The organism is Ralstonia sp. 25mfcol4.1, from assembly GCF_900104095.1.
In the GTDB taxonomy this organism is placed as follows: Bacteria; Pseudomonadota; Gammaproteobacteria; order Burkholderiales; family Burkholderiaceae; genus Cupriavidus.
Genome location: NZ_FNJO01000001.1, coordinates 571,335 through 674,798 on the forward strand (window position 1 = coordinate 571,335; position 103,464 = coordinate 674,798).

At 65.7% G+C, this 103,464-nt stretch carries 100 protein-coding genes, 1 tRNA gene, 1 pseudogene and 1 riboswitch (1 of these 103 cut by a window edge); of the genes and pseudogenes, 64 read left to right on the forward strand and 38 right to left on the reverse strand.

Annotation, left to right across the window (positions count from 1 at the left end; genetic code table 11):
• A protein-coding gene (locus tag BLQ58_RS02555) for a valine--tRNA ligase (protein WP_092594404.1) crosses the window boundary here: on the forward strand, nucleotides 1-2,104 show its 3' portion. Its footprint begins 764 nt before the window's first position; 2,104 of the gene's 2,868 nt are visible here — the last part of the coding sequence; its start codon lies beyond the left edge, outside the window; its stop codon occupies nucleotides 2,102-2,104.
• A gap of 103 nt (nucleotides 2,105-2,207) precedes the next feature.
• Complete coding sequence (gene galU, locus BLQ58_RS02560; RefSeq protein ID WP_092594405.1) at nucleotides 2,208-3,083, forward strand: UTP--glucose-1-phosphate uridylyltransferase GalU; 876 nt, start codon at nucleotides 2,208-2,210, stop codon at nucleotides 3,081-3,083.
• 105 nt (nucleotides 3,084-3,188) lie between these two features.
• Here galU and BLQ58_RS02565 read toward each other — a convergent pair whose 3' ends face one another.
• From BLQ58_RS02565 to BLQ58_RS02590, 6 genes are all read right to left on the reverse strand, one after another.
• Nucleotides 3,189-3,416: a sulfurtransferase TusA family protein gene (locus BLQ58_RS02565; protein ID WP_092594406.1), complete on the reverse strand. Its 228-nt coding sequence runs from the start codon at nucleotides 3,414-3,416 to the stop codon at nucleotides 3,189-3,191.
• A gap of 12 nt (nucleotides 3,417-3,428) precedes the next feature.
• Nucleotides 3,429-4,025 carry an NUDIX domain-containing protein gene (locus BLQ58_RS02570; protein WP_092594407.1) on the reverse strand — a complete coding sequence of 199 codons (597 nt, stop codon included), beginning with the start codon at nucleotides 4,023-4,025 and terminating at the stop codon, nucleotides 3,429-3,431.
• A 57-nt stretch (nucleotides 4,026-4,082) separates the two neighbouring features.
• Nucleotides 4,083-5,111: a threonine aldolase family protein gene (locus BLQ58_RS02575; RefSeq protein WP_092594408.1), complete on the reverse strand. Its 1,029-nt coding sequence runs from the start codon at nucleotides 5,109-5,111 to the stop codon at nucleotides 4,083-4,085.
• 42 nt (nucleotides 5,112-5,153) lie between these two features.
• Nucleotides 5,154-5,342 (reverse strand): 4-oxalocrotonate tautomerase, encoded by a 189-nt coding sequence (locus BLQ58_RS02580; protein ID WP_092594409.1) that lies wholly within the window; start codon nucleotides 5,340-5,342, stop codon nucleotides 5,154-5,156.
• A gap of 22 nt (nucleotides 5,343-5,364) precedes the next feature.
• Complete coding sequence (locus tag BLQ58_RS02585) at nucleotides 5,365-6,138, reverse strand: class II aldolase/adducin family protein (protein WP_092594410.1); 774 nt, start codon at nucleotides 6,136-6,138, stop codon at nucleotides 5,365-5,367.
• Nucleotides 6,139-6,226: 88 nt separating this feature from the next.
• Nucleotides 6,227-7,471 carry a YbfB/YjiJ family MFS transporter gene (locus tag BLQ58_RS02590; protein ID WP_092594411.1) on the reverse strand — a complete coding sequence of 415 codons (1,245 nt, stop codon included), beginning with the start codon at nucleotides 7,469-7,471 and terminating at the stop codon, nucleotides 6,227-6,229.
• 124 nt (nucleotides 7,472-7,595) lie between these two features.
• On the opposite strand from BLQ58_RS02590, the gene BLQ58_RS02595 reads away from it, so the two are divergent.
• The 5 genes from BLQ58_RS02595 to BLQ58_RS29650 all read left to right on the forward strand — a co-directional run bounded on the left by BLQ58_RS02595 (nucleotide 7,596) and on the right by BLQ58_RS29650 (nucleotide 11,602).
• Nucleotides 7,596-8,483 carry a LysR family transcriptional regulator gene (locus BLQ58_RS02595; protein WP_092594412.1) on the forward strand — a complete coding sequence of 296 codons (888 nt, stop codon included), beginning with the start codon at nucleotides 7,596-7,598 and terminating at the stop codon, nucleotides 8,481-8,483.
• A gap of 132 nt (nucleotides 8,484-8,615) precedes the next feature.
• Complete coding sequence (locus BLQ58_RS02600; protein ID WP_092594413.1) at nucleotides 8,616-10,073, forward strand: NfeD family protein; 1,458 nt, start codon at nucleotides 8,616-8,618, stop codon at nucleotides 10,071-10,073.
• Nucleotides 10,074-10,091: 18 nt separating this feature from the next.
• On the forward strand, nucleotides 10,092-10,847 hold the full coding sequence (locus BLQ58_RS02605; RefSeq protein WP_092594414.1) for a slipin family protein: 756 nt from the start codon (nucleotides 10,092-10,094) through the stop codon (nucleotides 10,845-10,847).
• 136 nt (nucleotides 10,848-10,983) lie between these two features.
• A complete protein-coding gene (locus BLQ58_RS02610; protein ID WP_092594415.1) occupies nucleotides 10,984-11,460 on the forward strand; it encodes a hypothetical protein in 477 nt (158 codons plus the stop codon).
• Nucleotides 11,461-11,470: 10 nt separating this feature from the next.
• Nucleotides 11,471-11,602: a hypothetical protein gene (locus BLQ58_RS29650; RefSeq protein ID WP_283780990.1), complete on the forward strand. Its 132-nt coding sequence runs from the start codon at nucleotides 11,471-11,473 to the stop codon at nucleotides 11,600-11,602.
• A 59-nt stretch (nucleotides 11,603-11,661) separates the two neighbouring features.
• On the opposite strand, the gene alaS is transcribed toward BLQ58_RS29650, so the two are convergent.
• Nucleotides 11,662-14,286 carry an alanine--tRNA ligase gene (gene alaS, locus BLQ58_RS02615; protein WP_092594416.1) on the reverse strand — a complete coding sequence of 875 codons (2,625 nt, stop codon included), beginning with the start codon at nucleotides 14,284-14,286 and terminating at the stop codon, nucleotides 11,662-11,664.
• Between the two features lie 252 nt (nucleotides 14,287-14,538).
• On the opposite strand from alaS, the gene BLQ58_RS02620 reads away from it, so the two are divergent.
• The 3 genes from BLQ58_RS02620 to BLQ58_RS02630 all read left to right on the forward strand — a co-directional run bounded on the left by BLQ58_RS02620 (nucleotide 14,539) and on the right by BLQ58_RS02630 (nucleotide 17,503).
• Nucleotides 14,539-15,759, forward strand: coding sequence for a CaiB/BaiF CoA transferase family protein (locus tag BLQ58_RS02620; protein ID WP_092594418.1), 1,221 nt, complete (start codon nucleotides 14,539-14,541; stop codon nucleotides 15,757-15,759).
• Nucleotides 15,760-15,862: 103 nt separating this feature from the next.
• Nucleotides 15,863-16,318 carry a DUF2214 family protein gene (locus BLQ58_RS02625; RefSeq protein ID WP_092594419.1) on the forward strand — a complete coding sequence of 152 codons (456 nt, stop codon included), beginning with the start codon at nucleotides 15,863-15,865 and terminating at the stop codon, nucleotides 16,316-16,318.
• 186 nt (nucleotides 16,319-16,504) lie between these two features.
• Nucleotides 16,505-17,503 (forward strand): Bug family tripartite tricarboxylate transporter substrate binding protein, encoded by a 999-nt coding sequence (locus BLQ58_RS02630; RefSeq protein ID WP_092594421.1) that lies wholly within the window; start codon nucleotides 16,505-16,507, stop codon nucleotides 17,501-17,503.
• On the opposite strand, the gene BLQ58_RS02635 is transcribed toward BLQ58_RS02630, so the two are convergent.
• Entirely contained in the window at nucleotides 17,475-19,283 is a 1,809-nt protein-coding gene (locus BLQ58_RS02635; RefSeq protein ID WP_092594423.1) for a potassium/proton antiporter, read from the reverse strand. The two genes, BLQ58_RS02630 and BLQ58_RS02635, sit on opposite strands and share 29 nt — an antisense overlap.
• Before the next feature lie 355 nt (nucleotides 19,284-19,638).
• On the opposite strand from BLQ58_RS02635, the gene BLQ58_RS02640 reads away from it, so the two are divergent.
• A complete protein-coding gene (locus BLQ58_RS02640) occupies nucleotides 19,639-20,100 on the forward strand; it encodes a tripartite tricarboxylate transporter TctB family protein (protein ID WP_092594425.1) in 462 nt (153 codons plus the stop codon).
• A gap of 13 nt (nucleotides 20,101-20,113) precedes the next feature.
• Complete coding sequence (locus BLQ58_RS02645; RefSeq protein WP_092594427.1) at nucleotides 20,114-21,616, forward strand: tripartite tricarboxylate transporter permease; 1,503 nt, start codon at nucleotides 20,114-20,116, stop codon at nucleotides 21,614-21,616.
• Nucleotides 21,617-21,724: 108 nt separating this feature from the next.
• Here BLQ58_RS02645 and BLQ58_RS02650 read toward each other — a convergent pair whose 3' ends face one another.
• A complete protein-coding gene (locus BLQ58_RS02650; RefSeq protein WP_092594429.1) occupies nucleotides 21,725-22,609 on the reverse strand; it encodes a LysR substrate-binding domain-containing protein in 885 nt (294 codons plus the stop codon).
• A 166-nt stretch (nucleotides 22,610-22,775) separates the two neighbouring features.
• Between BLQ58_RS02650 and BLQ58_RS02655 the strand changes: the two genes are divergently transcribed.
• Entirely contained in the window at nucleotides 22,776-23,753 is a 978-nt protein-coding gene (locus tag BLQ58_RS02655; protein WP_092594431.1) for a Bug family tripartite tricarboxylate transporter substrate binding protein, read from the forward strand.
• An 84-nt stretch (nucleotides 23,754-23,837) separates the two neighbouring features.
• Nucleotides 23,838-25,463 (forward strand): gamma-glutamyltransferase, encoded by a 1,626-nt coding sequence (gene ggt / locus BLQ58_RS02660; RefSeq protein WP_092594433.1) that lies wholly within the window; start codon nucleotides 23,838-23,840, stop codon nucleotides 25,461-25,463.
• A gap of 123 nt (nucleotides 25,464-25,586) precedes the next feature.
• Here the strand turns inward: ggt and gltS are convergent, their stop codons facing one another.
• On the reverse strand, nucleotides 25,587-26,783 hold the full coding sequence (gene gltS / locus BLQ58_RS02665; RefSeq protein ID WP_092594435.1) for a sodium/glutamate symporter: 1,197 nt from the start codon (nucleotides 26,781-26,783) through the stop codon (nucleotides 25,587-25,589).
• Between the two features lie 184 nt (nucleotides 26,784-26,967).
• Between gltS and BLQ58_RS02670 the strand changes: the two genes are divergently transcribed.
• Nucleotides 26,968-27,828 (forward strand): PhzF family phenazine biosynthesis protein, encoded by an 861-nt coding sequence (locus BLQ58_RS02670; RefSeq protein ID WP_092594591.1) that lies wholly within the window; start codon nucleotides 26,968-26,970, stop codon nucleotides 27,826-27,828.
• Between the two features lie 79 nt (nucleotides 27,829-27,907).
• Complete coding sequence (locus BLQ58_RS02675) at nucleotides 27,908-28,525, forward strand: pyridoxamine 5'-phosphate oxidase family protein (protein WP_092594437.1); 618 nt, start codon at nucleotides 27,908-27,910, stop codon at nucleotides 28,523-28,525.
• Nucleotides 28,526-28,544: 19 nt separating this feature from the next.
• Here the strand turns inward: BLQ58_RS02675 and BLQ58_RS02680 are convergent, their stop codons facing one another.
• Nucleotides 28,545-30,029 (reverse strand): CoA transferase, encoded by a 1,485-nt coding sequence (locus BLQ58_RS02680; RefSeq protein WP_092594439.1) that lies wholly within the window; start codon nucleotides 30,027-30,029, stop codon nucleotides 28,545-28,547.
• Nucleotides 30,030-30,341: 312 nt separating this feature from the next.
• Between BLQ58_RS02680 and BLQ58_RS02685 the strand changes: the two genes are divergently transcribed.
• From BLQ58_RS02685 to BLQ58_RS02715, 7 genes are all read left to right on the forward strand, one after another.
• Nucleotides 30,342-32,090, forward strand: coding sequence for a glutamine--tRNA ligase/YqeY domain fusion protein (locus tag BLQ58_RS02685; RefSeq protein WP_092594441.1), 1,749 nt, complete (start codon nucleotides 30,342-30,344; stop codon nucleotides 32,088-32,090).
• Between the two features lie 2 nt (nucleotides 32,091-32,092).
• Nucleotides 32,093-32,323 (forward strand): RNA-binding S4 domain-containing protein, encoded by a 231-nt coding sequence (locus BLQ58_RS02690; protein ID WP_092594442.1) that lies wholly within the window; start codon nucleotides 32,093-32,095, stop codon nucleotides 32,321-32,323.
• A gap of 93 nt (nucleotides 32,324-32,416) precedes the next feature.
• On the forward strand, nucleotides 32,417-32,806 hold the full coding sequence (locus tag BLQ58_RS02695) for an MAPEG family protein (RefSeq protein ID WP_092594444.1): 390 nt from the start codon (nucleotides 32,417-32,419) through the stop codon (nucleotides 32,804-32,806).
• A gap of 10 nt (nucleotides 32,807-32,816) precedes the next feature.
• Nucleotides 32,817-33,434, forward strand: a complete 618-nt coding sequence (locus BLQ58_RS02700; protein ID WP_092594446.1) for a YceI family protein — start codon at nucleotides 32,817-32,819, stop codon at nucleotides 33,432-33,434.
• A 140-nt stretch (nucleotides 33,435-33,574) separates the two neighbouring features.
• On the forward strand, nucleotides 33,575-33,883 hold the full coding sequence (locus BLQ58_RS02705) for a hypothetical protein (protein WP_092594448.1): 309 nt from the start codon (nucleotides 33,575-33,577) through the stop codon (nucleotides 33,881-33,883).
• Nucleotides 33,884-34,048: 165 nt separating this feature from the next.
• The gene (locus BLQ58_RS02710) at nucleotides 34,049-34,597 is read left to right on the forward strand and encodes a YaeQ family protein (protein WP_092594450.1); all 549 of its coding nucleotides are present in this window, start codon (nucleotides 34,049-34,051) and stop codon (nucleotides 34,595-34,597) included.
• Nucleotides 34,598-34,649: 52 nt separating this feature from the next.
• Complete coding sequence (locus BLQ58_RS02715; protein WP_066731639.1) at nucleotides 34,650-34,997, forward strand: FKBP-type peptidyl-prolyl cis-trans isomerase; 348 nt, start codon at nucleotides 34,650-34,652, stop codon at nucleotides 34,995-34,997.
• 69 nt (nucleotides 34,998-35,066) lie between these two features.
• Here the strand turns inward: BLQ58_RS02715 and BLQ58_RS02720 are convergent, their stop codons facing one another.
• Nucleotides 35,067-35,387, reverse strand: coding sequence for a hypothetical protein (locus BLQ58_RS02720; protein ID WP_092594452.1), 321 nt, complete (start codon nucleotides 35,385-35,387; stop codon nucleotides 35,067-35,069).
• A gap of 199 nt (nucleotides 35,388-35,586) precedes the next feature.
• On the opposite strand from BLQ58_RS02720, the gene BLQ58_RS02725 reads away from it, so the two are divergent.
• Nucleotides 35,587-36,384, forward strand: a complete 798-nt coding sequence (locus BLQ58_RS02725) for a gamma-glutamylcyclotransferase (RefSeq protein WP_092594454.1) — start codon at nucleotides 35,587-35,589, stop codon at nucleotides 36,382-36,384.
• Between the two features lie 21 nt (nucleotides 36,385-36,405).
• Entirely contained in the window at nucleotides 36,406-37,209 is an 804-nt protein-coding gene (locus BLQ58_RS02730; protein ID WP_092594456.1) for an ankyrin repeat domain-containing protein, read from the forward strand.
• Between the two features lie 70 nt (nucleotides 37,210-37,279).
• Here the strand turns inward: BLQ58_RS02730 and BLQ58_RS02735 are convergent, their stop codons facing one another.
• On the reverse strand, nucleotides 37,280-38,989 hold the full coding sequence (locus BLQ58_RS02735) for a long-chain fatty acid--CoA ligase (RefSeq protein WP_092594458.1): 1,710 nt from the start codon (nucleotides 38,987-38,989) through the stop codon (nucleotides 37,280-37,282).
• 235 nt (nucleotides 38,990-39,224) lie between these two features.
• Here BLQ58_RS02735 and trxA point away from each other — a divergent pair, with 235 nt between their 5' ends.
• On the forward strand, nucleotides 39,225-40,070 hold the full coding sequence (gene trxA / locus BLQ58_RS02740; RefSeq protein ID WP_092594460.1) for a thioredoxin: 846 nt from the start codon (nucleotides 39,225-39,227) through the stop codon (nucleotides 40,068-40,070).
• Between the two features lie 72 nt (nucleotides 40,071-40,142).
• Here trxA and BLQ58_RS02745 read toward each other — a convergent pair whose 3' ends face one another.
• Nucleotides 40,143-40,616 (reverse strand): bacteriohemerythrin, encoded by a 474-nt coding sequence (locus BLQ58_RS02745; protein ID WP_092594462.1) that lies wholly within the window; start codon nucleotides 40,614-40,616, stop codon nucleotides 40,143-40,145.
• Between the two features lie 135 nt (nucleotides 40,617-40,751).
• Here BLQ58_RS02745 and BLQ58_RS02750 point away from each other — a divergent pair, with 135 nt between their 5' ends.
• A complete protein-coding gene (locus BLQ58_RS02750) occupies nucleotides 40,752-41,330 on the forward strand; it encodes a P-loop nucleotide/nucleoside kinase family protein (protein ID WP_092594595.1) in 579 nt (192 codons plus the stop codon).
• Here the strand turns inward: BLQ58_RS02750 and tcdA are convergent.
• Entirely contained in the window at nucleotides 41,327-42,184 is an 858-nt protein-coding gene (gene tcdA / locus BLQ58_RS02755) for a tRNA cyclic N6-threonylcarbamoyladenosine(37) synthase TcdA (protein ID WP_254775784.1), read from the reverse strand. The two genes, BLQ58_RS02750 and tcdA, sit on opposite strands and share 4 nt — an antisense overlap.
• A gap of 193 nt (nucleotides 42,185-42,377) precedes the next feature.
• Between tcdA and BLQ58_RS02760 the strand changes: the two genes are divergently transcribed.
• The 5 genes and pseudogenes from BLQ58_RS02760 to BLQ58_RS02780 all read left to right on the forward strand — a co-directional run bounded on the left by BLQ58_RS02760 (nucleotide 42,378) and on the right by BLQ58_RS02780 (nucleotide 49,631).
• Nucleotides 42,378-44,702, forward strand: coding sequence for an AsmA family protein (locus BLQ58_RS02760; protein ID WP_092594464.1), 2,325 nt, complete (start codon nucleotides 42,378-42,380; stop codon nucleotides 44,700-44,702).
• A 359-nt stretch (nucleotides 44,703-45,061) separates the two neighbouring features.
• The gene (locus BLQ58_RS02765) at nucleotides 45,062-46,261 is read left to right on the forward strand and encodes an MFS transporter (protein ID WP_092594466.1); all 1,200 of its coding nucleotides are present in this window, start codon (nucleotides 45,062-45,064) and stop codon (nucleotides 46,259-46,261) included.
• Nucleotides 46,262-46,407: 146 nt separating this feature from the next.
• Nucleotides 46,408-47,046 (forward strand): pyridoxamine 5'-phosphate oxidase, encoded by a 639-nt coding sequence (gene pdxH, locus BLQ58_RS02770; RefSeq protein ID WP_092594468.1) that lies wholly within the window; start codon nucleotides 46,408-46,410, stop codon nucleotides 47,044-47,046.
• Nucleotides 47,047-47,301: 255 nt separating this feature from the next.
• Entirely contained in the window at nucleotides 47,302-48,543 is a 1,242-nt protein-coding gene (locus tag BLQ58_RS02775; protein WP_092594470.1) for an SAM-dependent methyltransferase, read from the forward strand.
• Between the two features lie 3 nt (nucleotides 48,544-48,546).
• Nucleotides 48,547-49,631 (forward strand): annotated as a pseudogene (locus tag BLQ58_RS02780) (DUF72 domain-containing protein).
• On the opposite strand, the gene msrA reads toward BLQ58_RS02780, so the two are convergent.
• Nucleotides 49,628-50,170: a peptide-methionine (S)-S-oxide reductase MsrA gene (msrA, locus tag BLQ58_RS02785; RefSeq protein WP_092594472.1), complete on the reverse strand. Its 543-nt coding sequence runs from the start codon at nucleotides 50,168-50,170 to the stop codon at nucleotides 49,628-49,630. The pseudogene BLQ58_RS02780 and the gene msrA overlap by 4 nt on opposite strands.
• 391 nt (nucleotides 50,171-50,561) lie before the next feature.
• On the opposite strand from msrA, the gene BLQ58_RS02790 reads away from it, so the two are divergent.
• Nucleotides 50,562-51,152 (forward strand): flavin reductase family protein, encoded by a 591-nt coding sequence (locus BLQ58_RS02790; RefSeq protein ID WP_092594474.1) that lies wholly within the window; start codon nucleotides 50,562-50,564, stop codon nucleotides 51,150-51,152.
• Nucleotide 51,153: 1 nt separating this feature from the next.
• On the opposite strand, the gene BLQ58_RS02795 is transcribed toward BLQ58_RS02790, so the two are convergent.
• Nucleotides 51,154-51,642, reverse strand: coding sequence for an Lrp/AsnC family transcriptional regulator (locus BLQ58_RS02795; protein WP_092594476.1), 489 nt, complete (start codon nucleotides 51,640-51,642; stop codon nucleotides 51,154-51,156).
• 157 nt (nucleotides 51,643-51,799) lie between these two features.
• Between BLQ58_RS02795 and kynB the strand changes: the two genes are divergently transcribed.
• Genes kynB through kynA form a run of 3 tightly spaced genes read left to right on the forward strand, consistent with a single transcriptional unit; the run spans nucleotide 51,800 to nucleotide 54,651 of the window.
• Complete coding sequence (gene kynB / locus BLQ58_RS02800; RefSeq protein ID WP_092594478.1) at nucleotides 51,800-52,462, forward strand: arylformamidase; 663 nt, start codon at nucleotides 51,800-51,802, stop codon at nucleotides 52,460-52,462.
• 29 nt (nucleotides 52,463-52,491) lie between these two features.
• The gene (kynU, locus tag BLQ58_RS02805) at nucleotides 52,492-53,748 is read left to right on the forward strand and encodes a kynureninase (protein WP_092594480.1); all 1,257 of its coding nucleotides are present in this window, start codon (nucleotides 52,492-52,494) and stop codon (nucleotides 53,746-53,748) included.
• Nucleotides 53,749-53,760: 12 nt separating this feature from the next.
• The gene (gene kynA, locus BLQ58_RS02810; RefSeq protein ID WP_092594482.1) at nucleotides 53,761-54,651 is read left to right on the forward strand and encodes a tryptophan 2,3-dioxygenase; all 891 of its coding nucleotides are present in this window, start codon (nucleotides 53,761-53,763) and stop codon (nucleotides 54,649-54,651) included.
• Between the two features lie 64 nt (nucleotides 54,652-54,715).
• On the opposite strand, the gene BLQ58_RS02815 is transcribed toward kynA, so the two are convergent.
• Nucleotides 54,716-55,570, reverse strand: a complete 855-nt coding sequence (locus BLQ58_RS02815; protein ID WP_254775785.1) for an IclR family transcriptional regulator — start codon at nucleotides 55,568-55,570, stop codon at nucleotides 54,716-54,718.
• 154 nt (nucleotides 55,571-55,724) lie between these two features.
• Between BLQ58_RS02815 and BLQ58_RS02820 the strand changes: the two genes are divergently transcribed.
• Entirely contained in the window at nucleotides 55,725-56,918 is a 1,194-nt protein-coding gene (locus tag BLQ58_RS02820; protein WP_092594486.1) for an acyl-CoA dehydrogenase, read from the forward strand.
• A gap of 143 nt (nucleotides 56,919-57,061) precedes the next feature.
• Here the strand turns inward: BLQ58_RS02820 and BLQ58_RS02825 are convergent, their stop codons facing one another.
• Nucleotides 57,062-57,700, reverse strand: coding sequence for a peroxiredoxin (locus BLQ58_RS02825; RefSeq protein ID WP_092594488.1), 639 nt, complete (start codon nucleotides 57,698-57,700; stop codon nucleotides 57,062-57,064).
• A 269-nt stretch (nucleotides 57,701-57,969) separates the two neighbouring features.
• On the opposite strand from BLQ58_RS02825, the gene BLQ58_RS02830 reads away from it, so the two are divergent.
• The 3 genes from BLQ58_RS02830 (at nucleotide 57,970) to BLQ58_RS02840 (ending at nucleotide 59,388) form a co-directional block, all read left to right on the forward strand.
• Complete coding sequence (locus BLQ58_RS02830) at nucleotides 57,970-58,317, forward strand: ElaB/YgaM/YqjD family protein (RefSeq protein ID WP_307188098.1); 348 nt, start codon at nucleotides 57,970-57,972, stop codon at nucleotides 58,315-58,317.
• A gap of 166 nt (nucleotides 58,318-58,483) precedes the next feature.
• On the forward strand, nucleotides 58,484-58,861 hold the full coding sequence (locus tag BLQ58_RS02835) for a phage holin family protein (RefSeq protein WP_092594490.1): 378 nt from the start codon (nucleotides 58,484-58,486) through the stop codon (nucleotides 58,859-58,861).
• Nucleotides 58,858-59,388 carry a DUF3318 domain-containing protein gene (locus tag BLQ58_RS02840; RefSeq protein ID WP_029051324.1) on the forward strand — a complete coding sequence of 177 codons (531 nt, stop codon included), beginning with the start codon at nucleotides 58,858-58,860 and terminating at the stop codon, nucleotides 59,386-59,388. Before BLQ58_RS02835 ends, BLQ58_RS02840 begins: the two co-directional genes overlap by 4 nt.
• Before the next feature lie 12 nt (nucleotides 59,389-59,400).
• Here the strand turns inward: BLQ58_RS02840 and BLQ58_RS02845 are convergent, their stop codons facing one another.
• The 12 genes from BLQ58_RS02845 to ybgC form a co-directional block, all read right to left on the reverse strand.
• Nucleotides 59,401-61,413, reverse strand: coding sequence for a diguanylate cyclase domain-containing protein (locus tag BLQ58_RS02845; RefSeq protein ID WP_049815921.1), 2,013 nt, complete (start codon nucleotides 61,411-61,413; stop codon nucleotides 59,401-59,403).
• Between the two features lie 130 nt (nucleotides 61,414-61,543).
• Nucleotides 61,544-62,419, reverse strand: coding sequence for a hypothetical protein (locus BLQ58_RS02850; RefSeq protein WP_139186054.1), 876 nt, complete (start codon nucleotides 62,417-62,419; stop codon nucleotides 61,544-61,546).
• A 192-nt stretch (nucleotides 62,420-62,611) separates the two neighbouring features.
• A tRNA-Lys gene (locus BLQ58_RS02855) sits at nucleotides 62,612-62,687 on the reverse strand.
• Between the two features lie 70 nt (nucleotides 62,688-62,757).
• Entirely contained in the window at nucleotides 62,758-63,873 is a 1,116-nt protein-coding gene (locus tag BLQ58_RS02860; RefSeq protein ID WP_029051321.1) for a YeeE/YedE family protein, read from the reverse strand.
• Nucleotides 63,874-63,974: 101 nt separating this feature from the next.
• Nucleotides 63,975-64,658: a 7-cyano-7-deazaguanine synthase QueC gene (gene queC, locus BLQ58_RS02865; RefSeq protein WP_029051320.1), complete on the reverse strand. Its 684-nt coding sequence runs from the start codon at nucleotides 64,656-64,658 to the stop codon at nucleotides 63,975-63,977.
• Between the two features lie 205 nt (nucleotides 64,659-64,863).
• Nucleotides 64,864-65,619 carry a tol-pal system protein YbgF gene (gene ybgF, locus BLQ58_RS02870; RefSeq protein WP_029051319.1) on the reverse strand — a complete coding sequence of 252 codons (756 nt, stop codon included), beginning with the start codon at nucleotides 65,617-65,619 and terminating at the stop codon, nucleotides 64,864-64,866.
• Between the two features lie 18 nt (nucleotides 65,620-65,637).
• On the reverse strand, nucleotides 65,638-66,147 hold the full coding sequence (gene pal, locus BLQ58_RS02875; protein WP_029051318.1) for a peptidoglycan-associated lipoprotein Pal: 510 nt from the start codon (nucleotides 66,145-66,147) through the stop codon (nucleotides 65,638-65,640).
• Nucleotides 66,148-66,167: 20 nt separating this feature from the next.
• On the reverse strand, nucleotides 66,168-67,508 hold the full coding sequence (gene tolB, locus BLQ58_RS02880) for a Tol-Pal system beta propeller repeat protein TolB (RefSeq protein WP_029051317.1): 1,341 nt from the start codon (nucleotides 67,506-67,508) through the stop codon (nucleotides 66,168-66,170).
• Nucleotides 67,509-67,717: 209 nt separating this feature from the next.
• Entirely contained in the window at nucleotides 67,718-68,806 is a 1,089-nt protein-coding gene (tolA, locus tag BLQ58_RS02885) for a cell envelope integrity protein TolA (RefSeq protein ID WP_029051316.1), read from the reverse strand.
• 18 nt (nucleotides 68,807-68,824) lie between these two features.
• Nucleotides 68,825-69,262: a protein TolR gene (tolR, locus tag BLQ58_RS02890; RefSeq protein ID WP_029051315.1), complete on the reverse strand. Its 438-nt coding sequence runs from the start codon at nucleotides 69,260-69,262 to the stop codon at nucleotides 68,825-68,827.
• 21 nt (nucleotides 69,263-69,283) lie between these two features.
• Nucleotides 69,284-69,967, reverse strand: a complete 684-nt coding sequence (gene tolQ, locus BLQ58_RS02895) for a protein TolQ (protein WP_029051314.1) — start codon at nucleotides 69,965-69,967, stop codon at nucleotides 69,284-69,286.
• On the reverse strand, nucleotides 69,964-70,368 hold the full coding sequence (ybgC, locus tag BLQ58_RS02900; RefSeq protein ID WP_029051313.1) for a tol-pal system-associated acyl-CoA thioesterase: 405 nt from the start codon (nucleotides 70,366-70,368) through the stop codon (nucleotides 69,964-69,966). Before ybgC ends, tolQ begins: the two co-directional genes overlap by 4 nt.
• A 168-nt stretch (nucleotides 70,369-70,536) precedes the next feature.
• Nucleotides 70,537-70,639, forward strand: a riboswitch (ZMP/ZTP riboswitch).
• 180 nt (nucleotides 70,640-70,819) lie between these two features.
• On the opposite strand from ybgC, the gene glyA reads away from it, so the two are divergent.
• From glyA to BLQ58_RS02980, 16 genes are all read left to right on the forward strand, one after another.
• The gene (glyA, locus tag BLQ58_RS02905; RefSeq protein ID WP_029051312.1) at nucleotides 70,820-72,067 is read left to right on the forward strand and encodes a serine hydroxymethyltransferase; all 1,248 of its coding nucleotides are present in this window, start codon (nucleotides 70,820-70,822) and stop codon (nucleotides 72,065-72,067) included.
• A 172-nt stretch (nucleotides 72,068-72,239) separates the two neighbouring features.
• Nucleotides 72,240-72,707, forward strand: coding sequence for a transcriptional regulator NrdR (nrdR, locus tag BLQ58_RS02910; RefSeq protein WP_029051311.1), 468 nt, complete (start codon nucleotides 72,240-72,242; stop codon nucleotides 72,705-72,707).
• A 215-nt stretch (nucleotides 72,708-72,922) separates the two neighbouring features.
• Nucleotides 72,923-73,570, forward strand: coding sequence for a GspH/FimT family pseudopilin (locus tag BLQ58_RS02915; protein WP_092594496.1), 648 nt, complete (start codon nucleotides 72,923-72,925; stop codon nucleotides 73,568-73,570).
• A gap of 4 nt (nucleotides 73,571-73,574) precedes the next feature.
• A complete protein-coding gene (gene pilV / locus BLQ58_RS02920) occupies nucleotides 73,575-74,129 on the forward strand; it encodes a type IV pilus modification protein PilV (protein WP_092594498.1) in 555 nt (184 codons plus the stop codon).
• Entirely contained in the window at nucleotides 74,126-74,968 is an 843-nt protein-coding gene (locus BLQ58_RS02925; RefSeq protein ID WP_092594599.1) for a PilW family protein, read from the forward strand. Before pilV ends, BLQ58_RS02925 begins: the two co-directional genes overlap by 4 nt.
• Before the next feature lie 55 nt (nucleotides 74,969-75,023).
• Nucleotides 75,024-75,551 carry a pilus assembly PilX family protein gene (locus BLQ58_RS02930; RefSeq protein WP_029051066.1) on the forward strand — a complete coding sequence of 176 codons (528 nt, stop codon included), beginning with the start codon at nucleotides 75,024-75,026 and terminating at the stop codon, nucleotides 75,549-75,551.
• Between the two features lie 58 nt (nucleotides 75,552-75,609).
• A complete protein-coding gene (locus BLQ58_RS02935) occupies nucleotides 75,610-80,418 on the forward strand; it encodes a pilus assembly protein (protein ID WP_092594502.1) in 4,809 nt (1,602 codons plus the stop codon).
• A gap of 35 nt (nucleotides 80,419-80,453) precedes the next feature.
• A complete protein-coding gene (locus BLQ58_RS02940) occupies nucleotides 80,454-80,921 on the forward strand; it encodes a type IV pilin protein (protein ID WP_049815877.1) in 468 nt (155 codons plus the stop codon).
• Between the two features lie 288 nt (nucleotides 80,922-81,209).
• Nucleotides 81,210-81,491, forward strand: coding sequence for a hypothetical protein (locus tag BLQ58_RS02945; protein ID WP_049815878.1), 282 nt, complete (start codon nucleotides 81,210-81,212; stop codon nucleotides 81,489-81,491).
• Nucleotides 81,488-82,462, forward strand: a complete 975-nt coding sequence (locus BLQ58_RS02950) for a PilW family protein (RefSeq protein WP_254775786.1) — start codon at nucleotides 81,488-81,490, stop codon at nucleotides 82,460-82,462. Before BLQ58_RS02945 ends, BLQ58_RS02950 begins: the two co-directional genes overlap by 4 nt.
• Nucleotides 82,456-83,025, forward strand: coding sequence for a pilus assembly PilX family protein (locus BLQ58_RS02955; RefSeq protein WP_029051071.1), 570 nt, complete (start codon nucleotides 82,456-82,458; stop codon nucleotides 83,023-83,025). The genes BLQ58_RS02950 and BLQ58_RS02955 overlap by 7 nt, the downstream gene beginning before the upstream one ends.
• Complete coding sequence (locus BLQ58_RS02960; protein WP_029051072.1) at nucleotides 83,022-84,851, forward strand: pilus assembly protein; 1,830 nt, start codon at nucleotides 83,022-83,024, stop codon at nucleotides 84,849-84,851. The genes BLQ58_RS02955 and BLQ58_RS02960 overlap by 4 nt, the downstream gene beginning before the upstream one ends.
• Nucleotides 84,848-85,312, forward strand: a complete 465-nt coding sequence (locus BLQ58_RS02965; protein WP_368086166.1) for a type IV pilin protein — start codon at nucleotides 84,848-84,850, stop codon at nucleotides 85,310-85,312. Before BLQ58_RS02960 ends, BLQ58_RS02965 begins: the two co-directional genes overlap by 4 nt.
• Nucleotides 85,313-85,317: 5 nt before the next feature.
• Complete coding sequence (locus BLQ58_RS02970; protein WP_029051074.1) at nucleotides 85,318-85,851, forward strand: GspH/FimT family pseudopilin; 534 nt, start codon at nucleotides 85,318-85,320, stop codon at nucleotides 85,849-85,851.
• Between the two features lie 95 nt (nucleotides 85,852-85,946).
• Complete coding sequence (gene ribD / locus BLQ58_RS02975; protein WP_029051075.1) at nucleotides 85,947-87,068, forward strand: bifunctional diaminohydroxyphosphoribosylaminopyrimidine deaminase/5-amino-6-(5-phosphoribosylamino)uracil reductase RibD; 1,122 nt, start codon at nucleotides 85,947-85,949, stop codon at nucleotides 87,066-87,068.
• 31 nt (nucleotides 87,069-87,099) lie between these two features.
• Entirely contained in the window at nucleotides 87,100-87,732 is a 633-nt protein-coding gene (locus BLQ58_RS02980; protein ID WP_029051076.1) for a riboflavin synthase, read from the forward strand.
• 156 nt (nucleotides 87,733-87,888) lie between these two features.
• On the opposite strand, the gene BLQ58_RS02985 is transcribed toward BLQ58_RS02980, so the two are convergent.
• The 3 genes from BLQ58_RS02985 to BLQ58_RS02995 form a co-directional block, all read right to left on the reverse strand.
• A complete protein-coding gene (locus tag BLQ58_RS02985; protein ID WP_254775787.1) occupies nucleotides 87,889-88,644 on the reverse strand; it encodes an alpha/beta hydrolase in 756 nt (251 codons plus the stop codon).
• A gap of 105 nt (nucleotides 88,645-88,749) precedes the next feature.
• Complete coding sequence (locus tag BLQ58_RS02990; RefSeq protein WP_029051078.1) at nucleotides 88,750-88,938, reverse strand: YjfB family protein; 189 nt, start codon at nucleotides 88,936-88,938, stop codon at nucleotides 88,750-88,752.
• A 147-nt stretch (nucleotides 88,939-89,085) separates the two neighbouring features.
• Entirely contained in the window at nucleotides 89,086-90,117 is a 1,032-nt protein-coding gene (locus tag BLQ58_RS02995; protein ID WP_029051079.1) for a CaiB/BaiF CoA transferase family protein, read from the reverse strand.
• 278 nt (nucleotides 90,118-90,395) lie between these two features.
• On the opposite strand from BLQ58_RS02995, the gene ribBA reads away from it, so the two are divergent.
• The 4 genes from ribBA to BLQ58_RS03015 all read left to right on the forward strand — a co-directional run bounded on the left by ribBA (nucleotide 90,396) and on the right by BLQ58_RS03015 (nucleotide 93,932).
• Nucleotides 90,396-91,511: a bifunctional 3,4-dihydroxy-2-butanone-4-phosphate synthase/GTP cyclohydrolase II gene (ribBA, locus tag BLQ58_RS03000; RefSeq protein WP_029051080.1), complete on the forward strand. Its 1,116-nt coding sequence runs from the start codon at nucleotides 90,396-90,398 to the stop codon at nucleotides 91,509-91,511.
• A 100-nt stretch (nucleotides 91,512-91,611) separates the two neighbouring features.
• A complete protein-coding gene (gene ribH, locus BLQ58_RS03005) occupies nucleotides 91,612-92,121 on the forward strand; it encodes a 6,7-dimethyl-8-ribityllumazine synthase (protein WP_029051081.1) in 510 nt (169 codons plus the stop codon).
• A complete protein-coding gene (gene nusB, locus BLQ58_RS03010; RefSeq protein ID WP_029051082.1) occupies nucleotides 92,114-92,629 on the forward strand; it encodes a transcription antitermination factor NusB in 516 nt (171 codons plus the stop codon). Before ribH ends, nusB begins: the two co-directional genes overlap by 8 nt.
• Nucleotides 92,630-92,750: 121 nt before the next feature.
• Nucleotides 92,751-93,932 (forward strand): pyridoxal phosphate-dependent aminotransferase, encoded by a 1,182-nt coding sequence (locus tag BLQ58_RS03015; protein ID WP_029051083.1) that lies wholly within the window; start codon nucleotides 92,751-92,753, stop codon nucleotides 93,930-93,932.
• A gap of 96 nt (nucleotides 93,933-94,028) precedes the next feature.
• Here the strand turns inward: BLQ58_RS03015 and BLQ58_RS03020 are convergent, their stop codons facing one another.
• The gene (locus BLQ58_RS03020; protein ID WP_029051084.1) at nucleotides 94,029-95,111 is read right to left on the reverse strand and encodes a lytic transglycosylase domain-containing protein; all 1,083 of its coding nucleotides are present in this window, start codon (nucleotides 95,109-95,111) and stop codon (nucleotides 94,029-94,031) included.
• 646 nt (nucleotides 95,112-95,757) lie between these two features.
• Here BLQ58_RS03020 and ubiD point away from each other — a divergent pair.
• Both ubiD and BLQ58_RS03030 read left to right on the forward strand, forming a co-directional pair.
• Entirely contained in the window at nucleotides 95,758-97,275 is a 1,518-nt protein-coding gene (ubiD, locus tag BLQ58_RS03025) for a 4-hydroxy-3-polyprenylbenzoate decarboxylase (RefSeq protein ID WP_029051085.1), read from the forward strand.
• 101 nt (nucleotides 97,276-97,376) lie between these two features.
• On the forward strand, nucleotides 97,377-99,392 hold the full coding sequence (locus BLQ58_RS03030; RefSeq protein WP_029051086.1) for an acetoacetate--CoA ligase: 2,016 nt from the start codon (nucleotides 97,377-97,379) through the stop codon (nucleotides 99,390-99,392).
• A gap of 31 nt (nucleotides 99,393-99,423) precedes the next feature.
• On the opposite strand, the gene BLQ58_RS03035 is transcribed toward BLQ58_RS03030, so the two are convergent.
• Entirely contained in the window at nucleotides 99,424-100,080 is a 657-nt protein-coding gene (locus BLQ58_RS03035; protein ID WP_029051087.1) for a glutathione S-transferase family protein, read from the reverse strand.
• A gap of 285 nt (nucleotides 100,081-100,365) precedes the next feature.
• On the opposite strand from BLQ58_RS03035, the gene BLQ58_RS03040 reads away from it, so the two are divergent.
• Nucleotides 100,366-101,592, forward strand: a complete 1,227-nt coding sequence (locus tag BLQ58_RS03040; protein WP_029051088.1) for a polyhydroxyalkanoate depolymerase — start codon at nucleotides 100,366-100,368, stop codon at nucleotides 101,590-101,592.
• A gap of 75 nt (nucleotides 101,593-101,667) precedes the next feature.
• Complete coding sequence (locus BLQ58_RS03045) at nucleotides 101,668-102,591, forward strand: aldose epimerase family protein (RefSeq protein ID WP_029051089.1); 924 nt, start codon at nucleotides 101,668-101,670, stop codon at nucleotides 102,589-102,591.
• A 24-nt stretch (nucleotides 102,592-102,615) separates the two neighbouring features.
• Here BLQ58_RS03045 and BLQ58_RS03050 read toward each other — a convergent pair whose 3' ends face one another.
• A complete protein-coding gene (locus BLQ58_RS03050) occupies nucleotides 102,616-103,005 on the reverse strand; it encodes a DUF5594 family protein (RefSeq protein ID WP_029051090.1) in 390 nt (129 codons plus the stop codon).
• Nucleotides 103,006-103,160: 155 nt separating this feature from the next.
• Nucleotides 103,161-103,464, reverse strand: a 304-nt coding sequence (locus BLQ58_RS03055; protein WP_139186055.1) for an IS30 family transposase, incomplete at its 5' end; no start/stop codon positions are given.

Genomic DNA, 103,464 nt, shown 5'->3' on the forward strand with positions numbered 1-103,464 from the left:
GCACCTGCCGCTGACTGATCGCAAGATTCCGGTGATTGCCGACGAGTACGTCGACCGCGAATTCGGCACCGGCGTGGTCAAGGTGACCCCGGGCCACGACTTCAACGACTACGCCGTGGGCCAGCGCCACAACCTGCCGCAGCTGTCGATCCTGACGCTGGACGCCAAGGTGGTGGCCGACGCGCCGGCTGCCTACGCCGGCATGGACCGTTTTGACGCCCGCAGGCAGATGGTGGCCGACCTTGAAGCCCAGGGCCTGCTGGGCGAGGTCAAGAAGCACAAGCTGATGGTGCCGCGCAGCGAGCGCACCGGCAGCGTGATCGAACCGATGCTGACCGACCAGTGGTTCGTCGCGATGAGCAAGCCGGCGCCGGAAGGCACGTTCAACCCCGGTCGCTCGATTGCCGAGGTGGCACTGGACGCCGTGCAGAGCGGCGAAATCAAGCTGGTGCCCGAGAACTGGATCAACACCTACAACCAGTGGCTGGCCAATATCCAGGACTGGTGCATCAGCCGCCAGCTGTGGTGGGGCCACCAGATCCCGGCGTGGTATGACGATGCCGGCAACTGCTTTGTCGCCCGCACCGAGGAAGACGCCCGCGCCAAGGCACAGGCGGCCGGCAGCACCGGCCCGCTGCGCCGCGAGGAAGACGTGCTGGACACGTGGTTCTCGTCCGCGCTGGTGCCGTTCTCGTCGCTGGGCTGGCCCGCGGAAACGCCCGAACTGAAGCACTTCCTGCCGTCGTCGGTGCTGGTCACGGGCTACGACATCATCTTCTTCTGGGTGGCGCGCATGGTCATGATGACCAAGCACTTCACCGGCAAGGTGCCGTTCCATACCGTGTACGTCCACGGCCTGGTGCGCGACTCCGAAGGCAAGAAGATGAGCAAGTCCGAGGGCAACACGCTGGACCCGGTGGACCTGATCGACGGTATCGAGCTCGATCCGCTGCTCAGGAAGCGCACCACCGGCCTGCGCCGCCCCAAGGACGCCCCCAAGATCGAAGCCAAGACGAAGAAGGAATTCCCCCAGGGCATTCCGGCCTTCGGCGCCGACGCGCTGCGCTTCACGTTCGCGTCGCTGGCCACGCTGGGCCGGAACATCAATTTCGACACCGGCCGCTGCGAGGGCTATCGCAACTTCTGCAACAAGCTCTGGAACGCCACGCGCTTCGTACTGATGAACACCGAGGGCCATGACTGCGGCATGGGCCCGTGCGAGAAGGATTGCGGCCCGGACGGCTACCTGCATTTCTCGCAGGCCGACCGCTGGATCGTGTCGCTGCTGCAGCGCGTGGAAGCCGATGTCGAGAAGGGCTTCGACGAGTACCGCTTCGACAATATCGCCAGCGCGATCTACAAGTTCGTCTGGGACGAGTACTGCGACTGGTACCTGGAACTGGCCAAGGTGCAGATCCAGACCGGCACCGAGGCGCAACAGCGCGCCACGCGCCGCACGCTGCTGCGCGTGCTGGAGACGGTGCTGCGCCTGGCCCACCCGATCATTCCGTTCATCACCGAGGAACTGTGGCAGAAGGTGGCGCCGCTGGCCGCCCGCGCCAAGGGCGACGGCAGCGAGACCATCGCCACGCAGGCCTACCCGCTGCCGGCCGCGGCCAAGATCGACGAGGCCGCCGAAGCCTGGGTGGCCCAGCTCAAGGCCGTGGTGGACGCCTGCCGCAACCTGCGCGGCGAAATGAACATCTCGCCGGCCCAGCGCATCCCGTTGTATGCCCATGGGGACAGCGCGTTCCTGAAGGAAGCCGCCGCCCAGGTGCAGGCCCTGGCGAAACTTTCCGAAGTGAAGGTGTTCGAAGACGAAGCCGAGCTGCAGCGCGAGGGTGCCGGCGCCCCGGTGGCCATCGTCGGCGGCAATCACCTGCTGCTGAAGATCGAGATCGACGTGATGGCCGAGCGCGCGCGCCTTTCCAAGGAGATTGAGCGGATCGCGGGCGAGATCGGAAAGTGCCGTGGCAAACTCTCCAACGAGAGCTTTGTCGCCAAGGCTCCTCCGGCCGTCGTGGCACAGGAAACGCAGCGTTTGTCGGATTTCGAACAGACGCTGGCAAAGCTGCAGGATCAACTACAGCGTCTGCCGTCCTGAATGTGATGGTCAGGTCCGTCCGGACTGTAAGTCGGACGAAACCCGACAGACGGCTCCTCCCTCGTACGGCACGGTATTACACCGGATTAAAAAGGAAGCTGAAATGGAAAACCGCGTCACCAAAGCAGTCTTTCCCGTTGCAGGGCTAGGCACCCGATTCCTGCCCGCCACCAAGGCGAGTCCCAAGGAAATGCTGCCGGTGGTGGACAAGCCGCTGATCCAGTACGCCGTGGAAGAGGCCATGGCCGCAGGCATCAACGAGATGATCTTCGTGACGGGCCGCTCCAAGCGGGCCATCGAGGACCATTTCGACAAGGCCTACGAACTGGAAATGGAGCTTGAGGCCAAGAACAAGCAGGCGCTGCTTGACGTCGTGCGCTCCATCAAACCCAAGAACGTGGAATGCTTCTACGTGCGCCAGCCCGAGGCGCTGGGCCTGGGGCACGCGGTGCTGTGCGCCGCCCGCCTGGTGGGCGATGCGCCGTTTGCCGTCATGCTGGCCGATGACCTGCTGGATGGCGAGTCCGACGAGCCGGTGATGAAGCAAATGGTGGACATCTACAACCACTACAACTGTTCGGTGCTGGGCGTGGAGGAAATCTCGCCGGAACAAAGCCGGTCCTATGGCGTGGTCGATGGCCGCGAGTGGGACGAGCGAGTGATCAAGATGTCCGGCATCATCGAAAAGCCGGCGCCCGAGAATGCCCCGTCGAACCTGGGCGTGGTAGGCCGCTACATCCTGACCCCGCGCATCTTCGAACACATCCGCAATCTCAAGCCCGGTGCCGGCGGCGAGTTCCAGCTGACCGATGCCATCCAGGCGATGCTGGACCAGGAGCAGGTGCTGGCCTACCGCTACAAGGGCGTACGTTACGACTGCGGCAGCAAGCTCGGCTACCTGAAGGCCACCGTGGAATTCGCGCTCAAGCACCCCGAGGTACGCGAGGAATTCAGCGCCTACCTCGCGCAGCGCGGCTGACCGGTCACTATCGGGCATCGCCGCCACGGCGTCCGCCCAAACAAAAACCGCCTCTCCGGAGGCGGTTTTTGGTTTTTATGCCCGTTCGGGGCAGGAAGGCCAGGCTCAGCGGCGCTTCATGTAGAACACGAACACCTTGTCCACTTCCGCATGGGACAGCAGTTCGTTACCGGTCTGCTTGGCAAAAGCCTGGAAGTCGCGCGTGGCGCCGGGGTCGGTGGCCAGCACCTTGAGCACTTCGCCGCTGGCCATGTCGGCCAGCGCCTTCTTGGTCCGCAGGATCGGCAGCGGGCAGTTCAGGCCGCGCGCGTCCACTTCTTTCTGGAATTCCATTCCTCTCACCTTCTAATTCTGGTTGATGCCGTATTGTAGCGAAGCAGCGACCAGGCTGAAGTCGGTCGGCCGGCGCGGATCTGCAATGTCCTCGCCGGTGGCTCGGTCGAAGAAGCGCACCGGCAAGCCGCGCCGCTCCAGGAAGTCTGCCACGGCAAATCCGGTACCGGCGTTCCAGATCCGCATCTTGTCCGGCGCCACGAGCTTGTACTCGACCAGCTCCTCCGACAGGCGGATATCGCCCTCGGCCCGCACGTGGTAGGCAATGATCAACTCGTTCTTGCGCATGAACTCGTAGACGCCGATCAGCGAGGCCGACACCGTATCGAGGTTGGTCTCTTCCTTGAGTTCGCGCGCCACGCCCAGTTCGGGCGTCTCGTCGCGTTCCATGAAGCCGGTGACCAGCGCGAACATCTTCTCCGGCCACGCCGCATTGCGCGCCAGCAGCAGCTTGCCTTCGTACTCGACCACGGCCGCCAGCACCGGCAGCGGGTTGTCCCAGTGCACAAAACCGCAGCCGTCCTGCACGCAGGCATGGCGAAACCGCCCGGACATCGGCAGGTGTTCCAGTTCCGCGCCGCAGCGCGGGCAGAATCGATAGGGTTGCATCGTGGGGGCTCCTGGGACTTTCTGGTTATCGTTGTGGCTATCGTTGAATCTTCAAAATCAGGCGCATGCGGCGCGGATATCGGCGGCAAACGCTTCCACCGTTTCCGGCTGCAAGTCCCACGCGCACATCATGCGGCAGCCGCCTGCGCCGATGAACGTGTAGAACAGCCAGCCCTTGGCCCGCAGCGCCTCGATGGCCGGCAGCGGCAGCTCGGCAAACACAGCATTGGCCTGGGTCGGAAACATGATGCGCACGCCCGGGACATCGGCAATGCGCTGGGCCAGCAGCGTGGCCATCGCGTTGGCATGGCGACCGTTCCTGAGCCATACATCGTTTTCCAGCATGCCGAGCCACGGCGCCGAGATAAAGCGCATCTTCGACGCCAGATGCCCGGCCTGCTTGACCCGGTACGCGAAATCCTCGGCCAGCCGGCGGTCGAAGAACACCACGGCCTCGCCCACCGGCAGGCCGTTCTTGGTGCCGCCGAAGCACAGCACGTCCACGCCGGCACGCCAGGTGATCTCGGACGGATGCACGCCCAGCGACGCCACCGCGTTGGCAAAGCGCGCCCCATCCATATGCACGCGCAACTGCCGGCGCTTGGCGATGGCCGCGATGGCCCGCACCTCGTCCACGGAATAGACCGTGCCCACCTCCGTGGCCTGCGTCAGCGACACCACGCGCGGCTTCGGATAGTGGATATCCGAGCGGCGCGTGACCAGCGCCTCCACGGCATCGGGCGTCAGCTTGCCGTTCTCGCCGGGCGCGGTGAGCAGCTTCGAACCGTTCGAGAAGAACTGCGGCGCGCCGCACTCGTCGGTCTCGATATGGGCCAGCTCGTGGCAGATCACCGAGTGGTATGACTGGCACAGCGACGACAGCGCCAACGAATTGGCCGCCGTGCCATTGAACACGAAAAAGACCTCGCAATCGGTCTGGAACAGGTCGCGGATGCGATCGCATACCTTCTGCGTCCAGCTGTCGTCGCCATAGGCTTTCTCATGGCCCGTGGCGTTGGCCTCCAGAAAATACTTCAGCGATTCCGGACAAAAGCCGGCGTAGTTGTCGGAGGCGAACTGCTGCATGGCGGAAACTGCGGAGGTCATCGGTTCAAACCCTGCCTGGCATCACTGCTTGTCGAGCCACAGCTCACCGCCGGTGGCCCAGTTCTCGCGCTTGATGTCGGTGATGATGATGTCGACGGCGCCGGCCGAGCAGCCAAGCGTCTCGCACGTGACGCGCGTGATTTCCTCGACGAACTTGCGCTTCTGGTCAACGGTGCGGCCTTCGAACATCTCTACGTGAAACGTGGGCATTGCATGGCTCCTTTACGAGTTTTCAGTCTTTATAGGTGGGATCGATTTTATCCAGTCTGCGCAGCAGCGCGGGCCATTCCATCACGCCCTCGACGGCGCCGTTGTCGAACAGATGCAGCGACGTCTTGTCCGCGATGGCCGGCGGCGGCTGCACGGTGGCGCTGCCCAGCTGGGCCCCGAGCTGGATCTCGCACGCCTTGATCAGCGTGGCCATCAGTACGTAGGCTTCGGCCACGGTGCGACCGACCGTCAGCGTGCCATGGTTACGCAGCAGCATGGCCGGATGGCCGCCCAGCGACGCGGTCAGGCGCGCGCCTTCGGCGGGCGTGAACGCCAGGCCTTCGTAGTCGTGATAAGCCATACGGCCGTGAAAACGCAGGGCGTGCTGCGACAGCGGGAGCAGCCCTTCGGCCTGGGCGGACACAGCAATGCCGGCGGTGTTATGCAGGTGCATCACGCACTGCGCATCGGCACGCGCGGCATGCACGGCCGCGTGCAGCGCAAAGCCCGTGACGTTGACCGGATGCACGGGTTCACCGACCACTTCGCCCCGGCCATTGATCTTCACGAGGTCCGAGGCGCGAATCTCGTCGAAGGCAAAGCCGAACGGATTGATCAGGAAATGGTCGGGCTCACCGGGCACGGTGGCCGAGATATGGGTGTAGATGAGGTCATCCCAGCGTTCCAGCGCGGCCAGCCGGTAGGCGGCGGCCAGGTCCACGCGCACGCGCGCTTCATCGGGGCTGATGGGCAGTACCGGGCCGTTGGCACGTCCGGGCTGCAAGGCAAAAGACATGGGGGCTTGGCTTTCGCGCCGCCCTGCAGCGCCGGCGCGGGGGCGTCCGGGTCGAGTGAGCGGCGAAGCCGATACTGTAGCGCAGTCGCTAGCGCGGCGTGTGTCCGTCCACCGGCATCGTGCGCCACATCCACAGGTAGATCAGCGCGCCTGTCAGCAGCGCCAGCGCCGCCACGCCCAGCGAGGCGCCGAAGCCGCCCGTGCGGGCTACGAGCGCCGTGGCCAGCGGCGGCCCCGCAATCTGCCCGATGGCGTAGGCGGCCGTCATCAGGCCGATCAGCTTGGCCGCGCGGCCGCCCCACAGGCGCCGCGCCTCCCGCATCGCAAACGACACCAGCGCGGTGAACGGCAAACCCACCAGCAGGCTGCTCAGCGCAAAGCCCGCCACGGTGGGCCACACGGCGGCCACGCCCACCCCAGCCGCCTGCAGCGTGTACAGCACCATCATCATGCGGCGGTTGTCGTGATGCATGCCGACCCGGGTGGCCAGCCAGGCGCCGACCGCCACGCCGGCGCCCAGTATCGGCCAGAACAGGTCGGCCCAGACGCTGCCGGGCATGGCATGCCGGGCGATGACCGGCAGGAACGTGGCCGTGATGATGTATCCGAAGCCCGCCAGGCCGTAGGCCAGCGTCAGCGCCCAGGTTTCGACGTCCAGGCGCGGCGTCGGCGCCGCCGTGGTCGCCGCGCCCGGCGTGGCACCGTGCAGGGACGCCGGGGCCGGCGATCCGTAGACGCGCCATACCGGCAACAGCATCACGGCGCCGAGGATCGTGAATGTGATCCACCCCCAGTTGGCCTGCCACCCCGCGCCTACCATGGCAAAGGCGGAAAGCCCGGTCACCACGATGCCGATGCCCGGCCCGCAGAACATCAGCCCGCCCAGCGTGGGATGACCCAGTTCGGCCAGCCGCTGCATGCACCAGGCGGTACCGTAGACCATCACCAGGGCACTGGCGATGCCGGCCAGCGTGCGCCAGGCCAGCCAGGCCGGCATGCCGCCGGGCAGCGCCATCGCCAGTGTCAGGACGACGGTCAGCGCCAGTGCGCCGCGCACCATCCGTACCGGGTCCGGCCGGATAAACAGGCACAGCACTGCGCCCACCAGATAGCCGATGTAGTTCAGCGTCGCCAGCGCGCTGCCCTCGGCCAATGTGACCGTGCCGTCGTGCAGCATCATTGGGAGCAGCGGCGTGAAGGCGAATCGGCCAATGCCCATGGCCAGCGCCAGCGACACCAGACCGGCCAGCGCCACGGCCAGCGGCCCGGCGGTCGGCCGGGCTTCGGCGGGGCTGGCGGAAACGTCAACGTTGGCGAAGGGCAAGCGTGGCATCGGATAGGAAGCGAGCGGACATCTGGAGCATTTCTGAATTGTTGACTATGCTATGCCCGAACAATCCATCACGGAAAATGAATAATTGAGATGCAACCCATCTCAATTTGAATGGAAATAGCATATGGACCTGGCCGCACTGGAGATTTTTCGTACGGTGGTGGAAACCGGCGGCATCACGCGGGCCGCCGAACGGCTGCATCGGGTGCAGTCGAACGTGACCACGCGCATCCGGCAACTGGAGCAATCGCTGGGGGTGGAGCTTTTTGTCAGGGATGGGCGACGCATGGTGCTCACGCCGGCCGGCCAGACCTTGTTCGACTATGCCTGCCGCATCCTGCAGCTGTCCGAGGAAGCGAAGCATGCGGTGCAGCCGGCGCATCCGCACGGACGGCTGCGGATCGCGTCGATGGAAAGCACGGCGGCCAGCCGCCTGCCGAACATGCTGGCGGCCTATCACCAGCAATGGCCGGACGTGGAGCTGGAGCTGGTCACGCTGATCACCAGCAAGGCGCTCGACGCGGTGCGCCGTTTCGAGGTGGATTGCGCATTCGTGGCCGAACCGCTGGGCGACCCGGATCTGGTCAGCCTGCCCGCGTTCGACGAAGAACTGGTGATCGTGTCCAGCACCAGCCATCGGCCCATCCAGTCGCCCGAGGACGTCGAGCGCGCCACGCTGCTGGCGTTCGAGACCGGCTGCAACTACCGCACCCGCTTCGAGCAGTGGTTTGGCCAGTGCGGCCGGGGCATGAACCGCGTGATCCAGCTTGGCTCGTATCACGCCATCGTCACCTGCGCGGCGGCCGGCATCGGCGTGGGCATCGTGCCGCGATCGGTGCTGGCGCTCTATCGCAACCTGCCGCAGATCGGCATCCATCCGCTGGGCGACACCGGACGCGTCACCACCGTGCTCGCCTGGCATCCCTCGATGGCAGGCACCGCGCTGATGGCGCTGGCCGACATGCTGGCCGATCGGATGGGTACGCTCGACGATACCCGGGCGGTAGCCTGAGGAGGCTGGGGTGGCCTGAGCATGCGGCCGCCTGGCTGAGGCGTGCGCCTTCGCTTCGCCCTGCAGGATGTGGCCGGTCGCCTACACTGAAAGTGGCGCGGCCACGGCATTCACGGCGGGCCGCGCACCGCCATGACACACGCATATGCGTTACACCGGCCACCGCCGCCTGCCGGCCACTGGCACTGGTCGCATGGACTCGCGCTGGCCTGCGTGAGCCTGTTATTGCTGACGGTCTCCGGCGCGCTTGCCCAGCGGGCCGCTCCCGAGCGGGCGATATCGGTCATGGCGTCGTCCGTGGCCCCGGTCTACGTCGTCCCGGTGCAGGGCGCCATCAGCCCCGCCAGCGCCAGTTTCGCCGTGCGCAGCATCGAGCGCGCCCGCAAGCAGGGCGCCCAGCTGATCGTGCTGGAAATGGACACACCCGGCGGCCTCGACAAATCGATGCGCGACATCATCCAGGCCATCCTGGCGTCGGCGGTGCCCGTGGCCACGTACGTCTATCCAGGCGGCGCACGCGCGGCCAGCGCCGGCACCTACATCCTCTATGCCAGCCATGTCGCCGCCATGGCGCCCGGCACGAACCTGGGCGCGGCCAGCCCGGTGGCCATCGGCATCGGCGGACCGAGGCCCGAGGCCGCCCCTGCCCCGGCATCGGCGCCTGCCAGCGCCCCGGCCGGCGAAGACACCATGACGCGCAAGCAGATGCACGACGCATCGGCCTATATCCGCGGTTTGGCGCAGTTGCGGCACCGCAATGCCGAATGGGGCGAACGGGCAGTCCGCGAAGCGGTGAGCCTGTCCGCTGACGAAGCAGTCGCGCAGAAGGTGGCCGATCTGGTGGCGCCCGACCTGCCCGCCCTGCTCCGGCAACTGGACGGCCGGCAGGTCGAGGCCGCAGGCGCCACGCGCACACTGCATACGGCCGGCGCGCCCATCGTCACGCTGGAACCCGACTGGCGCAGCCGGCTGCTGGCGGTCATCACCGACCCTAGCGTGGCCCTGATCCTGATGATGATCGGCATCTACGGGCTGATCTTCGAATTTTCCACGCCTGGCATGGTGATCCCTGGCATCGCCGGGGCGATCTGCCTGCTGCTGGGCCTGTTCGCGCTGCAGATGCTGCCCATCAACTACGCCGGGCTCGCGCTGATCGCGTTCGGCGTGGGGTGCATGGTGGCCGAGGTGTTCCTGCCGACGTTCGGCGCCGTGGGCGTGGGCGGCATCATTGCGTTCGCGTTTGGGGCGGTGATGCTGATCGACACCGACGTGCCGGGCTTCGGCGTGCCGCTTTCGCTGATTGCCGCGCTGTCCGGCATTTCGGCAGTATTCCTGTTCGGCATGTCCGCGCTGCTGCTGCGGGCGCGGCGGCGGCCCGTGGTCAGCGGGGCCGACACGCTGGTGGGCAGCGTCGGCGTCGTGGTGACGGACACGGAGACCGACCCGACCGACCCGACCGACAGTTGGGCGATGGTCCGCGGCGAACAATGGCGCATCCGCAGCAACCGCCCGCTGGCACGCGGCGATGCCGTGCGCGTGACCGGCCGTCACGGCCTGGTGCTGGATGTCACTTCGATTCACGATGCCTGACACAACAAGGAGCCCGACATGGCATTCGGATTCAGCTTCGGTGGACTGGTCTTCCTGCTCGTGCTGCTGGTGGTGTCTGCCTTCCGCGTGCTGCGCGAGTATGAACGGGGGGTGGTGTTCATGCTGGGCCGCTTCTGGCGCGTCAAGGGCCCCGGCCTGGTGCTGATCATTCCGGCCGTGCAGCAGATGGTTCGCGTGGACCTGCGCACCGTCGTCCTGGACGTGCCGCCACAGGACGTGATCTCGCACGACAACGTGTCGGTCAAGGTCAACGCGGTGGTGTACTTCCGCGTGGTGGACCCGGAGCGCGCCATCATCCAGGTGGCCAACTTCCTGGAAGCCACCAGCCAGCTGGCGCAGACCACGCTGCGCTCGGTGCTGGGCAAGCACGAACTCGACGAGATGCTGGCCGAGCGAGAGAAGCTCAACCTCGATATCCAGAAGGTGCTCGATGCCCAGACCGATGCCTGGGGCATCAAGGTATCGACTGTCGAGATCAAGCACGTCGACCTGAACGAGTCGATGGTGCGCGCCATCGCCCGCCAGGCCGAAGCCGAGCGCGAGCGGCGCGCCAAGATCATTCATGCCGAAGGCGAGCTCCAGGCATCGGAAAAGCTGCTTGAAGCCGCCCGGATGCTGGCGCGCCAGCCCCAGGCCATGCAGCTGCGCTACCTGCAGACGCTGACGCAGATCGCGGGCGACAAGAGTTCGACGATCGTGTTTCCGTTACCGATCGATATCGTGTCGACACTGACGGGGGGTGGGGGGAAGTAGGCGCGGACACGTGTTCGGCAGGATTGATGGCGGACAAGCAAGCTGACTACCAGCCCTGAAGTTCAGATCTGTCTCATTTGCACAGGCGCTGACGACGCCTACGATAGGCCTCGATCCATTCCATCGAGGCCAATACATGAGGGACTTCGCACTGTTCGGCTGGTTCGTGTTCAACATTGCCATTCCGTTGCTGGCGCCGCTGGCGCTCCTGCCGCTCATCAAGATTCCAAGGGCCTTGCGCCAGCGCAGCCGTGGCGTCGTCATGCGCGCCGTCCAGAACGGGCAGTTGCTCTGGACCGCGATCCCGATGAGCGCGAGCGCCTGCTACCTGCTCGCCCAACACCTGGGCATCAATGACATCCGCAGCCAATGGATGTGGACCGCGCTGACCGCCCATGTGGCGCTCATCGTGTTCGCCGCAGTGCTGGTGCTCCTTGGCGCTGTCGAGGCAAGCCTTGCCGCCCCGGGCGCCGCGGCGCCGAAATGGCCGCTCGTCCTGTCCTTGATTGTCACAGCCGCGAGCGCAGCGGCCCACTACTTCGGCTACACGATGCTGATTCTGCCCACCCTCGCGCAGGCCGCTCCACTTCAGACTTCACTCGTTCACCTGTAAGGAGATCACCATGGAACGCTTCCTGACCAGATTCTTCACCGACCGCGAATTCCAGGCCAAGATCATGATTCCGGTGTCCATCGTCTTCCTGACACTCGGCATCGCGCCTTTCATCCTGATAGCCCTGTTCGCGGACCTGTAACGAAAAAAACGCCTGCTTTCGCAGGCGTTTCCTTCACGGCAGCTTCAGGCAGTCGGGCATCAGACCTTGGCGGACACCCATTCCGTCACGCCGGCCAGGGCCTTCGGCAGACCCGTCGGGTCGGTGCCGCCGGCCTGGGCCATGTCCGGTCGGCCGCCGCCCTTGCCGCCCACCTGCTGGGCGACGAAGTTGACGAGTTCGCCGGCCTTGACCTTCGACGTGGCATCGGCAGTCACGCCCGCGATCAGGCTGACCTTGCCGTCGGCGACGGCGGCCAGCACGATGGCGGCGCTCTGGAGCTTGTCCTTGAGCTTGTCCATCGTTTCGCGCAGCGTCTTCACGTCGGCGCCTTCCAGCTGGGCAGCCAGCACCTTCAGGCCCTTGATGTCCACGGCCTGCGATGCAAGCTCATCGCCCTGCGACGAAGCCAGCTTGCTCTTGAGCTTTTCCAGTTCCTTTTCCAGCGCGCGGACCTGGTCCTGCACCTGGCCGATACGCGGCACCAGTTCCGACGGCTGCGCACGCAACGCGGCAGCCGCTTCGTTCAGGCGGGCGTCGAGCGATTGCAGGTAATGCAGCGCATTGTCGCCAGTAATGGCTTCCACGCGGCGGATACCTGCGGCCACGCCGGCTTCCACGACGATCTTGAACAGGCCGATATCGCCGGTGCGCGTCACATGGGTGCCGCCGCACAGTTCCTTCGACGTGCCGATCGACAGCACGCGCACGTCGTCGGCGTACTTCTCGCCGAACAGAGCCATGGCACCGCTCTTCACGGCGTCGTCGAACGGCATGACGGCGGCGACGGTGGGCGCGTTGGCCAGGATCTCGGCGTTGACGATTTCCTCGATCTGGCGGATCTGGTCATCGGTCACCGGGGCGTTGTGCGAGAAGTCGAAACGCGTCTTGTCCGGATCGACCAGCGAGCCCTTCTGCTGCACGTGGGTGCCCAGCACTTCGCGCAGGGCCTTGTGCATCAGGTGGGTGGCCGAGTGGTTGCGCACGGTGCGCGCGCGGCGCACGGCGTCCACCTGTGCCGCAACCTTGTCGCCCACCTTCAGCGCGCCGTTGGCCAGCGTGCCCTGGTGGCCGAACACGTCGGCCTGGATCTTGGTGGTATCGGCCACGGTGAACACGGCCGGGCCCGACACAAGCGTGCCCTGGTCGCCAACCTGGCCACCGGATTCGGCGTAGAACGGCGTGTTGTCCAGCACCACCACGCCCGTCTGGCCCGGCTGCATCGTATCGACGGAAGCGCCATCGACATACAGCGCGGTCACGCTGACGCCTTCCATGCTCAGGGCGTCGTAGCCATGGAACACCGTCTTGTCACCCGTGTACTCCAGGCCGGCAGCCATCTTGAACTTGCCGGCGGCACGAGCCTGCTCGCGCTGGCGCGTCATCGCGGCGTCGAAGGCGGCCTCGTCAACGGTGATTTCCTGTTCGCGCGCCACGTCCTGCGTCAGGTCGAGCGGGAAGCCGAACGTATCGTGCAGCTTGAACGCCAGTTCGCCGTCCAGCACCTTGCCGCCCTTAGCCTTCAGATCGGCCACGGCGCCGTCCAGGATCGACATGCCGTTCTCGATGGTCTCGAAGAAACGCTCTTCCTCGGCCTTGAGCACTTCCACCACACGGTTCTGGGCTTCGGCCAGTTCCGGATAGGCTTCGCCCATCTGCGCCACCAGGTCCGGCACCAGCTTGTGGAAGAACGGCGTCTTCTGGCCGAGCTTGTAGCCGTGACGGATCGCGCGGCGCACGATACGGCGCAGCACGTAGCCGCGGCCTTCGTTGCCCGGAATCACGCCGTCGACGATCAGGAACGAGCACGCGCGGATATGGTCGGCAATGACCTTCAGCGAATTCTGGTTCAGGTCGGCGATATGCGTTTCGCGGCCGGCGGCCTTGATCAGCGCCTGGAACAGGTCGATCTCATAGTTGCTGTGCACGTGCTGCAGCACCGCGGCAATCCGCTCCAGGCCCATGCCGGTGTCCACGCACGGCTTGGGCAGGCGCGTCATGTTGCCCTGCTCGTCGCGATTGAACTGCATGAACACGAGGTTCCAGATCTCGATGTAGCGGTCGCCGTCTTCCTCGGGCGATCCCGGCGGGCCGCCCCAGACTTCCGGGCCGTGGTCATAGAAGATTTCCGAACACGGGCCGCAGGGGCCGGTGTCGGCCATCTGCCAGAAGTTGTCCGACGCGTAGCGTGCGCCCTTGTTGTCGCCGATGCGCACGATGCGGTCGGTCGGCACGCCCACTTCCTTGGCCCAGATGTCGTAGGCCTCGTCGTCCTCGGCGTACACGGTCACCCACAGCTTGTCGGCCGGCAACTGGTAAACCTTGGTCAGCAGTTCCCAGGCGTACTGGATGGCATCGCGCTTGAAATAGTCGCCGAACGAAAAATTGCCCAGCATTTCGAAGAACGTGTGGTGACGTGCGGTGTACCCCACATTTTCCAGGTCGTTGTGCTTGCCGCCGGCCCGGACCGAGCGTTGCGACGACGTGGCGCGCGAGTACGGGCGCTTGTCGGTGCCCAGGAACACGTCCTTGAACTGCACCATGCCCGAATTGGTGAACAGCAGGGTCGGGTCGTTCGCCGGCACCAGGCTGGACGAGCGGACCACGGTATGGTCCTTCGACTCGTAGAACTGCAGGAACTTGCTGCGAATGTCGGAGACTTTCATGTTGTATCGGGCGCCTCGGCGCGTCGTGGCAGGACGCAGGCAGTCAGGTTGGATTTGCAAACCGTTGATTATACGGGGAAGCCCCGTCCCGGGGCACTGGCGCGCCGCCCCCTTGTTGGGGCCGGGCACCGCCACGGCGCCGCCTGTCCGGTTATCGCCCACGGAACACCGGCCGGCGCACCGGCCCGAGGCATCGGCCCGGTTGGCCGGTGATAGAGTGCTGGCTCCTCAGAACTGCCAGCCGTCACCGCCATGGGAGCCTTAAGCCATCTCCGCGTCCTCGACCTGACCCGCGTGCTCGCCGGGCCCTGGTGCGCCCAGAATCTTGCCGATTTCGGCGCCGACGTGATCAAGATCGAGCGCCCGGGCGCTGGCGACGACACCCGCATCTGGGGCCCGCCCTGGCTCAAGACGCCCGATGGGCGCGACACGGCCGAGGCCGCCTACTACCTGGCCGCCAACCGCAACAAGCGGTCGGTGACCTGTGACATCAGCACGCCCGAAGGCCAGCAGCTGGTGCGCGACCTGGCCGCCCAGAGCGACGTGGTGCTGGAAAACTACAAGGTCGGCCAACTGAAGAAGTATGGCCTCGATTACGAATCGCTCAAGGCGGTCAAGCCGGACATCATCTACTGCTCGGTCACCGGCTTCGGCCAGACCGGCCCGTACGCCCAGCGCCCCGGCTACGACTTCATCATCCAGGGCATGGGCGGCTTCATGAGCCTGACCGGCGAGCGCGACGACCTGCCTGGCGGCGGCCCGCAAAAGGCCGGCGTGGCGATTTCCGACCTGATGACCGGCCAGTACGCCACCATTGCCGTGCTGGCCGCGCTGTCCCACCGCGACCGCACGGGCGAAGGCCAGTACATCGACATGGCCCTGCTGGACGTGCAGGTGTCGATGCTGGCCAACATGAATACCAACTACCTGGCCAGCGGCGTGGCACCCAAGCGGTGGGGCAACGCCCACCCGAACATCGTCCCCTACCAGACCTTCCACGCCGCGGATGGCTGGATCATCGTGGCCGTGGGCAACGACGGCCAGTTCCGCAAGTTCGTGACCGCCGGCGGCCGCCCCGAGCTGGCCGACGATCCGCGCTTTGCCACCAACCCGCAGCGCGTGGCGCACCGCGACGCGCTGGTGCCGATCCTGGCCGAGATGGTGCTGCCGCGCACGCGCGAGCAGTGGATCCTGGACCTGGAGCGCGCCGGCGTGCCGTGCGGTCCGATCAACACGCTCGACGAGGTCTTCGAGAACGAACAGGTGGTGGCGCGCGGCCTGCGCGTGGACTTGCCCCACCCCACGGGCGGTACGGTCAAGCTGGTGGGCAGCCCGATGAAGATGAGCGCCACGCCCCCCGAGGCGCTGCGCCACCCGCCGTTGCTCGGGGAGCACACCGATGTGGTGCTGGACGAGACACTCGGCTACAGTGCCGAACAAATCGCCGCCCTGCGTGCCAAGGGTGTGGTCTGACGCGGACCAGATCCGTCTGAAACTGACCAGACCTTGACCGCGCCTGCCTCTGGCGGGCGCGCGGGCCGGTGATCATGACGTTTTTCCATCCTTAGGAGAATGCATGCTGACCGATGCCCTGCTCGCGTTCCTGCACTTCACTGCCATCTTCGTGCTGATTACGCTGATGGCCGCCGAAGCCGTGGTCCTGCGTCCGGACATGACACCGGCCGCCGTCCGCCGCCTGTCGATCTACGATTTCGTCTATTTCCTGTCGGCCATGGCAACGCTGGCCACCGGCCTGCTGCGCCTGTTCTATGGCGCCAAGGGCGTGGATTTCTATATCCACAACCCGTGGTTCCACGCCAAGATGACCGTGTTCGTCGTCATCGCGCTATGCTCGCTGCCACCCACCTTCACCTTTGCCGGATGGCGCAAGCAGGCAAAACGGCTGCCCGACTTCGTGCCGACGCCGGCAGAGATCAGGAAGGCCCGCCGCTGGGTGATGATCGAAGCGCATCTGGTAATCCTGCTGCCGCTGTGCGCGGTGATGATGGCGCGAGGCATCGGCATCCGCTAGGAGGCACTGGCAGAATGATTCTGGCGTCGTGGCGCGGCCATTGCCGTCCCACCAGTACTGTCTGCGGCCGCGCGCCTGGCCAGAACCGCTTCAATTCATCCCGCTGACGCCTTCTGGTCCAACCCATACCGCCGACGCGCACTGTACGTGCCGGCTTACAGATTCCCATCCTTTTCCACGTCTGACATGCTGAAGACCCTGCTCACGGCCGCGCTGGCCGTCACCACGGCGCTGGCCGTCCCTGCCCACGCCGCCCCTGCCAACTGGCCGACCAAGCCGATCCGCTTCGTGGTGCCCTACCCGGCCGGCGGCCCGCTGGACACCGTGGCGCGCGCCATCGGCGAAAAGCTGCGCGACAGCCTGGGCCAGCCCGTGGTTGTGGAAAACAAACCCGGCGCCGGCGGCAACCTGGGGGCCGACTACGTGGCCAAGCAGCCGGCCGACGGCTACACGATCGTGATGGGCGCCGTGGCCACGCACGCCATCAACCCCACGCTGTTCACGAAGATGCCGTACGACCCGGTCAAGGATTTCGCCCCGGTCACGCTGGTGGCCGACGTGCCGAACGTACTGGTGATGCACCCCGGCAAGGCCGCCGAACTGCACATCAACAACGTGCGCGACCTGGTGGAATACGCGCGCAAGCACCCGGGCAAGCTCGACTACGCGTCGGGCGGCAATGGCAGCGCCGGCCACCTGTCGGGTGAGCTGTTCAAGAGCATGGCGCACGTGAGCATGGTCCACATCCCGTACAACGGGGCATCGCCCGCGCAGATGTCGGTGCTGTCGGGCCAGACCGACCTGATCTTCGACAACCTGGCATCGGCATCGGCCAACATCAAGGCCGGCAAGCTCAAGGCCTTTGCCGTGACCACGGCCAGCCGTGCCGCGTCGTTCCCCGAACTGCCGACCATTGCCGAAGCCGGCAAGGGGCTGGGGCTGGAAGGCTTCGACATCTCCACGTGGTTTGGTGTCCTGGCGCCGGCGGGCACGCCGCGCGATATCGTGGACCGCCTCAATCACGACATCGTCGCCATCCTGAAGACCGACGACATGAAGGCGCGCCTCGCACGCATCGGCGCCCAGCCGGCGCCCACCACCCCCGAGCAGTTCGGCGCGCTGATCCAGCGTGAACTGAAGAAGTACGGCCAGGTGGTCAAGGTTTCCGGCGCGAAGGTCGACTAAGCGATCCGCGCGCCTTGTCGCGCAGGCGCCAGATGCGGTCCTTGCCGTCCCTGGCGTCTTCGGCCGCGTTGCGCGGCAGCAGCAGCCCTACCTGCGCGATGCGCGGCCCCTCCATGCGGGTCACGGTCAGCCGCAAACCGGCGATCTCCACCGCATCGCCCTCCACTGGCGGCGACGGAAACACCGCCAGCATTCCTTCCTCCAGCGTCTTTTCCTGCTGGGCCGCCTGCAGCGGTCGCGTGGCGTAGAGTGCCGCCACGTCGGCCAGCCTGGCCTGGCCGTCGAGCAGGAAGTCATGCGCCACCTGATCCCACGCCGGCGGCGTGGCCGGCTTCAGGAACAGGCGCGACAGGCGCGGCATGGCCGGGCTTGGCGCCAGGATCGTCACGATATCGCCTGCGCGCAGCACCGCCTGGTCCAGCGGCACCAGCGTGCCTTCGCGGGCCACGGTCACCAGCCGGCTGCGCGACGGCAGTTCGGCCTGGTCCGCGCGCAGGTCTTCCATCGGCGAATTGGGCGCCACCACGAACTGCATCATCTCCATGCCCGGCGCGCGAACGCCGCGCAGGCGCTCGCGCGACAGCGGCTCGTCGTAGGCCGGCCGCAGCACACGCGCCAGCCGCGCCGCCAGCGCCACCGTGGTGCCCTGACACAGCAGGCTGGCCAGCACCACGGCGAATGCCACCCGAAACAGCAGCCCGGCATCCTCCATGCCCTGCAGCAGCGGGAATAGCGACAGCACGATCGGCACCGCGCCGCGCAGGCCTATCCAGGCCAGGAAGCCCTTTTCGCGCGGGCTGAACCGGAACGGCAGCAAGGAGACAAAAACGGCCACGGGCCGCGCCACGCACATCAGAAATCCCGCCAGCGCCAGGGCTGGTACGGCGATATCCCAGATCCGGTGCGGCGTCACCAGCAGCCCCAGCAGGAGGAACATGGCGGATTGCGCCAGCCAGGCCATGCCGTCCATGGCACGCATGACGTCCTCGCTGACGGCGCGGTCGCGGTTGCCGACCATCATCCCGACCAGATAGACGGCCAGAAAGCCGCTGCCGCCGAATGACTGGACGATGGCCCAGATCATGCAGCCGCCGGAGCAGATCAGGATGGCCTGCAGGCCCTCGGCCACATTGACGCGCTCCATCACATGGGCCATGCAATAGCCCAGCCCGCCGCCCAGCACGCCGCCGACGCCGAACTGCACCAGCAGCCGCAGGCCCAGCGCGCCGGGCGACAGGCCCTGCGGCGCGGTGATCCATTCGATCAGTGTCAGGGTCAGGAAGATGGCCATTGGGTCGTTGATGCCCGATTCGATCTCGAGCACGCTGGCCACGCGGTCCTTGAGCCGGATGCCGCTGCTGTTGAGCAGCGAGAACACGGCGGCCGCGTCGGTGGACCCGACGATGGCGCCCAGCAACAGCCCGAGCTTCCAGTCGATGCCCAGTATCCATGTTGCAAACAATCCCACCAGTACGGCGGTCAACGCCACGCCCACGGTGGCCAGCGACAGCGACGGCTTCAGCGCCACCCGGAACGTGGCAAAGCGCGTGCGCAGCCCGCCGTCGAGCAGGATCACGGCCAGCGCGATATTGCCGACCAGGAAGCTGAGCCAGGTATTGGAAAAGCGGATGCCGCCCGGGCCGTCCACCCCGGCGGCCATCCCCACACCCAGGAACACCAGCAGGAACGGCACACCGAAGCGGGCCGAGAACACCCCGAGCAGGATGCCCAGCGTCATCACCAGGGCGCCGATCAGGATGGCATGGTCGATGGCTTCCAAGCGGGCCTCCTGTCCTTGGTTCTTGTCGGGGGGTCAGGCCATGCGAAAGCTTTCACTCCAGCTTTCGATCATAGGTGGCCGCGCGCCGCGGGTCTGTCCGTTTCCGTCCGGCGCGGCACCGCTCGGCTACGCCTTCCATCCGCGTATTCCCTGCACTTTTCCTTGCATCGTCAACGACTTACCGAACGCTTTCAGACGTCTGCGTAGGGACATACCCTGAGGTTGCCACTTTATGCAGACATATGAAAGGTAGCTGAAAGGATGCGCTTTTACCTTCCACCCTGCCGCGATCGGGGTAGCCCTCGTCGCGACGATTTCAAGCAGTCAAAGCTGTGTCATATCGAGGAGAATCATTTTGCGCATACGTAGCCAAAAGGACTTTGCCTCCGGCCTGATGTTCATCCTGGTCGGATTGGGCTTTTCCTTCGTCGCCCGTGGCTATTCCATGGGAACAGCCGCCAAGATGGGACCGGGATACTTCCCGTTCTGGCTCGGCATCGTGCTCGCCATTCTGGGCGCGCTGGTACTGTGGGGCTCGCTGTCTTCCAAGGCGGAAGAAGATCACCTGGCCCGCTGGGACCTGAAGATCCTGCTGTGGATCCTGGGTTCGGTGGTGCTGTTCGGCCTGCTGCTCAAGCCGCTGGGCATGGTGTTGTCGGTCGTGGTACTGGTGCTGGTCTCCTCGATGGCCAGTCACGAATTCAGCTGGAAGGGTGCTGTCCTCAATGCGATCGTGCTGGTGCTGATCAGCATGGGCGCGTTCGTGTACGGCATCAACCTGCAGATGCCGGTGTGGCCGGCTTTCCTGGCAAGCTAAGGAGCCCGCCCTCATGGAACTGTTAGCCAACCTCGGACTGGGCTTTTCGACCGCCCTGTCCTTCCAGAACATCGCCTACGCGTTCCTGGGCTGCGTGCTCGGGACGCTGATCGGCGTGCTGCCGGGCCTGGGCCCGCTGGCCACCATCGCGATGCTGCTGCCCGTGACCTACACGCTGCCCCCCGTGGCCGCGCTGATCATGCTGGCCGGTATCTACTATGGCGCCCAGTACGGCGGCTCCACCACCGCCATCCTGGTGAACCTGCCCGGCGAATCGTCGTCGGTGGTGACCACCATCGACGGCTACCAGATGGCACGGCGCGGCCGCGCTGGCGTGGCGTTGGCCACAGCCGGTATCGGTTCGTTCTTCGCCGGCTGCGTGGCCACGCTGATCCTGGCCGCTTTCGCGGCCCCGCTGTCGGAACTGGCGTTCAAGTTCGGCCCCGCCGAGTACTTCTCGCTGATGGTGCTGGGCCTGATCGGTGCCGTGGTGCTGGCTTCGGGCTCGCTGGTCAAGGCGATTTCGATGATCGTGCTGGGCCTGCTGCTCGGTCTCGTCGGTACCGACGTGAACTCGGGGGCGGCGCGCTTCTCGTTCGACGTGCCGGAGCTGACTGACGGCCTGAACTTCGTGTCGGTGGCCATGGGTGTGTTCGGCTTCGCGGAAATCATCGCGAACCTTGAGCAGAAGGAAGCCCGCGAGACCTTCACCGATCACGTGACCAACCTGTTCCCGACCAAGGAAGACTTCAAGCGCATGATCCCTGCCGTGCTGCGTGGCACGGCCCTGGGTTCGGCGCTGGGTATCCTGCCGGGCGGCGGTGCGGCACTGGCTTCGTTTGCAGCCTACTCGCTGGAAAAGAAGACCTCGAAGTTCGCGCACGAGTTCGGCAAGGGCGCCATCGAAGGCGTGGCAGGTCCGGAATCGGCCAACAACGCCGCGGCACAGACGTCGTTCATTCCGCTGCTGACCCTGGGTATCCCGCCGAACGCCGTGATGGCGCTGATGGTGGGTGCGATGACCATCCACAACATCCAGCCGGGCCCGCAGGTGATGACCAGCAACCCCGCGCTGTTCTGGGGCCTGATCGCCTCGATGTGGCTGGGCAACCTGATCCTGATCGTCCTGAACCTGCCGATGATCGGTATCTGGGTGAAGCTGCTGAAGGTGCCGTACCGTTACCTGTACCCGGCCATCCTGACGTTCTGCTGCATCGGCGTGTACTCGGTCCAGAACACCACGTTCGACGTGTTCCAGACCGCGGCCTTCGGTATCATCGGCTACCTGTTCATCAAGCTGCGCTGCGAACCGGCACCGCTGCTGCTGGGCTTCGTGCTGGGACCGATGATGGAAGAAAACTTCCGCCGCTCGCTGCTGCTGTCGCGTGGTGACTTCAGCGTGTTCGTGACGCGTCCGCTGTCGCTGGGCCTGCTGATCGCCGCAGCGGTCCTGGTGGCGATCGTGGCCATGCCGTCGATCAAGGCGAAGCGCGAAGAAGCGTTCCAGGAAGAGTAAGGACGTTTCCCCGCTGCATGTAGAGAGGGCGCCCCTGCGGCGCCCTTTTTCTTTTGGCGTGTCTCTTGACGCTTGCCTGGCGTTCCCCGGGCTGGCGCGTCCCGGCCCTCAGTCGCCGAACAGGGCCGCGCAGGCGGTGCGGATCGCTTCGGTCACATGCACGCGGCCGTGATCGCGGCGCTCCAGCATGCCGATGGTGCGCACGGTGGGTTCGCCGCCAGCCCGCAAGGGAAGGATGCGCAGCGCACGGTCGTCGCGCCAGCGGGCACGCTTGAGCAGCGGCACCACGGTCACGCCCACCTCCTGCCGCACCAGTTCCACCAGCGCCTCGATCGAGTTCAGCTCCAGGTATTCGTTGGTGCGAAGATGAGCGCGGCGCAACGCGCGTTCCACCAGCGCGCCCGTGCGCTGGCTGCGGTCGAAGCGCAGGAACGGGTTGGAAGCGAGTGCCTGGCGCGCATCGTCGCCCTGACTTCCACGTGATGCAATCGCCACAAGTGGCTCTTCATACAGCGGGGTCCAGTGCAGCGTGCCGGCCAGGCGGGCCGAGCCCTCCACGACAAAGGCGGCGTCAAGCTCGCCGCTCTCCACCATGGCGGCCAGTTCGAACGACTTGGCGCCGATCAGCCTGACATCGAGCGCCGGGTACGTCCGCTTCATCTGCGCTACCACATGCGACAGCCCGCCCATGACGGAGACCACCGCCCCCACTGCTACCGCGCCCGCCATGGCTTCGGTGTCGGCCAGCGGCACGCGCATGTCGTCGTAGAGTGCCAGCAGCCGGCGCGCCTGGGGCAGCAGCGCCCGGCCATCGGCATTGAGCACGGCCACCCGGCCGCTGCGGTCGAACAGCGCGCGACGCAACTCTTCCTCCAGCGACCGCATCTGCAGACTGACTGCCGCCTGCGTCACGGCCACCTGGCTGGCGGCGGCGGCAAACGACCCGTATTCGGCCACGGCGACGAAGGTTCTCAGGAAGCGAATCGTGCTCATCGTTGGTGCATGGTTGGAGGAGGACATCGCATCGCGGCGATCCACAAGATTTTCTTGTCAATCAAGCAAGGAATATTAACTTTCATTGTGGACGCGGGCGCGGAATAATTTGTGTTTTCCTGCCGCAGTTCCACGTCGCACCCATCCGTCCCGGAGACGCAAAAACATGAAATCCTGGCTACGCCATCTTGGCATCGGCCTTGCCACGAGCCTGACCCTTGCTGCCGCCCCGTCGCACGCCGACACCTTTCCCAGCAAGCCGATCCGCCTGATCGTGCCGTTTCCGGCCAGCGGTGCCACCGACCTGCTGGCGCGGGCCATCGCCCAGAAGGTAGGCCAGAACCTGGGCCAGCAGATTGTGGTCGATAACCGGCCTGGCGCCGGCGGCGCCATCGGTTCGGACATGGCCGCCAAGGCCGCGCCGGACGGCTACACGATCCTGATCGCCACCACCAGCACGCATTCGATCGGGCCGTATATCAATACGCATCTGCCATACAACACCGAGACCGACTTCACGCCGATCGGCCAGGTAGCCACCGCCACCAACGTGCTTGTGGTGCCCAACCAGCTGCCGGTCAAGAACGTCAAGGAACTGATCGATTACGCCAAGAAGCATCCCGGCGAGCTGAACTATGCGTCGAGCGGCAATGGCACCGTGGTCCACCTGACCGCCGAGGCCTTCAAAGCCCAGGCCGGCGTGTTCATCACGCACATCCCGTATCGCGGCACCGCGCTGGCCGTGCCCGACCTGATCTCGAACAAGGTGCAGGTGCTGTTCGACAGCATCGTGTCCGGCATGCCGCACGTGAAGGACGGCAAGCTCAAGGCGCTGGCCGTGACCAGCCTGAAACGCTCGCCGCTTGCGCCGGACCTGCCTACCGCCAGCGAATCGGGCCTGCCGGGCTTTGAGTCGGATACCTGGTTCGGCATCTATGGTCCCAAGGGCCTGCCGCCCGAGATCGTCAACCGCCTGAATGCCGAGTTCAACAAGGCCATCCAGTCGCAAGACGTGAAGGACCGTCTGGCCAAGCTGGGCGCCGAACCCATCGGCGGCACGCCGGCCCAGTTTGCCGCGATGGTGAAGAAGGACAGCGCACGCTGGGGCAAGCTGATCAAGGATCGCAAGATCCAGGTCGACTAAGCACAAGCAGCACAAGCAGGACAAGCGGGCGACAATGGCGTCGCCCTGCCGAAGCACGACAACCAGGCAGTAACGAGAGACACCATGCAGAACTTCAACTGGACCAATCCCTATCCCACCGTGCGCATTCCGCTGTTCGCGCGCAACGTGGTATCGACCTCGCACCCGCTGGCCGCACAGGCCGGGCTGCGCATGCTGCTCAAGGGCGGCAATGCCGTGGATGCCGCCATCGCCGCTGCCGCAGCCATCACGCTGGTGGAACCGGTGTCGTGCGGGCTGGGCAGCGATGCCTTTGCGATCCTTTGGGATGGCAAGGAGCTGCATGGCCTGAACTCGTCGGGCGTGGCCCCGAAGGCCTGGAGCCCCGAATACTTCAAGAACAAGTACGGCGTGGACGGCAACGGACTGGCAAACCGGCCGATCCGTGGCTGGGATTCGGTGACCGTGCCGGGCGTGATCGCCGGCTGGGCCGCGCTGCACGAGCGATTCGGCAAGCTGCCGTTCGAGGACCTGATGGAGCCCGCCATCGAGATCGCCGAACGCGGCTACGCCGTGCCGCCGGTGGTGGCGCACAAGTGGGCCGCCGCCGTGCCGGACCTCAAGAGCCAGCCGGGCTTTGCCGACACGTTCATGCCCAACGGCCGCGCGCCGCTCGTGGGTGAAAAGTTCGTGTTCAAGAATGCCGCCGAGACGCTGCGCAAGATCGGCGCCACGAAGGGCCGCGCCTACTACGAAGGCGAGATCGCCGAAAAGATCGCCGCTTTCAGCAAGGAATGCGGCGCCGCGATGTCGCTGGACGACCTGCGCAACTATCGCCCCGAATGGGTCAAGCCGATCAGCAAGTCGTATCGCGGCTACGACGTCCATGAGATTCCGCCGAATGGCCAGGGCATTGCCGCGTTGATGGCGCTGGGCATCCTGGACCAGTTCGACCTGGGCGCGCTGCCCGTGGATTCGGTCGATTCGCAGCACCTGCAGATCGAGGCGATGAAGCTGGCCTTTGCCGACCTGTACCGCTACGTGGCCGACCCGCGCAGCATGGAGGTCACCCCCGAGCAGATGCTGGACGACGCGTACCTGAAGTCGCGCGCCAAGCTGATCGACATGCAGCGTGCCACGCATTTCAACTTCGGCATGCCGCGCACGGGCGGCACGATCTACCTGACCGCTGCCGACGAGAACGGCATGATGATCTCGTTCATCCAGTCGAACTACATGGGTTTCGGTTCAGGCGTGGTGGTGCCGGGCACCGGCATCAGCCTGCAAAACCGTGGCGTGGGCTTCTCGATGGACCCGAAGTCGGCCAATGTGGTGGAAGGCGGCAAGCGCCCGTTCCACACGATCATCCCGGCGTTCCTGACCAAGGACGGCCAGCCCGTGATGAGCTTCGGCGTGATGGGCGGCGACATGCAGCCGCAAGGCCATCTGCAGACCGTCGTGCGCATGCTCGACTACAACCAGCAGCCGCAGGCCGCTTGCTGCGCGCCGCGCTGGAAGGTCAACCGCGACTTCACGCTGGACGTTGAAGGCACCATGGACCCGAACACCGTGGCCGGCCTGAAGGACCGCGGCCACAAGCTCAAGTCGGTGGAAGACCCGTATATGGACTTCGGTTCCGGCCAGTTCATCTGGCGCCTGTCGGAAGACGCCGAGCAAGGCTACGTGGCCGCCAGCGACAGCCGCCGCGACGGTCAGGCCGTAGGCTTCTGACGCAACACCGCGGGACTGATTGATATCGTAGTACCGCAGTGCGTAACACAGTAGTTGATGTCCTGCGAGGCGCCACCGGAGCAATCCGTGGCGCCTTTTTTATCTCACGGTACCCGTGCGGCGTCAGTAGACCGGCAGGCTCAGGAACAGCTTGATGACCACGGCATTGACGATATCGATGAAGAAGGCACCCACCATCGGCACGATCAGAAAGGCGAGGTGCGACGGACCGTAGCGGTCCGTGATGGCCTGCATGTTGGCGATGGCCGTGGGCGTGGCCCCAAGGCCGAAGCCGCAATGGCCCGCGGCCAGCACGGCGGCATCGTAGTTGCGGCCCATGACCCGGAAGGTGACGAAGATCGCATAGGCCGCCATGGCGCCGGTCTGCACCAGCAGGATCAGCAGCATCGGCAGCGCCAGCGACGCCAGCTCCCACAGGCGCAGGCTCATCAGCGCCATCGCCAGGAACATCGACAGGCTCACGTTGCCCAGCACCGACAGCGCGCGATCGAACACCGTGTACCAGCCCAGCAACGCCAGCCCGTTGCGCAGCAGCACCCCGACAAATAGCACCCAGACGAAGGTCGGCAGTTCCAGCCAGCTGCCCTTGAACAGGTCGCCCAGCGCCTGCCCCGCGGTCAGGCAGACCAGGATCAGCGCCAGGGTCTCGATCAGCGCCGATGCCGTGATCGGCCGCACTGCCTGGGGGCTCTCGAAGTTGAGCACGCGGTCGTCCCTGGCATCCACGCCAGGCTTGGCCACATTGCGCAGCAGGTAGCGCGCCACCGGGCCGCCGATCAGGCCGCCCAGCACCAGGCCGAACGTGGCGCACGCCACGCCGAGCTCCGTGGCGTACGACATGCCGAACTGCTCGACGAACGTCTTGCCCCAGGCCGCGCTGGTGCCGTGCCCGCCCGACAGCGCGATCGACCCGGCCAGCAGGCCGGTGGCCGGATGCAGGCCCAGCGCGCTGGCCAGCCCGACGCCGATCGCGTCCTGGATCACCAGCAAGCCCGCCACCGCGACCAGGAAGATGCCGATCGACTTGCCGCCCTGCTTCAGGCTGGCAAGGTTGGCGCTCAGGCCAAGCGTGGCGAAGAAGGCGAGCATCAGCGGCGTCTGCGCGGTGGTATCGAACTTCACCTGCACGTCGGCGGTAAAGCGGGCCAGGGCCAGGCATAACGCCACGACCAGCCCGCCCACGACCGGCTCGGGAATATTGAAGGTGCGTAGCGGCGTTGTGACCTGAAGCAGCTTGCGCCCGACCAGCAGCACCAGCGATGCCGCGACGAGCGTTTCGTAGTTGTTGAGTTCCAGCATGGCGAGCAACCGAAAAACCTCGATTCTTGGCGCCCGGCGCGCTCTCGCCAATCGCATTCCGCTTAAAGATGCGAAGCGGATGCCGAGCGCAACTGTTCCGTTGCACTTGCATGAAACTGTGCATGGCGTCGGCGTAGCGCTTCGCTGCACTATGTGGTTTTCCATTCACGTCCGCGATACGCCCATGGCCACCTACGCATACCGAATCGTCAATGTCTTTGCCGAATCCACGTTCGGCGGCAATCCCCTGTGTGTGTTCGAGGATGCGCGCGGCATGGACGACGCCACCATGCAGGCCCTGGCCCTGCAGTTCAACCTGTCCGAGACGACGTTCATCCTGCCGTCCGACAAGGCCAATGCGGCCGTGCGCATCTTTACGCCTGGCTACGAGATGCGCTTTGCCGGCCATCCGACTCTGGGCACCGCCCACGTGGTGCGCGACCTGGCGCAGGCCGGCAACGCGCTGTCGCTGGAATTCAAGGCCGGAGTCGTCCCCGTGACCGCCGTGGAAGACCGCTGGACGCTGACCGCCCCGCACCAGGGCGCGCCGAAAACGGCGCCGGCCGGCCTGCCGGATACCGAGATGGCATCGCTGCTGGGCCTGCATGCCGACGACCTGGCCGGCGCGCCGATCTGGGTCGATACCGGCGCCGACCAGCTGCTGGTGCCCGTGAAGACGCCCGACGCCGTGCGCCGCGCCCAGCCCGACAGCAGCCGCCTGGACCGCTGGCCGCAAAGCAGCCTGGGCCGCAAGACCGCCTATGTGTTTGCCTTCGATCCCGAACAGCCGGGCAAGGTGCTGGCGCGCTATTTCTTCACCAAGCAGGGCGGCGGCGTGGCGGAAGATCCGGGCACCGGCTCCGCGTGCGCAAACCTGGGCGGCTGGCTGCTGGCCACCGGACATGCGCTGCCGGCCCGCTATGAAGTCGATCAGGGTGAATTCGTCGACCGACGATGCCGGCTGGACCTTGCCGTGACCGCCGAAGGCGCCATCCGCGTGGGCGGCCGCGTGATCGAGCTGGGACGCGGCACGGTCAGCATCTGACCGCACCGACCATCGAGCCCTGGGGGATGTGCGTCATACTGGCGCCTTCCTCTCCACGCCCATCTTCGCGAGCCGTCCCATGCCATCGCACGACATTGCCACGCTGGCCGACCTGGAGGCGCTCTACGCCGAACCCGGCGCCGCCTCTCTGGCCAAGGAAGTCGACTATCTGCATCCGCACTACCGCGCGTTCGTCGAAGCCTCGCCGTTCTGCCTGCTTTCCACGATGAACAAACAGGGCGGCGACTGCTCGCCACGCGGCGATGCGCCGGGTTTCGTGCAGGTGCTGGACGACCGCACGCTGCTGCTGCCCGACCGGCGCGGCAATAATCGCATCGACAGCCTGCGCAATATCCTGGCCGACCCGCGCGTGGGGCTGCTGTTCCTGGTGCCCGGCGTCAACGAGACGCTACGCGTCAGCGGCACGGCCAGCGTCTCCACCGATCCGGACCTGATCGCCCGCTGCATGATGCAGGACAAGGCGCCCACCACGGTACTGGTGATCCGCATCCACTCGGTGTTCTTCCAGTGCGCGCGCGCCCTGCTGCGCTCTCGCCTGTGGCTGGCCGACGCGCAGGTGCCCCGCGAGGCGCTGCCCAGCACCGGCACCATGCTGGCCACGCTGAGCCAGAACGCGATCGATGGCGCCGCCTACGACCGCGAACTGCCCGAGCGCGTACGCACCACGCTGTACTAGGCGCTTGGCCCGCTGGCGGTTAGCGCGGGAGCCACTCCGCCGCGTGCGTGCCCAGCGGCACCGACGGCAACGCCCAGTGGGCAGGCGTCTCGGACAGGTGCGCCGCGTGGCGCACCACGGTCAGCTCCCCGAAGCCCGACTCTTCCACTTCGAGCAGGTCGGAAATTTCGTCGATATGCTGATCCGGCACCGCCGCGCCACCCGGCACGCGCCCGAGGCTGCGCAGCCACTGCCCCACCTGCGCCAGCGATACGCGCACGTGCCAGCTGCCCCCTTCCACCGCTCGGCGATGCAGCGCGACCATCGCCCCGAAGGCCAGCAGATAGCCCGAGGCGTGGTCCAGCACCTGCGCCGGCAGCGGCTTCGGCTCGGCGCTGCCGGCCGCCTGCGCTTCGTCGGTATTGATGCCGGTGGCGGTCTGCACCAGCGAGTCGAAGCCCCGCTTGCCCGACCAGGGACCCACATGGCCGTAGGCGGACAGCGACACGTAGACGATGCCGGGGCGGGCCCGCGCCGCCGCGTCGGGGCCGGCGCCCAGTTCCGCCAGCCCGTTGGGGCGATACCCCTGCACCACCACATCGGCCCCGTGGAACAACTTGTGCAGCGTGCGCTTGTCGTCGGCATCGCGAAGGTCGAGCTGGCATGACCGCTTGCCACGACCCGTATCGATCACCAGCGAAGGCATCGAGGGCAGGTGCGCGGCCGTCACCAGCAGCACGTCGGCCCCATGCGCAGCCAGCGTGCGGCCGGCAACCGGCCCCGCGATGATGCGCGTGAAGTCCAGCACCCGGACACCGCTCAGCGGCCGTGCATCGACATTGATCTCGGCATGGGGCCCGAATGCTGGCAGCGGTTCCGGCGGGGCGTCGCCGATCTTCTCGATGATCACCGGCGGCAGCCCTTGCAGCGCCTGAGCCTGCGGATGCTGCAGCCATTCGCCGAGCGAGCGCATGGCCGACACGACCATGCCGGCGTCCGACGCGACCGTCTCGAAATCCTCGGCCTTCCATCCCGACAGCGCCGCCCGTACGGCGTCCTTGTCGTACGCGCATTTGAGGATCTTCAGAACGCCGTCCCGATGGTGGGGAAAATTCGTATGCAGGCGCACCCAGCGGCCGTCCCCGGCCGGATACAGCCCGGCGATCCTGTCCCAAAGCTCGGGCGCCGGCCCGCCGTTGACACGCAGGTAGCGTTCGCTCCGGAATTCCGCCAGTGCATGGCGCATGTCGACCGACACATCCTGCCAGCGGCCGGTGCGGTGGGCCCAGATCGCAGCCGCCGCCAGCGCCGACGCGCCCAGGCAGGCCTGCGCGGCGGTGCCGATCGCGAAGCTGGACGGCAGGATGGGATCCTGGCCGGTCAGCGTCACATGGGACAGCGCCTCGGGCGGCATGGCGGCGGCGCTCCACAGCGCGGCAAGCACGTCGGCGGGTGCCTGGTGGATGGCGGCGCGGCCGGGGCCGGCGGCGTCGGGGGTATTCGTGGCGGAACTGGCGGCATTCATGGCATGTATTCCTGCGGCGGGAATGAAGACGGCATGCGACGATGACGTCGCACGGAGCATGCGCGAGGCGGGTACGTCGAGCCGTACCGTGCCGTGGATTCTGCACCACTTCGGCCCGTTGCGCCGTGAGACGAATCCGAATTTCGAGCCGTACCGCCGGGTTGCGCCGCAGGCACGGTAAAATCGGACCATTCGCCGGACTTTCCGTCGCCATTCCAGCGCACACAATCCAGGAACACCAGGAACGTGGCCGGGTCAACCCAGACCGGGCCGGTCCACCAGTTATCGAGCCGCAGGTGATGCGGCGCAAACATGAGCCACGACAACAAGCCTACCGACACGCCAGCCGCCTCCAATTTCCTGCGGAGCATCATCGACCAGGACCTCGCCGCCGGCACGTACGGCGGCCGCGCGGACAAGCAGGGCGAGCCGCTGCCGACCGTCATCACGCGCTTTCCGCCGGAGCCGAACGGCTACCTGCACATCGGCCACGCCAAGAGCATCTGCGTGAACTTCGGCCTGGCCCGCGACTACGCCGGCCGCTGCCACCTGCGCTTCGACGACACGAACCCGGTCAAGGAAGACACCGAATACGTCGATTCGATCATCGACGCGGTGCACTGGCTCGGTTTCTCATGGGATGCCAAGCAGCCCGGCGGCGAGCCCCACCTGTACTACGCGAGCGACTACTTCGACCGCCTGTACCAGTTCGCCGAGACCCTGATCGAGCGTGGCGTGGCCTACGTGGACAGCCAGAGCGCCGACCAGATTGCCGCCAGCCGCGGCAATTTCTCGGAGCCCGGCAAGCCGTCGCCGTTCCGCGACCGCTCCGTCGAGGAAAACCTGAAGCTGTTCCGCGAGATGCGCGACGGCAAGTACGGTGACGGCGAGCACGTGCTGCGCGCCAGGATCGACATGGCCGCGCCGAACATCGTGATGCGCGACCCGGTGCTCTATCGCATCCGCCATGCCCATCACCACCGGACCGGCGACAAGTGGTGCATCTATCCGATGTACGACTTCACGCACTGCATCTCGGACGCGATCGAGAACATCACGCACTCGCTGTGCACGCTCGAATTCGAGAACAACCGCCCGCTTTATGACTGGGTGCTGGAACACCTGCGCGATGCCGGCGTCTTCGCCAGCCCGCTGCCGCACCAGTACGAATTCGCCCGCCTGAACCTCACCTACGCCATCACCAGCAAGCGCAAGCTCAAGCAGCTGGTGGACGAAAAGCGCGTGGACGGCTGGGACGACCCGCGCATGCCGACTATCGTCGGGATGCGCCGCCGCGGCTATACGCCGGAATCGATCCAACTGTTCTGCGACCGCATCGGCGTGTCGAAGGCCGACAGCTGGATTGACATGAGCACGCTGGAAGGCGCCGTGCGCGACGACCTCGATGCCCGTGCCCCGCGCAGCGTGGGCGTGCTGGATCCGGTCAAGCTGATCCTGGACAACTATCTCGAGGGCCAGAGCGAGGAATGCTCGGCGCCGGTGCACCCGAAGCTGCCGGAAATGGGCCGCCGCGTGTTCCCGCTGTCGCGCGAACTGTGGATCGAGCGCGACGACTTCACCGAAAATCCGCCGAAAGGCTATTTCCGCCTGTTCCCCGGCAACAAGGTGCGTCTGCGCTACGGCTACGTGATCGAATGCACGGGCGTGGACAAGGACGCCGACGGCAACGTGGTCGCCGTCCATGCGAACTACCTGCCGGAAACAAAGAGCGGCACGCCGGGCGCGGACAGCGTCAAGGTCAAGGGCAACATTCACTGGGTCAGCGCGGCGCATGCCTGCCCGGCCGAAGTGCGCCTGTACGACCGCCTGTTCAACGACCCGAATCCCGATGCCGGCGGCAAGAATTTCCTCGATGCGCTGAACCCGGACTCGAAGAAGGTGGTGACCGCCTACCTGGAACCGGGCCTGCGCGACGCCAAGCCGGAAGAGCGCTTCCAGTTCGAACGTCACGGCTATTTCGTTGCGGACCGTACCGATTCGCAGCCCGGCAAGCCGGTGTTCAATCGCACGGTCGGCCTCAAGGACAGCTGGGGCAAGTGAGCATGGCACAGACGATTACGTTTCCGCTCGAGGGCGAGTTCATCGCCCTGAACGACCTGCTCAAGGTGGCTGGCGTCTGCGACAGCGGCGGCGCCGGCAAGGCGCTGGTCGCGGCTGGCGAGGTCTCGGTGGACGGCACGCCGGAGTCGCGCAAGACCGCCAAGATCCGCGCCGGCCAGGTGGTGGGCGTTGGCGGCGCTGACGGCGTTCGCATCAAGGTCGTCGCCGCCTGAACCCGCCTTGGGGCGCGCTCCACGGCCCCGGCACAAATGGAAAGGAGGCGGCGGCTCATGCCGCCTCCGCACCGAAACACGCAAGGAGTCTTCATGCCGATCGCGTTCTGGTGTGTATTGCTGGCAGGCCTGATGCCAGTGCTGACTGTTTCCATCGCCAAGGCCGGCAGCCGTGCCGGCACTTTCGATAACCACGACCCGCGCGCGTGGCTGGAAAGGCAAAGCGGCCGCGCCCGCCGCGCGGACATGGCGCACCGCAATCATTTCGAAGCGTTTCCGTTCTTTGCCGCGGCGGTCTTCACGGCCACGCATCTGGCGGCGCCCCAGGCCCGCATCAATGAACTGGCCATGGTGTTCATCGTGGTCCGGATCCTCTACACGATCTGCTACCTGACCGACCGCGCCACGTTGCGGACGCTGTGCTGGACGATTGGCTATCTGACGGTGATCGGCATTTTCCTGCTTCCCGTGTTCGTCCACTGAACCCACGGCCATGCCGACACGACGCCCTTCCCGCATCCCGCTCGCCCCGCTTGCTGCCCTCGCCACGCTGGCGGCCCTGACCGGCACGCCGGCCCTGGCAGCGCCCACGCACTACGCCGTCGATCCTACGCATACCAGCGTCTATTTTGGGGTCAGCCACTTCGATCGCACCAGCGTGCGCGGGCGGTTTGGCAAGATCGATGGGCGTGTCATTTACGACCCGGCCACGGGTGCTGGATCGATCGACTTCACCGTGGACACCGATTCGGTCGACAGCGGCAACCGCAGTCTCGATGGTGTGCTGCGTTCGGCCCAGTTTCTTGACGCCCAGACGTTTCCGGTGGCCCGCCTCCAGGCAAACCAGTTTGTGACGGAGGGCGGCAGGCTGGTTGCGGTGGAAGGAACGCTTACCCTCCATGGCGTGGCCCAGCCGATCAGGCTGGAAGCCGACCGCTTCAGTTGTGGCCAGACCGTCCTGTTCGGTATCAGGCGGGATGTCTGTGGCGGTGATTTCCGCACCACATTCTCGCGCAGCGCCTTCGGCATGACGCGTTTTCTCCCCGATGTCGGCGATAGCGTCACATTGCAGATTTCTGTGGAGGCAGCGCCGGCGGGGCCCGCCCAATAATTCGAAAAAAAGCGACGCCGCGAAGTGCGATGACGGCCCAGCGTCACCTATTCGGAAAAAATCTTCAGTAAAATCAGCGCCTTGCCTATTCCCATCCTGCCGCGTTTCGCCTAAGCAAACCCGGCCATACGCGAGTCAAGATGAGCCTCATCTCTCTCAACGACGTCGTTTCGGCGTCGCTGGCTGCTGCCGGTGCGTGCCTGGCGTGCAGCATTCCTGCCGATTTTCTCCGTCGCTTCCCGCTGTGGGCCTTCAAGACCTACGGCCGGGGCGCCCTGCTGCTGCCCCTGCTGGCCGGCATGGTTGGCATCCTGCTGACGCGCCTGATTGTGGACGGCAAGATCAACAGCGATGGTGGCCTGGCCCTGGTGGCCGCGGCTGCATTCCTGGGGCTGGTGCTCGTATCGGCCATGCTGCGCTTCTGGCTGGGCGAATATCGCAAGTCCTGAGAATTTGGCCCTGACGGCCTTCCCGCGCCGTGCTGCTCCCCCCGCAGCCTGAACGGGCCGGCGCACATACCCGCGCCGGTTTTCCATCGCGCCGCCGCGCGGATCACGTATGATTCCGCCTTTCGCGTGTCCGGCACCGTTGCCGGCGCGCCGCATTCCTGACCCATGGCGCTCAAATCCACGATCTTCAAGGCCGACCTGTCCGTCTCGGACATGGACCGGCCGTACTACGGCAGTCATACGCTCACCATCGCGCAGCATCCGTCCGAGAACGATGCCCGCATGATGGTCCGCCTGCTGGCCTTTGCCTGCGAAGCCACCGAAACCATGGCGTTCACGCGTGGCCTGGACGAACCCGACGAACCGGACCTCTGGGACAAGTCCCTGACGGGCGACATCATCCACTGGATCGACCTCGGGCAGCCCGATGAAACGCGCCTGAAGCGCGCCGCCGCCCGCGCCGACCACGTTACCGTCTATACCTATCAGAGCGCCAGCGCCCGCGAATGGTGGAAAGGCATGGCCGGCAAGGCCGGCAAGCTGCGCAACGTGACCGTCTACAATGTGCCGTCCGAAGCCGTGGACGCGCTGGCGCAGATGGCCCAGCGTGCCATGCGCCTGTCCGTGACCATCCAGGACGGCGACATCTGGGTCAGCGACGACGATCACAACGTGCAGCTGACGCGCGACGTGCTCCAGCGCGCCGACGGCTGATCGCAGCGGCCGTCGGTTATATTTCCCGCCACACAGAAAAAGGAAGATCGCGATGCATACCAATCCCTCCGGCCTGCAATACGAAGACACCGTCGTCGGCTCGGGCGACGAAGCCACGGCTGGCAAGCACGTGACCGTGCATTACACCGGCTGGCTCTACGAAAACGGCCAACCGGGCCGCAAGTTCGATTCGAGCAAGGACCGTAACGACCCGTTCGTCTTCCCGCTGGGCGCCGGCCATGTGATCCGTGGCTGGGACGAAGGCGTGCAAGGCATGAAGGTGGGCGGCACGCGCCGCCTGGTGATCCCGGCCGATCTCGGCTACGGCGCGCGCGGCGCGGGCGGCGTGATCCCGCCGAACGCCACCCTGCTGTTCGAAGTGGAACTGCTGTCGGTCTGATTCCGGCGCACACAGCAAAGCAAACGGACGCCTCGGCGTCCGTTTTTGTTTGTTCGCGCCCGATAACGGTCAGAAACCGATGGCGGCGTTGCCCACGTCGATCCGCACCTTGTCGCGGTCCAGCAGGCGCCCCGCGTGGCGGGCAAAATCCTGCGCCCAGTCGGCACTGCCGGCAAACCGGTTCTCGCCGGAAAACTTCGCGACATTAAGGATCTTGTCGATCACAAGCACCTTGCCCACGGGGCTCGATGCCTGGCAGTCCAGTTCGGCATATTCGCGGTCGAACCAGCGCCAGGCGGCGTCCTCGGTGACCGCCGCCAGCTCGCTGTCGTCCAGCGTGAATTCAAATTCCTTGCCGCTGCCAAATACCACGGTCAGGGTGTGCGCCATGTGCGGTTTCTCCGAAATTCGCCGAGCGTTGAACGAAACTTGCGTGCGTTAGGGCCCCTATTGTAGTGACTTGGCCCACGATCCGGCCAACCCATTGGACACGCGCCAACCCAACGACCGTTGCCTGCTGCACACACCTTGACCCCCATGTGTGGTTTGCTTGCGACGCATCAAGGCGCTTTGGATTATTCTTTCAGCCATGGCCATCACAAGACAGGACCTCGAAGCAAACCGGCTGCGCACGACGCTGTGCAGCACGCCGGTCGCGTCTTCGCTGTTGCCCGAGGCCGATGTGGAGCGATCGCTGTGCCACACGCTGGCCAGCCGCCCGGACACCCCCGGACTGGACGGCGACGTCTGGGTCTTCGGCTACGGATCGCTGATCTGGAACCCGATGGTGGTCCATACCGAAAGCCGCCTGGCCACCGTGCATGGCTACCACCGCGGCTTCTACCTGTATTCGAAAATCAATCGCGGCACCTGGGATAACCCGGGGCTGGTGCTCGGCCTGGACCGCGGCGGCTGCTGCACGGGCATGGTGTTCCGCATCCCCCGCCATGTCGTCGAACAGGAATTCCGGGTGCTGTGGCGCCGGGAAATGATGACCGGCGCCTACCATCCGCGCTGGCTGCGCGTGAAGCTCGACGCCAGCCCTGACGCACCCGAGCAGCGGGCGCTCGCTTTCGTGATGAATCGCGAACATGCCGGCTATGCCGGCCGGCTGCCCGACGCGCGCGTGGTGGACTGCCTGCGTCACGCCTGCGGCCTGTACGGGCCGGCCCGCGAGTATCTGCACCAAACGCTGCTGGGGCTGGCCACGCATGGCGTGGACGACCCCTACCTGGGCCGGCTCTGGCGCCAGTTGCAGGAAAGCGACGCCGCCGAAGCCACCAGCGACGCCTGTGCCGTCGCCACGCCGGTGGGAACCTCGGCCTCGGCGGCGACCTGCCCCGAGGACGCCGTGGCTGCCACGGCCCATCCCCACGAAACCGTCTGACCGAAGCCACTGCCGACCATCATGACGCGCTCCCAGACCCGTCCCCGCCGCCAGGCACTCGCTGAAATGCTGGGGCTCATGGGATTGCTGATGGGTGGCGGACTGCTGGCGGGGCAAGGTGGCCAGACGCTGGCGCGCTCGATCGGCGGGCTGCGCGACGCGTCGTCGCCGTCGGCACCGGCGCCCCACCCGCCGCCCTCCCACCCGGCGGCACGTGGTGAAGGCATATCCGCACTCGACCGCAACCTGATCACGGCAGCCAGCATTGGCGACCTCGATCTGGTCAACCGGCTACTCAAGGCCGGCGCGTCGCTACGTGCCGTGGACGAACGCGGCCGCTCCGCGCTGCTGGCAGCGGTGTACAACCGCCGGGGCGACGTGGCGCGCGCGCTGATCATGGCCGGCGCCGACGTGAACCAGAAAGACGGCGAATCCAACAGCGCCTTCCTGCTGGCATCAGCCACCAACCAGATCGATGTGGTGCGCCTGTCGCTGTCGCATGGCGCCGATATCCGCAGCACCGACCGCTACGATGGCACGGCCCTGATTGCGGCCTGCCAGCATGGCAACGTCGAAGTCGTAAAACTGCTATTGAAGGCAGGCGTGCCGGTCGATCGCGTCAATCAGCTTGGGTGGACGGCACTGCTGGAAGCCATCATCCTCGGCGACGGCAGCGCCCGCTATGAAGAGATCGTGCAATTGCTGATCGATGCCGGTGCAGACGCCAACCTGGCGGACCGAGAGGGCATCACGCCGTCGCGCCATGCGCGCGAGCGCGGTTACAAGACGATGGTCAAGATGCTGATGCGTGCCAGGGGGCACTGAAGCAGATCCAGCTACCCCCGATAGCTGCGCCCCTCCCCGCGTCGCGGGAGAGGGGCGCCGGCCACCCACGTCAGGACGCGGCGGCAGGCGTCTGGCGCGCGTTTTCCGATTCCTGCAGCTGGCGCCACATCACCTTGCCGGTGCCCGACTTCGGCAGTGCATCGACAAATTCCACCACGCGCGGGTACTTGTAGGCCGCCATGTTTTCCTTGGCCCATTCGATGATGTCCTCGGGCCGCGTCTTGCCCTTGGCGTCGGCGCGCAGCACCACCACCGCCTTCACCGTCTCGCCGCGATACTGGTCGCGCGTGCCGATGATGCAGGCCTCCTGCACGGCCGGATGCTTGTACAGCAGGTTTTCCACCTCGGCTGGCCAGACCTTGAAGCCCGACGCATTGATCATGCGCTTGAGGCGGTCGGTGATGAAGTAATAGCCTTCTTCGTCCATGCGGCCCAGGTCGCCGGTACGGAAGTAGGTCTGGCCTTCGAACTCGATGAACGCGTCGCGGGTGGCGTCTTCCTTGCCCCAGTACCCCTTGAACACCTGCGGGCCGCGCACGATGATCTCGCCCACCTCGTTGGGCGGCATTTCCTGCAGCGTGACCGGGTCCACCACGCGCGCGTCGGTGTTGAAGGTCGGCACGCCCAGGCACTGCAGCTTGGCGCGCTCGGATGGATTGCTATGGGTCGGCGCCATGGTCTCCGACAGGCCGTAGCCTTCCAGGTAGCTCAGCCCGAACTGCGTCTTCAGGCGTTCCGCCACCGCCTGCGGCATGGCCGCGCCGCCGCCACCGATGTAGCGCAGGCTGCTGACGTCGAACGTCGCCAGGTTCGGGCTGCCCAGGAAGTCGATCACCATGGTCGGGATGTTGGTCCAGTGCGTGACCTGGTAGCGCGAGATCAGGCGCCCGGCCACTTCGCGATCCCAGCGCGGCAGCATCACCACGGTGGCGCCGGTGTAGATCGGGCCGTTCATGCCGTACTGCATGCCGGTCACGTGGAACAGCGGCAGCACCGACAGGATCACCGATTCCGCGCCACTGCCCGACCACGTCGCGCCGCCGATCACGTTGTGCATCACCGAGCGATGGGTGTGGATGCAGCCCTTCGGAAAGCCCGTGGTGCCCGATGTGTACGGCATCACCGCCATGTCGTCGGGGCCGGCGGTATGCGGCCCCGGCTGCAGGCCGGCACCCAGCGCCTGCGCCCACGGCGTGGCGCTGTCCGGCAGCGGATGCTGCACGGTCAGCCAGGCGGGCGGCGCATCCTCGGGAAATTCGTGCGACGGCGGCAGCGCGTCGGCGTACTGCGTCACCAGCAGATGCTGCAGGCGCTGGTCGGCGGCCAGTTCGCTGTCGGCCTGCATCGCGCCGGCCGCCAGGTCTGCCGTGCAGATTGCCACGCGGGCGCCGGCATCGGTGATGTAGTGCTTGAATTCCTCGGCGCGGTTCATCGGATTGACCGGCACCACCACGGCGTCCGCGCGCAGTATCGCGTAATAGCTGATGATGAACTGCGGGCAGTTCTGCATGTACAGCAGCACACGATCGCCCTTCTTCACCCCCGCCTTCTGCTGCAGCCAGCCGGCCATCGCCGTGGCCTGCGCCTCCAGCGCACGGAACGTGATGGCGTTGCCGAAGTAGCGGATCGCGGCCTTGTCCGCATAGCGGTGTGCCGAGACTTCGAGGTTGTACCAGAGCGAAGTTTCCGGCAGCACGATTTCGGTCGGCACTCGCTTGGGCCAGAACTGAAAATGCGGACGGGCGGGCTTGGTGGTCATGGTGTCTCCTGCGGATGGTCTTCAAGGGACCAGTTTCTGGAAAGCGCGTGTCTCGCAGGGTGGACCCCGCGTAGTGGTCAAGCAATATAACTGAACGACCGTTCTATTTTCAACAGGAGGTTCTCCTACCCATCGCCACGGACTCCGGACGGCGCCGGTTGCAATTTGGGGCTTCGTCCTCACAATAGGGGAATCCGGCCACAGTGCTGGCCAACCCGATTCCAAGGTGCAGAACATGAGCGACGTCACCCTGCAGAACTTCGAAGCCGAAGTCATCAATAGCCCAGTGCCGGTACTGGTGGATTTCTGGGCTCCATGGTGCGGCCCATGCCGCACACTCGGGCCGATGCTGGAAAAGCTGGAAGCCGAAGCCGGCGGCACGTGGAAGCTGGTCAAGGTCAATGTCGACGAGAACCAGCAGTTGGCCGGACACTTTGGCGTCCGCAGCATTCCCCACGTGGTGGCGTTTGCCGGGGGGCAGGCCGTCAACCAGTTCGTGGGCGTGCTGCCGGAATCGCAATTGCGCGAGTTCATCGCTACGCTGCCCCCCGGCGACGGTGAGGGCGAGGTCGCGGTGCAGGATCCCCAGGCGCTGGCCGCGGCCGGCGACCGTGAAGGCGCCAAGGCCGCGTGGCAGGCCGCGCTTGCAGAGGATCCGGAAAACGACTTGAATCGCCTGGCCTATATCAGCTTCCTGCTCGACGGCGATGCCATCGACACGGCAGAAGCCGAGTTTGGCCGCCTGACGCCGCGTGCGCCGCAGGAAGACGGCTACGCCGCGCTGCGGACCCGGCTCGATGCGATGAAGGGACTCGACAGCCTGCCCGACGGCGCCGAACTCAAAGCGCAGGTCGAGGCCGACCCGGCCAACCTGGCCGCGCGCCTGGATCTGGCAAAGGTGTTGATCGCGCGCCGCGAATACGAACCCGCGCTGGCGCAGCTGATGGAAATCGTCCGCCGCGACCGTGGCTTTGAAGACGACATCGGCCGCAAGACGATGCTGTCGGTGTTCGAGTTGATGGCCGATTCGCCAGAAGTGGTATCGAAATGGCGCCGGCAACTGAGCACGGCGCTGAACTGAGTGGAATTGCGGTGAGTTGAGTGGAAGACGCGCATCGGGGCGGGACGTTTCCCCCTCCGATGCAGAACGGCACTAGACGGCCGGCGCCTCGATCAGCGAAAAGCCGTTGGCCTTCATATGCTCGACCATCATCGCGTCCATCGACTTCACGTGATTGTCGAACCAGCCTGACAGTTCATCCACCAGGCTGCGGCCCAGCGACAGCCCGCCCTTGCCGGGGCCCTCCGGATCTTCCAGTTCCTGCGCGATCTTGTCGCGCACGGCCTGCACCACCTGCAGCACGCCCTTGTGCTCGTTCGTATGGCAGAAGCGCGGGCCGAACTGCATGGCCTCCATCCACTGCTCTTCCTGTTCGAAATGGTGGCGCGTGTGCGCGATCCACTCGTCGTACGCCGCCAGGAAGCCGGCATCGTCCGATTTGGCCACGGCATCGAGCAGTTGCAGGAATTCCGCGTGCGTGGCGTCGGTGACGGGCTCGCCCAGCCGGAGTTCGTCTGGCAAGCCTTCCGAGGAAAGACCGTCGTAGGGGTTCTGTGCTGCAGACATGGATCTGAAAACTTTTCTTTGAGATAAGCGGCAAGGATACCGATTTCGCCGCTGTCCGATCTGATTTTCCGCAAAGAACGGTATGCTTGACGCTCGCGCCCCTGGCAAGTGACGGATTTCCAGCAAGCCACCGACATGCCCCGACTGATCTTCTTCTGCGGCCACGCAGGCACCGGCAAGACTTCTCTCGCCCATCGGCTGATCGGCCCGCTGATGCAGGCCACCGGCGAACCGTTCTGCCTGCTCGACAAGGACACCCTCTACGGGCGCTACAGCGCGGCCGCCATGCGCGCCATCACCGGCGATCCGAACGACCGCGACAGCCCGGCCTATCTGGACAATCTGCGAGACCCCGAATACGAGGGCCTGCTCGACACCGCGCGCGAGAACCTGATGCTTGGCATCAGCGTGATCGTGATTGGCCCGTTGTCACGCGAAATCCGCGCGCATCTGCTGATCGATCCCCAGTGGCTGCACGTACCGGACGGCACGCGCACACAAATCGTGTGGGTGCATCTGCCGGAGGACGAAGCCCACGCGCGCATCATCCGCCGCGCCAATCCCAACGACGCCTACAAGCTCACGCACTGGGACGCCTATCGCGCCCGGCGGTTTTCGCCGGACCCGGCCGAATATCCCGAGCTGATCTTCTTCGACAACCAGGCGCCCGACGATGCCGCCGTCGACGGCCTGCTGCGGACGTTGGCCGCCTAGGGCTGGCCGGCCGCCAGCGCCCCGATCACCGCCGACGCCGCCACGAATCCGAACACCGCCGTCACCGCCACCGACGAGCCAAAGCCCGCGCAGGCCAGCCCCTGCGGGCCGCGCACCGGGGCCGGCGGCACTTCGTCGATCTCGCACGCCTGCTGCTCGGGCTCGGGATAGCGCAGCGGCTCGTCCGAATAGACCGCCTCGATGCCGAACTTCTTCCTGGGATCGCGCGGAAAGCCCCACTGCCGGCGCAGGTTGCCACGCACCTTGGCCAGCAGCGGGTCCTGGATCGTGCGGGCCAGGTCCTCGATGCGCACCCGCGTGGGGTCCAGCTGACCGCCCGCCCCGCCGCACGTGATCACGCGCACGCCCTCGCGGCGGGCCCATCCCAGGATGGCGGTCTTGACCTTCACCGCGTCGATGGCGTCGATCACGTAGTCGAAGCCTGATAGCAGATCCGCCACATTGTCTTCGGTCACGAAATCGTCGATCTGCGTCACGCGGCAGCGCGGGTTGATCGCCACGATGCGCTCGGCCATGGCTTCCACCTTGGCGCGGCCGTAGGCATCGCCCAGCGCGTGGATCTGCCGGTTGGTGTTCGACGCGGCAATGTGATCGAGGTCAATCAGGGTAATACGCCCCACCGCGTTGCGTGCCAGCGCCTCGGCCGCCCAGCTGCCCACCCCGCCGATGCCGATCACGCACACATTGGCGGCCTCCAGCCGGGCCAGGCCATGCGTGCCGTACAGGCGCGCCACGCCGCCGAAACGGCGATGGTAGTCGTCGTCGGCAGGGCTTTCGTGTGACAGGGGCGCGGGCAGGTCCTGCTCTGCCAGGGGCGTAGGGCTGATCGTCATAGTGGAATTCTCAAATCTGCCGGCATTTTATGTCACCGGCGGGAATTCATCCGGCCGGCGAACGCACGCCAAATAGGCGTCCCGACGACCGCAATGTCAGCCTGAGGCCGACAACCACACGCGAGGAGGCTCCCTACAATTACCTGTGCAGTGGTTGATCCGCCGCACGGCTGCCACCAGGAGTCCACCCCTTATGCCCGCCTCGCGTCGCCACAAGATCGTTTTCTGGAGCGTGTTCACGCCGTTGGCGCTGATCGCGATCCTTGTCGTCATCATCCTGACCTTCGACTGGAACCGGCTCAAGCCGTGGCTCAACGACAAGGTCTCGGAGTCGATCGGGCGCCCCTTCGCCATCAATGGCGATCTGACCGTCACCTGGAAACGTGGCCAGGGGGAAACCGGCTGGCGCACGCTCGTGCCGTGGCCCCGACTGTCGGCCAAAGACATTTCGGTGGGCAACCCCGACTGGGCCCAGGCGCCCAGCATGGGCACGATCCGCGAACTGATCTTCGTGCTGCGCCCGCTGCCGCTGCTGGCCCATGAAATCAACGTGCCGACCATCGTCGTCGACAGCCCGGCCGTGTGGCTCGAACGGCTGGCCGACAAGCGCAACAACTGGACCTTCGACATGCGCAAGCAGACCGACTCGGGCAAGTCGAAATGGCACCTTGATGTGGGCGAAGTGGTGCTCCAGCGCGGCAACCTGGCGCTGGACGACGCTGCCGAGAAGATCCAGCTGCAGGCCACGCTGGACACGATTGGCGACCAGGCCATCTACGACAAGGCCCGCGACGGCGCGCTGATGCCGTCCGACGCCTCGGCGGTGGCGGCGTCGCAGGGCTCCGCCGCGTCGACGCCCGAGGCCAAGGCCAACGACAACAAGGGCGGCAAGGCCGGCAACGACGACCGCTACGGCATCCGCTGGAAAGCCGTGGGCCACTACAACAAGGCCACCATCAACGCCACCGGCAAGGCCGGTACCGTGCTCAGCCTGCGCGACGTGGACACCCCTTATCCGGTACAGGCCGATGTGCGCGTGGGCGCCACCCGCGCCACGATGGAAGGCACGGTAACGAACCCGGCCCACCTTGGCGCGCTCGACGTCAACCTGACGCTGGCCGGCGACAGCCTGGCATCGCTCTATAACCTGACCGGCATCGTGCTGCCTTCCACCCCGCCGTATGAAACGCGCGGCCGCCTGGTGGCCACGCTCAAGAAGGGGGCCTCGGCCTATACCTACCGCGACTTCACCGGCAAGGTGGGCAGCAGCGACCTGGGCGGCACGCTGACGTTCGCGCAGCGTTCGCCCCGCCCGCTGCTGTCGGGCGAACTGGTTTCGAAGCAGCTGCTGTTCGACGATCTGGCGCCGCTGATCGGCGGCGGCGCCAAGCCGGGCCAGCCCGCCAAGGACAGCCCCGTGAAGCAGCCCGTGGACAAGAAGCTGCCGGTGGCGCCGTTCCGCACCGAACGCTGGGACGAGATCGATGCCGACGTGAAATTCACCGGCAAGCGCATCGTGCGCAATGAAGACCTGCCGATCACGGACCTGACCACGCACCTGAAGCTGACCGACGGCGTGCTGCGGCTCGACCCGCTCAACTTCGGCGTGGCCGGCGGCAACCTGGTTTCGACCATCGAGCTCGACGGCAAACGCGAGCCGATGGGCGCGAAGGTCGACATGACCGCGCGGCACCTGAAGATCAAGCAGCTGTTTCCGAAGGTGGAAAGCACCCGCGCCAGCGTCGGTGAGGTCAACGGCAGCGCCAAGCTTTCGGCGACGGGCAATTCGGTGGCCGCGCTGATGGGCTCGTCGAACGGCGAGGCCAAGCTGCTGGTGGAAAACGGCACCGTCAGCAAGTTCATCCTCGAAGCCATCGGCCTGAACGTGGGCAGCGTGGTGATTTCGAAGCTGTTCGGCGACAAGCCGGTACAGATCAACTGCGGCGTGGGCGCGTTCGGCTTCCAGAACGGCATTGCCCGGGCCCAGACGTTCGTGCTCGATACGCAGGACGCCATCATCACCACCGAGGGCGCGGTCGATTTCAAGGACGAGCGGCTGGCGCTGACGATCCATCCCGATTCGAAGGGGCTGCGCATTATCTCGCTACGCTCGCCGCTGTATGTGGGCGGTACGTTCAAGAATCCGTCGGTCAGCCCGAATATCGCCATCCTGGCGCTGCGTGCCGGCGGCGCGCTGGCGCTGGCGCTGACCGCGCCGGTGGCCATGGTGGTGCCTTTGCTCGACATCTCGGGCGGCGGCGACGAAAGCCAGTGCGCAAGCCTCCTGGCGGAACTCAAGAAGCGGCCTACCGCCCCGCCGCCGGGCAAGACCTATCAGGGGCCAGCGGCGCCGAAGGGCCAGCAGCAGGCCGGCCCGGCCATTCCCGAGTCGCCGACGAAGTCCGACGCCGCGCGCGGCGAGCCCGCCCCGCCGCCGACCAAGCCGCGCATGCCCGGGCCCACGGTGCAGCAACCGTTGCGACCGGACCACGACAAGCAGCTCTACCAGGGCGGCTAGCGAACGGCACGGCTACTGGTGCCCGGGTGCCCGGGCGCCTCTCGTCATTGCACGTGCCCACGTTGGCGAATCCGCAACACAGCTGTACCGAATGTGTTGCGGATTTGGCACGCCCTTTCACACCGTTGTTGTGCGGACCCCACTGGCAGTCGCATAATCGGCTGGTCGTTGATTAAGCAATTAATTAATGAACAACGACACGCAACGCCGTCGCTCGCCGGGTTCCAGTCTGGCAGGCGATGCCTTGTAAGGTGCGGCTCCGGCCGCACTGATTTTCTTTTTCGCGCGTCTTATCGTCCGGATCGGAGACCCTTGCCGGCGGCGCGAACCACCTTCGCCGCCCCCGCGCACCCCCTGCCATGACGTTGCCTCATGCCGCCGTTCCCCCGATCAGCTGGCTGATCGCGCTGACGGTGTGCAATCACGTGGCGTTCAACGCCAGTCGTGTCGTCGTTTCCCTATTTGCCATCTCGCTCAAGGCGTCCACGGTCACGCTGGGCATCCTGATGTCGCTCTATGCGCTGCTGCCGATGTTCCTGGCGATTCGCGCCGGCAAGCGCATCGACCAGATCGGGCCGCGACTGCCGATGACGGCCGGGTCGCTGATGGTGGTGGCCGGCACGCTGCTGCCGGCCGTCTGGCACGACATTGCATCGCTGTACGCGGCATGCGCGCTGATCGGCGTGGGGTTCATGCTGGTCCAGGTGGCCATGCAGCTGCTGATCGGGCAGGTATCGACCAACGAGACCCGGCTGCGCAACTACACGCTGCATGCGCTGGGGCTGTCGATCTCGGGCACGCTCGGGCCCGTGGCCATGGGCTATACGATCGAACACGCGGGCTTTCGTACCGCGTTCTGCATCCTGGTGGGCGTGGCGCTGCTGGGCCAGGCCGGGCTGCAGTATGTGCGGCCGCGCCTGCCAGCGACGGGCGGCAACGCGGGACGCATCGCCATCGAGGACGGTTCGCGCCACTCCACGCTGGACCTGCTCCACCACCCCGAACTGCGTGCGGTGTTCGTCGCCAGCGCCGTACTGTCCGCCGCGTGGGACCTGCACGCGTTCCTGATTCCGATCCAGGGCACGCATATCGGCCTGTCGCCGTCGATGATCGGCTGGGTGCTCGGCGCGTTCTCGATTGCCACGCTGGCCATCCGGATTGCCATGCCGATGGTGTCCCGCCATTTCTCGGAATGGAAGATCATCCGCCTGGCGCTGCTGGTGGGTGCGCTGGCCTACGTGGTCTATCCGTTCGTCTCGCACTTCTGGCTCATGTGCAGCCTGGCGTTCGTGCTGGGCCTGGCGCTGGGCAGCGCCCAGCCCAACGTCATGAACATCCTCCACACGGCCTCGCCCTCTGGACGTGCTGGCGAGGCGCTGGGGCTGCGCTCGGCCGTGCTCAATACCAGCCAGGTGGTGTGGCCGCTCACGTTTGGTGTGGTGGGCACGGCGCTGGGCATGCTGCCCATCTTCCTCTCGATGGCCGGCGCGATGGGCATGGCCAACTACTACTCGCGGCGCCAGACGCAAAAGCTCGCTGCACCAAAACTGTCGGACTAGTCACCGGCGAATATTGACTCGCGCAGACTAGTAAAACTGCGATGCCGCTTTGCCATGGCGCAAATGCGGTGTGCGGCGCATTCGCTATACTCGAAGCATCCTCGTCCGCATGGTTGTCCGTGCGGCCCGACTCTTCGATATGCGATATGACCCAACTCGCTGATCTGCGCCGCAACTACATGCTGAGCGCCCTTTCCGAAACCGACGTGGCAGGCGACCCGATCCGCCAGTTCCAGAACTGGTTCGACGAAGCCATGCAGGCCAAGCTGCCCGAACCCAATGCGATGACGCTGGCCACGGTCGGCGCCGACGGCCAGCCCTCGGCGCGCATCGTGCTGCTCAAGGGCATGGACGCCAACGGCTTCACGTTCTTCACCAACTACGAAAGCCGCAAGGGCCTGGATCTGGAAGCCAATCCGCGCGCGGCGCTGCTGTTCCACTGGGTGCAGCTCGAACGCCAGGTGCGCGTCGAAGGCGTCGTCGAAAAGGTGGGCGATGCCGAGAGCGATGCCTATTATGCGTCGCGTCCGCTCGGATCGCGCCTGGGCGCCTGGGCCTCCGAGCAAAGCCGCGAGGTTGCCGGCCGCGACGTGCTGGAAGCGCGCGAAGCCGACTTCCGCAGCAAGTTCGGCGACAACCCGCCGCGCCCGCCGCACTGGGGCGGGTACCGCCTGCGGCCCACGTGGATCGAATTCTGGCAGGGCCGGCCGTCGCGCCTGCACGACCGCATCGCGTTCCGGCAGCAGGCCGATGGCAGCTGGCAGATCGTCCGGTTGTCACCCTGATGCCCGGCACTGCGGGCAGGTCTTGCATGGGGCGACGATCGCTGCATCGTCAATGTCTGCTTGTACTGACAGGCACTGACTGCGGCGGCCCACACTGCACAATTCGGCGAATTGGCGTAAAGTTGCTGGGTTGCCGCACCGGCCATGCATCGGTGCGCCCCCAGGGCCAGTGCTGCGTTCCACTACGCAGTCTGCGCAGCCGACCACGGGGCATTTCATTCGAGAGGGATCATCAACCAATCGGGAGAAAGCCGCATGTTCTTCAAGCAAGCAATCGACAAGCAGCTTGATAGCTGGATTTCCGACGTGCGCGAACACGCCAACCTGCCTGTCAGGCTACGGCTGTGGAATGGCACTGAATACCAGCTGGGCAACTTCGACAAACCCGAGGTCACGCTGACCGTACGCGAGGCCTCGGCCCTGCCGCTGCTGCTCACGCCAAGCCTGGACAACCTCGGCGAGGCATACGTCCAGGAAAAGATCGATCTCGACGGCCGCCTGGCCGATATCATCAAGATGGCCTACGGCCTGTCGGCAGCCGCCGCGCGCAGTGCGGGCGGCGCCCTGGCCCGCGTGGCGCAGCACTTCACGCACAGCCGCTCCGAAGACAAGGCGTCGATCCAATATCACTACGACGTTTCCAACGCGTTCTACCAGCTCTGGCTCGATCCGCGCATGGTGTATTCGTGCGCGTATTTCGAGGACGGCACCGAAGACCTTGCCACCGCGCAGCTCAAGAAGATCGACCACATCCTGACCAAAATCCGCGTGCAGCCGGGCCAGACCCTGCTGGACATCGGCTGCGGCTGGGGCGCGCTGGTGATCCGCGCGGCGCAGAAGTTCGGCGCGCAGTGCGTGGGCATCACGCTGTCGCAGAACCAGTTCGACCTGGCCACCGAGCGCGTGAAGGCGGCCGGGCTGCAGGACCGCATCGAGATCCGGCTGCAGGACTATCGCGACATCCAGGGCCAGTTCGACCGCATCACCAGCGTCGGCATGTTCGAGCACGTGGGCAAGGACAACCTGATCGGCTACTTCAGCCGCATGCGCGACCTGCTCAAGGACGATGGCGTGGCGATGAACCACGGCATCACGGCCACCGACCCCGACAGCGGCGCGGTGCCGCTCGATGGCTCGGGCTTCATGGACCGCTATGTGTTCCCGCAGGGCGAACTGCCCCACATCAGCATGGTGCTGAATACCATGGCCAAGGGCGGCCTGGAGGCATTCGACGTGGAACTGCTGCGCCGGCACTATGCCCAGACGCTGCGCCACTGGGCCGACAACTTCGAGACCAACGCCGACGCGATCCGGGCCATGGTGGGCGAGAAGAAGTACCGCATCTGGCGGGTCTACCTGGCCGGCTGCGAGCACGCGTTCACCAACAGCATCATGTCACTGCACCAGGTGGTGTGTCAGAAGGCGAATCGCGCCGCCGACACGTTCCCGGTCTCGCGGCGCTATATTTACGCGTCTCCGATTGGAAATACCGTTTGACGCTTGACTGACAACAACCTCGACCTGTTCGGCGACGCCCCGGCATCGCCGGACGCCCCGCCCCAGCCCGCCCCGGCCGGCCCTCCCGAAAAGAAGACGCCCGCTGGCAAGGTGGTCCAGCCCTGGACGCCCGATGCCGCGCTGACCGCGCTCGCCGGCCGGCTGCCGCCCAACCTGTATTTCGGCACCTCTTCGTGGTCGTACCCCGGCTGGCACGGCCTGGTCTACGACGGCCAGTACACGGAAAGCCTGCTGTCCCGCAAGGGCCTGCGGGCCTGCGGGCAGCATCCGCTGCTGCGCGCGGCGGGCATCGACCGCGGCTTCTATGGTCCGATTCCGCTGGCCGACTACCTGAGCTACGCGTCACAGGTGCCGGAAGGCTTCCGCTTCCTGGTCAAGGCCCCGGCCAGCGTGTGCGATGCCTGGCTGCGCGGGCCCGATGGCGCCGGGCGCCTGGCCAACGCGGCGTTCCTGGATGCGGAGATCGCGATCCGCGATTTCATCGTGCCGGCCACGGGCGGCCTCGGACAACGCTGCGGGCCGTTGCTGTTCCAGTTGTCGCCGCTGCAGAGCGTGGCCGACGACGGCCCGGCTTTCTTCGCGCGGCTCGACGCCTTCCTGGCCGCGCTGCCGCCGCTGGACCCCAGCCTGACCCCGCACGCCTGCTATGCCGTGGAAATGCGCGATCCGGCGCTGCTGACGCCGCGCTACATCCGCCTGCTGCGCGAACGCGGCGTGCGCTTCTGCCTGGCCGCGCGCGACCGCCTGCCGCCGGTATCGCGCCAGGCCCACGCGCAGACGCTGATGGACGACGGCGCCCCCGGGCCGCTGGTGCTGCGATGGATGCTGCGCGAGGGTCGCTCGTATGCGATGGCCGAACGGGCCTACATGCCATTCGACAAGCTCGTGGACCCCGACGACCCCACGCGCGACGCCATCGCCGACGTGGTGGCGGGCACGCTGCGCGCCGGCCAGCCGGCCTACGTCATCGTCAGCAACAATGCCGAAGGATGCGCGCCGCGCTGAGCATCGCCCGGCTGGCCGAGGCCATTGCCAATCCACTCGAAAAAGCGGCCTTGCCGGCCTAGCGGCGCATCCGGTGCGAATAATCGCGCCGGAACTGGGCCAGCTTGGGCGTGATCACAAACGCGCAGTAGCCCTGCGCCGGATGTTCCTGGTAGTAGTTCTGGTGGCTCATCTCGGCGCGCCAGTATGGCTGCTCGGGTTCGAGCTGCGTCACGATTGGCGCATCGAACACCTTGTTGGCCACGAGTTCGCCAATGACATACTCGGCCACGGCGCGCTGGGCCTCGGAATGGGTGAAGATGATCGAGCGGTACTGCGGGCCCACGTCGTTGCCCTGGCGATTGAGCTGCGTCGGATCATGGATCGAGAAGAAGATCTCCAGGATCTCGCGGAATGTAATCGTGGCCGGGTCGAAGGTCACGCGCACCACTTCGGCATGGCCCGTGTCGCCCTCGCATACCTGGCGATAGGTGGGATTGTGGATATGGCCACCTGTGTAGCCCGACTCCACGGCACGCACGCCATCCACCTGCTGGAACACCGCCTCCAGGCACCAGAAACACCCGCCACCGAGCGTGGCAATCTCAAGTTCGTGATCCATCTGCTCGCTCCCTTTCCCGCGTTAAGGGGTTCGGATGCCGCGCCGGCTCTCGGGGCATCGATTTTCCAGCATAAGCAATGGCGCACGGAACTGCCGTTAAAAATGAAACAAGTGCAATCCGGTTGGCGTAAAGACCGCGTGATGTGTCGCAAAGGCCACGTCAGGGCGCAATGTCCGGAGTCCGCTACAATCGCACCTGTACTGGCGCCTGCTGGCGCGCGCGACGACTCTGCGCTGGCACCCGCAAGTGCCGTCCGCCACGCGTTTCGGGCCCTGCAAGGTGTGTGCGCCAGGCCACCGAAATTGCCGCCCCCCAGGATTAGGTTGGGCGTGTTGAATGCGCGCCGGCCATCCCGATATGAAGATCATGGATTTGTGTGGAGCCCGAGACATGGGCATGCCTGAGGCCGCCGCCCCTGCCCCCGAGGGCCGCAAGGCCGCCGCCCCCGATTTTGACAGCCGCCACTTCAAGCGCGCGCTGTCGCAGTTCGCCACGGGTGTGACGGTAATCACCACGCGCGCCGCGGGCCACTCGCATGCCAACGGTGCGCCATTCGTCGGCATTACGGCCAGCTCGTTCAACTCGGTATCGCTCGATCCGCCCCTGGTGCTCTGGAGCATGGCCACGCGCGCCAACAGCCTGCCGATGTTCCGCGATGGCTCGCACTACATCATCAACGTGCTCTCCGCATCACAACTGGACTTGTGCCAGCGGTTTGCCACGCTCAAGGGCGACCGTTTTGCCGGCGTCGACTATCGGTTGTCGGAGACCGGCCTGCCCATCCTGGCCAATGCCCTGGCCTGGTTCGAGTGCCACAACCGCAGCCGCTATGACGAAGGCGACCACGTGATCTTCGTCGGCGAGGTGGAACGCTGCGGCATTCTCGACGCTGGCGGCGAGCCGCTGGTGTTCCAGGGCGCGCAATTTTCCACGGTGTGCCCGCTCGACCCGCTCGATCAGATCGAGCCCCGCGAAGGCTAAATCACGGCTTTGCGTCCTTGCTGTCCTTCAGGATCGCCAGCGGCGATCCGTCCGTCTTGATCCGCTGCAGGACGATGTTCGAGCGGATATCCATCACGCCGGGCGTGCGATATAGCCGATTCACGATGAAATCGGAGTAGTGCTTCAGGTTGCGCGCCTGCACCCGCAGGATGTAGTTGCTGTCACCCGTGATCACATAGGCGGTCAGTACTTCCGGCCAGGTCTGCACTACGGCGTTGAACGTGTCGTGCCAGCCTTCCACGTCGTGCCGCATCGACACCTGCACGATGGCCTCGATCTCCAGCCCCAGCTGTTCGGCATCGAACCACGCCTTGTAGCCGCCAATCACCCCGTTTTCTTCCAGCAGCCGCACGCGACGCAAGCACGCAGATGGCGACAACGCCACACGGTCGGCCAGGTCCTGATTGCTGATGCGACCGTTCTCTTGCAGGGCCGCGAGGATGCGTAAATCAATCGGATCGAGGGTCATTTCGAAGAATCCACGTATTTCTGTTCGATCCACACAATTTTATGCGAAAGATGCCGCGATCGACGGCCCATTTCGCAAGCCTCTTCTCGGCGCTTTTGACTATGATCCCCACACGCACCGCGTCTTCAGAAACGCGCCCCGGAGATTGCAAGTCACCATGCCGAACGCCCCCACGAACGTACCCAGCAGCGCCACGCGCCAGATCTGGGATATCAGCCCGCCGGTGTCGAACGCCACGCCAGTCTGGCCCGGCGACACACCGTTCCGGCACGAACCCGCCTGGCAACTGGATGAACACTGTCCGGTCAACGTTGGCCGAATCACGATGTCGCCGCACACCGGCGCCCATGCCGATGCGCCGCTGCACTACGCGGCCGACGGCGCGCCGATCGGCGATGTCCCGCTCGACGCCTACCTGGGCCCCTGCCGCGTGATCCACTGCATCGGCGCGGCGCCGCGCGTGGAGCCGCACCACGTCGAGTCGGCGCTGGCCGACGTACCGCCGCGCGTGCTGCTGCGGACCTACCAGCAGGTGCCGCTGGGTGCCTGGGATTCGGCGTTCTGCGCCGTCGCGCCCGAAACCATCGCGCTGCTGGCCCGCCACGGCGTGAAGCTGATCGGCATCGACACGCCGTCACTGGACCCCGAAACCTCCAAGACGATGGACGCCCACCACGCGGTGCGCGACCACCGGCTGGCCATTCTCGAAGGCATCGTGCTCGACGACGTGCCGGCCGGCGACTACGAACTCATCGCGCTGCCGCTGCGCCTGGCCACGCTCGATGCGAGCCCGGTCCGCGCGGTGCTGCGCGCGCTCTGAATCCTTCCGAACCTCTGGACACTGAAAGCATGACCAACCTGACACGTGAACGCTGCCAGGCGCTGGACCGGGACGACCCGCTCCGCGCGCTGCGCGAACAGTTTGCCCTGCCCGCCGGCGTGATCTACCTCGATGGCAACTCGCTGGGCGCCCGCCCGCGTGCCGCCGCGGCGCGTGCCGCCGAGGTGGTCAGCAGCGAATGGGGCGATGGCCTGATCCGCAGCTGGAATACCGCCGGCTGGTTCGACCTGCCGGGCCGGCTGGGCAACCGCCTGGCGCCGCTGATCGGCGCGGGCCACGACGAGGTGGTGGTGACCGACACCACGTCGATCAACCTGTTCAAGGTGCTGGCCGCCGCGCTGCGCGTGCAGCAGCAGCGCGATCCGGCGCGCCGCGTGATCGTGTCCGAGGCCAGCAACTTCCCGACCGATCTCTATATCGCCCAGGGCCTGGCCGACCTGCTGCAGCAGGGCTACGAGGTACGCCTGGTGAACAGCCCCGACGAGATCGACGCCGCCGTGGGCGCCGACACGGCCGTGCTGATGCTCACCCACGTGAACTACAAGACCGGCGAGATGCTCGACATGGCCGGCCTGACCGAACTCGCGCATGCCCGCGGCGTGCTGACCGTGTGGGATCTGGCCCACTCGGCCGGCGCCGTGCCGGTGGACCTGACCGCCGCCCGCGCCGACTACGCCATCGGCTGCACGTACAAGTACCTGAACGGCGGCCCGGGGTCGCCGGCCTTCGTCTGGGTGGCGCCCGCACTACGCGATCAGTTCTGGCAACCGCTGTCGGGCTGGTGGGGCCACGGCGCGCCGTTTGCCATGTCGCCGCAGTACGCGCCCGCCGAGGGCATCGGCCGCTTCCTGTGCGGCACGCAGCCGGTCACGTCGCTGGCGATGGTCGAATGCGGCCTGGACATCTTCGCCCAGACCAGCATGAGCGCGTTGCGCGCGAAGTCGCTCAAGCTGACCGACCTGTTTATCGAACTCGTCGAATCACGATGCGCCACGCACCCGCTGACGCTGGTCACGCCGCGCGCGCATGCCCGGCGCGGCAGCCAGGTGAGCTTTGCGCATCCGGACGGTTACGCGCTGGTGGCCGCCCTGATCGAGCGCGGCGTGATCGGCGACTATCGCGAACCCGGCATTGCCCGCTTCGGCTTCACACCGCTTTACACGACCTTCACCGAAGTCTGGGACGCCGTGGAGATCATGCGCGACGTGCTGGACAGCGGCACCTATCGCGACCCCCGCTTTGCGGTGCGCACGGCGGTGACCTGAGCGGAGCACATCATGAGTGAATTCAAGGGATGCCCGATGGGGCACGGCAGCCAGCCGGCCGAGGCGGCCGACGTGGCCGGCGCGGAAGGCTGGCATGGCGCGCAGATGGACTTCGCCCGCGACATGAGCTACGGCGACTACCTGGGCCTGGATCAGATCCTGAGCGCGCAGCACCCGCTGTCGCCGGACCACAACGAGATGCTGTTCATCGTCCAGCACCAGACCACCGAGTTGTGGATGAAGCTGATGCTGCACGAACTGCGCGCCGCCCGCGATGGGGTGAAGACCGACCAGCTGCGCCCGGCGTTCAAGATGCTGGCGCGCGTATCGCGCATCATGGATCAGCTGGTGCAGGCCTGGAACGTGCTGGCCACCATGACGCCGCCCGAATACTCGGCCATGCGCCCGTACCTGGGCGCGTCGTCGGGGTTCCAGTCGTACCAGTATCGCGAGATCGAGTTCATCCTGGGCAACAAGAACGCGGCCATGCTGCGGCCCCACGCGCACCGGACCGAACATCTGGAACTGGTGGAAACGGCGCTGCATACGCCGTCGATGTACGACGAGGCGATCCGGCTGATGGCGCGGCGTGGGTTCCAGATCGACGCCGACGTGGTGGAACGCGACTGGACCCAGCCGACGCAGTACAACGCGTCAGTGGAGGCGGCCTGGCTGGAGGTGTATCGCAACCCGTCGGCGCACTGGGAACTCTACGAACTGGGCGAAAAGTTCGTCGACCTGGAGGATGCCTTCCGCCAATGGCGATTCCGCCATGTGACCACGGTGGAGCGCGTGATCGGCTTCAAGCGCGGCACCGGCGGCACCGAAGGCGTCAGCTACCTGCGCCGGATGCTCGATGTCGTGCTGTTCCCCGAACTGTGGAAACTGCGGACGGATCTTTGACCGGCCGCCGGCTGCTCCACTCTCCCGCACACCGCGTGGCGGGAGAGCCGGCGCGAGTCATCTGCTATCGCCCCGCCGGATCCGACAGCCTGGCCCCCAGCGCCTGCAGCGCGGGCGCCAGCTTCTGGTGGAACGTCTCTTCGCTGACGGCCCCGTAGGACGCACTGCAGCTCAGCATGTGCAGATCCTTCTCACCCACCGGCTTGAACGCCACCGCGCAGGCGTGAATGGCCGGGTGCCAGTCGCGGAACGACGCGGCGTACCCGTCGCGCTCGGCCTGCGCCAGCGCGGCCCGCATCGGGGCCTCCTGCTGCTTCCATTGTTCCGGATACGTCTGGGCGAACTCCGCCAGCACCTTGTCGCGCCGCGCCGCCGGCAGCGCGGCCAGGTAGGCCCGGCCCATCGAACTCGACACCAGCGACAGGCGCGATCCCACCCCCAGACCCAGCATCACGCCGGCATCGTTACGGATCGATTCCATGTAGATGACTTCCATGCGCTCGCGCTTGCCCAGCGACACCGACACCCCGTACGACTGCGCGAAGGCCAGCATGTGCGGCCGCGCCAGCGTCACCACGTCGGACGCCGACAGGTAGGAAAAACCCAGCGCCAGCACGCCGGCATCGAGCGCGTACTTGCCCAGGCTGTCGTCGTAGCGCAGGTAGCCTAGTTGCACCAGCGTGCCGGCCAGCCGGCTCACGGTCGCCTTCGGAAAGCCTGTGCGGCGCACGAAATCCTGGTTGCCCAGCATCGCCTCGCCAGTGCGGAAGCAGCGCAGCAGTTCCAGCCCCCGCGCCAGGGCCGTCACGAAATTGGGGTCGCTCTCGCGTTCCTTCTGGACCGGCTCGGCGGCGGTGACAGCGGATGTGGCCAAGAGACAGCTCCTGTGGAAGTTGGTCGATTGCCGAACGCAAATCATCGGGGGCCGGATTTCCCCCTGTTGCAGCGCGAATCGGTTCAGCTATACTAGCTCATCGGAACAAGGTTCCGCAATGCGGAACCAAAACTTTTTGATCGACCGGATCGAATGAAGGCGCAAGGCCTTCACCGCGCCACCAAAGAAGGAGACCTCCATGGCTGCCAACGCCGAATTCCACTGGGCCGACCCCCTGCTGCTGGACCAGCAACTGACCGACGACGAGCGCATGATCCGTGACGCTTCGGCGGCCTATTGCCAGGACAAGCTCATGCCGCGCGTGCTGCAGTCGTTCCGCAACGAGAAGACCGACGTGGAGATCTTCCGCGAGATGGGCGAACTCGGCCTGCTTGGCCCGACCATCCCCGAACAGTACGGCGGCCCGGGCCTGAACTACGTCAGCTACGGCCTGATCGCGCGTGAGGTGGAGCGTGTGGATTCGGGCTACCGCTCGATGATGAGCGTGCAGTCGTCGCTGGTCATGGTGCCGATCTACGAATTCGGCAGCGAAGCGCAGAAGCAGAAGTACCTGCCCAAGCTGGCCACCGGCGAATGGATCGGCTGCTTCGGCCTGACCGAGCCGAACCACGGCTCCGACCCGGGCTCGATGGTCACCCGCGCCAGGAAAGTGGACGGCGGCTACGAACTGAGCGGCGCCAAGATGTGGATCACGAACTCGCCGATCGCCGACGTCTTCGTGGTGTGGGCCAAGCTGGCCGGTGAAGACGGCAAGGAAGACATCCGCGGCTTCATCCTGGAAAAGGGCTGGAAGGGCCTGAGCGCCCCGGCCATCCATGGCAAGGTGGGCCTGCGCACGTCGATCACCGGTGAAATCGTGCTGGATCAGGTGTTCGTGCCCGAAGAGAACATCATGCCGGGCGTGAAGGGCCTGAAGGGTCCGTTCACCTGCCTGAACTCGGCCCGTTACGGCATCGCCTGGGGCGCGCTGGGCGCCGCCGAATTCTGCTGGCACACCGCCCGCCAGTACACGCTGGACCGCAAGCAGTTCGGCCGCCCGCTGGCGCAGACCCAGCTGGTTCAGAAGAAGCTGGCCGACATGCAGACCGAGATCACGCTGGGGCTGCAAGGCTGCCTGCGCCTGGGCCGCATGAAGGACGAAGGCACCGCCGCGGTGGAAATCACCTCGATCATGAAGCGCAATTCGTGCGGCAAGTCGCTGGATATCGCCCGGGTGGCGCGCGACATGCTGGGCGGCAACGGCATTTCGGACGAATTCGGCGTGATCCGCCACGTGGTGAACCTGGAAGTGGTGAACACCTACGAAGGCACGCACGACATCCACGCGCTGATCCTGGGCCGCGCCCAGACCGGCCTGCAGGCATTCTTCTGATCGTCCGGACGTAAAAAAGCCCGGCTGGAAAGCCGGGCAGAAGCACACTACCAAGGAGACGACGGGCACGACCCCGCCGTTTTACGACATCGGTAAAGCAGTACTGAGCCGGGCCGGGAACCAACCCCGCGCCCGGCTTTTTCTCACTTGTTCGGTTGCGGCGTCAGGCGCAGGTACGGACGCACCGCCTTGTAGCCCTTCGGGAATTTCTGGCGGATCACCTCTTCGTCCTTCAGCGACGGCACGATGACCACGTCGTCACCATCCTGCCAGTTGCCCGGCGTGGCCACGCTGTGGTGATCGGTCAGTTGCAGCGAATCGATGACGCGCAGGATTTCATTGAAATTTCTACCTGTGCTTGCAGGATAGGTAATGATCAGGCGGACCTTCTTCTTCGGGTCGATCACGAACAGCGAACGCACGGTCAGCGTCTCATTCGCATTCGGATGGATCATGTCGTAGAGCTCGGATACCTTGCGGTCGCTGTCGGCCAGGATCGGGAAATTGACCGAGGTGGACTGGGTGTCGTTGATATCCTGGATCCAGCCCTTGTGCGACTCCACGCTGTCCACGGACAGGGCGATGGCCTTCACGTTGCGCCTGGCAAACTCTTCCTTCAGCTTGGCGGTCAGGCCCAGTTCCGTCGTGCACACCGGGGTGTAGTCGGCCGGGTGCGAGAACAGGACGCCCCAGCCTTCGCCCAGCCAGTCGTGAAAGCGGATGCGGCCCTCGCTCGATTCTTGCTCGAAGTCCGGTGCGATATCGCCAAGACGCAGTGCCATGAATGAAGCCTCCAGAGAAACGGAAAATAAACCAACGTAAGGAAAGGTAAAAACCGGTGAACCAGCTTAGTTGGATTGCCATCCAACCCAAACGAATATAAAGTCACTACAAAATCACTCGAAGTCATAAAGACCCGGGTGATCGGGCCATGGTTCCTTGTGGCAACCTGCCCCGGGGCCGATGGCACGTTGGTGACAGCGATACGGCATTGTGTCGGCGAGCTTGAAACGATGGGCAGCCGCCACATATGCTAGGTGGACGACAAGAAATGCCACAAGCCCGAGCGGGCAAGGCAAAATGTCACCCACTTGAACCTAACCGCCCGCAACAGGAGAAACTGATGAGCGATGTCAAGACCGTTCTGTCCGACGCCGAAGAACTGCTTAAGCAAGCGGCCTCGACCACCGGCGAGAAAGCCGCCGAACTGCGCGAGCGTGGCATGGGCCTGCTGAAGCAGGCCAAGGAAAAGGCCCAGGACCTGCAGGATGCCGTCGTGACCAAGAGCAAGGCGGCCGCCCGCGCCACCGACGACTACGTGCATGACCATCCGTGGCGCGCCGTGGGCGTGGCAGCCGGCGTGGGCCTGCTGATCGGTCTGCTGTTGAACCGCAAGTAAGCAGCGCTGTAGTACCGTAGCAATACGCATTACCAGCCCCGGCCGCGCATCTGCGCCGGGTGCATGCAGTCTTGAAGACGGACTGGCGCGGCCCCATCATGCCGCTGCCGGTCCATCCCTCGCAGATGCCGCCCATGCCGGCGCATCGATTTTTCGCCGGAGCCGCATGAGCGAATCCCATTCCCCCAAGTTCCTCGAATCCCTTCGCAACCTCGCCGGTTCCGTGGTGTCGATGCTGCAGACTCGCCTGGAGCTGGCCAGCGTGGAACTGGCCGAGGAACGCGAGCGGCTGATGAAGGTTGCGCTGCTGGCCTTGTTCGGGCTGGTGTTCTTCAGCATGGCGCTGATGACTTTCACGCTGCTGGTCGCCATCCTGTTCTGGGAAAGCTATCGCTGGCAGGCCCTGGGCGCGATCGTGCTGTTCTACCTGATTTGCGCCGGCCTCTGCCTGCTGGTGGCTCGCAACAAGGTCCGCCACGCCCCGCCGCTGTTTGAATCCACGCTGGCCGAGCTGGACAAGGACCGGGAGATGCTGCGCCAATGACCACGCCCGAAGACGATTCGATCGACAGCCGCCCGCGCCACGAGCACCCCCGTCCGGTCCGCTTCACGCGCGAAGTTCGCCTGCCGCTGGCCGTGCGCAAGGAGTTGCTGATCACGCGCGCCGCACTGGAACGCTACGACGCCGTGCAGGCGCTGCGTCAGGTCAAGGGTGGCGCCCGCCGCATGACCAGCCTGGGCGCCTGGCTGCCTCGCATGACCCGCCCGTCGGGCTGGCTCAAGTTGTTCGGCATCACGCGCGACTATCCGTTGGTGAGTACGGCCATCACACTGGCCCTGCCCTTGCTGCGCAAGACCCCGATCGGCCGCGTGGCCTGGAAGGTGTCGAAGCTCGGCATGCTGGCCGGCGCCGGATACTGGGCCTACAAGACCTGGCACGGCGCGCAGCCGCAGGTGCATGCGCACGCGGCGTCGGCCGCGCGGGCGGTGGCGGTGCCGGTCGATACCGGCTTCCGCGACCCGCTGGTGCCGTCGCCCCCCGCGGCCGCGCCTCCGGCCTCCCAACCCTGATCAGGCGCCGGATCAGCCGACCTGCACGCGATTGCGGCCCTCGCGCTTGGCCTGGTAACAGGCCAGGTCGGCCGCATCGAGCGCATCCTCGCGCTTGGCTGTACGTTCGTCGACCCGTACCAGGCCGATGCTGACCCCGATCGAGAATTCATGATCGTGGCAGCGATACCGGTAGGCCGCGATGGCACTACGCAGCCCTTCGGCCACGCGCTCGCCATCGGTGGCGGCGCAATACTCCAGCAACACCGCGAATTCATCGCCCCCCAGCCGGGCCAGTGTGTCGCTGCGCCGTAGCTGATGCCGCATGACATCGGCGATCTGGCAGATCAGTTCGTCTCCAGCCGCGTGTCCGCAGGTGTCGTTGACGGCCTTGAACTGGTCGAGATCCAGATACATCAGCGTGTGCGTACAGCCTTCATGCTGGGCGCGCGCCACGGCCGCCCCAAGCCGCCGCTCGAATTCCAGCCGGTTGACCAGACCGGTCAGCGGATCGTGGCTGGCCTCGTAAGCCAGTTGCGCGGCGTGGGCCCGCTCCAGGCTGACATCGTGCAGGACAACCACGATGCCGATCGCCTGCCCGCCCTTGTCCCGGATCAGCGCCACCGATGGCTTGACGGCCAGCGTGGCCCCCTGCACTGCAGGCTCGCGGCGCTCGAGCAGCATCACCAACTGGCCGGGCCAGGTGCCCGCCAGCGCGCGCGGCACCAGGTCGGCAACCGGCTCGCGGGTGGCTTCGTCATGCAGCCGGCAGACCTGCTGCAGGAAACAGCCGGCGGCCTCAGCATCGGTCCAGCCGGTCATGGTCTCGGCCACCGGGTTCAGCGACTGGATGCGTCCCCAGACATCGGTGGTAATCACCGCGTCGCCGATGGCCTGCAGCGTGACCTGCGCGCGCTCCTTTTCGGCAAACAGCTGCGCCTCGGACCGCTTGCGGTCGGAAATATCGCTCAGCGAGCCAGCCATCCGCGTCGCCTTGCCGATCGCGCTACGCACCATGCGGCCCCTGGCCCTGACCCACAGATAGCCGCCGCCCTTGCGACGCAGGCGCAGTTCCACGTCGTACGGCGTGCCCTGGCGCACATGCACCACCAGGCGCCGGTCGAACTCGGCCACGTCGGCTGGATGCATCAGGGCCAGCAGGGTTTCACGCGCATGCGGCAGTTCATGGGGGCCATAGCCGAGCATTTCGGCACAGCGTGGCGAGAAATACAGTTCGCCCCGGTGGGGATGCCAGTCCCACAGGCCGTCGGTACTGCCGGCCACGGCCAGTTGCAGGCGTTCCTCGCTGACCGTCAGGGCGTGCCGAAGCTGGCGCTGCCGGCTCATCACCCGGGTGGACATCCATGAGGCACAGGCGAGCAAGGTCAACGCCAGCCCCGCCGATCCCCACATCAGCAATCGCCGAACGCGCCGCGACGCCTTGCCCAGCGCGGCGGAGAAGGCCGCCTCCATGGGCGTCAGCAATGCATCGATATCGGCAATATCGCGCTGCAGCGGCATCACGCAGGCGGCGTCGCAGCCGTGCTCGCCCACGCGCTCGCGCAGCCGACGCGCCATGACATCGAGCCGTGCAATCTCCACGTCGGCAGCCGCCCAGATCGAAATCGCCTCATCGATCTCCGGCACATTCCGAAAATACCGGAACAGCCGGATCATGCCGGGCACATCGTCGGGGTGGTTGCCGCCGGTCAGGAGTCCCTGCACCGCGCGGGCGTGGTCGTAGTTGGGCTTTTCGAGTTCGAGGCGCGCCTGGTGGTCGCCCTGCGGCACGGCGATGCCGGCCAGATAGGCGTCGTAGTCGGCTTCATCGCGACTTTCGGCGTAGCGCAGCAGATGAAAGACCGCCGCCTTCTGCCCCTTGGTCCAGAGGCTCTCGCCGGCCACGAAGCCCCGTGCGGCGGACAACACGTCCACACTGGCGATGCAGAACAATGCCAGCGCCAGAACCACCGGGACAAACGGCCAGACGACACGCAGTACGTGCTCATTGGCCGGCAGGCTACCGCCGCCACCAGCTTGCTGCATATGAGACTTCCCGCGCCAGGCCATGGGGCCCGGCCCTGTCGATGAATGCACCATGGCCGGCCTTGGCTGGCCGGCCTTGTCTGGTTGCATTGTCAACGAGGTGTTACAGGGTGTCTCTAACTCAGACTGGTTAATTGACGCCCGGAATATGCATCGGCCAACCACCTAGCAGAACGACGAGTAAAACGCCGTTCAACAGCGCAAGTCCGGTGAGGATGAAGGCCAGGGTTGGCAGCGTCTTGAGCCACGACATCCCGGCCGAAGCCGACTTGAAGGCCGCATCCAGATAGCGCGTGGCTTGCTTGCGCACGACCAGCCAATAGAACCCGGCGCCGGCCGCCAGGGCGACTACGATCCACGACAACCACGCCAGCGATCCAAATGGCGCCGGCGCATTGTTCGCCCGGCCCGGCACACGGGGGGCAACTGGCGGCAGTGGCGGCAGCGAATCGCGCAGGGACATCGGCACGGATTCGAACACCGGGGCAGGAAGATTGAGATCTTCCGTCGCGCTAACCGGCGACATTTCTGCATCCCTGGCCGGCATGGCGCGCGGCGCCGGCAGTGCCGGCTGCGTTCGCCTGACCGCCCGGTTGTCGGCCATCGCTGGCGGCTTCTGTGTCGCCGCTTCGCGCGTGGCCGTCCCGGGTGACGCCCTGCGCCAATCCGCGAACAACTGGTCAAGACACCGGACCGTCGTGCACGCGTCACGCGCCCTGCGCCAGGCGTCGAGATCCGCCCTGCGCAGCGTGCCGGCGTACCGCCTGCGCTGCTGATCGGCGTAGATGGCCTCGTAGGTCTCGTGCAGCATCGCGTACTCGCAGATCAACTGCGAGCCACGCGCATGGTGCCGCACAGGCTCCGAACAGGAGGTACCGGCCGGGGCGGAAACATCACACCGTGGTCGATAGGCGTGCGGACACGATATGTCGGAAGCCCACGTCACATCGGCAATCCAGAATGCCAGGACGACGAAGAGTGCCAGGTGGCCTGCAATCCGCTGCATGGTTGTCTGCGCATCGGCTTTGGGGAACCGGGAAATTCATTCTAGGCAGCGCCGGCGCACGCTGCCTGATCTGTTACGTGCGTTTGCGCATGGACCAAACGGCCGGCGCCCCGATTGCGCAGGGAAGTGCTGACAAGGCGCGGGCAAAACAAAAGGGCCTGTGACTTTCGCCACAGGCCCTTCTGGGAATACTGGTGGGTCGTGCGTGACTCGAACACGCGACCAACGGATTAAAAGTCCGCTGCTCTACCGACTGAGCTAACGACCCGGAAAAACTGAATCCGCGATTATAGGGAGGCCCCTATGGGGTGTCAAGCTTCGGGCACGTCAAGCGCCACTCAGGCCATACGTTCCAGACGCCACATCTGGTACTTGAAGGCCAGGATTGCGCCGACGATGATGGTCGCGAACACGATGAACGAACCGATGGCCAGCGTCGATACGCCCGACAGCCCCTGCCCAATCGTGCAGCCCAGGGCGGTCACGCCGCCGGCGCCCATCAGGATGCCGCCGATCATATGATTGGCCACGTCCTCGGCATTGCCGAATCCTTCCCAGCGGAACGTGCGCGATACCAGCGCATAGGCACCCGCGCCCGCGATCACGCCGAAGACGCTGACGATGCCGATTGTCAGCACCTTGCTCTTGTCGCTGAACATCATCAGCCAGTCCAGCGTGTATGCGTACGGCGCCACGAAGCTCAGGCTTTCCATGCGGCCACTGTTGGTGCCGACGAACAGTTCTTCGAGCGTATTCGGGTCTTCCGACACATAGCCAAGGTGGCCAGACACGTACCACATGCCGACGATGATCATCCCGACGGCCAGGCCGCCGAGCAGGTTGTCGAACGTCCGGAAGCCGTTGCCCACCAGCGCCCAGAGCACCAGCACGGCGCCGACCGCCACGCCCAGCGCCAGCTGCAGCGTGCCGCGCGCCATGCCGGTCGCGTGCGCCACCAGCGACGGCAGGTCCTGCGTGGACGGCAGCGGCAGCACCACTGCATCGACGGTATTCACGCGCACGACCCCGAACAGGCCGCGCAAGGTCATGTACGCCGACAGCCCGAGGAACACGAACACCACCAGCGATTTCAGGTTGCCCGCGCCAATGCGCACCAGCGTCTTGCTGCCGCAGCCGGACGCCAGCACCATGCCGAAGCCGAACATCAGCCCGCCCACCGCCGCCGACAGCCAGCCGAGCCGGGCCGACGTGTAGATGGTCCTGGTCGGGTCGATCAGTCCCGCCCACGCCAGCACGCCGGTGCCGATCATCGCCACGCCAATGGCCAGGATCCACATGCGCATGCGGCTCCAGTCACCGATGTTGACGATGTCGGAAATGGCGCCCATCGTGCAGAAGTGCGTGCGCTGCAGCACCGCGCCAAACAGGAAGGTCAGGACAAAGGTACTCAGCAGGACGGTGTGCGTGAGCGCTGGGATGTCGATTTCGGGCATGTGGTGACTGGGGGCTCGTAGATTTCTGATTTTTCTGAACGGAGGCACTCGTCGGCGGCGCCTCTCGTCATGGCCGGCCGGTTGTTCAGGCGTTCAGGCCGTCATGCAGCCGGCTGATATCGTGTCGGATCGGCTACGCCGGCTTGCTCGAAGCCGGCCTTGCGGATACGGCAGGAATCGCAAACCCCGCAGGCGCGGCCTTCGTCATCGGCCTTGTAGCACGACACGGTCAGGCCATAGTCGACGCCCAGCTTCACGCCGGCACGGATGATTTCGGCCTTGGTCATGTCGATGATGGGGGCGTGCACGCGGAAGCGGTCACCCTCGACACCGGCCTTGGTGGCCAGGTTGGCCAGCGTTTCATAAGCCGAGACGTACTCGGGGCGGCAATCGGGATAGCCGGAGTAGTCCACCGCGTTTGCGCCAAAAAACAGATCGCGACCGCAGATGGCCTCTGCCCAGCCAAGCGCCAGCGACAGCATGATCGTATTGCGTGCCGGCACATACGTCACCGGAATGCCGCCGGTGGCGCCGTCGACGGGCACATCGAGCGCATCGTCGGTCAGGGCCGACCCGCCAAAGCGGCGCAGGTCCAGGTCGATGATCTCGTGGCGCGTGGCGCCGAGCGCGGCGGCCACTTTCTTCGCGGCATCCAGTTCGGACGAATGGCGCTGGCCGTAGCGCATCGACAACGCATAGGTTTCGAAGCCGGCCGCATGGGCCATGGCAAGCACGGTGGCGGAGTCCAGGCCGCCGGAAAGCAGGACGATTGCACGTTGGGTCATGATGGGGTGCGCGCGGAACAAGCGCGCTGTCAAATACGCCGCGTTGGGCGAATCGCACATTTTAGCGCGCCGGCGCCCCGGAAAGGATCAGGCGGGGGTGATGAGGCCCATGGCGCAGCAACGGCGCCATGCCGTCGTCGCTACCCCCGAAAAAGAAAAAACCCGCAAGTTGCGGGCTCTTTCCTGGCTTCCGTACCTCCGTCGGTCACTTCAGCGTCTTCAGCCGGTTGCTGGCGGCCTGGGCGCCTTCGGTGCCCGGATACTTCGACACCACCGTTTCCAGCGTCTTCCTGGCCGCTGCCTTCTGGCCTGATTCCATCTGGTTGTTGGCGATGGCGATCATGGCGTCCGGTACCTTCGCATGCGTCGGGAACTGTTGCACCATGTTCTGCAGCACGAAAGTCGAACCCTTGTAGTCACGCTGCGCGTAGAGCGAATTGCCGAGCCAGAACTGCGCCAGCGGCAAATACGGGCTTTGCGGATACTTCTTCGCAAACGCCGAGAAGGCGTTGCCCGCGCCCTTGAAATCGCCCGACTGGAACTGCTTCAGCGCGGCGTCGTACTCGGGCTTTTCGGTCGGCTGTGCAAGCCCTTCCTTGCCATCGACGGTCACCTGTTGCGGCTCGAATTTCTTCAGGCGCGCATCCAGGTCCGCGTAGTAATCCTTCTGCTGTTTCTGCAGCGTGTCCACCGTGTTTTGCAACACCTCGTTCTGACCACGCAGCCGGGCCACTTCCTGACGCAGACCTTCCAGCTGGTTCTGCATGTCGAGCTGCTGGCGGCTGCTCTGGTCGATACGCTGCGATGCCGTTGCCTGGAAACCGTTGAACTGGTCCCGCAGTTGCAGCACCGCCTTGCGCGCTTCGTCGTCGTCAAAGACGCCGGCGTGCGCGGAACTGGCTGCCAGCAGGCCGCCGGAGACAGCGGCCAGCCACAGCAAGGTGGAAACGCGAGCTTTCATGAAGGATTATTCCGTGGATCAGTAGACGATGTCGGCGCGACGGTTTTCAGCCCACGAGGCTTCGTCGTGGCCGGTGGCCTTCGGCTTTTCCTTGCCCAGGCTCACAGCTTCCATCTGCGACTCGGGCACGCCCAGCGACGACATCGAGCGGCGCACGGCCTCGGCACGCTTCTGGCCCAGGGCCAGGTTGTACTCGCTGGTGCCGCGTTCGTCGGTGTTGCCCTGGATCAGGATCTTGCGGCCCTTGTTGGCGGTCAGGTACTGCGCATGCGTTTGCAGCGTGCCCTGGTATTCCGACTTGACCGAGTAGCTGTCGAAGTCGAAGTACACGCTACGCTTGGCCAGCGGGCTGTTCGGGTCGTTCAGCGGGTCGGCCGCAACCACCGGCGCCACGGCGCGCGGATCGGTCTGGGCGCCGCCCTGGTTGGCACCCGACTTCGATGCGTCGTCCAGCTTCACGCCGGAGCTGCAGGCGCCCAGGGCCAGCAGGGCGGCCAGGGCGAGCGATTTGGTCATCATTTGGGACATGGCGAGAGACTCCTCTTTTTCTACTGCATGAAAGGACCCCAGGACGGCTCGCGAACCTCGCCGGACTGGAGTGACAGAACCTGTTTCGTTCGGCCGTCCGTGGAGACTGCCGCCAGTACCGAGCGGCCGCCCACGCGGGTGGCATACAGGATGTATTTCCCATTGGCGGCGAAGCTCGGGGCTTCGTCGTTGGACGTATCCGTGAGAGAAGTCACGTCACCGTTGGACAGGTCCTGCAGCTGCAGGCGGAAGCCGCCCGAACGCGAGATGTAGGCCAGGTACTTGCCGTCCGGCGAAATGCGCGGACTGACGTTGTAGTTGCCCTTGAAGGTCACGCGTTGTGCCGCGCCGGATTCCTCGCCAGAGGCCGGCATACGGTAGATCTGCGGCGCACCGCCGCGATCGCTGGTGAAATAGATGCTGCGGCCGTCCGGCGAGAACTGCGGCTCGGTGTCGATCGCACTGCTGCGCGAGATGCGGCGCAGGCCGGAGCCGTCGGCGTTGACCAGGTAGACCTGGGTGTTGCCATCGCGCGAGAGCGCCACGGCCAGGCGCTGGCCGTCAGGCGACCACGACGGGGCGCTGTTGTTGCCCTTCTGGTTCGACACCAGCGTGCGCTTGCCCGTTGCCAGGTCATGCACGTACACCACCGGCTTCTTGGCCTCGAACGAGACATAGGCCACGCGGCGGCCGTCGGGCGACCACGACGGCGAGATGATCGGCTCGCTGCTGGACAGTGCCACCTGGGCATTCTGGCCGTCCGAATCCGAAATCAGCAGCTGGTAGCGGTTGCCCACCTTCGACACATACGACAGGCGCGTGGCAAATACGCCACGTTCGCCCAGCAGCTTCTCGTAGATATAGTCGGCGATCTTGTGCGCGGTCACGCGCAGCTGGCTCTGGCTGACATTGAAGGCCAGGCCGCCCAGGCTCTGGCCCTTGACCGTGTCGTACAGGCGGAAACGCACCTCGTACTGGCCGTTGCCGGACGGCGTCACGCTGCCTGCCACGAACGCGTCGGCGCCCTTGGCCTTCCAGCTGCCCAGGTCTACCTGGGCCGATTCGGCAACGGTGGCGCCGGCCGGATCGATATTGCGGAAACGGCCACTGTTGGTCAGGTCGGAACGGATGACGGCGGTCAGGTTCTGCGCGCCCTGGCCTTCGCCCTGGAAATTGGCCGTGGCCACCGGGAACTGGTTCGAACCCACGCCGGTGATTTCCACGTTCAGTTGCGCGTGCGCGGCGCCGGCCGACATCAGCGCCACTGCCAGCCAGGCCATCAGCGCGTGGCGGCCCTGGTCGCGGGTGATCTTGGTAGTCTGGCGCCGGGACAGCCAGTTAGGGACCCAAAGCTTTCGCATGCTGCTCCTCAGTCGATTTTGGGATTCATCGGTACGGCGGGCACAGCAAGTCGGGCACAGGAACGGCATGCAGCTTGGCGCATGCTCCGTGCGTGTACGTCTTGCACACTGCCGGCCGCGTCAGGCAACCGTTCATGGTAGCGATGGGACTGGCGGCCAACGATGAAGGTTGCATTATGTTGCAAATCATGGCTCTCGACCCCCGCCGGTCAGTCCTTGGGGCGGAACGTGATCGTGAATTCAAACGACGGGGCCTTGCCGTCCTCGTCACGCGGCAGCGGGTCCGAACGCTCCACGGCGCGCAAGACAGCATTGTCCCAATCCGAATCGCCGCTGGACTTGGCCAGCCGCTTGGACAGGATTGACCCGTCCGGCGCCAGCCGAACCGCCACCACGGCCGACGGATTGCCATCCACCGCGCCATTGAAGATGATGTTCGGCTTCACCTTGCGCCGCACCCGGTCGGAATAGCCCGGCGACGCCTTGCCGCCCGAGCCCGCGCCCGATCCGGCGGCATTGCCAACGCCGCCGCCGCTCGACGACGCACTGCCACCGCCTGCCAACGCCTGCAGGCGCGCCAGTTCGCTCTTGCGCTGCGCGTTGGCCGCGGCATCGCGCTTGGCCTTGGCGTCGGCATCCGCCTTGGCCTTCGCCTGTTTCTCGGCGTCTGCCTTGGCCTTGGCCTGCTTGTCGGCCTCGGCCCTGGCCTTCGCGTCGGCTTCCTTGCGCTGCTGCTCGGCCTTTTCCTTTTCCTTTTCCCGGGCGATTTCGGCGGCCTTTTCCTGCGCTGCCTTGTCAGCCTTGTCCTTGTCAGCCTTCTTCTTCGCGTCTTCCTTGCGCTGCGCTTCGAGCTGCTGCTGGCGCTGCTCTTCCTTGCGCTGGGCTTCCTTCTGTTCCTGTTCCTTGCGCTCGCGTTCGCGGCGGGCGGCTTCCTCGCGTGCAGCGGCCTCCTCGGCCTGCTTGCGCTTCTTCTGCTCCAGCGCGATGTCTGCCGCTTCCTCGACCTTGCTGCGCACGGCCGGCTGCGGCGGCGTCGGCACCGGCGGTTCCACCGGGCGGGGCGGCGGCGCGGGCGTGACATCGGGAACTTCTTCCCAAAGTTCGGCCTCGGCGCCCACCGGCGTGCTGCTCTGCCAATGCACGCCGTAGTACAGCACGATGCCAAGCAACAGGTGCATCAGCAGCGCGAGCAGGAACGACCGCATCGTGCCGCGTTCCTTGACCGGCTGATACGGATAGGCGGCGGCCTTCGTGCGCGAAGGCCCTTGCTGCGGATGACGTGACGAGAGGCTGGCCACTTTGGGACGCAATAATGCTTACTTGGACTTGACCATCAGGCCGACGCGCTTGACGCCCTCGGCCTTGAGCTCAGACATGACGTCCAGTACGGCTTCATACTTGACCGTCTTGGCGGCAGCAATCACCACCGGCTGGTCCGGATTCTCGTTCTGGCGCTGGCGCACGAAATCGGTCAGGCCGCGCTTGTCGAGCTTGCGCTCGAACGATCCGCCCGAGCTGTCCTTGCCGCGCGCGGTCAGCTGGCCATCTTCATGCACGGTGACGACGATCGGCGGCGTTTGCTGCTGCGGCGTGGCGTTGGCCACCGACGGAAGATCCACCACCGCCGGGCTCACGATAGGTGCCGCCACCATGAAGATGACGAGCAGCACGAGCATCACGTCGATATACGGCACGACGTTGATCTCGGCGCTGGCCCGGCGGCGCGAACCGCCGCGGCGCTGGATGGCTGCCATGTCTGATGCTCCCCTGTCTGTTTAACGCGTCTGGCGTTGCAGGATGTTCAGGAATTCTTCCATGAAGCTTTCGAACCGGATGGCCAGGCGATCGATCTCCGTGGCGTAGCGGTTGTAGGCAATCACGGCGGGGATGGCGGCGAACAGGCCGATCGCGGTGGCGACCAGCGCCTCCGCGATGCCGGGAGCCACCGACGCAAGCGTTGCCTGCTGCACATTCGAGAGGCCGCGGAATGCGTTCATGATCCCCCACACCGTACCGAACAGGCCGATGTACGGGCTCACCGAACCCACCGACGCCAGGAACGGCAGATGCGACTCCAGCACGTCCATCTCGCGCTGATACGCGGCACGCATGGCGCGGCGGGCGGCGTCCAGCAGGGCGCCGGCGTCGTTGCTGCGCTCGCGGGCCTTGAGGAATTCGCCCATGCCCGATTCGAAGATGCGCTCCAGCGCGCCAGTGTTGTGGCGGTTGTTCACGGCGCTGTTATAGAGCGCCTGCAGGTCGCCGCCGGCCCAGAAGTCCCGCTCGAAGCCTTCCGTCTGGGTGCGCGCCGAGCGCAGCGCAAGGTGCTTGCGGAAGATATAGGTCCACGAGAACAGGGACATCGCCAGCAGCAGCGCCATGACGGCCTGTGCCAGCAGGCTGGCGTGAAGGACCAGCGAAATGATCGACAGGTCTTGTGTGACGGTCACCGGATTCATCGAGCGTTTTTAATAGTAGCGAGAACAGGGGCAGGAATCGGGGCCGGACGGAAGGTGCCTTTGTCGACACTTCCGACACGGATTTTGCCGCTGGCCAGCAGCAAGTCCCCGCGCCAGGCTTCCTGGGCGAATTGGACCGATGCGGGCCCAACCCGTTCGATATGCGTACGGATTTCCAGCTGGTCATCCAGCCGGGCGGGCGCATTGTATTCCACAGTGGTACTGCGTACGACGAAGACCACGCCGGACGTATCGGCAAGGCTCTGCTGCTCAATGCCGAGCGAGCGCAGCCATTCGGTCCGCGCCCGTTCGAAAAACTTGAGGTAGTTGGCGTAAAACACCACGCCGCCTGCGTCGGTGTCTTCCCAATACACGCGCAGCGGCCACACGAAATTTGGCATGGGCCGCATTGTAACGGAGCGCACTGGTTAACCCGTATGCGACTTTGCAACAGCAAGTTGCGAGCCATGCGCCACAAGGCCTTGACGACGCAGGCGCCGCGCGCTCCGGGCCCGCCCGCTGCCGGGTTGCGGCCCGCGGCGCGTTCGCATAAACTCTGCCGCAACCATTCCACCTTGCGCGACTGGCGAAGTCAGTGGGTACTACCACGAGGAAGCGCAAGTTCATTGGGCGTGAAGTAAAAAGCGCCTGCCGCTCGCCTGGGCAGCGAATGGGAAGCAGGGTGCGCCCTGTACCGGTCAGCCACATGGAGCCGCCCGGTGCTGGACGCCAGTGCCTTCCCGCGCGCCCTATCCGCGAAGTAATTCCCGCTTTAATACGATTGCGCCGACCTGCAACCGATGTTCCTATCGATATTGCCGTCCGCTTTCCTTTTTACAGACGAGTCACGCCATGTTTGAACGCAGCCGTTTCACGATCGAGCAGATCGACCCCGAAGTCTTCGCCGCGATCCAGAAGGAAAATCAGCGTCAGGAAGATCATATCGAGCTGATCGCCTCCGAAAACTACACCTCGCCGGCCGTGATGGCCGCCCAGGGTTCGCAACTGACCAACAAGTATGCCGAGGGCTATCCCGGCAAGCGATACTACGGCGGCTGCGAGTACGTCGACGTGGTGGAGCAGCTGGCCATCGATCGCGTGAAGCAGCTGTTTGGCGCCGACGCCGCCAACGTGCAGCCGAACTCGGGCTCGCAGGCCAACCAGGGCGTCTTCTTTGCCATGCTCAAGCCGGGCGACACCATCATGGGCATGAGCCTGGCCGAAGGCGGCCACCTGACCCACGGCATGGCGCTGAACATGAGCGGCAAGTGGTTCAACGTCGTGAGCTACGGCCTGAACGCCCAGGAAGACATCGACTACGACGCCCTGGAGAAGCAGGCCCAGGAAACCAAGCCGAAGATGATCATCGCCGGCGCTTCGGCCTTCTCCCTGCGCATCGACTTCGAACGTATCGCCAAGGTTGCCAAGGCAGTGGGCGCCTACTTCATGGTCGACATGGCTCACTACGCCGGCCTGATTGCCGCCGGTGTGTACCCGAACCCGGTGCCGCACGCCGACTTCGTCACCACCACCACCCACAAGAGCCTGCGCGGCCCGCGCGGTGGCGTGATCCTGATGAAGGCCGAGCACGAGAAGGCCATCAACTCGGCGATCTTCCCGGGTATCCAGGGCGGCCCGCTGATGCACGTCATCGCCGGCAAGGCCGTGGCATTCAAGGAAGCCCTGCAGCCGGAGTTCAAGCAATACCAGCAGCAAGTGGTGAAGAACGCGGCCGTGCTGGCCGAGACCCTGATCGCGCGCGGCCTGCGCATCGTGTCGGGCAAGACCGAAAGCCACGTGATGCTGGTGGACCTGCGTGCCAAGCAGATCACCGGCAAGGAAGCCGAGAAGATTCTGGGCGACGCGCATATCACGGTGAACAAGAACGCCATCCCGAACGATCCGGAAAAGCCGTTCGTGACCTCGGGCATCCGCCTGGGTTCGCCGGCCATGACCACGCGCGGCTTCAAGGAAGAAGAAGCCCGCCAGGTGGCCAACCTGATCGCCGACGTGCTGGACAACCCGCACGACGAAGCCAACATCGCCAAGGTTCGCGAGCAGGTGTCCGCACTGACGCGCCGCTTCCCGGTCTACGGCTGATCGGACCGATGGCGTGGATCGCCCCCCGGGCGATCTGAAGCGTATCTATAGTTAGTACGCACCAACGGCGCCGCCCTCCCCGGGTCGGCGGCGCCGGTTGACCCGCCACAACCCCGCAGCAGAACTCAAAGATGCAAAATGCGGGCTGGCATATTTCTTCAGGTGGTCAGGCATGAAATGCCCCTTCTGCGGTCATTCCAATACCCAGGTCCTTGACAGTCGCGTCTCCGAGGACGGCGAAGCCGTGCGCCGGCGCCGGCGCTGCGAAGCCTGCGACCGCCGTTTCACCACCTACGAGCGCATCGAGCTGTTCTTCCCGGCCATCGTGAAGAAGAACGGTTCACGCGTGGACTATTCGCGGGCCAAGCTCAAGGATTCGATGCGGCTGGCCCTGCGCAAGCGGCCGGTTTCCGCCGAAGCCATCGACGAAGCCATCCTGCGCATCGAGGAAAAGCTGCTGGCGCTGGGCGAAAAGGAAATCCCGAGCAGCCAGGTAGGAGAGCTGGTCATGCGCGAACTGCGCAAGCTCGACAAGATCGCCTATATCCGCTTTGCTTCCGTGTATCGAAGCTTCGAGGATGTGTCTGAATTCCGCGACGTACTCGACGAATTTTCGACCCCTACCCCACGAAAGGGGTAGCCACTTCCCCAAAAAAGCTGTCTAATCTGCACTAACCTCCTTCGGGTTAGGAGGCAGGCGGACGAGCGCGCGTTTCCATCGCATACAAAACGCTGCGACACAGCAGCGTCGCCACACGCGGAACCGGACCCATCAGAGGCCCGGACGCACAGAATTCCAGCGCGCCGCGCAAAGAACAAAAAAGAACTGTCGTTTTTTTTGGACGGGAGTCACAAATGGGTCAGTCTTTCTGCCGCAAGGCAGCGGGCTTGCTGACGCCTTTGCTGCCTAAGCCTGCGATCAATGCCGGCGTGGCTGCAGTGGCGCGGGGGGCTGTACACACGCGCGCATGTCAGAGATACAGTCGTCGGCGCGCGCGCGGGGTCACGCTGATCGAACTGATGGTGACCCTGGCGGTACTCGCCGTGCTGGCCGCCGCGGCCGCACCGAACTTCAAGTCATTCCTGCATAACAGCCGGCTATCGGCTGATACCACGCGCCTGTTCGCGGACCTCGAACTCGCCCGAAGCGAGGCCGCGCGCCGCAACACCACGGTGACGGTCTGCCCGCTCGGCGCCGGCAATACCTGCTCCGACGACTGGACGCTGCCCCGCATCATATTTGTCGATGCGGACAACGACGGGGTCTACGCCAACACCGAAGAACTGGTCCGCAACAGCGATCCGCTGCAAGCGACCACGGACGTCACCGCAGCCAATCTCGGCGCTACGCCGGATCGCGTACGCATGCGATCCACGGGCAGTTCCAGCACGCCCACCGCAAGCTGGAAATTCTGCGAGCGCAATTCCACGGAAACCGGCCAGACGGTTTCAATGACCGGCAGCGGCCGGCCCTCCACCCAGCTGCAGTCGACGTGTCCCTGACGCCATGACGTCCCACTCCTTCTCTATTCCGATGGCGGATCGATGCCGGCTGTCGCGCGCGCGGAACCCGGCGCGCGGCTTTTCGTTGATCGAGGCGCTGGTAACCCTGGTGGTACTGTCGATCGGCATGTTGGCGCTGGCCAACCTGCAATTGCAGACGCTGGTGGACTCGCGCACGGCCGCGATGCGCAACTATGCCGCTCTGATGGCCTACAACCTGGCGGACCAAATTCGCAGCAATAGCACCGCCGTGACGAACGGAACGTTCAACGTCCCTAAGTCATCGGATCCGGTGGCGAAGTGCTTTACCGCAGCAGGCTGCACGCCGGACGAGATGGCCATTACGGCTTATGCCACATGGCTAGCGGACGTCCGGGAAAGCATGCCTGGTGGCGACGGCATCGTATGCACGGACAGCACGCCCAATGACGGCGCCGGATCAGCCGAAGACAAGAACGGCTGCGAAAAGGAAGTCAACGCTCCGTATGTCATCAAGATCTTCTGGAGCGAAGACAACGGCGGAACCCCCCAGCGATTCTCGACTGCGCTTATCCCATGACTACGTCAAACCGTCAGTTCCGCCGCCGCGCGGCGAGCGGCTTTACGCTGGTCGAGTTGATGGTCGGCATGGTGATCAGCATGTTGCTGATCCTCGCAGCCAGCTCGCTCTATATCTCCCAACGCCGTACCAACAGCACGCAGGGAGACGTGGGCGAGATCCAGGAGAACGCCCGCGCCATTGCCCAGTTGCTGCAGCGCCAGGCGCGCCAGATCGGCTACTCCGATTTCCTGTACACGAATAACGACTTCGTGCTGCCCACGCTGGAAGCCACAAACGACGGTGGCGCCAACACCAGCGACACGCTGACGCTGCGTTACTACGGCTCATCGATGGCCGGCGGCGATCCGTTTGCCGCACCGGGCAGCCCGACATTCCCGAAGGCTGACGGCAGTTCAGTCGATTGCGGCGGCAACGACGTCAACGGCAACGTGCAGACCACCGAGATCTATTCGGTCGTCAAGGACGCAGACGGTGTTCCGTGGCTGCAGTGCGAGGTAAATGGCACGGCCACCCCCCTCTTCCGCAATGTCGAGGCGCTCCAGATCCTGCTGGGCGAGGACACCGACAACGACATGGTGGTGAACCGCTTTGTGCGGCCTGGTGCAACCGCAAACATGGACAACGTACTGGCCGTGCGCGTATCCGTCGTGCTGCGCGGCAACAGCACAGCCAATGCCGACATGGTCAAGACGAATATCAACCATTTCGGCACCGCGTACGCGCCCGGTGACCTGGCGCCCAACGGGGATGCTGGCAGCGTGATGCAGTTGGTCCCCGACGGCCGTCTTCACAGGCATTTCACGTTCTACATCGCCCTTCGCAACCGACTGACATAGGCCGGCCATGAAACACCGCACACTCCCGAAGTCGCACCGTACGGAACAGCGAGGCATGTCGCTGATCCTGGTGCTGCTGCTCCTGGTCATACTGACGCTCGCGGGCCTGGCCGCCAGCACGATGAGCCTGAATTCCGAGCGGCTGGCCCGTAACACGCGCGACGAGAGCGTAGCGCTCCAGGCCGCGGAATCCGCGCTGCGCGATGCGCGCGTGGATATCACCACGTCCCGCCAACTGAACGGCCTGACCGGATCTTCCCCGACCTGCGATATCGAGGGCTATAAGGGCTACTGCCAGTACGCCACGTCGGGCCAGCAGGTCTGGGAACTGTATATCGAAGACCCCAAGCGGTCGGTGGAACTTGGCGAAATGACCGCCCTGACTACCGCACAGAAGATGGCGACGGTAGAAACCGCCGGCGCCAACGGTGTATCCAAACAGCCGCGCTACCTGATCGAGCCGCTGAAGGAGCCGAACGACATTGAATTCGGATCCAACAAGTACGTGTACCGCATTACCGCAATCGGCTACGGCGTGAACCCCAGCACCAAGGTAATGGTGCAGGAAGTCGTCCGCTTCTGACGACGACCCTTTGACAACTCGGCACTGTCTTGCGCAAACCCTTACTGTCAGGCGCACCATGACCTATCCCACCTCTTCCCGACGCTTCGTAAGCCGCGTGCAGGCTGCCCTGCTTGCAGCGTCGAGCATGCTTGCCATCGCCTCGGCTTCGGCCGCCGGCCCCCAGCTCACCCTGGCCCAGCGGCCGCTGTTCGCCGGCGGCAATGTGCCGCCGATGGTGATGATCGACCTGACCAAGGATCACACACTGCACCAGCGGGCGTACAACGACTACACAGACCTGGACGGCGACGGCAAGCTCGATACCACGTACACAAACAGCATCGAGTACGCCGGCTACTTCGATTCGGCAAAGTGTTACACGTACGACAAGACGACGATCAAGGGTTTCGTACCAAAGGCCCTTGTGGACAAGGACACGAAGTACTGCGATGGATCGACCTGGAGCGGCAACTTCCTGAACTGGGCCACCATGAGCCGCATCGACGAGGTTCGCAAGATCCTCTACGGTGGCATGCGCTCGACGGATACCACGACCACCACGGTGCTGGAACGTGCTTTCCTGCCGATGGACGCGCACGCCTGGGCCAAGTTCTACAACGGCGCCGACGTGGCGAAACTGGTGCCGGTGCCCGTGGAAGTTGCCTCGGCCATCGGCACGTTGACGTCGAACACCAGGATGTCGCTGGCGGCGGCTGCAGCATCGAACATAGCGCTCAGTGACGTGAGCAAGGTGCAGATCGGCGACCAGCTGCGGTTCGAGCCGACCTCGGGCGCCACGGCTGGCAGTTCGATGACAGGCTGGGTAATGAAGGTCAACTCCGGTTCGGTCAACATGGCGTTCTATGCCGATGGCGTGTCGAACCCGGGCGGTACCAGCACACAGTTCTCGTCGTGGAAGGTGACCAACCTGACGCGCGGGGGCCTGACGTTGTGTAACGTTACGCCGAAGGACGCGAACAACCTCAACTCGCAGACCAACCAGCAGGCACCGCAGATCCGCGTCGTGGCGGGCAACTACGCCACGTGGGGTGCGTCCGAGAAATGGCAGTGCAACTGGTATGCCGAAGCCAACAACACGCAAGGGTCTTTCCTGCCCAAGATCAATGGCACCACGGTGTCGGGTTCGTCGAACGGCAACCGCGCCGCGCTCTCGGGCATCAACTCGTCGGCGGAAAATCCACAGCAATCGGTGCGCGGCCTTGGCACGGGCCAGGACGTCGGCGTCTACAACGCCCGCGTGCAGGTGTGCGTCAACGGCCTGATTGGATCGGAGAAGTGTGACCCGAATAACAACAAGCCGATCGGGCTTTTGCAGAAGTACGGCGGCCCCGGTCAAATGCTGTTCGGCCTGATGACCGGCAGCTATGACAAGAATATTTCTGGGGGCGTCCTGCGGCGCAACGTGACCAACTTCGCGTCGGAATTCAATCCCGACACCGGCGTATTTACCTACTCGGCCGCTACCAATCCGGTGAAAGGCATCGTCTGGAACATCGACAAGCTGCGCCCATACGGCTACAGCTACAGCGACGGCACCTATCTGAGCGCGGACCAGTGCAACTACCAGCAGACTGGTATCCAGCCGAGCGGGGGCACCAATGCCCAGAACAAGCCGGCATCGGAAGGCAACTGTTCCACATGGGGCAATCCAATCTCGGAGATTTTCGTCGAAACACTACGCTACTTCGGTGGCAAGACGGCAACCAGCGCATTCCAGCCGGTCAGCAATGGGAAGGACGCCACACTGGGTCTGACACAGCCAGCCTGGGCCAATCCGATGGATCTGCCGAAGACGAATGCAAGCCGCGCACCGTACTGCACGCCGCTGAACGCGCTGGTTTTCAATTCAAGCGTGTCATCGTACGATGACGATCAGCTCAGCGGCATGAGCGCCCTGAACGGCGCGCCCGATATCAGCACCTATACGAACAAGGTAGGAGTTGGCGAGAACATAGCCGGCGGCTCCTGGTTTGCGGGCGGTATCAGCGGCAAGACGATCGACAACCTGTGCTCGGCCAAATCGGTCGGCAATCTCAGCGACGTACTGGGCATCTGCCCGGAAGGCCCGTCGCAAAAAGGTACGTTCCAGATCGCAGGCGCGGCATTGTTTGCCAAACAGAACCGCCTGCGTTCGGACGCCGACGCCGCCACGCTAGGCGTACCAGTGCAGGACACCACGTCTCTCAAGATGAACACCTACGCGGTGCAGCTCGCCACGAACACGCCCAAGATCAGCGTCAACGTGAACGGCAAGACCGTGACGATCATGCCGTCATACCAGCTGCATCCGCAGTCGCCCAACGGCGTGACGGCCGCAGCCAGCACCGGTACGCTGGTGGACTTCAAGGTCATCTCGCAGACCGCCACCAGCGGCAAGTTCTACGTGAACTGGGAAGATTCGATTGCCGGCGGCGACTATGACCAGGACGTCTGGGGTATCCTAAGCTACAACGTCAGCGGCGACACCATCACGGTGTCCACACGCGTGGTGTCGGGCTCGTCGGCTAACGGCCAGGGCTTCGGCTACTCGATCTCCGGCACCTCGCAGGATGGCCCGCACTTCCACTCCGGGATCTACGACTTCCAGTACAGCGATCCCACCAATATCAAGGTGACCCCCTCCAGCGCGCCGATCAATACGACTGGCGGTTGCAACAAGTGTAATTTTGGCGATCCGGAGACTAGCGTCGTCTACACGGCCAACGGCAAGGCCGGCTCGCAATTCCAGGACCCATTGCTGTACGCCGCCAAGTGGGGCGGTTTCAACGATCAGAACGGTAGCGGCACCCCCGACCAGACGTCCGAATGGGACGTGACCCTGTCGAACGGCAGTAAAGGTTCGGACGGCGTGCCCGACAATTACTTCTACGCGACCAACCCCGTCGCGCTGGCCGCAGCACTGGAAAACGCCTTCCTGTCGATTCTGAAGACCTCATCGGCGGCAGCGGTGGCGGCAAGTACCACATCGCTGAAAACCGATTCCAGCATTTTCCAGGCCCGCTTCAATGGCTCCGACTGGTCGGGTCAGGTGCTGGCCTATCGCCTGGACAAGAACGGCAACATCGCCTCCCAGGAAAAGTGGGATGCGGGCGCCAAGCTCAAGGGCGTCAACCAGGACAGCCGTGCAATTCTGACCTACAACACCGCCGACACCAACAGCGCCGGCATTCCGTTCCGTTGGGATAGCTTGCCCACGGCATACCAGACCGCGCTGAACGGCACCGACAAGCTGGGCACCAAGCGGCTGCTCTGGCTACGCGGCGATCAGAGCAATGAACAGACGATGTTCCGCGCCCGCTCTACCGCGTTGGGCGATATCGTCAATTCCAGTCCGCAGTACGTGGGAACGCCCGCCGCCGGGTATGGCGATGCCACCTATGTAGCTTTCGTCGCCGCGCAGAGCAAGCGTAAGCCGATGATCTATGTCGGCGCCAATGACGGCATGCTGCACGCATTCTCGGCCGACATGAGCGACGACCCCGCTAGCGACGGCGGCAAGGAGCTGTTCGCATACGTGCCGTCGGCGCTATACGGCAAGCTGGCCGACCTGACGGCTCCCAAGTATGCGCACAGCTACTACGTAGACAGCACTCCGACAATCACCGATGCCTACGTCAACAGCGCATGGAAAACCGTGCTGGTTGGCGGGCTGGGCGGCGGCGGGAAGGGCATCTATGCGCTTGATGTGACCAACCCGATGGCGATCAACGAGTCCACCGCGGCGTCCACCGCACTCTGGGAATTTACCAGCGCCGATGACGCAGACCTCGGCTACACCTATGGCCGGCCGAAGATCGTGCGGCTGGGCAACGGCAAATGGGCTGCGGTCTTCGGCAACGGCCTGAACAGTACTGCGGCACGCGGCTCGATTTTCGTAATTTTCCTGGACCGCCCGGCCGGCAGCAAGACTTGGCGCCTCGGCACGGACTACCTCAAGCTGACGGTCAACGACGCCACCGACGCCCAGAAGAAGTCCAACGGCATCATGCAGGTGTACGTGACCGATACCGATGGCGACTACGTGGCCGACGCCATCTACGCAGGCGACCTGCTCGGCAACGTCTGGAAGTTCGATGTCAGCGGCAAGACCGCGGCGGCCTACCAGGACACCCGGCAACTGCTGTTCAAAGCCACCGACGCCGGCGGCAATGCTCAGCCGATCACAACGTCGTTTGGTGGGGTGCGTAATCGCTGGGGCGGCTACATCATGATGTTCGGCACGGGCCGGTACGTGGATGTTGGTGACCCCGCAAACATGGGCACGCAGTCGGTCTACGGCATCTGGGACAAAAACAGCAGTGGGCAGCTCACGATCACGCGTTCCCAGCTGGTGCAGCAGTCCATCACGATGGAAGCCCAGTACAAGGGCGGAGACTGGTACAGGGTGCTGAGCAAGAACCCGGTGAACTACAGCGGCGGCGCCATGGGGTGGTATCTGAACCTCGTTTCGCCCGGCGCGGACCCGCAAGGCGAGCGCGTGGTCTATGATCCGCAGATTACCGGCACGCGATTGCTGTTCTCCACGCTGGTACCCTCCAGCGATTTGTGCGAATACGGCGGCACCGGCTGGGAAATGCTCATCGACGGCCTGACCGGCGGTCAAACGGTCGCGATGTTCGACGCCAATGGCGACGGCAAGTTCGACGGATCGGATGCCGTGGGCGGCAGCGGTAACACGGCTGGACAGGTTGTGAACGGCAAGAAGTCGAACAACGGCATCCTGACCAATTCCACGGTCATTGGCAACAATTCGTACACCAGCGGGAGCGGATCAAACGGCAGCACCGGCGGCGGTATCAGCAGGAACACCATCAACACAGGCTACCCGACGGGCCGCGTGTCGTGGCGGCAGATCCAGCGTTGATGCCGAGACAGGATGAGGATGACAGGAGAACTGCCATGATGAAGATTGGCAACACCAGCGATGGGCGCCATCCCGGCGCCCGGGGCTTCACGCTGATAGAACTGATGATCACGGTTATGATCGTCGGCATTCTCGCGGCGGTCGCCATCCCGCAATACCAGCAGTTCGTGACCAAGTCGCGACGCGCCGAGGCCAAGGCGGGCTTGGCACGCGTGCAGGGTGCGCTGGAACGGTACTTTACGGTCAACAACACCTACACCCTCGACCCAGCGGCGCTCAAACTGCCGAAGTGCGATGACGCCAAGACGCCGTCTGGCGACACCTGCGATTCCAGCAACTACATCATCACAATCGCACCATCCGGTGGCTCCATCGCCACGGGTTTTCAACTGACTGCCACACCGGTGGCCAATCGCCCAGACCCCGGGTGCGGCAATTTCACGGTCGACAACCTCAACGTCAAGGCGTCGACAGGCACTGGCGCGGCCGGCACCTGCTGGTAGCGAATGCAGCAAGGTGCTGAGCGGCATCGGAGTCTTCGGAAAGCCCCTCGGACACACATTGACGCAACCCCGTCACATCCGGACACGTTTTAACCCCCTCCCAGCCGCTATCGTGGCCATCCGTTCCCGAAGAACCGATGCGCCATGCCTTCCTCGGCTTTCTGTTTTCCGTCCCGACTGATCCACCGTCCCCCTGCGGCCCCTGGCGTTTCGCGCCAACGGGCCCGGGGCGACGTTCTTATTGAATCCCTGGTCTGCCTGGCCATCGTTGGCCTGGGCGCGATACCGTTGGCCACGCTTGGGAGCTCGTGGCTGCGCTGGGGTGGCCAGCATGAGCGGCTCGGCGCCACGCTGCGGCTGGCGGCGGAACAGGCCGAAGCGCGAGACGAAGGTTGGCGGCTGGTAGCCGGCGATGCGGCCCGTGCAGGGCTGTGCGACGACGCCTCCGCCCAGGCGGGTTGCATGCACGGCAACCGCATCGCGATAGCCAGCCTGCCACCCGATCCATTGCCCCGCCCGGCCGGACCGGCGATGCCGGTGACGCACATCGCCCTCTGGGTGCGGCCATGAGGCGCCGCCGCCTGAAGCGAGAGCGGGGTCGTGGCTTCACGCTCGCCAGCACGATGGTGGGCCTTGCCCTCGGCCTGCTCGCTACCTTTGCCGCGCTCGCCACCTTCCAGGTCATGCGCGCCGCGTACGCCACCGTGGTTGACGGCGTTTCGATCGAGGAACGGGGGCAGCGCGCGTTGTTCATCCTGTCCCACACGATTCGGCAGGCAGGCTGGATTCCGGCGCAGGTCGCGCTCGCGCCGGCGCATCCGGCGCCGGCGCCGCCCATCGAAGGACGCGACGACTGCGCCCAGCCATCGCTCCACATGCAGTGGCAGACACCATCGCGGACGCAGGCCCCGATGCAGTGCGCACGGGCCGGTGTGAACGGCAGCGATGCGCTGCTTGTGCGCGTATCCGGCAGCGGCCTTGCCGTCGACCCCACCTTGCCTGACGGCACCATGAGTGACTGCGGTGGCTACGCACTGCCGGCCCGCGCCATCGTCCAGACAAGAGGGCTGGCCCTGCCTCACCACGCATCGACCAACCTGTTCTACGTGGGCGTGGGCGGTGACGGCGTGCCACAACTGCTGTGTCGCTATCCGACGCGCCAGGGCAGCCGCCTGCTGGCAGGCAGCTACACGGCCGGCACGCTGGTGCGTGGGGTGGAGACGTTGCAACTGCGCTACGGCATGGACTTCGACGGCGACGGACGCATCGATCGATTCGTGCCGGCGCGTGAATTGCCGGCACAAGGCTCCGCCGGCTGGCATCGCGTTCACGCAGTGCAGATCGCCCTGGTCGTGCGTGGCGAGCGCCCGGTGCTCGCGTCCGGCACGGCGCAACGTCTCAGGCTGTTTCCGCCCGACGACGCCAGCCATGCCGACGAACAGGTCTTCGTGCCGAACAGACATCCGCGCCTGAGGCGTCGGGTGTTCGCCACCACGGTTCGGCTCCGCAACCCGTCACCGTGCCAGGGGCTCATATGCTGAGCCGCCGCAGGCAATCGGGTGCCGCGCTACTCGCGTTCGTCGCCACACTGATGCTGCTGATGGGTGGCATCTGCGCCACCGCCACGCACTTTCTTCTGGCCGGCCGACAACTGGCAAGCCAGCCGCTCGACCGCGAGATTGCCTTCCGCGCCGCCGAGGCGGCATTGCACGATGCCGAAGCCGACCTGATCGCCGCTATCGCATCGGGCAGCGCACGGCTCGCTAGTTGGCCCGCACCGGGCACCTGCGCGGACGGCGCCCAGCGTGGCATCTGCATGGCCGATGGGGATCATCGCGTGTGGCAGGCATGGCTGGACGGCGACGTGGGCGATGCGGGCGATGCGGCCGCCAACATCGGCGTGGCGCTGGGCACCTTCACGGGCGCACAACTGCCGGTACTGCCGGCAGCCGTGATCGGCGCCACGACATTGCCCCGCTATCTGATTGAGATCCGCGACGACCCGCCGACACCCGGCATGTGGCCACGCATGCGCATCGTTGCGCTGGGCATGGGCCGCGATCCGGACGTCCGCGTGCTGCTGCAGACGGAGTTTCAGCCATGAGCATCGACTATCGTGTCGTTCGATGGCTGCTCACCCTGGTCCTGGCCGCATGGTCGATCTCCGCCAGCTTCGCAACGCCAGGCCAGCTTCCGCTGGGATATCGCGTCTCCAGTGGCAACTATCCCTGGACAGGCCGGCTGCACGCCCTTGCGTTCCGGACGGCGGCACTGTCGTCCTCCCCCGTACAGATGCCCTGGGAAGCCGGCGATCAGCTAGATCGCCAGGAACCGCACGTGCGGCGACTTTACCTGGGCGGCAGCCAGCTCGCTCCGCTGCGCTGGTCGGCCATCGATGACGATGCCCGGTCCGTACTCGATGGGGTCACGCCCGAGGGCGCCGGGCAAGCGCGGCTGGCATGGCTGCAAGGCGACATGCGGAACGCTGCACTGAGGCGGCGCGATACCCGCCTGGGCAATGCTGCGGGCGCGCGCGTGCATGTCGTGGCGCCCCCCGCCTGGCTGCCAATGCAGCCGGGGCACACGGATTTCCGTCAACGCCATGCCAGGCGGCCGACCGTGGTCTGGCTGGGCACCCGTGACGGCCTGCTGCATGGCTTCGACGCCGTAACGGGCCAGGAACTTGCCGGCTACCTGCCGCGCGCTGCCCTCGCAGGCGCTGCACTGCTGGCCCAGCCTGCCGGGACTGTGCCATCTGCCCCATGTCCGCGCCCCACCAGCATCGACGCCGACCCATCGGGCACATGGCGCACGCTGCTGCTGTGCGGGATTCCGGCACGCCAGACGTCGTCGTTCGTCCAGCCTGGCGCGGTATTCGTGATCGATGTCTCGACCCCCGACGCGCAAACCCCGATCCGCCTGCTGTGGGAAGTACAAGCGAATGACATGCTACGGCTGTCGGGCAGCGGCCCCATCGGCGCGGCCATGTGGATGGCGCGCGGCGAGCGGCGCTGGGCGGCGGCGGCAATCGTTTCGCCCGACGCCGACACGCATGCGCGCGCGGCGCTGGCCCTGCTGCCGCTCGACCGGCCCCGGCAGAGCTGGTCGGCATCCGCAAACGTCCCACGCATCAGCTTGCCCGATGCGGGCTGCGCGGCCACAACCGCGTCGATCCCCTTGCTGGCCGTGGCCATCCGCAGCACGGCCAGCGGCATGGCGCACGCGGCGTATGCCACCGATGCTGCGGGCAGGCTCTGGCGCTTCGACCTTGGCCATTTGTCCACAGGTGCCCCGGCGCCGTCAGCCACCTGCATGCATCGGCAGCGAGGCATCGCCGGTGACAACACCGACGCCCCCGTGGTCGTGCAGACTGGCACAACGCCGCTCATCGTCTACGGCACCGGCAACGAGGTGTCCGCGATACCAGATCGCCCCGGCACCACGCATGCACCGGCCAGCATCGCGGCAATGGCGAAGGGCGAGGGCGTGGTCCTCAGGTCGGCACAACCCGACGCCGCTTCGGCAAACGGCTGGACGCTGACCCTGCCCCGCCCGGGCGAACGCGTGGACGCGCTGTATAGCGCGAGTCCGGTCCACCTCGGATTTACCACCGTGGACGCGGATGGAACGCGGCGCAGCTATCTGGTCGATGCTGCCAGCGGCGAGTCGGTGACCACCCCGGACGGCGACGGCACGCCGGTCCACGCGGTGACCGGCCTGCCATGGGCCGGCGGCATGCCGGCACCCATCGGGATCATGTCGGCACTCGCCACCGGCCAGCCGACCGCTCCTGTTACCGCCACGCGCGACACATTCGGACTCGATCTCTGGCAGGTGAACGGCGACACGGCCGCGCTGTTGCAGCAGGCACGCTGGCACCGGCGGCGGGGACGACTTGGCTGGCGGGAACTGGTGAGGTCGCCGCAATGATGTCCCATCGACCAAATTGCGCGCCCCGGCCCGCCGGCTTCAGCCTGGCCGAACTGCTGGTCGTGGTGGCCATCGTCACCATACTGACGATGCTGGCCGTGCCTGCCTGGCAGCGACAGGCCGAGCGCGGCTGGCGCATGCAGGCGCGTGCGGAACTGGTGGCGGCCATGCTCGCGCTGGAGCGCCATGCATTGGTGCACCTGACATTCGCCAGTGCAACCGATGGCACGACGCCGGCCGGCGACTGGCCGAAAGCCGTCCCGCCGCCACCTGCCCGTACCCGTCACTGGCTTACCGCCACCAGCTGCGACGGCCTCCCGCTGTCGCGCTGCGTGGAAGTGCGCGCCGCCCCGGTACGGCCCGACCCGCTTTGCGGCACCCTGGTGCTTCGCAGCAACGGAGAGTGGCTCTTGCTGCCCACGCCGGACGGTGTCGCAACGCGGTTGCCCCCGGAGTGCTGAACATCATGTCGAGGCAAAAAAGATTGCGGCAGCATGGCGTGACGCTGACCGAACTGCTGGTATCGCTAGCGGTATCGGCTGTGCTTGCGGTGGCCGCATGGCCCACCATCGGCGCCCTTGTCGCCGAACAGAGCGCCAGCCACGCCGCAGACCGCCTGGCGGCCTCGCTGGCGCTGGCACGCACCACGGCGTCGGCGCGGCGGACCGAGGTGAGGCTGGAGCCGATCCACGGCGCAGACACCCTGGATCGCGGCTGGCAGTTGACGGCCCCGGGAGACCCTCCAGGCGAACGGACCCCGCCGTTTTCGGTCGTCGCGCTGCATGACCGCTGCCTGCGCATCACGCTGCGCGCCACCGCCGGCGCCGTAGCCACCCAAAGCCTGCGCTTGACACCTGTGGGATACTCACGGTCGGAGCGTGGCGGCTTTCTGGCCGCCACATTCCTGGTGCGTTGCCACCAGGCGCAACGCCAGGTACGGCTCGGCGCCCAGGGGCGCATCCGGATCTGCCGGCCCGGCGCCGATGCCGATTGCGACTGACATTCCGCAGGCGCCAAAGCATCGGTCCGACGCTCCTGATTTCCCAGAATATCGATTGACCCGGACATACCACTTCAGGCCCGATTCGCCACACCATGTTTTCCGATTCCGACCACACCGCCATGGCACAGGCCCTGGCTCTCGCCGCACGGGGCATGTACACCACCACGCCAAATCCTCGCGTCGGTTGTGTCCTGATGAAGGACGGACAGGTCATCGGACAGGGCTATACGCAGCCGGCCGGCCAGGATCATGCCGAAATCCAGGCCATGAAGGACGCCATTGCGCGGGGTCATGACCCTGCGGGTGCCACCGCCTATGTCACGCTGGAACCGTGCAGCCATTTTGGCCGCACGCCGCCGTGTGCCGACGCGCTGGTACGCGCGCGCATCGCCCGCGTGGTGGCCGCCATGGAAGACCCGAACCCGAGCGTATCGGGCCGGGGCCTGCAGCGGCTGCGCGACGCCGGCATCGACGTGCGCTGCGGGCTGCTCGAAAAGGAAGCGCGCGACCTCAATATCGGCTTTGTTTCGCGCATGACGCGCGGAACGCCGTGGGTGCGCGTCAAGGTGGCTGCCTCGCTCGATGGCGGCACGGCCTTGCACGACGGCACCAGCCAATGGATCACGAGCCAGGCCGCGCGCGACGACGGCCATGCCTGGCGCGCCCGCGCCTGCGCCATCCTGACCGGCATCGGCACCGTGCGCGACGACAACCCCGCGCTGACCGTGCGGGCCGTGGACACGCCGCGCCAGCCACAACGCGTACTGGTCGATTCGCGGCTCGAAGTGCCGCTCGACGCGCAGATCCTGCATCACGACACTGGCGATTTCGCCAAACCGGTCCTGGTGTTCTGCGCCGTCGAGGACAAGGCGCGCCAGCGCGCCCTGGAAGACCGGGGCGTCGAAGTCGTGGCGCTGCCCAACCGGCACGGCAAGGTGGAACTGCGGCGCATGCTCGAGGCGCTGGGCCAGCGCGGCATCAACGAACTGCATGTGGAAGCCGGCTACAAGCTCAACGGATCGCTGATCCGCGAAGGCTGTGCCGACGAACTGCTGGTCTACATGGCGCCCCGGCTGCTGGGGGACGCGCAGGGCATGTTCAACCTGCCGCCATTGACCCGGCTGGAAGACGCCGCGCAATTCCGCTGGCACGAGGTGCGGCAGATCGGCGACGACCTGCGCCTGATCGCCCGCCGTGCCGACAGCAAGGACTGACATCCCCATTCGTATTCAGACAGAGGCAAGCATGTTTACTGGCATTGTGGCGGCCGTGGGCCGTATCGAAACCGTTTCGCCGCTGGGCGATGCCGACGCGGGCGTGCGCCTGCGCGTGGCCGCCGGCGATCTTGACCTGTCCGACGTGGGCATCGGCGACAGCATCGCCATCCAGGGCGCCTGCATGACCGTGGTCACGCTGGAAGCGGGCCACTTCGACGTGGATGTCTCACGCGAATCGCTCGACAAGACCGTCGGGCTGGACCAGCCGGGCCGCGTCAATCTCGAAAAAGCGCTGCGCCTGGCCGACCGCCTGGGTGGCCATCTGGTGTCCGGTCATGTCGATGGCCTGGGCGAAGTGGTCCGTTTCGCTCCCGTGGGCGAGTCGCACGAACTGCGCATCCGTGCCCCGCGCGAGCTGGGACGCTACCTGGCTTACAAGGGATCGGTGGTGGTGAATGGTGTATCGCTGACCGTCAACACCGTCAGCGATGAAGCCGACGGCTGCGTGTTCTCGATCAACCTGATTCCGCACACCGTGGAAGTGACCACGCTCAACGAACTGGCTTCGGGCAAGCGCGTGAATCTGGAAATCGACCTGATCGCGCGCTACGTGGAGCGGATGCTGTCGGCGTCCGACGGGGTGGCCAGGCCGGCGCTCTGACCGGCGCGCGTAGCCGCCAGCACGGACATCTGCGCCGGCTGGCGCTCCGGCGAGCCCCGCCGGCGAGTCCCTCCGGCGAACCCTTTAAGGCTGATGCAGCGGCTCGATTCGGCGAGCCGAGTCGGCAACCTGATTCGGCGGCTTCAGCCGGCTGTCTCACTCGTCGCCCTTCGTCCCCACCGTCTCGGCCACCTTGCGCGTGGCCATCCAGTCGCCGATGGCCAGCATGACCGGCCGCTCCCGGCCCGCGAAGCCGTGCTGCGAGAATGCTTCGCATGGCTCGCCGCGTACGCCCTTCGCGCCCTGGACCGTGATCAGCGGAATGCTGCCGTGGCGGGCCGCGATGGTGCGATATTGCGTCAGCGGACACGGATCATCCTGGTGATGGACGAACAGCTGGTCCACATGTGCGGCGGTCCAGTCGAAATCCCACATGGCCAGACCATGCACCGGGCCACGGCCCCGTCCGGCACGCGGATCCGTGAACGTCGACGTGTGGATCGCACCCTCGATCCGGCCGCCCAGCTTTCGGGCCAGGAATGCGCTGGATACCGTGCCGTAGCTGTCATCGCAGTTCGTCCAGCGGTCCTTGGGACAATCCACCAGGACGGCCATGACGCTGTCGCTGACCAGATGCCGGCGCGCCCGGACCAGAAAATTCCCACGTAACTGAAATTCCGGCGCCCCGCCGGCCTGCGCTTCCACCCTCAGCACCCCGGGATAGCCGGGAAACAGCAAGGCCGCGGTTGTCGGCGTCGACCCGGGCTTCTTGCTGACCACAAGACTGAGTTCCGTGCCACGCGGCAGGCTGTCGCTGGCGATGCTCTCGTCCAGTGTGGCTTCCTGCGCGGATGCCGCTTGCGCCAGACAGAGTCCGGCCATGGCCAGGGCATATCGGATGGCTCGCATCATGAGTCCCCTCCTCGACGTATTTTTCTTAATTTTCCGTCCGTCAAATGGCAAACGGCCTCCACAAGCATAGCGGAGGCCGTTTGCGCGCGCGCCGACGCGCCGGAATTACACCTTGATGTCGATGTTGTTGCCCAGATGCGGCGGATTGCTGCCGCCCGAGACGGCCGGCGCCGACTGGAGCAGCTGGGTCATGCTCTGCGCCTGCAGGTCCAGCGTCTTGCGCAGCATCAACAGCGCGACCGGATCGCTGCCTGCATCGGCCGCGCCCAGTGAACTGACGAGGGAAGTCACCATAGGAATTACCTGACGAGTTGATCGAGAATGCGGCCCCCGACGTGTGAGGCGGATTCGCCATGACGCCGCATCTGTATTGTCGGCAGCAAGCACAAGAGCTTTAATCGCCGCTTTTCAGGCTGGCATTCCGATCGATTAAGCCGGTGCTCAGGCCTCGGGCGGCAGAAACCTGGGCGCGCCTGCGGTATCGAGCGTGCCATCCTCCCGTTCGACGAACAGCCCCCGTGCCACGTTGTGCGGATGGCGGGCTGCCTCGGCAATGCTGAGCACCGGCGCGTAGCACACGTCCGTACCACCCAGCAGGCTGTCCCAGTGGGCGCGTGGCTGGCTCAGGAACAGCGCCGTGAAGCGCGCTTTCAGGGACGGCCACGCGGTGCGGTCATACTGGCTGGCGGGATCGACGTCTTCGAGCCCGAGCTTCGTCAGCAGCAACGTATAGAACTGCGGCTCGAGCGCGCCAATCGTGATGAAACCACCGTCGGCGCAGGCATAGACGTCGTAGAACGGCGATTGGTGGAACGGGCTTGGCTCGTCTCCGTCCAGCTGGCCGTTGTTACGGACCCAGAGCGCGATGCTGCCGAGCATGCCGACCATGTCGACGATGGCGCCATCCACCACGCGGCCGCGCCCCGTGGCGCGGGCATCGAGCATGGCGCAGACCATGCCGAAGGCCAGGCCCAGCGCGCCGCCGGCATCGCCCAGCACCGTGGGCGGGGTGATCGGCGCCTGTCCCGGCCGCGCGGACAGCGACAGCATGCCGGTGAGCGCCACATAGTTCAGGTCATGGCCAGCAGTCTGCGCCAGCGGCCCGGTCTGGCCCCAGCCGGTCATCCTCCCGTAGACCAAGGCGGGATTGCGGGCGGCGCAGTCGGCCGGGCCCAGCCCCAACCGCTCCATGACGCCGGGACGGTTCCCTTCGATCAGGCCATCGGCCGTGGCAACCAGGCGCAAGGCCTCGGCCAGGTCGGCCGGCTGCTTGAGATCCAGCGGGACGATCGTCTTGCCGCGCCGCAGCGGGCTGGGCTTGCTGCCGCCCAGCCGATCGGCCACGGCCGTACGCTGGCGCCGGGCGATGACCGTGACCTCGGCGCCCATGTCGGCCAGCATCCGGCCGGCCAGCGGTCCGGGACCAAGGCCCTCGAACTCGACAATACGGATGCCCTGCAGGGGTGGATGCATCTGATATCTCCGTGGTCTGGCGCCGGCTGTCCCGGCGTTTGGCAATGGAACCGTTCCGATATGCCGCTTCATTCACTTGACGGCAACCCGGGCGAACCCGGGCCCTGTCGGCGGCGGCCCGGTTCGCCCCCGAACCCGGGGCATCGTCGAACGGCATGGCGTACAATAGCGGCCTTGATTTCGCCGGTCTCGCGACATCCGCGCCGGCCCTGCCCGCCTGATTGCCTGTCCGATTGCTCGCATCCCGCGCCCGCCCTCACTGAACGCCGTTCCAAGCCATGACTATCGCCCGTACTGAAGACATCATTGCCGACATCCGCGCCGGCCGCATGGTCATCCTCGTTGACGAGGAAGATCGCGAGAACGAGGGCGATCTGGTGCTGGCGGCCGATTTCGTGACGCCGGAAGCCATCAACTTCATGGCCAAGTATGGCCGCGGCCTGATCTGCCTGACGCTGACGGCCGAACGCTGCCGACAGCTGGAGCTGTATCCGATGGTGTCGCGCAACGGCACCGTGCATGGCACCAACTTCACGGTATCGATCGAGGCCGCCGAGGGCGTGACCACGGGCATTTCGGCCGCCGACCGCTCCCGTACCGTGCAGGCCGCCGTGGCCCGCGACGCGAAGGCTTCGGACCTGGTGCAGCCGGGCCATATCTTCCCGCTGACGGCCCAGCCCGGCGGCGTGCTGATCCGCGCCGGCCACACCGAAGCCGGCTGCGACCTGGGCGCGCTGGCCGGCCTGACCCCGGCGGCGGTGATCTGCGAGATCATGAAGGACGACGGCACGATGGCCCGCCTGCCCGACCTGATCGAATTCGCCCGCGAACACGACCTGAAGATCGGCACGATCGCCGACCTGATCCACTACCGCAGCCGGACCGAAAGCATCATCGAACGCACGGGCGAGCGCGACATGCAGACGCCGTGGGGCAAGTTCCACAGCGTGATGTACCGCGACAAGCCGTCGGGCCGCGCCCATCTGGCACTGGTCAAGGGCCAGCCGCGTCCGGATACGGCCACGCTGGTGCGCGTGCATGAACCGCTGTCGGTGCTGGACCTGCTCGAAGCCGGCCGCACCACGCACTCGTGGAGCCTGCCGGCCGCCCTGGAAGTGCTGCACGGCGCTGAACAGGGCGTGATGGTGCTGCTGAACTGCGGCGACGCGCCGGAACAGATTTTCGAACAGTTTGCTGCACTGGACGCCCCGCAGGACCGCCCCCGCCGCAAGCCCGACCTGCGCACCTACGGCGTGGGCGCCCAGATCCTGCGCGATATCGGCGTGGGCAAGATGCGCGTGCTGGGCTCGCCGCGCAAGATGCCGAGCATGACCGGCTACGATCTGGAAATCGTCGGCTGCCAGCCCATGGATGGCGAGCCGAACTGCGATTGACGCGATGGAACGGGATTGAACGAAGCACCCGCCTGCGGTACGGAATCACACGGCACCGGCATTCCTGCCGGTGCCTGATCGAATAAATGGAGAACTGACAATGGATCACGGCTTCTACGAGAGCAACCTCGACGGTGAAGGCCTGCGCATCGGTATTGTGCAAGCCCGTTTCAACGAGCCCGTGTGCGACGAGCTGCGCGAAGCCTGCACAGCAGAACTGGAAAAGCTCGGCGTCGAGGGCGAAGACACGCTGCTCGTGACCGTGCCCGGCGCACTGGAAGTGCCGCTGGCCCTGCAGAAGATGGCCGAAAGCGGCCAGTTCGACGCACTGATCGCGCTGGGCGCCGTGGTGCGCGGCGAGACCTACCATTTCGAGCTGGTCTCGAACGAATCGGGTGCCGGCATCACGCGCGTGGGACTGGACTTCAACGTGCCCATCGCCAACGGCATCCTGACGGTCGACACCGATGCGCAGGCCCATGCCCGCACCCGCGAAAAGGGCCGTGACTGCGCCCGCACCGCAGTGGAAATGGCCAACCTGGTCGTCGCGCTGGATTCCCTGCGCGAGAACGACGGCCGCGATGAAGATGATGAGGAAGATGATGAGTAATGCCCCCGACAACGGCGACGCGCAAGACGCCGCCGGCAAGCCGGCCGGCGCCAAGGCGCGCACCGAACCCAAGGCTCCGCCCAAGAGCGCGCGCCGCCGGTCCCGGGAACTGGCCCTGCAAGGCCTGTATCAGTGGCTGCTGAATCGCAACGATATCGGTGCAATTCAGGCCCACCTGCACGACGCGCAAGGCTTCAACAAGGCCGACCGCGAACATTTCGACGCGCTGCTGGGCGGTGCCGTGCGCGAGGAAGCGCGCCTGACCGCCGCGTTCGAGCCGTTCCTCGACCGTACCGTCGACGAACTGTCGCCCGTGGAGCGCGCCGCGCTGCTGGTGGGCAGCTACGAGCTGGTGCATTGCCTGGACATTCCGTACAAGGTGGTCATCAACGAAGCCGTGGAACTGACCAAGACCTTCGGCGGCGTGGAAGGCTACAAGTACGTGAACGGCGTGCTCGACAAGCTGGCCGCCCAGGTGCGCGCACCCGAGGTCGCCGCGCGCCGCTGACCCGCATCCACTGACTGGATGTTGCAATCCGGCGTCCGGCATCCCATGATGCCAGTCACCGGCATGACACCCGCTCCGGCGGGTGTTTTTGTTTCCACCCTGTGCTTTTGTCCCCATCGCCATGGACTACCAGCGTATCGCCACCGCTTCCCGACTCGCCAACATCGAGGCCTTCCACGTGATGGAACTGGCCAAGCAGGCTGCCGAACTCGAACGTGCCGGCCGGCACATCATCCACATGGGCATTGGGGAGCCCGATTTCACGGCCGCGGCGCCGGTCATCCACGCGGCCGAAGCCGCGATGCGACGCGGCGTGACGCAGTACACCGGCGCCCTGGGCATCCACGCCCTGCGCGAAGCCATTGCCGGCTACTACAAGACCGCCTACGGGCTGGACATTCCCGAGCGGCGCGTGATCGTCACGGCCGGTGCCTCCGGCGCGCTGCTGCTGGCCTGCGCGGTGCTGGTGGAAATCGGTGCCGAAGTGCTGATGCCGGACCCGAGCTACCCGTGCAACCGCCATTTCGTGGCGGCGTTCGACGGGCAGGCGAAAATGATCCCGAGCGGCCCGGCGGAGCGATTCCAGCTGACGGCCGCCCAGGTGGCGGCCCACTGGGGCGAAAAGACGCGCGGCGTGCTGCTGGCGTCGCCATCGAATCCAACCGGCACGTCGATCCTGCCCGACGAACTCAAGGGGATCCTGGCCGAAGTGCGCGAGCGCCGGGGCTTTGCCATCCTCGACGAGATCTACCAGGGGCTGTCATACGATGCGCCGCCCGTCTCGGCGCTGGCGCTCGACGACAACGTGATCACCGTCAACAGCTTCTCGAAGTACTTCAACATGACCGGCTGGCGGCTGGGCTGGCTGGTGGTGCCCGATGGGCTGGTGCCGGCGTTCGAGAAGGTGGCGCAGAACCTGTTCATCTGCGCGTCCGCCGTGGCCCAGCATGCTGCCGTGGCCTGCTTCTCGCCGGAGGCGCTGGCGATCTACGACGAGCGCAAGGCCGAGTTCCATCGGCGCCGCGACGCGATCCTGCCCGCGCTGGAAGCGCTGGGGCTGCGCGTACCGGTCAAGCCCGACGGCGCGTTCTACGTCTATGCCGACTGCCGGCACGTGAACCACCCGGCCGCCGGCAACGCGGACAAGCTCACCCAGGCGATCCTGCACGATGCCGGCGTCGTCATGGTGCCCGGCACGGATTTCGGCCCGCACACGGCAAACGACTACATCCGCATCTCGTATGCAACGTCGATGGCCAATATCGAAGAGGCCATGGATCGCATGCACCACTTCCTGCGCTAGGGCGCCACGCCGCTCCGGGCGAGGCCTGGCAGCCGGAAAAAGAAAAGGCACCCCGAGGGGTGCCTTTCTTCTTGCGGGTCGAACCTGTCCCGGGGGTCAGGCCGCCTGCGCGGTATTGCCGGAGGCTTCCAGCTTTTCGCCGTTCTGGTGATGCTCGGCCTGCGTCTTGGCGTCGCCGGCCTTGTCCGCGGCCGGCAGGCCCAGCAGGGCACGCAGCCGTCCACGCTCGGCCAGCACCTTGGCGCCATAGCCGCCGTCGGTGTTGGTCGTGGCACCCACGTAGTACTTCAGGCCGCCCTCGATCGAACCGGCGCGGGCGATGCAGTCCTTCAGCACCAGCGCACCGATCTTGATGTTGGCGTACGGATTCAGCGCGGCGGTCACGCCGCCCACGGCCTCGTACTTGTCCTGGTGGACCTTGGTCATCACCTGCATCAGGCCCTGCGCCCCGACGCCGCTTTCGGCGTACGGATTGAAGCTGGACTCGATCGCGATCACGCCCAGGATCAGCAGCGGATCGATACCAACCTCGCGGCCGGTCATGTAGGCAGCCTTGACCAGCTGGGCCGTAGCCTGGCTCGCGACACGGTACTTGCGCGCGATGTACTCCGCCACGGCGGCCTGCTCGCGCGCCGATCCCAGCGCGCTCGTGTTGCGTGCGTCCAGCGCCACGCGCTGCACCGGAATCTGGGCAGCGAGGTGCGCCACCGACGGAACCTTGCCCGCAGGGGTCTGGCTCCATTCGTCGACGCCCGACACGGTCGGCAGGCCCTTGGCCTTGGACGTCGCGGTAGCCAGCAGCCTTGCTGCGGCCGCGTCGGCCGAGATCGCCGGTACCGACGCGGCGGCCACGGCGTGAACCGTGTTGGCAGCTTCGGCGTTGGCCACGGCGGCGTCCACCAGCACGGCAGGCGCTTCATTGCCCGCCAGTGCCCCGGCAAGCGACGTCCGCCATTGCTGGCTGACGGTGAGGGTGACCGCTGCGGCCACCGACAGCACCCCGAGACTGTTCAGGGTGTACTTCAAGGTTGTGCGGCCGCCGCGCAGCAACGCGCGACCTGCCACCGGATGGGCCAGTCGCACTTGCAGTGCGCGGCTCACACCGGGTACCGGCTGTCTGAGGCGGACCTGCAATGCCCGCCCGATGCCGGGAAGATGAAGGGTTTTCCAACCGCTCATGCTTACCTCCATCCGTCGCCCGCTGCGCGCGCCCGACAACTGCGCGTGCCCGATCTCAACGTATTCAAGTAAGGATGCTGCGCCACCTAGCAGGGGTGTCCAGCATCTGTTGGCGGGCGCTCCCCATGCGCCCAACGAGAAACAGGGTACCGCTTGGGGAGCCGCACCCTGCCACTAAGATCACTCATCGACTCCGGCATCCCGCCAGAGGACTGCGCACCGGGCTCCTCCCTGGGGCCGCTTGGTGGACAGTCGATTCGGAAATGTCGACGTTGCTTTTTTTTCGCCACACCCACTTGACACCAGGGTGGAAGCCATGTTGCAACGCAACACTCCTTAGAGCAGACCGGATTGTAGGAACGCTTTTATAACCCGTCAAGCATAAGAAAACAAAAACTTCCTACTTCTAGAAATATGTAACAACGCCTTTTACGGCACCCGCGGGCTGACCACTGTCCCTCAATCGCAAGCCACGCCTAGTCTGGCAATTGTCTGAACAAATGACTACCGTCATCAATTACTTACAATTTCGCTGCGTCCGCAGGCACGATTTTTTTGCGCCTTTGAGGTGGCGTGTGTATCGTCACACACATCGAGCAGCCTGCCCCGGCATGGCGCGACGCCACATCCCTGATCCAAATTCACTATGCAATACAAAGATTTGCGCGATTTCATCGGCCAGCTGGAGCAGCGCGGAGACCTCAGGCGCGTGACCGCGCCGGTATCGCCGAACCTCGAAATGACCGAGATCTGCGACCGGCTGCTGCGCGCGGAAGGCCCGGCCGTCGTATTCGAGCAGCCGCGCCGTGACGATGGTGATATCTATAAAGTACCGGTCCTGGCAAATCTGTTCGGGACGCCACAAAGAGTAGCCCTTGGCATGGGCGCATCGAACCTGGAAGATTTGCGCGATATTGGCCGCGTGCTGTCGGCGCTCAAGGAGCCCGAGCCGCCACGCGGGCTGCGCGAGGCCGGCAAGCTGTTCACGCTGGCCAAGTCGGTGTGGGACATGGCGCCCAAGCGCGTCAGCAGCCCGGCCTGCCAGGAGATCGTCTGGGAAGGCAACGACGTCGATCTAGCGCGCCTGCCGATCCAGACCTGCTGGCCCGGCGATGCCGCGCCGCTGATTACCTGGGGCCTGGTGGTGACCAAGGGTCCGCACAAGAAGCGCCAGAACCTGGGCATCTACCGCCAGCAGGTCATCAGCCGCAATCAGGTGATCATGCGCTGGCTGGCGCATCGTGGCGGCGCGCTCGACTTCCGCGAGCACGCGCTGGCCAACCCTGGCAAGCCGTTCCCGATCGCCGTGGCACTGGGCGCCGACCCGGCCACGATCCTCGGCGCGGTGACGCCGGTGCCCGATACGCTGTCCGAGTACCAGTTTGCCGGCCTGCTGCGCGGCAGCCGCACCGCGCTGGCCAGTTGCATCACGCCGACGCTGTTCGAACTGTCGGTGCCGGCATCGGCCGAATTCGTGCTCGAAGGCCATATCCAGCCCGATCCCGACCACCCGTCCGGCTACCAGCACGCGCTGGAGGGCCCCTACGGCGACCATACCGGCTATTACAACGAGCAGGACTGGTTCCCGGTCTTCACGATCGACCGCATCACCATGCGGCGCGATCCGATCTACCACTCCACCTACACCGGCAAGCCGCCCGACGAACCGGCCGTGCTGGGCGTGGCCCTGAACGAAGTGTTCGTGCCGCTGTTGCAGAAGCAGTTTCCGGAGATCACCGACTTCTACCTGCCCCCCGAAGGCTGCAGCTACCGCATGGCGGTGGTGCGCATGAAGAAGCAGTACGCCGGCCACGCCAAGCGCGTGATGTTCGGCGTGTGGAGCTTCCTGCGCCAGTTCATGTACACCAAGTTCATCATCGTGGTGGACGACGACATCGACGCGCGCGACTGGAAGGAAGTGATCTGGGCCATCACCACGCGCGTGGACCCGAGCCGCGACACGGTGATGGTCGACAACACCCCCATCGACTATCTCGACTTCGCGTCGCCGGTGTCGGGCCTGGGCTCCAAGATGGGCATCGACGCCACCGACAAGTGGCCCGGCGAAACCACCCGCGAATGGGGCACCCCGATCAGGATGGACCCGGCCGTCAAGACGCGTGTCGACGAGATCTGGGGCACCCTGTTCGCGTCCCCGAAGTAGTCGTTCAGCCAGCCGCGCACCCGCGGCACGGCGGTCCGCTATCATTTGCGGACCGCCCATCACTCTAAGGGCCCGCGTCAGACGGGCCGCGGAGGAGACAAATGACCCTTGCAGGGAAGCTGATGTGGACGCCCACGCAGGCGTTCGCCGACGGCAGCCAGCTGGCCGCCTTCATGCACTGGCTGCGCCGCGAGCGCGCGCTCGATTTCCGCGACTACACCAGCCTGTGGCAGTGGTCGGTCTCCGATATCGAAGCGTTCTGGCAAGCCATCGTCGACTATTTCGACGTGCACTTCGACACACCGGCCAGCGCCGTGCTGGCCCAGCGCACCATGCCCGGCGCGCGTTGGTTCGAAGGGGCCACGCTCAACTACGTGCAGCAGGTCTTCCGCCATGCCGGCACGGGCGCGGCCCGCACACGCACCGCCATCCGCCATGCCGGAGAGGCGCAGCCGCTGGCCGATATCAGCTGGGATACCCTTGAAGCCCAGGTGGCATCGCTGGCGCACGCGCTGCGTCAGATGGGCGTGACGCGCGGCGACCGCGTGGCCGGCTATCTGCCGAACATCCCGGCGACGATCGTAGCCTTCCTGGCCACCGCCAGCGTGGGCGCCATCTGGTCCGGCTGCGCGCCCGACATGGGCCAGGTGGCAGTGATCGACCGCTTCCGGCAGATCGAGCCCAAGGCGCTGATCGCGGCGGACGGCTACCGCTATGGCGGCAAGGCGTACGACCGCGCGCCCGTCATCGCCGATCTGGTGGCCGCCCTGCCCTCGCTGACCGATATCGTGATCGTGCCGACGCCGGGCAGCGACGCCGACGTTGCGATCGACGGCACGAACGCGAGCCTCCGGCGCCACGCCTGGGCCGATGTGCTGGCGCACGACGTGCCACTTCAGGTGGAACCCGTGCCGTTTGACCATCCGCTGTGGATCGTCTACTCGTCCGGCACCACGGGCATGCCCAAGCCCATCGTGCATGGCCATGGCGGCATCGTGATCGAGCAACTCAAGCTCATGGCGTTCCACAACAACCTCGGCGCCGACGACATCTTCCACTGGTACAGCAGCAGCGGCTGGATCATGTGGAATGCCCAGGTAGCCGGGCTGCTGCTGGGCACGACCATCGCGCTGTACGATGGCAACCCGGCCTGGCCCGACGCCGGCGTGCTCTGGCGTTTCGTCGACGATGCCCGCGTGACGATGTTCGGCGCCGGCGCCGCCTTCTTCACCAGCTGCATGAAGGCGGGCGTCGAGCCCGCGCGGATTGCCGATGTCTCGCGGCTGCGCGGCATCGGCTCGACCGGCTCGCCGTTATCCGAAGATGCCTACGCATGGATCTACGCCCATGTCCGCGAAGACGTCTGGCTGGCGCCGATGTCGGGCGGCACCGACTTTGCCGGGTCGTTCGTGGCCGGCTGTCCGGTGCTGCCGGTCTACGCCGGCGAGATGCAATGCCGGTGCCTGGGTGCCAAGGTCGAAGCGTTCGACGAGCACGGCCGTACCGTGATCGACGAAGTGGGCGAACTGGTCTGCACCGAGCCGATGCCGTCGATGCCGTTGTTCCTGTGGGGCGATGCCGATGGCCGTCGCTACCGCGACAGTTATTTCGACGTGTACCCGAACGCCTGGCGCCATGGCGACTGGATCCGCATCACGCCGCGCGGCGGGGCCATCATCTACGGGCGCTCGGACGCCACGATCAACCGCCACGGCATCCGCATGGGCACCAGCGAGCTGTACCGCGTGGTGGAGGACCTGCCCGAGGTGCTCGACAGCATGGTGGTCGACCTCGAATACCTGGGCCGCGAATCGTACATGCCGCTGTTCGTGGTGCTGCGCGACGGCATGGCGCTGGACGATACCCTGCGCGACGCCATGCGCGCCCGCATCCGCGCGGCGCTGTCGTCGCGCCACGTGCCGAACGAGATCGTGCAGGTGCCCGGCGTGCCGCGCACGCTGTCGGGCAAGAAGATGGAAGTCCCGATCAAGAAGCTGCTGCTGGGCCACGCGCCGGACCGGATCGCCAATCCCGACGCGATGGCGAATCCGGACTGCCTGGCGTGGTACTTCGCCTACGCCGCCGACTACCTGGCGCGCCAGCCGCGCGCGGTCTGAATGGGCATGCCAGCCAGGGGCGCGCCCGGCGTCAGAACTCCACGTCGAGTTCGCTGATTTCGTCGGGTTCCTCACGCGCCGCGCCAATCCATTCCTGCATTTCGGGCATGGCCAGGATCGTCTTGCAGAACTCCACCAGCGGCGCTTCGAGCTTCACGCCGTAGGTGACGAAGCGGGTGACCACCGGTGCATACATCGCATCGGCCACGGTGCGGTGCTTGCCGAACAGGTACGGGCCGCCATAGCGTTCCAGGCATTCGGTCCAGATCGCGGTGATGCGATCGATGTCGGCCTGCGCCCGGGACCAGACCTTCAGGCCGGGGAAATGGCCCTTGAGGTTCATCGGCAACGCCGCGCGCATGGCGGCAAACCCGGAGTGCATTTCGCCGCATATGGCGCGGCAGTGGGCACGCGCAGCCAGATCCTCGGGCAGCAGCCGGGCTTTCGGCTTGATCTCGTTGAGGTATTCCGCAATCGCCAGCGTGTCCCAGACCGTCACGCCTTGATGCCGCAGGCACGGCACGAGGATCGACGGCGAGAGCAACAGGATTTCGGCGCGCACGGCGGGATCGTCGGGCGGCACCAGCACCTCTTCGAACTCCAGGCCGGCAAAGCGCGCAAGCAGCCAGCCCCGTAGCGACCACGATGAATAGGTCTTGCTGCTGATCGTCAGCGTTGTCTTGGCCATCTTGCCTCCTCCGCCCCCCGGGGCGTGACGTCCGCTTGCAGTATCGGTGCCCCGGACGGGTTCCGCCAGTACGCACCCGGGCGGTGCGGCAGGCGGGCATGACCAGCACCAGTCCGAAGCGCCTGCCGGATCGCGCACGGTGGCCGCGAGATGGCAACGCCACACGGTGCACCGCGCGTGTTCCGGCGCACTGAACCGATTCCCGATCCGCAACCTGCGTGCCAACATGAAGGACGATGGCACATAAATTGCGGCGTCAAGGATCGCAAGTGGGGAGATCGAGCCATGCTTTACCAGGCCTACCAGACATACGCAGACTTGATTCAGCCAGCATGCTCGCTCGCCGACATCACGGCCACGCTGCTTAGCGCATGGCGCGGCGGCGACAAATCGGAACCGCTGCGCACGCTGCGCGGCGCCTGTGAGGTGTTGGCGCTGGCCCGACTTACCCACTACCGCCCGCCCTTCGGCATCGACAGCGTGCGCATTCGTGGCCAGGACGTGCCGGTTGTGGAGGAAGTGGTAACGCGCACGCCGTTCTGCACGCTGATGCGCTTTCGCCGCGAAGGCGTGCCGCCACAACCGCGCGTACTGCTGGTGGCGCCAATGTCCGGCCACTTTGCCACGCTGTTGCGCGGCACGGCGGAAACGATGCTCCGCGACCACGACGTCTACATCACCGACTGGCACAACCCGCGCGACGTCCCGCTGTCGTGCGGCCGCTTCGGCTTCGATGAATTCGTGCAGCACCTGGTCACTTTCCTGCACGCACTGGGCGGCAACACCCACCTGGTAGCCGTGTGCCAGCCGACCGTGGCCGCGCTGGCGGCCGCGGCGCTGATGGCCGAGGATGGCGACCCGATGCAGCCCCCCAGCCTGACGCTGATGGCCGGTCCGATCGACGCCCGCGTGAATCCGACCCGCGTCAACGAACTGGCCACCAGCCGCCCCATCGAGTGGTTCGAAAACACGCTGATCGGCTATGTGCCGTGGCGGTTTGCGGGCGCCATGCGGCGTGTCTATCCGGGCTTCGTGCAGCTGATTGCCTTCATGAGCATGAACCGCGAGCGGCACGAACAGGCGCTGCGCGACCTGTTCGAACTGCGCACCCGTGGCGAACATGCCAGGGCCGATGCCATCCAGGCGTTCTACACCGAGTACTTCGCCACGATGGACCTGACGGCCGAGTTTTACCTGGAGACGGTCAGCCTGATATTCCAGCGCTTCCTGCTGGCGCAGGGTCTGCTGGACGTAGGCGGGCGGCGGGTGTCGACGCGTGCCATCCGCCGCACGGCGCTGCTGACGATCGAAGGCGAGCGCGACGACATCTGCGCCATCGGGCAGACCATGGCGGCACAGGACCTGTGTTCGAGCCTGCGCCCCTACCTGCGCATGCATCACATCCAGACCGGGGTCGGCCACTATGGCGTATTCAACGGCAAGCACTGGGAGGCGCAGGTGTATCCGCTGGTGCGCGAAACCATCTACACAAGCGACGAGATGCGGCGGTAAGGCAGCCGCGCGCGTCCCGCCGCACAAGCCCGGCGGCCCGTTTGCGCTACGCTTGCGGTTTTCGACGCGCCACGGATGCCGACGATGACCACCACTCAACGATTCCAGGGCCAGGACCTGCTCCGGGTCGGCCGGGACGACAACTACCTGCTGCTGGCGCCCTCGCACGGGGGCCGGCTTGTGCGCTGGGTGCATCGCGGACAGGACATACTCTACTGGCCGGACGACGCCGACTGGACCCGCGTCGCCAAGGTGCGGGGCGGCAACCCGCTGCTATTTCCGTTTATCGGCCGGCATTTCGTCGACGGCGAAGCGGGCCGCTGGCGCGACGGTGCGGGCGTGACCCACGATCTGCCCCAGCATGGCTTTGCACGCGACCTGCCGTTTGCCGTCTCAGAACTGTCGGAGGACGCGGTCAGCCTGTCGTTGACATCGTCCGACCTGACCCGGCCCGGCTACCCGTATGAATTCGTGTTCACGGCCATCTATCGGCTGGTCCCGGATGGCATCGAGGTCACGCTGCGCACGCGCAATACCGGCGACGCCGCGCTGCCCCCGTTGCCGTACTACGCGGGTCATCATTTCTACTTCGCCCTGCCCCATCCCGCCCGCGCACAGAGCCGCATCGTCATGCCGCCGGCGTCCCGCGTACGCCAGCAGGCCGACGGCAGCCTGACGGCGCCCGAGCCCGGCGAGCCAGCCTATCGACTGGACGATCCGCGGCTGCAGGACACCTTCCATGTCCTGCAGGCCAGCGGCACTGACGGTGTCGGGTCTGTCGGCGTGGAACTCCCGGCACGTACCATCGAAATCGGACTCGATTCCGCGAACTCCGCGCCCTGGTACGCCGTCACCACCTGGACCGAGCGCGACGATTCCGACTTCTACTGCGTCGAGCCGTGGCTCGGTCTGCCGAACGCGATCCACCACGGACACGGGTTGCGATGGTTGCCGGGCGGGGCGGAAGAGACGGCCACGTGCCGCCTGACCCTCCGGTAGCCGCCCGCCGCAATCGCGCCGCCCTTATCGCACCAGATGTTCGAAGTCGAGCCCGCCAATCAGCACCCTGGGCTCGGCCTGCGTCCGCGAGTTGAAATCGATCTGCCGGGGTTCCTGCCAGGCATCGAGCTTGGCCGGCAAGGCATCCAGATACGCGTCGAACCGCACATCACCACCTGAACAGAACAGGCGGTCCACTTCGAAGCTGTCCCACGACAGCGTGATGTCGATCGGATGGGCATAGCGGCCGCCGCCCGCCCGGGCGGGGGACCAGACGCGCAGACAGGCCGGCTGATCCGACGCGGACGCCGGCACGATATCCGCATGCAAGGTGCCATGAGACAGGAGCCGCACAAGCTCGACAATGCGCGGCAACAGCTCGGAATTGAATCGTTGGGCAGGAACGGGGTGCACGGGCGGACGTCTGGGTCTGGTGTGGGGATGGCGACTATTGTGCGCCAGGTTCGAGCTATTGAAAAACCATCACCCAAAAAAACCGTTCGGAGCCCAGTGTCGCGCAAATCCAAACTAAATAGGCGGTTTCAAGTGCGAAGTGCAACACCCCTCAGTTATTGAACAGGAAGCCGGTCCGTGGGATTGGCCAGAACCTGAGCGAGGACTTGTAGCGAGGAGTGCCAGTTCAGGGTTTTGCGCGGGCGGCCGTTGAGGCTGTCGGCGATGGCGTCAAGTTCCTCCTGCGAGTAGACGGACAGGTCGGTGCCCTTGGGTAAGTACTGGCGCAGCAGACCATTGGTGTTCTCACAGGTGCCGCGCTGCCAGGGGCTATGCGGGTCGCAGAAGTACACGCGCACGCCAGTGGCGGCGCTCAGTTCGGCGTGCCGGGCCATCTCTCGACCCTGGTCGTAGGTCAGG

Coding starts and splice junctions, on each gene's coding strand:
- galU (WP_092594405.1), top strand. CDS start 2,208: ATGGAAAACCGCGTCACCAAAGCAGTCTTTCCCGTTGCAGGGCTAGGC.
- BLQ58_RS02565 (WP_092594406.1), bottom strand. CDS start 3,416: ATGGAATTCCAGAAAGAAGTGGACGCGCGCGGCCTGAACTGCCCGCTG.
- BLQ58_RS02570 (WP_092594407.1), bottom strand. CDS start 4,025: ATGCAACCCTATCGATTCTGCCCGCGCTGCGGCGCGGAACTGGAACAC.
- BLQ58_RS02575 (WP_092594408.1), bottom strand. CDS start 5,111: ATGCAGCAGTTCGCCTCCGACAACTACGCCGGCTTTTGTCCGGAATCG.
- BLQ58_RS02580 (WP_092594409.1), bottom strand. CDS start 5,342: ATGCCCACGTTTCACGTAGAGATGTTCGAAGGCCGCACCGTTGACCAG.
- BLQ58_RS02585 (WP_092594410.1), bottom strand. CDS start 6,138: ATGTCTTTTGCCTTGCAGCCCGGACGTGCCAACGGCCCGGTACTGCCC.
- BLQ58_RS02590 (WP_092594411.1), bottom strand. CDS start 7,471: ATGCCACGCTTGCCCTTCGCCAACGTTGACGTTTCCGCCAGCCCCGCC.
- BLQ58_RS02595 (WP_092594412.1), top strand. CDS start 7,596: ATGGACCTGGCCGCACTGGAGATTTTTCGTACGGTGGTGGAAACCGGC.
- BLQ58_RS02600 (WP_092594413.1), top strand. CDS start 8,616: ATGACACACGCATATGCGTTACACCGGCCACCGCCGCCTGCCGGCCAC.
- BLQ58_RS02605 (WP_092594414.1), top strand. CDS start 10,092: ATGGCATTCGGATTCAGCTTCGGTGGACTGGTCTTCCTGCTCGTGCTG.
- BLQ58_RS02610 (WP_092594415.1), top strand. CDS start 10,984: ATGAGGGACTTCGCACTGTTCGGCTGGTTCGTGTTCAACATTGCCATT.
- BLQ58_RS29650 (WP_283780990.1), top strand. CDS start 11,471: ATGGAACGCTTCCTGACCAGATTCTTCACCGACCGCGAATTCCAGGCC.
- alaS (WP_092594416.1), bottom strand. CDS start 14,286: ATGAAAGTCTCCGACATTCGCAGCAAGTTCCTGCAGTTCTACGAGTCG.
- BLQ58_RS02620 (WP_092594418.1), top strand. CDS start 14,539: ATGGGAGCCTTAAGCCATCTCCGCGTCCTCGACCTGACCCGCGTGCTC.
- BLQ58_RS02625 (WP_092594419.1), top strand. CDS start 15,863: ATGCTGACCGATGCCCTGCTCGCGTTCCTGCACTTCACTGCCATCTTC.
- BLQ58_RS02630 (WP_092594421.1), top strand. CDS start 16,505: ATGCTGAAGACCCTGCTCACGGCCGCGCTGGCCGTCACCACGGCGCTG.
- BLQ58_RS02645 (WP_092594427.1), top strand. CDS start 20,114: ATGGAACTGTTAGCCAACCTCGGACTGGGCTTTTCGACCGCCCTGTCC.
- BLQ58_RS02650 (WP_092594429.1), bottom strand. CDS start 22,609: ATGAGCACGATTCGCTTCCTGAGAACCTTCGTCGCCGTGGCCGAATAC.
- BLQ58_RS02655 (WP_092594431.1), top strand. CDS start 22,776: ATGAAATCCTGGCTACGCCATCTTGGCATCGGCCTTGCCACGAGCCTG.
- ggt (WP_092594433.1), top strand. CDS start 23,838: ATGCAGAACTTCAACTGGACCAATCCCTATCCCACCGTGCGCATTCCG.
- gltS (WP_092594435.1), bottom strand. CDS start 26,783: ATGCTGGAACTCAACAACTACGAAACGCTCGTCGCGGCATCGCTGGTG.
- BLQ58_RS02670 (WP_092594591.1), top strand. CDS start 26,968: ATGGCCACCTACGCATACCGAATCGTCAATGTCTTTGCCGAATCCACG.
- BLQ58_RS02675 (WP_092594437.1), top strand. CDS start 27,908: ATGCCATCGCACGACATTGCCACGCTGGCCGACCTGGAGGCGCTCTAC.
- BLQ58_RS02680 (WP_092594439.1), bottom strand. CDS start 30,029: ATGAATGCCGCCAGTTCCGCCACGAATACCCCCGACGCCGCCGGCCCC.
- BLQ58_RS02685 (WP_092594441.1), top strand. CDS start 30,342: ATGAGCCACGACAACAAGCCTACCGACACGCCAGCCGCCTCCAATTTC.
- BLQ58_RS02690 (WP_092594442.1), top strand. CDS start 32,093: ATGGCACAGACGATTACGTTTCCGCTCGAGGGCGAGTTCATCGCCCTG.
- BLQ58_RS02695 (WP_092594444.1), top strand. CDS start 32,417: ATGCCGATCGCGTTCTGGTGTGTATTGCTGGCAGGCCTGATGCCAGTG.
- BLQ58_RS02700 (WP_092594446.1), top strand. CDS start 32,817: ATGCCGACACGACGCCCTTCCCGCATCCCGCTCGCCCCGCTTGCTGCC.
- BLQ58_RS02705 (WP_092594448.1), top strand. CDS start 33,575: ATGAGCCTCATCTCTCTCAACGACGTCGTTTCGGCGTCGCTGGCTGCT.
- BLQ58_RS02710 (WP_092594450.1), top strand. CDS start 34,049: ATGGCGCTCAAATCCACGATCTTCAAGGCCGACCTGTCCGTCTCGGAC.
- BLQ58_RS02715 (WP_066731639.1), top strand. CDS start 34,650: ATGCATACCAATCCCTCCGGCCTGCAATACGAAGACACCGTCGTCGGC.
- BLQ58_RS02720 (WP_092594452.1), bottom strand. CDS start 35,387: ATGGCGCACACCCTGACCGTGGTATTTGGCAGCGGCAAGGAATTTGAA.
- BLQ58_RS02725 (WP_092594454.1), top strand. CDS start 35,587: ATGGCCATCACAAGACAGGACCTCGAAGCAAACCGGCTGCGCACGACG.
- BLQ58_RS02730 (WP_092594456.1), top strand. CDS start 36,406: ATGACGCGCTCCCAGACCCGTCCCCGCCGCCAGGCACTCGCTGAAATG.
- BLQ58_RS02735 (WP_092594458.1), bottom strand. CDS start 38,989: ATGACCACCAAGCCCGCCCGTCCGCATTTTCAGTTCTGGCCCAAGCGA.
- trxA (WP_092594460.1), top strand. CDS start 39,225: ATGAGCGACGTCACCCTGCAGAACTTCGAAGCCGAAGTCATCAATAGC.
- BLQ58_RS02745 (WP_092594462.1), bottom strand. CDS start 40,616: ATGTCTGCAGCACAGAACCCCTACGACGGTCTTTCCTCGGAAGGCTTG.
- BLQ58_RS02750 (WP_092594595.1), top strand. CDS start 40,752: ATGCCCCGACTGATCTTCTTCTGCGGCCACGCAGGCACCGGCAAGACT.
- tcdA (WP_254775784.1), bottom strand. CDS start 42,184: ATGACGATCAGCCCTACGCCCCTGGCAGAGCAGGACCTGCCCGCGCCC.
- BLQ58_RS02760 (WP_092594464.1), top strand. CDS start 42,378: ATGCCCGCCTCGCGTCGCCACAAGATCGTTTTCTGGAGCGTGTTCACG.
- BLQ58_RS02765 (WP_092594466.1), top strand. CDS start 45,062: ATGACGTTGCCTCATGCCGCCGTTCCCCCGATCAGCTGGCTGATCGCG.
- pdxH (WP_092594468.1), top strand. CDS start 46,408: ATGACCCAACTCGCTGATCTGCGCCGCAACTACATGCTGAGCGCCCTT.
- BLQ58_RS02775 (WP_092594470.1), top strand. CDS start 47,302: ATGTTCTTCAAGCAAGCAATCGACAAGCAGCTTGATAGCTGGATTTCC.
- msrA (WP_092594472.1), bottom strand. CDS start 50,170: ATGGATCACGAACTTGAGATTGCCACGCTCGGTGGCGGGTGTTTCTGG.
- BLQ58_RS02790 (WP_092594474.1), top strand. CDS start 50,562: ATGGGCATGCCTGAGGCCGCCGCCCCTGCCCCCGAGGGCCGCAAGGCC.
- BLQ58_RS02795 (WP_092594476.1), bottom strand. CDS start 51,642: ATGACCCTCGATCCGATTGATTTACGCATCCTCGCGGCCCTGCAAGAG.
- kynB (WP_092594478.1), top strand. CDS start 51,800: ATGCCGAACGCCCCCACGAACGTACCCAGCAGCGCCACGCGCCAGATC.
- kynU (WP_092594480.1), top strand. CDS start 52,492: ATGACCAACCTGACACGTGAACGCTGCCAGGCGCTGGACCGGGACGAC.
- kynA (WP_092594482.1), top strand. CDS start 53,761: ATGAGTGAATTCAAGGGATGCCCGATGGGGCACGGCAGCCAGCCGGCC.
- BLQ58_RS02815 (WP_254775785.1), bottom strand. CDS start 55,570: ATGATTTGCGTTCGGCAATCGACCAACTTCCACAGGAGCTGTCTCTTG.
- BLQ58_RS02820 (WP_092594486.1), top strand. CDS start 55,725: ATGGCTGCCAACGCCGAATTCCACTGGGCCGACCCCCTGCTGCTGGAC.
- BLQ58_RS02825 (WP_092594488.1), bottom strand. CDS start 57,700: ATGGCACTGCGTCTTGGCGATATCGCACCGGACTTCGAGCAAGAATCG.
- BLQ58_RS02830 (WP_307188098.1), top strand. CDS start 57,970: ATGCCACAAGCCCGAGCGGGCAAGGCAAAATGTCACCCACTTGAACCT.
- BLQ58_RS02835 (WP_092594490.1), top strand. CDS start 58,484: ATGAGCGAATCCCATTCCCCCAAGTTCCTCGAATCCCTTCGCAACCTC.
- BLQ58_RS02840 (WP_029051324.1), top strand. CDS start 58,858: ATGACCACGCCCGAAGACGATTCGATCGACAGCCGCCCGCGCCACGAG.
- BLQ58_RS02845 (WP_049815921.1), bottom strand. CDS start 61,413: ATGCAGCAAGCTGGTGGCGGCGGTAGCCTGCCGGCCAATGAGCACGTA.
- BLQ58_RS02850 (WP_139186054.1), bottom strand. CDS start 62,419: ATGCAGCGGATTGCAGGCCACCTGGCACTCTTCGTCGTCCTGGCATTC.
- BLQ58_RS02860 (WP_029051321.1), bottom strand. CDS start 63,873: ATGCCCGAAATCGACATCCCAGCGCTCACGCACACCGTCCTGCTGAGT.
- queC (WP_029051320.1), bottom strand. CDS start 64,658: ATGACCCAACGTGCAATCGTCCTGCTTTCCGGCGGCCTGGACTCCGCC.
- ybgF (WP_029051319.1), bottom strand. CDS start 65,619: ATGAAAGCTCGCGTTTCCACCTTGCTGTGGCTGGCCGCTGTCTCCGGC.
- pal (WP_029051318.1), bottom strand. CDS start 66,147: ATGTCCCAAATGATGACCAAATCGCTCGCCCTGGCCGCCCTGCTGGCC.
- tolB (WP_029051317.1), bottom strand. CDS start 67,508: ATGCGAAAGCTTTGGGTCCCTAACTGGCTGTCCCGGCGCCAGACTACC.
- tolR (WP_029051315.1), bottom strand. CDS start 69,262: ATGGCAGCCATCCAGCGCCGCGGCGGTTCGCGCCGCCGGGCCAGCGCC.
- tolQ (WP_029051314.1), bottom strand. CDS start 69,967: ATGAATCCGGTGACCGTCACACAAGACCTGTCGATCATTTCGCTGGTC.
- ybgC (WP_029051313.1), bottom strand. CDS start 70,368: ATGCCAAATTTCGTGTGGCCGCTGCGCGTGTATTGGGAAGACACCGAC.
- glyA (WP_029051312.1), top strand. CDS start 70,820: ATGTTTGAACGCAGCCGTTTCACGATCGAGCAGATCGACCCCGAAGTC.
- nrdR (WP_029051311.1), top strand. CDS start 72,240: ATGAAATGCCCCTTCTGCGGTCATTCCAATACCCAGGTCCTTGACAGT.
- BLQ58_RS02915 (WP_092594496.1), top strand. CDS start 72,923: ATGGGTCAGTCTTTCTGCCGCAAGGCAGCGGGCTTGCTGACGCCTTTG.
- pilV (WP_092594498.1), top strand. CDS start 73,575: ATGACGTCCCACTCCTTCTCTATTCCGATGGCGGATCGATGCCGGCTG.
- BLQ58_RS02925 (WP_092594599.1), top strand. CDS start 74,126: ATGACTACGTCAAACCGTCAGTTCCGCCGCCGCGCGGCGAGCGGCTTT.
- BLQ58_RS02930 (WP_029051066.1), top strand. CDS start 75,024: ATGTCGCTGATCCTGGTGCTGCTGCTCCTGGTCATACTGACGCTCGCG.
- BLQ58_RS02935 (WP_092594502.1), top strand. CDS start 75,610: ATGACCTATCCCACCTCTTCCCGACGCTTCGTAAGCCGCGTGCAGGCT.
- BLQ58_RS02940 (WP_049815877.1), top strand. CDS start 80,454: ATGATGAAGATTGGCAACACCAGCGATGGGCGCCATCCCGGCGCCCGG.
- BLQ58_RS02950 (WP_254775786.1), top strand. CDS start 81,488: ATGAGGCGCCGCCGCCTGAAGCGAGAGCGGGGTCGTGGCTTCACGCTC.
- BLQ58_RS02955 (WP_029051071.1), top strand. CDS start 82,456: ATGCTGAGCCGCCGCAGGCAATCGGGTGCCGCGCTACTCGCGTTCGTC.
- BLQ58_RS02960 (WP_029051072.1), top strand. CDS start 83,022: ATGAGCATCGACTATCGTGTCGTTCGATGGCTGCTCACCCTGGTCCTG.
- BLQ58_RS02965 (WP_368086166.1), top strand. CDS start 84,848: ATGATGTCCCATCGACCAAATTGCGCGCCCCGGCCCGCCGGCTTCAGC.
- BLQ58_RS02970 (WP_029051074.1), top strand. CDS start 85,318: ATGTCGAGGCAAAAAAGATTGCGGCAGCATGGCGTGACGCTGACCGAA.
- ribD (WP_029051075.1), top strand. CDS start 85,947: ATGTTTTCCGATTCCGACCACACCGCCATGGCACAGGCCCTGGCTCTC.
- BLQ58_RS02980 (WP_029051076.1), top strand. CDS start 87,100: ATGTTTACTGGCATTGTGGCGGCCGTGGGCCGTATCGAAACCGTTTCG.
- BLQ58_RS02985 (WP_254775787.1), bottom strand. CDS start 88,644: ATGATGCGAGCCATCCGATATGCCCTGGCCATGGCCGGACTCTGTCTG.
- BLQ58_RS02990 (WP_029051078.1), bottom strand. CDS start 88,938: ATGGTGACTTCCCTCGTCAGTTCACTGGGCGCGGCCGATGCAGGCAGC.
- BLQ58_RS02995 (WP_029051079.1), bottom strand. CDS start 90,117: ATGCATCCACCCCTGCAGGGCATCCGTATTGTCGAGTTCGAGGGCCTT.
- ribBA (WP_029051080.1), top strand. CDS start 90,396: ATGACTATCGCCCGTACTGAAGACATCATTGCCGACATCCGCGCCGGC.
- ribH (WP_029051081.1), top strand. CDS start 91,612: ATGGATCACGGCTTCTACGAGAGCAACCTCGACGGTGAAGGCCTGCGC.
- nusB (WP_029051082.1), top strand. CDS start 92,114: ATGAGTAATGCCCCCGACAACGGCGACGCGCAAGACGCCGCCGGCAAG.
- BLQ58_RS03015 (WP_029051083.1), top strand. CDS start 92,751: ATGGACTACCAGCGTATCGCCACCGCTTCCCGACTCGCCAACATCGAG.
- BLQ58_RS03020 (WP_029051084.1), bottom strand. CDS start 95,111: ATGAGCGGTTGGAAAACCCTTCATCTTCCCGGCATCGGGCGGGCATTG.
- ubiD (WP_029051085.1), top strand. CDS start 95,758: ATGCAATACAAAGATTTGCGCGATTTCATCGGCCAGCTGGAGCAGCGC.
- BLQ58_RS03030 (WP_029051086.1), top strand. CDS start 97,377: ATGACCCTTGCAGGGAAGCTGATGTGGACGCCCACGCAGGCGTTCGCC.
- BLQ58_RS03035 (WP_029051087.1), bottom strand. CDS start 100,080: ATGGCCAAGACAACGCTGACGATCAGCAGCAAGACCTATTCATCGTGG.
- BLQ58_RS03040 (WP_029051088.1), top strand. CDS start 100,366: ATGCTTTACCAGGCCTACCAGACATACGCAGACTTGATTCAGCCAGCA.
- BLQ58_RS03045 (WP_029051089.1), top strand. CDS start 101,668: ATGCCGACGATGACCACCACTCAACGATTCCAGGGCCAGGACCTGCTC.